This is a genomic window from Serratia sp. CY71090 (genome assembly GCF_052166845.1).
In the GTDB taxonomy this organism is placed as follows: Bacteria; Pseudomonadota; Gammaproteobacteria; order Enterobacterales; family Enterobacteriaceae; genus Serratia; species Serratia nematodiphila.
In genome coordinates this window covers 1-115,343 of the sequence record NZ_JBJNOA010000004.1, presented here as the reverse complement: position 1 = coordinate 115,343, position 115,343 = coordinate 1, and the positions used below count along the sequence as shown (strand labels likewise).

Annotated in this window: 99 protein-coding genes, 4 tRNA genes and 1 rRNA gene (1 of these 104 running past the window's edge); 32 read left to right on the top strand and 72 right to left on the bottom strand. The window is 59.9% G+C overall.

All coding sequences use genetic code 11. The annotated features are described in order from the left end of the window. Both tamB and tamA read right to left on the bottom strand, forming a co-directional pair. A protein-coding gene (gene tamB / locus ACJ8OK_RS10240; RefSeq protein WP_260953625.1) for an autotransporter assembly complex protein TamB crosses the window boundary here: on the bottom strand, positions 1 to 3,042 show its 5' portion. Its footprint begins 777 nt before the window's first position; only the first 3,042 of its 3,819 coding nucleotides appear in the window; its start codon is at positions 3,040 to 3,042; its stop codon lies off the left edge, out of view. Continuing rightward, complete coding sequence (gene tamA, locus ACJ8OK_RS10235; protein WP_170310347.1) at positions 3,039 to 4,757, bottom strand: autotransporter assembly complex protein TamA; 1,719 nt, start codon at positions 4,755 to 4,757, stop codon at positions 3,039 to 3,041. Before tamA ends, tamB begins: the two co-directional genes overlap by 4 nt. Positions 4,758 to 5,061: 304 nt before the next feature. On the opposite strand from tamA, the gene msrA reads away from it, so the two are divergent. Beyond that, positions 5,062 to 5,703, top strand: a complete 642-nt coding sequence (msrA, locus tag ACJ8OK_RS10230; protein ID WP_038879162.1) for a peptide-methionine (S)-S-oxide reductase MsrA — start codon at positions 5,062 to 5,064, stop codon at positions 5,701 to 5,703. Positions 5,704 to 5,883: 180 nt separating this feature from the next. Then, on the top strand, positions 5,884 to 7,215 hold the full coding sequence (locus tag ACJ8OK_RS10225; RefSeq protein ID WP_004933603.1) for a hemolysin family protein: 1,332 nt from the start codon (positions 5,884 to 5,886) through the stop codon (positions 7,213 to 7,215). 68 nt (positions 7,216 to 7,283) lie between these two features. Here the strand turns inward: ACJ8OK_RS10225 and ACJ8OK_RS10220 are convergent, their stop codons facing one another. Further along, entirely contained in the window at positions 7,284 to 7,490 is a 207-nt protein-coding gene (locus ACJ8OK_RS10220; RefSeq protein ID WP_004933604.1) for a DUF1107 domain-containing protein, read from the bottom strand. 330 nt (positions 7,491 to 7,820) lie between these two features. On the opposite strand from ACJ8OK_RS10220, the gene ACJ8OK_RS10215 reads away from it, so the two are divergent. Continuing rightward, positions 7,821 to 8,378, top strand: a complete 558-nt coding sequence (locus ACJ8OK_RS10215) for a YtfJ family protein (RefSeq protein ID WP_025159587.1) — start codon at positions 7,821 to 7,823, stop codon at positions 8,376 to 8,378. Position 8,379: 1 nt separating this feature from the next. On the opposite strand, the gene cysQ is transcribed toward ACJ8OK_RS10215, so the two are convergent. Beyond that, positions 8,380 to 9,120 carry a 3'(2'),5'-bisphosphate nucleotidase CysQ gene (gene cysQ / locus ACJ8OK_RS10210; protein ID WP_004933611.1) on the bottom strand — a complete coding sequence of 247 codons (741 nt, stop codon included), beginning with the start codon at positions 9,118 to 9,120 and terminating at the stop codon, positions 8,380 to 8,382. A gap of 255 nt (positions 9,121 to 9,375) precedes the next feature. Between cysQ and ACJ8OK_RS10205 the strand changes: the two genes are divergently transcribed. Then, entirely contained in the window at positions 9,376 to 11,328 is a 1,953-nt protein-coding gene (locus tag ACJ8OK_RS10205; protein ID WP_048325836.1) for a bifunctional 2',3'-cyclic-nucleotide 2'-phosphodiesterase/3'-nucleotidase, read from the top strand. Positions 11,329 to 11,426: 98 nt separating this feature from the next. Here the strand turns inward: ACJ8OK_RS10205 and fklB are convergent, their stop codons facing one another. Next, a complete protein-coding gene (gene fklB / locus ACJ8OK_RS10200) occupies positions 11,427 to 12,047 on the bottom strand; it encodes an FKBP-type peptidyl-prolyl cis-trans isomerase (protein WP_004933618.1) in 621 nt (206 codons plus the stop codon). A gap of 267 nt (positions 12,048 to 12,314) precedes the next feature. Between fklB and ACJ8OK_RS10195 the strand changes: the two genes are divergently transcribed. After that, positions 12,315 to 12,989 (top strand): OapA family protein, encoded by a 675-nt coding sequence (locus tag ACJ8OK_RS10195; protein WP_016929348.1) that lies wholly within the window; start codon positions 12,315 to 12,317, stop codon positions 12,987 to 12,989. 3 nt (positions 12,990 to 12,992) lie between these two features. Here ACJ8OK_RS10195 and ACJ8OK_RS10190 read toward each other — a convergent pair whose 3' ends face one another. The 5 genes from ACJ8OK_RS10190 to rpsF all read right to left on the bottom strand — a co-directional run bounded on the left by ACJ8OK_RS10190 (position 12,993) and on the right by rpsF (position 14,905). Then, positions 12,993 to 13,346 (bottom strand): DUF488 domain-containing protein, encoded by a 354-nt coding sequence (locus ACJ8OK_RS10190; RefSeq protein ID WP_004933624.1) that lies wholly within the window; start codon positions 13,344 to 13,346, stop codon positions 12,993 to 12,995. A 110-nt stretch (positions 13,347 to 13,456) separates the two neighbouring features. Next, positions 13,457 to 13,909: a 50S ribosomal protein L9 gene (rplI, locus tag ACJ8OK_RS10185; RefSeq protein ID WP_004933629.1), complete on the bottom strand. Its 453-nt coding sequence runs from the start codon at positions 13,907 to 13,909 to the stop codon at positions 13,457 to 13,459. Between the two features lie 39 nt (positions 13,910 to 13,948). Beyond that, entirely contained in the window at positions 13,949 to 14,176 is a 228-nt protein-coding gene (rpsR, locus tag ACJ8OK_RS10180; RefSeq protein ID WP_000135199.1) for a 30S ribosomal protein S18, read from the bottom strand. A gap of 4 nt (positions 14,177 to 14,180) precedes the next feature. After that, entirely contained in the window at positions 14,181 to 14,498 is a 318-nt protein-coding gene (gene priB, locus ACJ8OK_RS10175) for a primosomal replication protein N (protein WP_004933632.1), read from the bottom strand. Between the two features lie 8 nt (positions 14,499 to 14,506). After that, positions 14,507 to 14,905 carry a 30S ribosomal protein S6 gene (gene rpsF, locus ACJ8OK_RS10170; protein WP_004933634.1) on the bottom strand — a complete coding sequence of 133 codons (399 nt, stop codon included), beginning with the start codon at positions 14,903 to 14,905 and terminating at the stop codon, positions 14,507 to 14,509. Between the two features lie 453 nt (positions 14,906 to 15,358). Here rpsF and ACJ8OK_RS10165 point away from each other — a divergent pair, with 453 nt between their 5' ends. Further along, positions 15,359 to 15,625, top strand: a complete 267-nt coding sequence (locus tag ACJ8OK_RS10165) for a DUF1471 domain-containing protein (RefSeq protein WP_004933636.1) — start codon at positions 15,359 to 15,361, stop codon at positions 15,623 to 15,625. A gap of 99 nt (positions 15,626 to 15,724) precedes the next feature. Here the strand turns inward: ACJ8OK_RS10165 and ACJ8OK_RS10160 are convergent, their stop codons facing one another. Then, complete coding sequence (locus ACJ8OK_RS10160; protein ID WP_060558397.1) at positions 15,725 to 16,087, bottom strand: hypothetical protein; 363 nt, start codon at positions 16,085 to 16,087, stop codon at positions 15,725 to 15,727. 123 nt (positions 16,088 to 16,210) lie between these two features. Next, the gene (gene yjfP / locus ACJ8OK_RS10155; protein WP_033631613.1) at positions 16,211 to 16,963 is read right to left on the bottom strand and encodes an esterase; all 753 of its coding nucleotides are present in this window, start codon (positions 16,961 to 16,963) and stop codon (positions 16,211 to 16,213) included. 127 nt (positions 16,964 to 17,090) lie between these two features. Here yjfP and bsmA point away from each other — a divergent pair, with 127 nt between their 5' ends. Next, positions 17,091 to 17,399: a biofilm peroxide resistance protein BsmA gene (bsmA, locus tag ACJ8OK_RS10150; RefSeq protein WP_048325827.1), complete on the top strand. Its 309-nt coding sequence runs from the start codon at positions 17,091 to 17,093 to the stop codon at positions 17,397 to 17,399. A 122-nt stretch (positions 17,400 to 17,521) separates the two neighbouring features. Beyond that, complete coding sequence (locus ACJ8OK_RS10145; protein ID WP_033633541.1) at positions 17,522 to 17,797, top strand: DUF1471 domain-containing protein; 276 nt, start codon at positions 17,522 to 17,524, stop codon at positions 17,795 to 17,797. Here ACJ8OK_RS10145 and ACJ8OK_RS10140 read toward each other — a convergent pair. The 16 genes from ACJ8OK_RS10140 to nnr all read right to left on the bottom strand — a co-directional run bounded on the left by ACJ8OK_RS10140 (position 17,794) and on the right by nnr (position 36,419). Continuing rightward, the gene (locus tag ACJ8OK_RS10140) at positions 17,794 to 18,192 is read right to left on the bottom strand and encodes a DUF350 domain-containing protein (protein WP_048325824.1); all 399 of its coding nucleotides are present in this window, start codon (positions 18,190 to 18,192) and stop codon (positions 17,794 to 17,796) included. The genes ACJ8OK_RS10145 and ACJ8OK_RS10140 overlap by 4 nt on opposite strands. 66 nt (positions 18,193 to 18,258) lie before the next feature. Further along, on the bottom strand, positions 18,259 to 19,887 hold the full coding sequence (locus ACJ8OK_RS10135) for an isovaleryl-CoA dehydrogenase (protein WP_033631611.1): 1,629 nt from the start codon (positions 19,885 to 19,887) through the stop codon (positions 18,259 to 18,261). Between the two features lie 116 nt (positions 19,888 to 20,003). Continuing rightward, complete coding sequence (gene rlmB, locus ACJ8OK_RS10130) at positions 20,004 to 20,735, bottom strand: 23S rRNA (guanosine(2251)-2'-O)-methyltransferase RlmB (protein WP_004933653.1); 732 nt, start codon at positions 20,733 to 20,735, stop codon at positions 20,004 to 20,006. A 61-nt stretch (positions 20,736 to 20,796) separates the two neighbouring features. Next, positions 20,797 to 23,271, bottom strand: a complete 2,475-nt coding sequence (rnr, locus tag ACJ8OK_RS10125) for a ribonuclease R (RefSeq protein ID WP_048325821.1) — start codon at positions 23,269 to 23,271, stop codon at positions 20,797 to 20,799. Between the two features lie 59 nt (positions 23,272 to 23,330). Further along, entirely contained in the window at positions 23,331 to 23,756 is a 426-nt protein-coding gene (nsrR, locus tag ACJ8OK_RS10120) for a nitric oxide-sensing transcriptional repressor NsrR (RefSeq protein WP_004933660.1), read from the bottom strand. 233 nt (positions 23,757 to 23,989) lie between these two features. Beyond that, positions 23,990 to 25,288 carry an adenylosuccinate synthase gene (locus ACJ8OK_RS10115; RefSeq protein ID WP_004933663.1) on the bottom strand — a complete coding sequence of 433 codons (1,299 nt, stop codon included), beginning with the start codon at positions 25,286 to 25,288 and terminating at the stop codon, positions 23,990 to 23,992. 98 nt (positions 25,289 to 25,386) lie between these two features. Further along, positions 25,387 to 25,587 carry a DUF2065 domain-containing protein gene (locus tag ACJ8OK_RS10110; RefSeq protein WP_004933666.1) on the bottom strand — a complete coding sequence of 67 codons (201 nt, stop codon included), beginning with the start codon at positions 25,585 to 25,587 and terminating at the stop codon, positions 25,387 to 25,389. Between the two features lie 63 nt (positions 25,588 to 25,650). Further along, positions 25,651 to 26,655 (bottom strand): protease modulator HflC, encoded by a 1,005-nt coding sequence (gene hflC / locus ACJ8OK_RS10105; RefSeq protein WP_004933669.1) that lies wholly within the window; start codon positions 26,653 to 26,655, stop codon positions 25,651 to 25,653. A gap of 3 nt (positions 26,656 to 26,658) precedes the next feature. After that, positions 26,659 to 27,909 carry an FtsH protease activity modulator HflK gene (gene hflK, locus ACJ8OK_RS10100; RefSeq protein ID WP_016929360.1) on the bottom strand — a complete coding sequence of 417 codons (1,251 nt, stop codon included), beginning with the start codon at positions 27,907 to 27,909 and terminating at the stop codon, positions 26,659 to 26,661. Positions 27,910 to 27,977: 68 nt separating this feature from the next. Then, positions 27,978 to 29,258 (bottom strand): ribosome rescue GTPase HflX, encoded by a 1,281-nt coding sequence (hflX, locus tag ACJ8OK_RS10095; protein ID WP_004933675.1) that lies wholly within the window; start codon positions 29,256 to 29,258, stop codon positions 27,978 to 27,980. A 98-nt stretch (positions 29,259 to 29,356) separates the two neighbouring features. Next, positions 29,357 to 29,665 (bottom strand): RNA chaperone Hfq, encoded by a 309-nt coding sequence (hfq, locus tag ACJ8OK_RS10090; protein ID WP_004933678.1) that lies wholly within the window; start codon positions 29,663 to 29,665, stop codon positions 29,357 to 29,359. Between the two features lie 114 nt (positions 29,666 to 29,779). Beyond that, a complete protein-coding gene (gene miaA, locus ACJ8OK_RS10085; protein WP_260953614.1) occupies positions 29,780 to 30,721 on the bottom strand; it encodes a tRNA (adenosine(37)-N6)-dimethylallyltransferase MiaA in 942 nt (313 codons plus the stop codon). Continuing rightward, complete coding sequence (mutL, locus tag ACJ8OK_RS10080; protein ID WP_260953613.1) at positions 30,714 to 32,597, bottom strand: DNA mismatch repair endonuclease MutL; 1,884 nt, start codon at positions 32,595 to 32,597, stop codon at positions 30,714 to 30,716. The genes miaA and mutL overlap by 8 nt, the downstream gene beginning before the upstream one ends. Positions 32,598 to 32,619: 22 nt before the next feature. Continuing rightward, positions 32,620 to 34,416, bottom strand: coding sequence for an N-acetylmuramoyl-L-alanine amidase AmiB (gene amiB, locus ACJ8OK_RS10075; protein ID WP_033631608.1), 1,797 nt, complete (start codon positions 34,414 to 34,416; stop codon positions 32,620 to 32,622). 7 nt (positions 34,417 to 34,423) lie between these two features. Next, positions 34,424 to 34,894: a tRNA (adenosine(37)-N6)-threonylcarbamoyltransferase complex ATPase subunit type 1 TsaE gene (gene tsaE / locus ACJ8OK_RS10070; protein WP_025305017.1), complete on the bottom strand. Its 471-nt coding sequence runs from the start codon at positions 34,892 to 34,894 to the stop codon at positions 34,424 to 34,426. Positions 34,895 to 34,904: 10 nt separating this feature from the next. Continuing rightward, entirely contained in the window at positions 34,905 to 36,419 is a 1,515-nt protein-coding gene (nnr, locus tag ACJ8OK_RS10065) for a bifunctional ADP-dependent NAD(P)H-hydrate dehydratase/NAD(P)H-hydrate epimerase (protein WP_235363087.1), read from the bottom strand. Between nnr and queG the strand changes: the two genes are divergently transcribed. After that, positions 36,418 to 37,557, top strand: coding sequence for a tRNA epoxyqueuosine(34) reductase QueG (gene queG, locus ACJ8OK_RS10060; RefSeq protein ID WP_099982771.1), 1,140 nt, complete (start codon positions 36,418 to 36,420; stop codon positions 37,555 to 37,557). The two genes, nnr and queG, sit on opposite strands and share 2 nt — an antisense overlap. A gap of 311 nt (positions 37,558 to 37,868) precedes the next feature. Here queG and ACJ8OK_RS10055 read toward each other — a convergent pair. The 4 genes from ACJ8OK_RS10055 to orn all read right to left on the bottom strand — a co-directional run bounded on the left by ACJ8OK_RS10055 (position 37,869) and on the right by orn (position 38,954). Continuing rightward, positions 37,869 to 37,944: transfer RNA gene (locus tag ACJ8OK_RS10055), tRNA-Gly, on the bottom strand. 54 nt (positions 37,945 to 37,998) lie between these two features. Next, positions 37,999 to 38,074 (bottom strand) — tRNA-Gly (locus ACJ8OK_RS10050). 66 nt (positions 38,075 to 38,140) lie between these two features. Continuing rightward, positions 38,141 to 38,216, bottom strand: a tRNA-Gly gene (locus ACJ8OK_RS10045). 192 nt (positions 38,217 to 38,408) lie between these two features. Then, the gene (gene orn, locus ACJ8OK_RS10040) at positions 38,409 to 38,954 is read right to left on the bottom strand and encodes an oligoribonuclease (RefSeq protein ID WP_004929689.1); all 546 of its coding nucleotides are present in this window, start codon (positions 38,952 to 38,954) and stop codon (positions 38,409 to 38,411) included. Between the two features lie 244 nt (positions 38,955 to 39,198). Between orn and rsgA the strand changes: the two genes are divergently transcribed. From rsgA to mscM, 3 genes are all read left to right on the top strand, one after another. Beyond that, the gene (gene rsgA / locus ACJ8OK_RS10035) at positions 39,199 to 40,248 is read left to right on the top strand and encodes a small ribosomal subunit biogenesis GTPase RsgA (RefSeq protein WP_033641617.1); all 1,050 of its coding nucleotides are present in this window, start codon (positions 39,199 to 39,201) and stop codon (positions 40,246 to 40,248) included. A gap of 76 nt (positions 40,249 to 40,324) precedes the next feature. Continuing rightward, entirely contained in the window at positions 40,325 to 41,218 is an 894-nt protein-coding gene (gene asd / locus ACJ8OK_RS10030; RefSeq protein ID WP_099982769.1) for an archaetidylserine decarboxylase, read from the top strand. Positions 41,219 to 41,231: 13 nt separating this feature from the next. Next, complete coding sequence (mscM, locus tag ACJ8OK_RS10025; RefSeq protein WP_049300341.1) at positions 41,232 to 44,579, top strand: miniconductance mechanosensitive channel MscM; 3,348 nt, start codon at positions 41,232 to 41,234, stop codon at positions 44,577 to 44,579. A 67-nt stretch (positions 44,580 to 44,646) separates the two neighbouring features. Here mscM and epmA read toward each other — a convergent pair whose 3' ends face one another. After that, positions 44,647 to 45,624 (bottom strand): elongation factor P--(R)-beta-lysine ligase, encoded by a 978-nt coding sequence (gene epmA, locus ACJ8OK_RS10020; protein WP_033631603.1) that lies wholly within the window; start codon positions 45,622 to 45,624, stop codon positions 44,647 to 44,649. A 385-nt stretch (positions 45,625 to 46,009) separates the two neighbouring features. On the opposite strand from epmA, the gene frdA reads away from it, so the two are divergent. From frdA to blc, 5 genes are all read left to right on the top strand, one after another. Continuing rightward, positions 46,010 to 47,806: a fumarate reductase (quinol) flavoprotein subunit gene (gene frdA, locus ACJ8OK_RS10015; protein ID WP_033631602.1), complete on the top strand. Its 1,797-nt coding sequence runs from the start codon at positions 46,010 to 46,012 to the stop codon at positions 47,804 to 47,806. Continuing rightward, positions 47,799 to 48,533 (top strand): succinate dehydrogenase/fumarate reductase iron-sulfur subunit, encoded by a 735-nt coding sequence (locus ACJ8OK_RS10010; RefSeq protein ID WP_004929676.1) that lies wholly within the window; start codon positions 47,799 to 47,801, stop codon positions 48,531 to 48,533. The genes frdA and ACJ8OK_RS10010 overlap by 8 nt, the downstream gene beginning before the upstream one ends. Before the next feature lie 15 nt (positions 48,534 to 48,548). After that, positions 48,549 to 48,941: a fumarate reductase subunit FrdC gene (gene frdC, locus ACJ8OK_RS10005; protein ID WP_082997119.1), complete on the top strand. Its 393-nt coding sequence runs from the start codon at positions 48,549 to 48,551 to the stop codon at positions 48,939 to 48,941. Positions 48,942 to 48,953: 12 nt separating this feature from the next. Further along, positions 48,954 to 49,313: a fumarate reductase subunit FrdD gene (gene frdD / locus ACJ8OK_RS10000; protein WP_033631601.1), complete on the top strand. Its 360-nt coding sequence runs from the start codon at positions 48,954 to 48,956 to the stop codon at positions 49,311 to 49,313. An 84-nt stretch (positions 49,314 to 49,397) separates the two neighbouring features. Next, positions 49,398 to 49,931 carry an outer membrane lipoprotein Blc gene (gene blc, locus ACJ8OK_RS09995; RefSeq protein WP_033631600.1) on the top strand — a complete coding sequence of 178 codons (534 nt, stop codon included), beginning with the start codon at positions 49,398 to 49,400 and terminating at the stop codon, positions 49,929 to 49,931. Here the strand turns inward: blc and sugE are convergent. The 4 genes from sugE to efp form a co-directional block, all read right to left on the bottom strand. After that, positions 49,925 to 50,242, bottom strand: coding sequence for a quaternary ammonium compound efflux SMR transporter SugE (gene sugE, locus ACJ8OK_RS09990; protein WP_082997118.1), 318 nt, complete (start codon positions 50,240 to 50,242; stop codon positions 49,925 to 49,927). The genes blc and sugE overlap by 7 nt on opposite strands. A 192-nt stretch (positions 50,243 to 50,434) precedes the next feature. Beyond that, complete coding sequence (locus ACJ8OK_RS09985) at positions 50,435 to 50,566, bottom strand: entericidin A/B family lipoprotein (protein WP_004929668.1); 132 nt, start codon at positions 50,564 to 50,566, stop codon at positions 50,435 to 50,437. 120 nt (positions 50,567 to 50,686) lie between these two features. Next, the gene (locus ACJ8OK_RS09980) at positions 50,687 to 50,818 is read right to left on the bottom strand and encodes an entericidin A/B family lipoprotein (RefSeq protein WP_004929667.1); all 132 of its coding nucleotides are present in this window, start codon (positions 50,816 to 50,818) and stop codon (positions 50,687 to 50,689) included. Positions 50,819 to 50,888: 70 nt separating this feature from the next. Beyond that, entirely contained in the window at positions 50,889 to 51,455 is a 567-nt protein-coding gene (gene efp, locus ACJ8OK_RS09975; RefSeq protein WP_004929666.1) for an elongation factor P, read from the bottom strand. 42 nt (positions 51,456 to 51,497) lie between these two features. On the opposite strand from efp, the gene epmB reads away from it, so the two are divergent. Then, a complete protein-coding gene (epmB, locus tag ACJ8OK_RS09970; protein WP_082997117.1) occupies positions 51,498 to 52,526 on the top strand; it encodes an EF-P beta-lysylation protein EpmB in 1,029 nt (342 codons plus the stop codon). Between the two features lie 88 nt (positions 52,527 to 52,614). On the opposite strand, the gene ACJ8OK_RS09965 is transcribed toward epmB, so the two are convergent. The 5 genes from ACJ8OK_RS09965 to ACJ8OK_RS09945 all read right to left on the bottom strand — a co-directional run bounded on the left by ACJ8OK_RS09965 (position 52,615) and on the right by ACJ8OK_RS09945 (position 57,757). Continuing rightward, positions 52,615 to 52,959: a DUF4156 domain-containing protein gene (locus ACJ8OK_RS09965; RefSeq protein ID WP_004929664.1), complete on the bottom strand. Its 345-nt coding sequence runs from the start codon at positions 52,957 to 52,959 to the stop codon at positions 52,615 to 52,617. A 303-nt stretch (positions 52,960 to 53,262) separates the two neighbouring features. Continuing rightward, entirely contained in the window at positions 53,263 to 54,870 is a 1,608-nt protein-coding gene (locus ACJ8OK_RS09960; RefSeq protein WP_060558387.1) for a methyl-accepting chemotaxis protein, read from the bottom strand. A gap of 224 nt (positions 54,871 to 55,094) precedes the next feature. Continuing rightward, the gene (gene groL, locus ACJ8OK_RS09955; RefSeq protein WP_004929662.1) at positions 55,095 to 56,741 is read right to left on the bottom strand and encodes a chaperonin GroEL; all 1,647 of its coding nucleotides are present in this window, start codon (positions 56,739 to 56,741) and stop codon (positions 55,095 to 55,097) included. 44 nt (positions 56,742 to 56,785) lie between these two features. After that, positions 56,786 to 57,079 (bottom strand): co-chaperone GroES, encoded by a 294-nt coding sequence (locus ACJ8OK_RS09950; protein ID WP_004929661.1) that lies wholly within the window; start codon positions 57,077 to 57,079, stop codon positions 56,786 to 56,788. A gap of 189 nt (positions 57,080 to 57,268) precedes the next feature. Next, a complete protein-coding gene (locus ACJ8OK_RS09945) occupies positions 57,269 to 57,757 on the bottom strand; it encodes an FxsA family protein (protein WP_261440960.1) in 489 nt (162 codons plus the stop codon). A 368-nt stretch (positions 57,758 to 58,125) separates the two neighbouring features. Here ACJ8OK_RS09945 and aspA point away from each other — a divergent pair, with 368 nt between their 5' ends. From aspA to ACJ8OK_RS09915, 6 genes are all read left to right on the top strand, one after another. Beyond that, positions 58,126 to 59,562 (top strand): aspartate ammonia-lyase, encoded by a 1,437-nt coding sequence (gene aspA / locus ACJ8OK_RS09940; RefSeq protein WP_004929659.1) that lies wholly within the window; start codon positions 58,126 to 58,128, stop codon positions 59,560 to 59,562. A 125-nt stretch (positions 59,563 to 59,687) separates the two neighbouring features. Next, positions 59,688 to 60,989 (top strand): anaerobic C4-dicarboxylate transporter, encoded by a 1,302-nt coding sequence (locus tag ACJ8OK_RS09935; RefSeq protein ID WP_016929379.1) that lies wholly within the window; start codon positions 59,688 to 59,690, stop codon positions 60,987 to 60,989. A gap of 109 nt (positions 60,990 to 61,098) precedes the next feature. Then, on the top strand, positions 61,099 to 61,422 hold the full coding sequence (gene cutA, locus ACJ8OK_RS09930; protein ID WP_060558382.1) for a divalent cation tolerance protein CutA: 324 nt from the start codon (positions 61,099 to 61,101) through the stop codon (positions 61,420 to 61,422). Further along, entirely contained in the window at positions 61,398 to 63,116 is a 1,719-nt protein-coding gene (locus ACJ8OK_RS09925) for a protein-disulfide reductase DsbD (protein WP_082997115.1), read from the top strand. Before cutA ends, ACJ8OK_RS09925 begins: the two co-directional genes overlap by 25 nt. 39 nt (positions 63,117 to 63,155) lie before the next feature. Beyond that, entirely contained in the window at positions 63,156 to 63,731 is a 576-nt protein-coding gene (dicD, locus tag ACJ8OK_RS09920) for a division control transcriptional repressor DicD (protein WP_016929381.1), read from the top strand. A gap of 160 nt (positions 63,732 to 63,891) precedes the next feature. Further along, a tRNA-Phe gene (locus ACJ8OK_RS09915) sits at positions 63,892 to 63,967 on the top strand. Between the two features lie 74 nt (positions 63,968 to 64,041). Here the strand turns inward: ACJ8OK_RS09915 and ACJ8OK_RS09910 are convergent. Further along, complete coding sequence (locus ACJ8OK_RS09910) at positions 64,042 to 65,370, bottom strand: MFS transporter (RefSeq protein WP_033631569.1); 1,329 nt, start codon at positions 65,368 to 65,370, stop codon at positions 64,042 to 64,044. Positions 65,371 to 65,622: 252 nt separating this feature from the next. Between ACJ8OK_RS09910 and ACJ8OK_RS09905 the strand changes: the two genes are divergently transcribed. Beyond that, positions 65,623 to 66,540: a LysR family transcriptional regulator gene (locus tag ACJ8OK_RS09905; protein WP_134942512.1), complete on the top strand. Its 918-nt coding sequence runs from the start codon at positions 65,623 to 65,625 to the stop codon at positions 66,538 to 66,540. Between the two features lie 69 nt (positions 66,541 to 66,609). On the opposite strand, the gene ACJ8OK_RS09900 is transcribed toward ACJ8OK_RS09905, so the two are convergent. The 12 genes from ACJ8OK_RS09900 to ACJ8OK_RS09845 form a co-directional block, all read right to left on the bottom strand. Further along, on the bottom strand, positions 66,610 to 66,897 hold the full coding sequence (locus ACJ8OK_RS09900) for a hypothetical protein (RefSeq protein ID WP_033631567.1): 288 nt from the start codon (positions 66,895 to 66,897) through the stop codon (positions 66,610 to 66,612). A gap of 508 nt (positions 66,898 to 67,405) precedes the next feature. Continuing rightward, the gene (locus ACJ8OK_RS09895; protein WP_139792498.1) at positions 67,406 to 68,284 is read right to left on the bottom strand and encodes an MrpH family fimbial adhesin; all 879 of its coding nucleotides are present in this window, start codon (positions 68,282 to 68,284) and stop codon (positions 67,406 to 67,408) included. A gap of 129 nt (positions 68,285 to 68,413) precedes the next feature. Next, positions 68,414 to 68,965 (bottom strand): helix-turn-helix transcriptional regulator, encoded by a 552-nt coding sequence (locus ACJ8OK_RS09890; RefSeq protein ID WP_060558251.1) that lies wholly within the window; start codon positions 68,963 to 68,965, stop codon positions 68,414 to 68,416. A 124-nt stretch (positions 68,966 to 69,089) separates the two neighbouring features. Beyond that, positions 69,090 to 69,614: a fimbrial protein gene (locus ACJ8OK_RS09885; RefSeq protein ID WP_060558248.1), complete on the bottom strand. Its 525-nt coding sequence runs from the start codon at positions 69,612 to 69,614 to the stop codon at positions 69,090 to 69,092. 437 nt (positions 69,615 to 70,051) lie between these two features. Continuing rightward, positions 70,052 to 70,870, bottom strand: coding sequence for an MrpH family fimbial adhesin (locus ACJ8OK_RS09880; RefSeq protein ID WP_135637720.1), 819 nt, complete (start codon positions 70,868 to 70,870; stop codon positions 70,052 to 70,054). Between the two features lie 150 nt (positions 70,871 to 71,020). Then, positions 71,021 to 71,509, bottom strand: coding sequence for a fimbrial protein (locus tag ACJ8OK_RS09875; protein ID WP_442530564.1), 489 nt, complete (start codon positions 71,507 to 71,509; stop codon positions 71,021 to 71,023). 13 nt (positions 71,510 to 71,522) lie between these two features. Beyond that, complete coding sequence (locus ACJ8OK_RS09870) at positions 71,523 to 72,038, bottom strand: fimbrial protein (RefSeq protein ID WP_050501218.1); 516 nt, start codon at positions 72,036 to 72,038, stop codon at positions 71,523 to 71,525. A 13-nt stretch (positions 72,039 to 72,051) separates the two neighbouring features. Next, a complete protein-coding gene (locus tag ACJ8OK_RS09865; protein ID WP_033631562.1) occupies positions 72,052 to 72,714 on the bottom strand; it encodes a fimbrial protein in 663 nt (220 codons plus the stop codon). 37 nt (positions 72,715 to 72,751) lie between these two features. Continuing rightward, positions 72,752 to 73,510 carry a fimbria/pilus periplasmic chaperone gene (locus tag ACJ8OK_RS09860; RefSeq protein ID WP_033631561.1) on the bottom strand — a complete coding sequence of 253 codons (759 nt, stop codon included), beginning with the start codon at positions 73,508 to 73,510 and terminating at the stop codon, positions 72,752 to 72,754. Between the two features lie 43 nt (positions 73,511 to 73,553). Continuing rightward, entirely contained in the window at positions 73,554 to 76,085 is a 2,532-nt protein-coding gene (locus tag ACJ8OK_RS09855; RefSeq protein WP_033631560.1) for an outer membrane usher protein, read from the bottom strand. Between the two features lie 47 nt (positions 76,086 to 76,132). Next, positions 76,133 to 76,678 carry a fimbrial protein gene (locus tag ACJ8OK_RS09850; protein ID WP_033631559.1) on the bottom strand — a complete coding sequence of 182 codons (546 nt, stop codon included), beginning with the start codon at positions 76,676 to 76,678 and terminating at the stop codon, positions 76,133 to 76,135. Between the two features lie 94 nt (positions 76,679 to 76,772). Beyond that, positions 76,773 to 77,330, bottom strand: coding sequence for a fimbrial protein (locus ACJ8OK_RS09845; RefSeq protein WP_033631557.1), 558 nt, complete (start codon positions 77,328 to 77,330; stop codon positions 76,773 to 76,775). A 430-nt stretch (positions 77,331 to 77,760) separates the two neighbouring features. On the opposite strand from ACJ8OK_RS09845, the gene ACJ8OK_RS09840 reads away from it, so the two are divergent. Beyond that, complete coding sequence (locus ACJ8OK_RS09840) at positions 77,761 to 78,516, top strand: winged helix-turn-helix domain-containing protein (protein WP_033631556.1); 756 nt, start codon at positions 77,761 to 77,763, stop codon at positions 78,514 to 78,516. A 77-nt stretch (positions 78,517 to 78,593) separates the two neighbouring features. Here the strand turns inward: ACJ8OK_RS09840 and ACJ8OK_RS09835 are convergent, their stop codons facing one another. From ACJ8OK_RS09835 to fes, 11 genes are all read right to left on the bottom strand, one after another. After that, complete coding sequence (locus tag ACJ8OK_RS09835) at positions 78,594 to 79,058, bottom strand: hypothetical protein (RefSeq protein ID WP_060558240.1); 465 nt, start codon at positions 79,056 to 79,058, stop codon at positions 78,594 to 78,596. Between the two features lie 3 nt (positions 79,059 to 79,061). Beyond that, positions 79,062 to 79,802 carry a winged helix-turn-helix domain-containing protein gene (locus ACJ8OK_RS09830; protein ID WP_258007251.1) on the bottom strand — a complete coding sequence of 247 codons (741 nt, stop codon included), beginning with the start codon at positions 79,800 to 79,802 and terminating at the stop codon, positions 79,062 to 79,064. A gap of 319 nt (positions 79,803 to 80,121) precedes the next feature. After that, positions 80,122 to 80,739, bottom strand: coding sequence for a DUF2238 domain-containing protein (locus ACJ8OK_RS09825; protein ID WP_085058473.1), 618 nt, complete (start codon positions 80,737 to 80,739; stop codon positions 80,122 to 80,124). Between the two features lie 121 nt (positions 80,740 to 80,860). After that, complete coding sequence (gene yncE, locus ACJ8OK_RS09820) at positions 80,861 to 81,880, bottom strand: 7-bladed beta-propeller protein YncE (protein ID WP_374930568.1); 1,020 nt, start codon at positions 81,878 to 81,880, stop codon at positions 80,861 to 80,863. A 106-nt stretch (positions 81,881 to 81,986) separates the two neighbouring features. Next, a complete protein-coding gene (locus ACJ8OK_RS09815; RefSeq protein ID WP_016929399.1) occupies positions 81,987 to 82,847 on the bottom strand; it encodes an isochorismatase in 861 nt (286 codons plus the stop codon). Between the two features lie 3 nt (positions 82,848 to 82,850). Then, positions 82,851 to 84,479, bottom strand: coding sequence for a (2,3-dihydroxybenzoyl)adenylate synthase (locus ACJ8OK_RS09810; RefSeq protein ID WP_442530563.1), 1,629 nt, complete (start codon positions 84,477 to 84,479; stop codon positions 82,851 to 82,853). Positions 84,480 to 84,486: 7 nt separating this feature from the next. Continuing rightward, positions 84,487 to 85,692 (bottom strand): isochorismate synthase, encoded by a 1,206-nt coding sequence (locus ACJ8OK_RS09805; protein ID WP_442530562.1) that lies wholly within the window; start codon positions 85,690 to 85,692, stop codon positions 84,487 to 84,489. Between the two features lie 212 nt (positions 85,693 to 85,904). Beyond that, positions 85,905 to 87,161 (bottom strand): enterobactin transporter EntS, encoded by a 1,257-nt coding sequence (entS, locus tag ACJ8OK_RS09800; RefSeq protein WP_049186372.1) that lies wholly within the window; start codon positions 87,159 to 87,161, stop codon positions 85,905 to 85,907. Positions 87,162 to 87,336: 175 nt separating this feature from the next. After that, positions 87,337 to 91,281, bottom strand: a complete 3,945-nt coding sequence (locus tag ACJ8OK_RS09795; RefSeq protein ID WP_442530561.1) for an enterobactin synthase subunit F — start codon at positions 91,279 to 91,281, stop codon at positions 87,337 to 87,339. Positions 91,282 to 91,313: 32 nt separating this feature from the next. Next, on the bottom strand, positions 91,314 to 91,520 hold the full coding sequence (locus ACJ8OK_RS09790; RefSeq protein ID WP_004930023.1) for an MbtH family protein: 207 nt from the start codon (positions 91,518 to 91,520) through the stop codon (positions 91,314 to 91,316). Continuing rightward, positions 91,495 to 92,868, bottom strand: a complete 1,374-nt coding sequence (fes, locus tag ACJ8OK_RS09785) for an enterochelin esterase (protein WP_174262901.1) — start codon at positions 92,866 to 92,868, stop codon at positions 91,495 to 91,497. Before fes ends, ACJ8OK_RS09790 begins: the two co-directional genes overlap by 26 nt. 284 nt (positions 92,869 to 93,152) lie before the next feature. On the opposite strand from fes, the gene ACJ8OK_RS09780 reads away from it, so the two are divergent. After that, positions 93,153 to 95,435, top strand: coding sequence for a TonB-dependent siderophore receptor (locus ACJ8OK_RS09780; RefSeq protein WP_033631550.1), 2,283 nt, complete (start codon positions 93,153 to 93,155; stop codon positions 95,433 to 95,435). Positions 95,436 to 95,494: 59 nt separating this feature from the next. On the opposite strand, the gene ACJ8OK_RS09775 is transcribed toward ACJ8OK_RS09780, so the two are convergent. The 3 genes from ACJ8OK_RS09775 to ACJ8OK_RS09765 all read right to left on the bottom strand — a co-directional run bounded on the left by ACJ8OK_RS09775 (position 95,495) and on the right by ACJ8OK_RS09765 (position 101,856). Further along, the gene (locus ACJ8OK_RS09775; RefSeq protein ID WP_442530560.1) at positions 95,495 to 96,727 is read right to left on the bottom strand and encodes a YncE family protein; all 1,233 of its coding nucleotides are present in this window, start codon (positions 96,725 to 96,727) and stop codon (positions 95,495 to 95,497) included. A gap of 47 nt (positions 96,728 to 96,774) precedes the next feature. After that, positions 96,775 to 99,684 (bottom strand): condensation domain-containing protein, encoded by a 2,910-nt coding sequence (locus ACJ8OK_RS09770; RefSeq protein ID WP_442530559.1) that lies wholly within the window; start codon positions 99,682 to 99,684, stop codon positions 96,775 to 96,777. Positions 99,685 to 99,762: 78 nt separating this feature from the next. After that, positions 99,763 to 101,856 carry a TonB-dependent receptor gene (locus ACJ8OK_RS09765; RefSeq protein WP_049240029.1) on the bottom strand — a complete coding sequence of 698 codons (2,094 nt, stop codon included), beginning with the start codon at positions 101,854 to 101,856 and terminating at the stop codon, positions 99,763 to 99,765. A 533-nt stretch (positions 101,857 to 102,389) separates the two neighbouring features. On the opposite strand from ACJ8OK_RS09765, the gene ACJ8OK_RS09760 reads away from it, so the two are divergent. Further along, positions 102,390 to 104,000, top strand: coding sequence for a condensation domain-containing protein (locus ACJ8OK_RS09760; RefSeq protein ID WP_442530558.1), 1,611 nt, complete (start codon positions 102,390 to 102,392; stop codon positions 103,998 to 104,000). 64 nt (positions 104,001 to 104,064) lie between these two features. After that, positions 104,065 to 107,160, top strand: a complete 3,096-nt coding sequence (locus ACJ8OK_RS09755) for an amino acid adenylation domain-containing protein (RefSeq protein ID WP_060558219.1) — start codon at positions 104,065 to 104,067, stop codon at positions 107,158 to 107,160. A gap of 43 nt (positions 107,161 to 107,203) precedes the next feature. Here ACJ8OK_RS09755 and ACJ8OK_RS09750 read toward each other — a convergent pair whose 3' ends face one another. Then, on the bottom strand, positions 107,204 to 108,547 hold the full coding sequence (locus ACJ8OK_RS09750; RefSeq protein WP_442530557.1) for a condensation domain-containing protein: 1,344 nt from the start codon (positions 108,545 to 108,547) through the stop codon (positions 107,204 to 107,206). Between the two features lie 273 nt (positions 108,548 to 108,820). Then, entirely contained in the window at positions 108,821 to 110,137 is a 1,317-nt protein-coding gene (gene gltP, locus ACJ8OK_RS09745) for a glutamate/aspartate:proton symporter GltP (RefSeq protein ID WP_015376334.1), read from the bottom strand. Positions 110,138 to 111,037: 900 nt separating this feature from the next. On the opposite strand from gltP, the gene acs reads away from it, so the two are divergent. From acs to actP, 3 genes are all read left to right on the top strand, one after another. Beyond that, complete coding sequence (acs, locus tag ACJ8OK_RS09740; protein WP_004930044.1) at positions 111,038 to 112,996, top strand: acetate--CoA ligase; 1,959 nt, start codon at positions 111,038 to 111,040, stop codon at positions 112,994 to 112,996. 91 nt (positions 112,997 to 113,087) lie between these two features. After that, positions 113,088 to 113,399: a DUF485 domain-containing protein gene (locus ACJ8OK_RS09735; RefSeq protein ID WP_033631543.1), complete on the top strand. Its 312-nt coding sequence runs from the start codon at positions 113,088 to 113,090 to the stop codon at positions 113,397 to 113,399. Beyond that, positions 113,396 to 115,048: a cation/acetate symporter ActP gene (gene actP / locus ACJ8OK_RS09730; protein WP_004930048.1), complete on the top strand. Its 1,653-nt coding sequence runs from the start codon at positions 113,396 to 113,398 to the stop codon at positions 115,046 to 115,048. Before ACJ8OK_RS09735 ends, actP begins: the two co-directional genes overlap by 4 nt. A 183-nt stretch (positions 115,049 to 115,231) precedes the next feature. Here the strand turns inward: actP and rrf are convergent. Next, positions 115,232 to 115,343: ribosomal RNA gene (rrf, locus tag ACJ8OK_RS09725) — 5S ribosomal RNA — on the bottom strand; the annotation flags it as partial.

Below are 115,343 nucleotides of genomic sequence, written 5' to 3'. Positions count from 1 at the left end.
CACCGCGCTTTCCGGCAGTTCCTGCACCGTGATGCGCGCCCAGGGAATGTCGACCTTGCCGTTGAGCGAGAACAGCTGCGGCGTGGCTTCGAACACCAGATCCGGCGATACGTCGATGCGGATCATCGGCGGCACCGTCACCCGCAGCTTGTCGCCCTTGGCGGCAATGCGCGCACGCCAGGCATTGATGTCACGCCAGTCGGCATCGCCCGCCAGATTCAGCTGGCCGCGCGTGGTGCTGAGCAGCCCTTCCAGCGTCGAGGTCATGCCGTTGAAATTCACCGCCAGCCGCGCGTCGGTCATATCGAACGGCATCCAGTGGCCCTGCACCTTCGCCCGATCCAACGCCAGACGCCCGAACACCAGCGGCTTCTGCGCGCTGCCGCCCAGACGCAGGTTGGCGTTCAGCATGCCCGCCGCGCTTTCGCCCTTCATCAGCGCCGGGTTGATCAGCGCCAGCGAGATGTTGGTGATATTGACGTTGCCGCTGATGGTGCGCCGCACCTGCGGATCCGCCACCTGGATATTGCCGTCGAACTGGCCGTTGTTGGTCAGTTTGATCCGCCAGTCGGCCTGCGCGCGGCCGTTGTTCAGGCCGGCGTTGAGGGTCAGCGTATCGAAGGCGATCGGCAGCGCATTGCCCTGCACCTGCTGCACCACCTTGACGCCGTTGCCGGCCAACGTGACCTTCGCCTCCGGCAGCGCGCCGCCCGGTTTCCAGCTGACGTCGGCCCGGCCGGTGAACACGCCGCTCAGGGCGGTCTCCGGGCCGAGGAACGGCTTGATCATCGCCAGGTCGAACCGGTTGAGCACCACGCTGGCCTGGCCGCTCTGGCCGGCTTCGATGGTCTTCGGCACGCACAGCTCGGCGTTCGGGTTCTGCCAGCAGTGCGGCCCGATGCTGATCTTCTGCGCGGTGTTCAGGTAGTCCAGCGCGATGGCGCGCGTCAGGCGCCACTCCCCCACCGGCGTATCGAAGCGGGTGTTATTCAGATTGCCGCGCCAGCGCTGCTGCTGACGATCGAAGCTGCCCTGCAGCGCCAGCTGGCCGGAGACCGGTTTGCCGTCGATCTTCAACTGCAGCTGATGCTGCTTCTCGCTGCCTTTGGCGTCGAGGGTCAGCAGGCTGACCTCCAGCGCGTCCTGCTTCAGCTGCTCGACGCGTACCGCCAGCTGCCCCTGGATCTGATCCGTGGAGCGCACGTCGCCGTCGATCTTCACGCGGTTGATGCGCAGCGCCTGCCACTGCAAGCCGGAGGCGGTCAAATCCGCCAGCAGCTGAGGCGCCTGCAGATTGCCGCGCAGCTTCAGCAGCCCTTTGGCGGTGCCGCCGAGGCCCGGCAGCGCGCCGTCCAGACGCGGCGCGTCGATGTTGGCGTCCAGGTTCCAGTTCTTCTCGTCCAGCTGTCCTTTGACATTCAGCTGGTTGCGCCCCAGCGTCAGATCGATGCCGGGGATTTTCCACTGCCCGGCGGCGTTGCCGCTCAGCGTGCCGCGCGCCGTGACCTTGTTCTGCTTCACGTTGCCGTCCAGCTGCAGCACCGGCACCTGCAGCTGCCAGCTGCCGCCGTGCAGGCTGCCGCGCGTGGTGATCTTGCCGTCGAGTTTCGCCGGCCATTCCGGCCACTGCTTGGCGGTATTGATGCCGCTCAGCGTCAATTGCGAGGTCCAGCTGATGGCCTTGCTCCAGTCCACCAGCGCGGTGAGATCGGTATTGCCCTGCAGCGCCGCCAGGCGCAGGCGCTCCAGCTTGAACTGCTCGACGTTGCCTTTGCCGTCCAGCGTCAGCACCGCCGGCGGCAGATCCTGGCCTTTCAGATTGGCGCGCGTCGACAGCGCATAGTCGGTCGCCTTGCCGTTAAAGCGCAGGCGGAAATCGTTGACCTGATACTGCGCCTCGCCGCTCAGCGGCCATTTCAGCTGCTTGCTCTGCAGCGTCAGCGCCAGCGGCAGGCCCGCTTCGGCCAGCCGGGTTTGCACATCGAGCTGGGCGCCGACCGGGCCGGACAGGTTCAGCGCCACCTTCAGCTCATCACGCAACCCGCCGTCGATGTTCAGCTTCACCTTCTCGCCCTTCAACGGGTCGATATTCAACGCGCTGTTGGCGGTCAGCGCCACCGGCCAGTCGCCGGTCAGGGTCGCCTGCCCCTGCACCGACAGCGTGCCCTGCGGCGACTTCACGTCGAAGTTGTCCAGCTGGATATGCTGATCCTGCGTGCTGGCCTGCAGCAACAGGCTCGTGATCAGCACGTCAGTATCGCCGGTCAAGCGCAGCTGTTCGCCGCTGATCTCTTTCACGGTGATATCCAGCGGCAGGCGGATGTCCGGCAGATCCGGCAACAGCGGTTTGGCGAACAGTTCCTTCAGCGTTTCGCCGAGCGGCTTCTCCTCCGGCTGCGGCGCCGGTTTCGCCGCGTCGGTAACCTGCTCACCGACCTTTTTCGCCACCTCGACCGCCGGTTGCACCGCTTCCGGCAACGGATTTTGCGGCGTTTTCGGCAAGGCAATCAGCAACGAGCTGATCTTGGTTGGCATCAGCGTCAGCGCGCGCTCTTGCCACTGCGCGCCGGTGCGGAACTCGGCCAGAGAAATGGCGGTGTCGTCGACGGTGACCTTGACGTTATTCAGCGCCAGCAGGCGCAGGGTGATCGGATAAGGGGTGCTGAGATTGGTGGTCGGTTCACTGCTCTCCTCCACCGGCGCGGAGGGCGCCATCTCTTTGGTGTTCACCGCCACGTCCACGTCCTGAGCGGTCAAAGCGTTGACGCACAGCGAGCTGCGTTTAAAGCAGGAGAGATCGAGGGAGAGATGGAACTGCCCGGCGTTGACCGTCACGCCCGGCATCTGATACTTCACGCCCTTCAGCGTCAGATCGCGCCAGCCGCCGCTGACGCCGGCGATCTCCAGCCCCGGCACCCAGCGCGCCGCGCCGTTGATGACCATATGCAAACCGGTGGTGGTCCCCACCAGGAAGGCCAGGCCGCCGATCAGCAACAGCAGAATGACCAGAAATCCGAGGCAAATCTTTTTAACCAGGCTCATAGTTCAGGCCCCAAACCGATGTAGAACTGCATCCCGTGGGTGTCCTTGTCCCCCACGGGCGCGGCGATATCCAGCTTCACCGGCCCCACCGGTGACTGCCAGCGCACGCCTACGCCGGCGCCGGTCTTGAAGTTGCTCTGCTTGATATCGTTCACCGCTTCACCGGAATCGACGAACATCGCCCCCCACCATTTGCCGGTCACGTTGTATTGATACTCCAGCGAGCCGGTCAGCATCTTGGAGGCGCCGGTCAGCTTGCCGTCGTCGCCGCGCGGCGAAATGTCTTTGTACTTGTAGCCGCGAATGCTGCGGTCACCGCCGGCGAAGAAGCGCAGATCCGGCGGCACCTTGTCGAAGTCGTTGGTTTCGATCCAGCCCACCTGCCCGCGCGCTACAAAGCGATGCTTGTCGGCCAGGGTACGGATCCAGACGTTCTGCGCCTGCATCAGCGCGAAGTCCACGCCGGAGCCCCAGGAAGTGTCGGACACGTCGATGGAATAGCGTTGGCTGTCGCCCCAGGTCGGCATCAGCCCGCCGCGCGAACGGGTGCGGTTGAAGCTGACGCCGGGGTACAGCAGCATGGTGGTGTTGCTGACGTTGCCCTGGGTAAAGTTATCCCAGCGCCAGGTCAGGTTGATCGCCCGCTGCCAGCCGCTGGAGAGATCCCAGTTGCGCGAGGCCACCACTTTGGAGGTCACGGATTTGGTGTCGTTAAGATCGACGTTCTTGAGCCCGCCCTGCAGCAGGTAATACTGCTCCAGCGGGTTCTTGAGCAGCGGGATCTTGTAAGTCAGATCCAGCTGCTGCTCCGGCGCCGACACGCTGGCGCTGGTTTCCAGGCTATGCCCGCGATCGTTGAGCCAGGGCTTTTTCCAGGTGCCTTTCACCCGCGGGCCGACGTCGGTGGAGTAACCGATACCGGTTTCGACGGTGTTGCGCGTACGCGGCGTCACCAGCGCGTCCAACGGCAAAATCTTGTTCTCTTTGGCATCGTTGAAATCAGGGGACACCACCACCGAGTTGAACCAGTTGGTGGCGGACAAACGGCGGTTCAGCTCGGCCAAATCCTCCGAACTGTAGTAATCCCCCTGATGAAAGGGCACCAGATTTTGCAGATAGTCTTCGCGGATTTGCGAACCGGTGAATTTCACCTTGCCGAAGCGGTAACGTTCGCCGCTGTTGAAATCGATATCCCAAAACGCCTTGTGCAGATCTTCGGCCACGCCGAGCTGGCTTTTGGTCATGTCGGCGTCGAAGTAGCCTTTGCGCAGCGCCAGGCCGGTCAGCGAGCCTTTGAAACTGTCATACTTGCCGTGGTTGAGGATCTCACCGATGGTCGGCCGATCCTTCTTTACCAGCGCCAGGTAGTCCTCATCGGTCTTTGCGCCGCCTTCCAGCACGATGTTGGCGCCGGCGATGCGCACCGGCTCGCCCGGATTGACCTTGGCATGCAGCACCGGGCGCGACATCCCCGGCCGATCGTCCAGCGTAAACTCGATGGTCGGCTGGTAATAGCCGAGCGCGCGCAGCCCCTGGCGCACCGCCTCGTCCACCCGTGCGCGGAAGCGGCCGTCGGTGCCGACCTCTTCAGGCGTGATCGACGACAGCCGCACCCGGACGTTTTTTTCCAACTCTCCGCTTAACCCCTCCACCTGCAGCCGCACGTTCGCCGCATAGGCTGCAGGTGCCGCAAGCAACACAGATATCAAGCACATGACCGGGTACTTTGGCACGTGTTCTCCTTATTGATTTTACTGTCCTGTTATGGTGTTCGCTCCGGGGCCAGGGCAGACTCCGCGCTATCATGACGGCAGCCCTCTTCAACCTTCTTCCGGACGCCGCCCGCCGCGCTTTGCCACCGCCGCGCAACAGGCGAATTCTTCACTTTTGGCGCTCAAAATACTGCGTTAAGCTTATACAAAATCCAACTTGCCGCTTATTGTGGGCAAAGACGCGGTGAGATACAACCGAACCGCCGCCATGTAGGGTCAATTCTTACTGTGACAACAGGAGTCAACCGTGGTGCCATTTTTTGATAAATCACAAACCGTCGATAAGGCAAGCGCGCTGCCTGGCCGCACCACGCCAATGCCTGTCGCAACGCTCAACGTCGTCACCGAACACTCGATGACTCAGGTGCCGGCCGGCATGGAGGTGGCGATTTTCGCCATGGGCTGTTTCTGGGGCGTTGAGCGCCTGTTCTGGCAACAGCCGGGCGTCTACAGCACCGCCGCCGGCTACAGCGGCGGCTATACGCCGAACCCGACCTACCGCGAAGTGTGCAGCGGCCAGACCGGCCACGCCGAAGTGGTGCGCGTGGTGTTCGATCCGCAGGTCGTCAGCTACAAACAGCTGCTGCAGGTATTCTGGGAAAATCACGATCCGGCGCAGGGCATGCGCCAGGGCGGCGACGTCGGCACGCAGTACCGCTCGGCGATTTATACGCTGAGCCCAGAGCAGCAGGCCGAGGCGGAAAGCAGCCTGCAACGCTTCCAGCAGGCGATGGATGCGGCGGGCGATAAGCGCGCCATCACCACCGAGATCGCACCGGCGCTGCCGTTCTATTACGCGGAAGACGATCATCAGCAGTACCTGTTCAAAAACCCGGAAGGCTACTGCGGGCTGGGCGGCATCGGCGTTTGCCTGCCGCCGCAGGGCTGATTTGATGCCGGCCGGCGGCACTTTTTTAACCGCTGGCGGCCCCTGTGGGGCAACTGCTATACTATGCGGGCCGCTTCTGCGGCCCGATAGCTTCCCTTCTGGTTGTTATCGCTGCTTTTTTTACTATGTACTACCCTTCCTCAAGAGCGCCGGCATCCCGTCGGCACGTATGGATAGATTATGTTAAACAGTATTTTACTGATTCTTTTTCTGATCGCGGTGAGTGCGTTCTTCTCACTGTCGGAAATCTCTCTGGCCGCCTCGCGCAAGATCAAACTGAAGCTGATGGCTGACGAAGGTAACGTCAACGCCGCCAGAGTGCTCAAGCTGCAAGAAACCCCTGGCATCTTTTTCACCGTGGTGCAGATCGGCCTGAACGCCGTGGCCATCCTCGGTGGTATCGTCGGCGACGCGGCTTTCTCGCCCACTTTCAAGGTGTTGTTCGATCGTTTCCTGTCGCCCGAATTGGCGGAACAGGTCAGCTTCATCTGCTCTTTCGTGCTGGTGACCAGCCTGTTTATCCTGTTCGCCGATTTGACCCCGAAGCGCATCGGTATGATTGCACCAGAGACGGTCGCCGTCCGGATCATCAACCCGATGCGTTTCTCCATCATGATCTTCCGCCCGCTGGTGTGGTTCTTCAACGGCATGGCCAACCTGATCTTCCGTATGTTCAAGCTGCCGATGGTGCGTAAAGACGACATCACCTCCGATGACATCTATGCGGTGGTGGAAGCCGGCGCCCTGGCGGGCGTGCTGCGCAAGCAGGAGCACGAGCTGATTGAAAACGTGTTCGAACTGGAATCGCGCACCGTGCCGTCTTCGATGACCTCGCGCGAAAGCGTGGTGTACTTCGATCTGCGCGAAAGCGAAGAGAGCATCAAGGAGAAAGTCTCGACTCACCCGCACTCCAAGTTCCTGGTGTGCGACGGCCATATCGATCAGGTGGTCGGCTACGTCGATTCCAAAGACCTGCTGAACCGCGTGCTGGGCAACCAAAGCCTGGTGCTGAGCAGCGGCGTGCAGATCCGCTCGGCGCTGATCGTGCCGGACACGCTGACGCTGTCCGAAGCGCTGGAAAGCTTCAAAACCGCCGGCGAAGACTTCGCGGTGATCCTCAATGAATATGCGTTGGTGGTGGGCATCATCACCCTTAACGACGTGATGACCACGCTGATGGGCGATCTGGTCGGCCAGGGCCAGGAAGAGCAGATCGTGGCGCGCGACGAAAGTTCATGGCTGATTGAAGGCGGCACGCCGATCGACGACGTGATGCGCGTGCTGGACATCGACGAGTTCCCGCAGGCGGGCAACTACGAGACCATCGGCGGCTTTATGATGTATATGCTGCGCAAGATCCCGAAACGCACCGACTTCGTCAAATACGCCGGCTACAAGTTCGAAGTGGTGGATATCGACAGCTACAAGATAGACCAGCTGCTGGTCACCCGGCTGAGCGACAAGCCGGCGGCGGTGCTGCCGAAAGCGCCGGACGACACGCCTGCGGCCTGACGGCGGTAAGACAAAAACATCAGCGGCCCCATCGGGGCCGCATTTTTTTACCGCTGTCAGCGAGGTGCTCACCCCATCTCGGTCTGCAACAGCAGCACCTGACGGTTCACTTCAGACATCACGCTGAAATGGCGCTTGTCGCGAATCTTCGGCGGCAGGATTTTCCCCTCGTCGAATTCAAATGCGCCCACGTCCTTGATATACAGCCTTCCGCGAAACAGGGTCTTAACGTACTTTGCCACTTTCAAAGGGTTATAACGCTGGAAGATTCTCATTCTTTTACGCTCCTCCCGTTGATCCATGCGCTCAGCGAGCCGCCAAAGGTGGCAGCCTCGAAATTCAGAACGCAACTTGATTGCATGTAGTAGACCCAGTAAAGACCAGAACGTTCACTTCTGCCCGGATATCTACGCTGGATTTACACTTTTTGACAGAATTGTATATGATAATTTATAACGTTTTCAGGATATCCCTTCAAAATCTGATGATTAGCGAACCAAGGGAAAATCTGCGATCCGGTTAACAGGACAGACCTCTTATCACATCCTATGCTTTAGGCTGTCGAAGTGCTGTCGCACAAATTCCCCCCATTACAAGGAGAAAGCATGAAAACAAGTCGCATGCTGATGGTATCCCTGCTGCTCGCCCCGCTTTTCGCTTCCGCGCACAACTTCCAGCTCCAGCAGCGCGTGGCGCCGGTCGGCGTCAGCGACAAAGGAGAGCTCAATTACGCTGACGGTAATTTTAGCTACCAAAACTGGAACAGCGCGCAGCTCAGTGGAAAAGTGCGAGTGATACAACATATTGCCGGCCGCAGCTCCGCCAAAGACATGAACGACCCACTGATTGAAGCGATCAAGAAGGCGAAGCTACCACACGATCGTTACCAAACGACGACAATCGTCAACACCGACGATGCCCTGATGGGCACCGCGATGTTCGTGCGCAGCAGCATTGAAGACAGCAAGAAAGAGTTCCCATGGTCGCAGTTTATCGTCGACAGCGACGGCAACGTGCGCAAAGCCTGGGATCTGCAGCCAAAAGGCTCCGCCATCGTGGTGCTGGATAAGCAAGGGCGCATCCAGTTCGCCAAAGACGGCGCGCTGACGCCAGAAGAGGTGCAGCAGGTGATGTCCAAGCTGCACCAGCTGTTGGCGAACTAACTCAGAACAGCGACACCCGGAAGCCGGGGTTGAGGAAAGATTCACGCGGGGTATAGAGCAATGGCTTACCCTGCCAATCGTGAATTTGCGCCCCGGCGGCCACCGCCACCGCATGCCCTGCGGCGGTATCCCAAATGTTGGTCGGCCCGAAGCGCGGATAGAGCTGCGCCTTGCCTTCCGCCACCAGACAGAACTTCAGCGAGGAACCGACGGACACGGTCTGGTGCTCGCCCAGCTGCTGCAAATAATCTTTCAGTTCGTCGTCGATATGCGAACGGCTCACCACCACCAGCGGCGGATGCGCGTTGCTGACGCCGATCGCCTGCCGCACGCCCTTCTCTTCTTTCCAGGCCTTGCCGCGCTCCGCCAGATACAACACGTCGATCGCCGGGGCGTACACCACCCCCATCACCGCCTGCCCGTCTTCAATCAGGGCGATATTGACCGTGAACTCGCCATTGCGATGTAAAAACTCTTTGGTGCCGTCCAACGGATCGACCAGCCAGTAGCGCGTCCAGCTGCGGCGCTCTTCCCACGCCGGCGGATCCTCTTCCGACAGCAGCGGCACCTCCGGCGTCAGCGCCGCCAGGCCGCGCTTGATGATATGGTGTGCCGCCAGATCGGCCGCCGTCACCGGTGAATCATCTTTTTTCTGTGCGACATCAAGCGGTTGTTCACCATCGTACACCGCCATGATCGCCGCCCCCGCCTCGCGGGACAGTTGGCAAATTCGCTCTAACATCATGCACCTCAACTCCGCATCTCCGTGGGAAATTTCCCCCTGTCTCTGCTAGCAGACTAGTTTTTTTTACGCCGAATATCCATCTCAACCGCCTAAGCCTCGGGAATTCCTCATTTCTTGTTGGGCACAACTGTGAGCTTCCCCGCGTTACCCGCCGCCATTTTCTGCCACACTTCACAGTTTACTGTGGCAAGCAGTGTTAATTACATTTCCCTCTGCGATAACACTCGAATAATGGAATGGAGAGAATCCCAAATGATGAAGCATCCACTGACGCTGTCCGCGCTTGCGCTGCTGGTGTGCGCCTCCGCGCAAGCGGCCACCGTCGATCTGCGCGTGCTGGAAACCACCGATCTGCACAGCAACATGATGGACTTCGATTACTACAAGGACACGCCGACCGACAAGTTCGGCCTGGTGCGCACCGCCAGCCTGATCCAACAGGCGCGCCAGCAGGCCGCCAACGCGGTGTTGGTGGACAACGGCGACATCATTCAGGGCAGCCCGCTCGGCGACTACATGGCGGCCAAGGGGCTGAAACCGGGCGACGTGCACCCGGTCTATAAGGCGATGAACACGCTGGACTACGTCGTCGGCAACATCGGCAACCATGAGTTCAACTATGGGCTGGACTACCTGAAGAACGCTATCGCGGGCGCCAAATTCCCGTATATCAACGCCAACGTCATCGACGCCAAAACGCAAAAACCGCTGTTCACGCCGTACATCATCGTCGATACGCCGGTGAAAGATCGCGACGGCAAGGCGCATACGCTGCGCATCGGCTACATCGGCTTCGTGCCGCCGCAGATCCTGGTGTGGGACAAGGCCAACCTGCAGGGCAAAGTGACGGTGGACGACATCACCGCTACCGCCAAGCGCTACGTGCCGCAGATGCGTAAAGAGGGCGCCGATCTGGTGGTGGCGATCCCGCATTCCGGGCTGTCCAGCGAGCCTTACAAGGCGATGGCGGAAAACTCGGTCTATTACCTCAGCCAGGTGCCGGGCATCGACGCCATCATGTTCGGCCACGCCCATGCGGTGTTCCCGAGCAAGGACTTTGCCAACATCAAAGGCGCGGATATCGACAAAGGCCTGCTGAACGGCGTGCCGGCGGTGATGCCGGGCCAATGGGGCGACCATCTCGGCGTGGTCGATCTGCAGCTCAACAACGATGGCGGCAGCTGGAAAGTGACCGCCGCCAACGCGGAAGCGCGGCCGATCTACGACAAAGAGAACAAGAAATCGCTGGCGGCGGAAGACGCAGCGCTGGTGAAGGTGTTGGCGGACGATCACAAGGGCACGCGCGAGTTCGTCAGCCAGCCGATCGGTAAATCCGACGGCAACATGTACAGCTATCTGGCGCTGGTGCAGGACGATCCGACGGTGCAGATCGTCAACAATGCGCAGAAGGCCTACGTCGAACATTACATCCAGGGCGACCCGGATCTGGCCGATCTGCCGGTGCTGTCGGCGGCGGCGCCGTTCAAGGTCGGCGGCCGCAAGAACGATCCCGCCAGCTTCGTCGAAGTGGAAAAAGGCCAGCTCACCTTCCGCAACGCCGCCGATCTCTATCTCTACCCCAATACGTTGGTGGTGGTGAAGGCGAGCGGCAAAGAGGTGAAAGAGTGGCTGGAGTGCTCCGCCGGCCAGTTCAACCAGATCGACGTCAATAGCGCCAAGCCGCAGGGCTTGATCAACTGGGACGGCTTCCGCACCTATAACTTCGACGTGATCGACGGCGTCAACTACCAGATCGACGTCAGCCAGCCGGCGCGCTACGATGGCGAATGCCAACTGATCAACGACAAGGCGGAGCGTATCAAGCAGCTGACCTTCAACGGCAAGCCGATCGATCCGAACGCCACCTTCCTGGTCGCCACCAACAACTACCGCGCCTACGGCGGCAAATTTGCCGGCACCGGCGACAAACATATCGCCTTCGCTTCGCCGGATGAAAACCGCTCGGTGCTGGCGGCCTACATCAGCGCCGAAACCCAGCGGCATGGCGCGGTGCGCCCGCAGGCGGACAACAACTGGCGTTTGGCGAACTTCAGCAGCCAGCAGCCGCTGGATATCCGCTTCGAGACCTCGCCTTCGGACAAAGCGACAAGGTTTATCAAAGAGCACACCCAATATCCGATGAGCGCCGCAGGCAGCGACAGCATCGGCTTCGCGGTTTATCGCATCGATTTAAGCGGTAAGTAACACGGTTTATGGCCGGCGCGCCCGGCCATTCATCGCCCGTCTGCGCGGCGCATAAAATAAGGGCGCCACGAAGGCGCCCAGAACAATCCTCGGTGGGATTACAGGATTTCCAGCAGCTCGACGTCGAACACCAGCGCGCTGAACGGCGGGATGGACGCGCCTGCGCCACGCTCGCCGTAGGCCAGGTTGTGCGGGATATACAGCTGCCATTTGGAACCGACCGGCATCAGGGTCAGCGCTTCGATCCAGCCTGGGATCACGCCGCTGACCGGGAATTCCGCCGGCTGGCCGCGCTCAACCGAGCTGTCGAACACGTCACCGTTGATCAGACGGCCGGTGTAGTGCACACGCACGCGATCCTGACGGGACGGAATTGGGCCGTTGCCCTGCTCCAGTACGGAGAACTGCAGGCCAGACTCGGTCAGCGTCACGTCATCGCGCTTGGCGTTGTCGTCCAGGAATTTCTGGCCTTCAACCGCCATCGCCTGCTGGCGCTCGCGGCGCACCGCGTCCGCACGCTCGTGGATTTCACGCAGCGCACGGTGCACCACGTCTACCGGAACCGCCGGGGCATTCCCTTCCAGCGCGTCACGCAAACCCGCCAGCAAAGCTTCCGGTTGCAAACCTTCCAGCCCGGACTCTTGCAGCTGCTGGCCGACCTGTAAACCAATCCCGTAACTTGCTTGCGCTTCAACGCTGTCAAAAGAAGGGGTTGTCATGGGGTTTTCCTTAAGTCTGTAAAAAGTCGAAAGCGCAGCATAACAGCGCGTCAATGCCGGGTAAAATCTTGTGTGGAGAATGATGACTTTTGTCGTAGAAAAAGAAACAATAACCTTCTGTTAACGCCCGCAGCCGCAAACCCCGGCTCTGCCGCTCAGCCGCCTTTCACTTCAATCAGTTAGCGGACTATACTGAAAGCAGGATATCGGGCAGGCGACGCGTTTGCCGCGCCGCACTGATTATTACGCCGTCGAAGAGAGGTCACCATGGGCAGAATCGCGCCCAGGAGAAGGAAAACCACCCGCATCTACCAGCCGCTGCTGCGCACCTGGCTGAACATCAGCCAGCGCCTGAAACCAGGCGCCGCACCCACGGCTGAAGGCGCAGAACCGCCATCGGAGCCGCCGTCGGCCAACGACAAAATGCAGCGGGTCAAAGCGCTGCTGATTAAAGTCTGGCATCTGCCGGACGGTTTCCATTGGATGGAACCGCTACCCTACTTTCATCGCCGCTGGGTGCTGATCTTCGGCATCATTCTGCTGCTGGCGTTGCTATGGCCCTACTCGCCCGAAAGACAGCCGTTCCCGGTCTCTCAGCAGGAAACCAGCGTGCCGCTGCAGGCCGAGCTGCAAAACGGCGGTAGCGCCGCCACGCCTGCCAACGAACCGACGCCGGCAGGCAACTGGCAGCGTTATCAGATCCAGCCCGGCCAGACCCTGGCCCAACTGTTTCGCGACAACAATCTGCCGGTGAATGAAGTGTTCGCCATGGCACAGGTGGAAGGCGGCGACAAGCCGCTGAGCAACATGAAAGCCGGCCAGGAAGTGCGCATCGAACGCGACGCCAACGGTGTGATTAGCGCGCTGTCGGTCACCACGGCAGACAACAGCCAGGCGCTGTTCCGCCGCCAGGCCGACGGCAGCTACCGCCGGGAACGCTAATCTCTACAGCTGCGCCAGCAGAAACTCGCGCAGCACCACGCCCTGATTGTGCTCGGTATCTTTGCTGCCATACAGCAGCGTCAGCGTTTTCCCCTGCCGTAACAGCGCCACCAGCGGCTGCCAGGCGTCGTTGGCCGCCAGCTGTTGGCGATAGCGCGTCTCAAAGGCTTCCCACTGGTCGGTATGCTGATGGAACCACTTGCGCAGCTCGTCATCCGGCGCCACCTGTTTCAACCACTGCACGCCAGTCAACCGCTCTTTGCTGATGCCGCGCGGCCATAGCCGGTCTATCAGATAACAGTGTTCCGGCGCCGGCGCGCTGAAATCGTAAACCCGCTGTAGCGTAATCGTTGCCATCGCACGCTCTCCTTTTCATCCCGTCTTCAAGCGTAGCGCGTTTTGCCGGACGCAGAAAAGCAAAACGCCAGCGCGAGGCTGGCGTTTTAACCGGTTAACAGCAGCGTAAATTACGCTTCTGCAACCACAACTACATTCAGCTGTGCGAACACGTCGCTGTGTACCTGGAAGTGCACTTCGTGCTCGCCAGTGGTACGCAGAACGCCGTTCGGCAGACGAACTTCGCTCTTGGCAACTTCAACGCCTGCCGCAGTCACTGCGTCAGCGATGTCGCGGGTGCCGATAGAGCCGAACAGTTTACCTTCGTCGCCAGATTTGGAAGCGATGGTGACTGAACCCAGTTCGTTGATCTTGGTTGCGCGAGCTTCAGCAGCAGCCAGAACGTCAGCCAGTTTGGCTTCCAGTTCAGCACGGCGTGCTTCGAAGAACTCAACGTTTTTCTTGGTAGCAGGAACAGCTTTGCCCTGTGGTACCAGGAAGTTACGAGCGTAGCCCGCTTTAACGTTAACTTGATCACCCAGGCTGCCCAGGTTTGCTACTTTATCAAGCAGAATAACTTGCATTACCTTATCCTCTCAAAGTCGTTAATGGACAGTGGCCGATTACTGATGACGATCAGTGTACGGCAACAAAGACAGGTAGCGCGCGCGCTTGATAGCACGGGCCAGCTGGCGCTGATATTTTGCACGAGTACCGGTGATACGGCTCGGTACAATTTTACCACTTTCGGTGATGTAGTTTTTCAGCGTAGCGATGTCTTTATAGTCAATCTCTTGAACGCCTTCCGCGGTGAAACGGCAGAACTTGCGACGACGGAAATAACGTGCCATTTGGCTAGTCTCCAGAATCTATCAATTCAATCTGCTCGGCATGCAGAACCAATTTGCTCAGCCCGTTGCGCCCTTGATGGCAGCTTACAAAGCCTTGCACGGTAATCTGACTGCCGACCGTTAATCTTTGAGTTAGTGCTTGTGACTGTTGTCCGCTGACAACCACGGGCATTCGGCACCATGCTTGTCTGCTGAATCCGGCTTCCGTCTGCTGCGAACGGTGCTCTAGCACAAATTGGCAGTGCGGTATCCCGGAAGGACTCACTTTTCGAACCGGCGCCTTGCACACAGTGCCCGACAAAACCAGACGATTAGCCGTCACGGCGGCAATTACTCTTCAGAATCCCCAGCATCTGCATCATCTGCGGTTTCGTTAGCGAAGTCTTCGCGGCGATCGCCACGACGTTCGTCTTTCGCTTTAACCATCGGAGATGCTTCGGTTACCGCGTGCTTAACGCGCATAACCATGCTGCGGATAACGGCGTCGTTGAAGCGGAAGTTAGTTTCCAGCTCATCGATCGCTTCCTGCGGCGCTTCAACGTTCAGCAGAACGTAGTGAGCTTTGTGCAGTTTGTTGATCGGATAAGCCAGCTGACGGCGGCCCCAGTCTTCCAGACGGTGAATCTGACCTTGCGCGTTAGTGATGGTAGCACTGTAACGCTCGATCATGCCCGGAACCTGTTCGCTTTGGTCAGGATGGACCATAAAAACGATTTCGTAATGACGCATCGAATTGCTCCTTACGGATTATTCAGCCTCCTGTCAGGGTCAACCGCGGCCCATGGAAGCAAGGAACGTGTTTAGTGTGCGGCTGAAAAATGACGCGTAATCATACTGACGCAGGGCGGGAAACTCAAGGACTGCGTGGGTTTTATTCGCGTTAATGCGAGGCGCTATGGGAAATAGCACGATTTGCTCGTGAGTGAACCTATGTACGCCGATCCATCAGTTTCAAAAATCTTTCAATGAAATCAGCGTTGAGTCACAAATCTATTTCACTTTTTTTGAAAGACGTCTTCAAAACACCCCGCTTTTTAATCGCCGGCAACGGACTAAAATTAACCATATCCGCCGCAGACAGCGCGACGAAAAAGATCCCAGGTTATTCAATGCAGATAAATGACTTTTTGCCGCAGCGACACTCGCTGTCAGGCCGTAACGGCAAAAAGTAAGAGAGGCACTATGAAACGCATTATTCTCGCGACGGCGCTGGCCGCCCTGTTCTCCGCCAATGTGATGGCCGCGACGGAGATCACCTCGCACCAGGCCGATCAACGCCAAAGCGTCGGCTTCGTCACCCTGAACCAGAATGTGGTTTCGCCGGACGACGCCAGCAGCCAGGTCAGTAAAATCGCCGACCAACGCGGCGCAAGCTCTTATCGCATCATCGCCCTGCACGAACCGGGCGACAACAGCACGATGCACGTCAGCGCCGAGCTGTACCGCTAAAGAGACGCGCCACGCCAGGGAAATCCCAGGGCTTCATCAGAAAGCCCGTTCAGTCCGCACCGGAGCGTCGCCCGTTGGGCGCTCCGCTTCCCCCGCCAATCAGAGCTTGAGCAACGCCGGCGCGTTGAGCGCCTTGCCCGGATTGTGCAACTGCAACGCCATCCGCAGATAGTGGGTGCGCATTTGCAGCAGATCGGCACTTTCCGCCAGGGTCGCCCGCTGTTCGAACGAGAGTGCTCCCGGCGCCGCAGTGTGAGTGGCCGCCGCTTTCGGCGCGAAAGAGAACAGTGCCGTCATGTTTTGCACCGTATGCGCGGTAATGCGCGACAGCGGATTCGCCTTGTTTTGCCGCGCCTTGCCGTCGGCTGCCCCCAGCATCTCACTGAAGGCCATTGAGTTAAGATCGGCGCGCGCTTTTATCGTTCCCATTAAGCCGGCCGCACTGCCGATGCTTTTTATCATGCCCTCTGCTCCTTGCTGCCCTGAAAGAATTCACGCTGACATTCTCCTCCGACATGCATGAAACAATGCCCGAAACAGCAGGCACAGAGCGCTGCAATTCCATGCATCGTGCCCGGCGGCGCATCACAGCTCGCGGCGGAAAAAGTCGACCGTGGCGGACAGCGCCAACGGCGTGATGCGGTGCTTCACCCCCGGCTCGACGAGCGACGTCAAACGGCCATCCGCGCCTTGCCGCCGCAGTTCGGCCGCCAAACGCAGGCTGTCCGCCGCCGGCACCACGTCGTCCGTCTCGCCGTGCCACAGCAACAACGGCCGCCCGGCTATCGTCTCCAAACGCCCTTCCAGCTCATATTCCGCCAGCACGGCGGTGCGCGCGGCAAACGCCGCCGGCGAGAGCGCCTCACCCTCTTCGCCCAACGGCGGATACAGCGTTTGCGCCAGTGAACGGTAATAGCCGGAGCCCATCAGGCTGGCGGCAGCCCGGATCCACGGAAAGCGCGCGAAGGCGCCAAGCGCGGTCATGCCGCCCATTGAGGCGCCGGCAACGCCGATGCGGCCGTCGGCAATCAGGCCAAGCCGCTCAAAATGTGCCTTGATCTGTGGCAGCTCGTCGATATTGCTGCGCAGGATCTCCCAGAACGCCGCCAGGCGCCGCGTCTCATCGCCGTCGAACCGCTCGCCGTGCCGATCGGCATCCGGCAGCACCGCCCGAAAACCGGCGCGCGCCAGCGCATAGGCGAAGTAGGCGTACACCTCTTTCGACGAGGTATAACCATGGCAGAAGAACACCGTCGGCAGCGGCCGATGATACTGCCCCGCCGGCACCGCATGGATCACCGCAATATCGCCCGCCCGCTCGTCATGAATTTCGATCATCCGTTCATCCTCAACTCACCTGTTGGCATTCATCATGACAAACTTGCGCCAGCCAGCGTTAGCTCAATCTGTTCCAGCTTATATTGCGTTACACTGAAGCCATCGCACCGGTTCTTTCGAGGTTCCCATGACGTTCGTCCGCACACTCATCGCCCTGACGCTGGCCGCACAGCTTTCCGCCTGCGGCATCATGACCACCACGCCGAAACCGCCGCCGCCGCCCACCGCACAGGCGCAGGAGATCGTCCGCGCGCAGACCGCCGAGCTGGTGAAAATCGGCACCGTCACCGCCGTGGTGCGCGGCAGCCCGATGGACGTGGAAGCGGAGATCCAGCGCAAGGCCACCGCCGCCGGCGCCCGTTATTATGTGATCATCATGAACAGCGAAACCGTCGTGCCGGGCCAATGGTATTCCCAGGCGATCCTGTATCGCTAAGGCGGGGATTGTTTAAGCAGATTTACACTGGCTTTGCACTGGCTGAAGCAGGGTGTTGCACACTGAGGGACAGCATGCCGCATGTTGCGGGTGCGATTCAGGATCTGACGAAGGGGAACGCCATGAAACGCTCCACCGCACTCACCTCCCTCTTGCTTTCCATGGGGTTGCTCAGCACCGGCGCACAGTCCGCCGAGCTGGCGCCCGCCGATCGCGTGACGCCGCTCAGTGAAATCGCCGAGATCACCTTCAGCGATCTGCCCGGCTCGCCGCAGGAAGCGGAACTGGCCATCGCCCGCACCGCCGGTCAACACGGCGCCAGCTATTACCGCATCCTGCGGATGGAAGAACAGGCGCACCCGCTTGGCTGGCGCGCCTCGGCCATCTTATACCTTTAGTAGCTCATGCACGCCGCATTCAACACGCCGCCGCTAATGGAGACGCCCCCCAGGAAAATCCCGGCGGCCAGATGGTTGGCTTCGATCTTGTCGCTGATGCGCGGCATGTAGATCTTCACGGCCGCGAACAGCAGCAGTTGCACCACCAGCGCCACCACGCCCCACAGCAGGTAATCCAGCAGGCTGATCGAGTTGACCGCCGCGCTGGCCAGCGGGATCACATACCCCAGGCAAGCGCCGATAAAGGCAAAGGCGGCGGATTGATTATCGGCCTTGATCAACGCCCATTCGTCATGCGGGGTGATGCGGGTATAGACGAACAGAAACACCAAAATCATGGCGAAACCGCTGAAGAAGTAAGAGGCGAACGCCGCCAACGCGCTGAGAATATCCATGTGCATTTTCCTGTCAGAGTGAGGCTGAATTAAAAAGGTTTTCGCCGCCGCGCGCCACCCTTTTCCCTAACCGCCGATGGCGCGGTTCAGCAGCAGTTCGCACACCTCGGCCGACAGCAGGCTCTCGCCGCGGTGATCCAGCGTCAGGTGGCACCAGGCGTCGGCGATCTGCGGGCTGGCATGCTGCAGCAGTTGCGCGGCGCAGCACAGGTCGAACAGCTGCTGGGTCAGCAGCCGCCCCATCTCTTCACGCGGTTGCCGGGCGCGCTGCTGCCACTGCCGCCAGGCATGATCGAACAACCGATTCTGGCCGCGCACCGGCTGCAGCTCGAACTGCAACATCTCGAGCGCGCCCGGCAGTTTATGCAGACTGCGCAAAACGTCCAGACACATGATGTTGCCGGAGCCCTCCCAGATGCTGTTCACCGGCATTTCACGGTACAGGCGCGGCAGCTCGCTCTCTTCGCAGTAGCCGATGCCGCCCAGCACCTCCATCGCCTCGGCGATGAACGGCATGCCCTGACGGCAGATGCTGTATTTGGCCGCCGGCGTCAGCAGGCGGCTGTAGATCAGCTCGCCCTCATTGCTGCGGCTTTCCCAGGCGCGAGCTAGCCGGAACAGCAACGCGGTATGCCCTTCCAGCCGCAGCGCCATGCGCGCCAGAACCTGGCGCATCAGCGGTTGTTCGATCAACAGCTTACCAAATGCCTGCCGCTGCAGCGCATGATACAGCGCCACCGACAGCCCGCGGCGCATCAGGCCGTGGCTGCCCAGCGAGCAGTCGAAACGGGTCAGGCCGCCCATTTTCAGGATATGCCGCACCCCGTCGCCCTCATCGCCCAGCAGCCAGGCGGTGGCGTCCTGAAACTCCACCTCGCTGCTGGCGTTGGAGCGGTTGCCCAGCTTGTCTTTCAGCCGCTCCAGGCGAATGGCGTTGCGGCTGCCGTCCGGCAAAATGCGCGGCAGGAAGAAGCAGGACAGCCCGCCTTCGGCCTGCGCCAGCACCAGGTGCGCATCGCTCTGCGGCACCGAGAAGAACCACTTGTGCCCCACCAGCCGGTAGGCTTCGCCCGGCCCGCGCGCGCCGAGCGACGTGGCGGTGGTGGTATTGCTCAAGACATCGGAGCCGCCCTGCTTCTCCGTCATGCCCATGCCGATCAGCAGGCCGCGCTTTTGCCCGCCCGGCAGCAGGTGGGCGTCATAACGATCCGACAGCAGCGGCGTCAGCCAGGAGCGAAACTCGGCCGGTAACGCCTGCTGCAGCAGCGGTGTGGCGCCGAAGGTCATGGTCACCGGGCACAGCGTGCCGGCCTCGACCTGCGCATGCAGCATAAAGCGCGCGGCGCGCGCCACGAAGGAACCGATACGTGCATCCTCCTGCCAGGGCAGGTTGTGCACCCGGTTGGCGATCAGCCCCTGCATCAGGATATGCCAGGCCGGGTGAAAGCGGACGTCGTCCAGTCGCTGGCCGGTGGCGTCGTAGCGCAGCAGCTCCGGCGGGTTGGCGTTGGCCAGCCGCCCCAGCTCCAGCGACTCCTGCGTGCCGAGCTGCTGGCCCAGCGAAGCCAATACCTCGGCGTCCCAACCGCCTTGCTCGCGCTGCAACGCTTCGCGCAGCGGCGTATCGGAGAGAAACAGGTTGCTGTTGCCCAGCGGCTTGGGTTGATTAAAAACGGTGTGCGTAGTCCAGACCATGAGAGTGCTCCCTGAAAAAAGCGTCAGGAGTAAGTATGGTCGGCGCAGAGATTTCTGCCGCAGGCGGGATCACAAGAGGGGGAATTAACGGGGACACAGCGCCCCCGTCAGGAGAATCAGCCGCGCTGACGCACCGCTTCGAACAGGCAGATGCCGGTGGCGACCGACACGTTCAGCGAAGAGACGGTACCGGCCATCGGGATGCTGATCAGCTCGTCGCAGTGTTCGCGGGTCAGGCGGCGCATGCCTTCGCCTTCCGCGCCCATCACCAGCGCCATCGGGCCGGTCATTTTGCTTTGATACAGCGTATGGTCGGCTTCGCCGGCGGTGCCCACCACCCAGACATTCATCTCTTGCAGCAGACGCAGCGTGCGCGCCAGGTTGGTCACGCGGATCAACGGCACGTTTTCGGCGGCGCCGCAGGCCACTTTCTTGGCGGTGGCGTTCAACTGGGCGGAACGGTCACGCGGCACGATCACCGCGTGCACGCCGGCCGCGTCGGCGCTGCGCAGGCAGGCACCGAGGTTATGCGGGTCGGTCACGCCGTCCAGCACCAGCAGGAACGGCGTCTCCACGCTTTCCAGCAGGCCCGGCAGATCGTTCTCCTGATACTGGCGCCCTTCGCGCACCCGGGCGATGATCCCCTGGTGCACCGCGCCTTCAACCTTGTCATCCAGCCATTGGCGGTTCGCTACCTGGATCACGATGCCGGTCGCTTCCAGCTCGGCGATCAGCGGTTGCAGGCGGCGATCTTCGCGGCCTTTCAGGATAAACACTTCCAGGAAGCGTTGCGGATCGCGCTCTAACAGGGCTTTGACGGCGTGGATGCCGTAAATAATTTCGCTCATGATGCTCTTTTAAATTCGTGCGGCCGGCGATAACCGGCCGATGGTAACGATGTGCGGCAGGTTAGGCCTGCTCGGCACCTTTCTTCTTGGCTGCGCGTTTGGCTTTGGTCGCCGCCGCGATTTTCCGCGTTTTGTCAGACGCTTTCTTGGCCTTCTTCTTCGCCTTCTTCACCTTGTCGGCGGGCTTGGCGTCATCCTGCTTGCGGAAGGCGCTGTCCGGTTCGAAGTTGGCCGGCGGTTTGCCGCCGCGGCGCTTGCCGCGCCCCGCATTGCCGCTGTCGCGCAGCGTGCGCTGGCCGCCCTTCTTGGCGCGATCGCGCTCGGTTTTCCCTTCACCGCGCGCTTTGCGGGTGCTGGACACCAGCGCGAAGTCGATCTTGCGCTCGTCCATATGCACCGCGTCCACGCGGATCTCCACCGTATCCCCCAGGCGATAGACCGTCCCGGAAGACTCGCCGATCAGGCGCTGGCCGATATTATCGTAGCGATAGTAATCATTATCCAGCGTTGATACGTGCACCAGCCCGTCGATAAACAGATCGTTCAGGCGCACGAAGAAGCCGAAGCCGGTCACGCTGGAGATGATGCCGCTGAACACTTCACCGACGTGATCCTGCATGAAGTCGCACTTCAGCCAGTCGGCGACGTTGCGCGTCGCTTCGTCCGCGCGGCGCTCGGTCATCGAGCAATGTTCGCCCAGCTGCAGCATCTCTTCGAATTCGCTGTGCCAGCCGCCGGTCGGCGTCCAGCGCTCTTTCGGCTCGCCGTGTTCTTTGGCCAGCTGATATTTGATCGCGCGGTGCAGCGCCAGATCCGGATAACGGCGGATCGGCGAGGTGAAGTGGCCGTAAGACGCCAGCGCCAGGCCGAAGTGGCCGCGGTTTTCCGGATCGTAAATCGCCTGTTTCATCGAGCGCAGCAACATGGTTTGCAGCATTTCGTGGTCAGGGCGCTCAGACACTTCATCCATCAGCACCGCATAGTCCTTCGGCTGCGGCTTATTGCCGCCGCCCAGCGTCAGCCCCAGTTCGCTCAGCACGCTGCGCAACGCGGAGATGTGATCGTCGCTTGGACGATCGTGCACGCGGTACAGCGCCGGCTCGTTGCGTTTCTCGACGAAGCGCGCGGCCGCCACGTTGGCCATGATCATGCACTCTTCGATCAGCTTGTGGGCGTCGTTGCGCACCGTCGGCTCTACGCGCTCGATGCGACGCTCGGCGTTGAAGATGAATTTGGCTTCTTCGGTTTCGAACGCGATGCCGCCGCGCTCGGCGCGCGCCTTATCCAGCACCTTGTACATGGCGTGCAGCTCTTCCAGGTGCTTGACCAGCGGGTGATAATGCTCGCGCAGCTCCTGATCGCCCTGCAGAATGTGCCACACCTTGTTGTAGGTCAGGCGGGCGTGGGAGCTCATCACCGCCTCGTAGAACTTGGCCGTGGACAGGCGCCCCTGGGCGGAGATGGTCATCTCGCACACCATGCACAGGCGATCGACCTGCGGGTTCAGGGAGCACAGCCCGTTGGACAGCACTTCCGGCAGCATCGGGATCACCTGCGACGGGAAATACACCGAGTTGCCGCGGCTGCGCGCTTCGTCGTCCAGCGCGGTGCGTGGACGCACATAGTAGCTGACGTCGGCGATCGCTACCCACAGGCGCCAGCCGCCGCCGCGTTTTTTCTCGCAGTACACGGCATCATCGAAGTCGCGCGCGTCTTCACCGTCGATGGTGACCAACGGCAGCTTGCGCAGATCGACGCGGCCCTTCTTGGCCGCTTCCGGCACCTGTTCGCTGAGATCGGCCACCTGTTTTTCCACCTGCGGCGGCCAGGTATGCGGGATCTCATGGGTGCGCAGCGCGATATCCACCGCCATGCTGGTGCCCATCTTGTCGCCGAGGATCTCAACGATCTTGCCAACCGCCTTGGTGCGGCGAGTCGGACGCTGAGTCAGCTCCACCACCACCATAAAGCCCATGCGCGCGCCGCTGACGCTGTCCGCCGGGATCAGAATATCGAAGCTCAGACGGCTATCGTCCGGCACCACGAAGCCGGTACCGGCGTCCATGAAGAAGCGGCCGACAATCTGGCTGGTTTTCGGCACCAGCACGCGCACGATGCGCGCTTCGCGGCGCCCTTTGCGGTCCGCGCCCAAGGCCTGCGCCAGCACCACGTCACCGTGGATCGCCATTTTCATCTGTTCGGCGGACAGGTACAGATCGTCTTTGCTGCCTTCGACGCGCAGGAAGCCGTAGCCGTCGCGGTGGCCGATCACCGTGCCGCGCAGCAGATCCAAACGTTCCGGCAGCGCGTAGCACTGGCGGCGGGTAAACACTAACTGACCATCGCGCTCCATGGCGCGCAGGCGGCGGCGCAGCGCTTCCAGCTGTTCTTCACCGCTGAGACCCAATTCGTTGCCCAGTTCTTCGCGGCTGGCCGGCGTTTCTCTTTTCGCCAAATGGGCCAGGATATATTCACGGCTGGGGATAGGGGATTCGTATTTTTCTGCTTCTCGTTCCAGGAATGGATCTTGTGACATTGCGGTTCCTCCGTTGTCATCAGCAGGATGACGTTGAGCCTTGTCTTCTCAACGTCGTTTTATTCGACAAGCAATAGCTTGTAGAGCGGCGGATTGTCTTCGACCATGTCGGCCAACGTATGCTTATCCAGCTCTTCAAGGAAATTCTGTACGCCCTGGTGGAGCACCTGCTTCAATCGGCAGGCAGGGGTGATGTGGCAAAACTCGCTGCTGCAGTTAACCAGCGCGAGCGGCTCCAGCGCCCGCACCACGTCGCCGAGGCGAATGCTCTCGGCCGGTTTGCCCAAACGGATGCCGCCATGCTTACCGCGCACCGCCGTGACAAAACCTACCCGGCTCAACTGATTGATGATCTTCACCATATGGTTGCGAGACACGCCATAAACCTCGGTCACTTCCGAGATGCTGGTCATCTTGTCCTGCGGCAACGAGGCCATGTAGATCAACGCCCGCAGGCCATAATCAGTAAAACTTGTTAACTGCACATCTTACCTCTGGGTATCACTTTACCCGTCTGATACGCCGCTTTTCGGCGCTATTCAAAAGATTACTCATTGGATAATAAACCAGCCGGAGAGTTCGTCGCTAATTATTTAGCGAATCCCGCGCCCTAAGGCGGGTTTATGAAAGGATTTTTTGACGTGAAACCGCAATCGGAGGGAGTCAGGATAAAAACAAACCGGGACGCGCCCGGTTTGTTTAATGCCGCAAAGCCTGATTATGCGTCGAACGGGTCGCGCAGGATCATGGTTTCGCTGCGATCCGGGCCGGTAGAGATGATGTCTACCGGTACGCCGGTCACTTCTTCGATGCGCTTGATGTAGTTCAGCGCAGCCTGAGGCAGCTTGCTGTGCTCTTTCACGCCAAAGGTGGTTTCGCTCCAGCCCGGCATGGTTTCGTAGATAGGCTCGATGCCTTCCCAGCCTTCAGCCGCCAGCGGAGTGGTGTCCACTTCGCGGCCGTCCGGCATGCGGTAGCCCACGCAGATCTTCACTTCTTTCAGGCCGTCCAGGACGTCCAGTTTGGTCAGGCAGAAGCCGGACAGGGAGTTGATCTGCACGGCGCGGCGCACCGCTACCGCGTCCAGCCAGCCGGTACGACGACGACGGCCGGTGGTGGCGCCGAACTCGTTACCCTGCTTGCACAGGTACTCGCCGGTTTCATCGAACAATTCAGTTGGGAACGGACCTGCACCCACGCGAGTGGAGTAGGCTTTCACGATGCCCAGCACGTAGTCCACATAACGCGGGCCGATGCCGGAACCGGTAGCCACGCCGCCGGCGGTGGTGTTGGAAGAGGTGACGTACGGGTAAGTACCGTGGTCGATATCCAGCAGGGTGCCCTGAGCGCCTTCGAACATGATCAGGTCGCCACGCTTGCGCGCGCCGTCCAGCAGTTCGGAAACGTCAACCACCATGGCGGTCAGGATGTCGGCGATAGACAGCACGTAGTCCAGCGTCGCCTGATAATCGACGGCGTCAACTTTGTAGTAGTTGACCAGCTGGAAGTTGTGGTAATCGACGATCTCTTTCAGCTTAACGGCGAAGGTTTCTTTGTTGAACAGATCGCCGACGCGCAGGCCGCGACGAGCCACTTTATCTTCGTAAGCCGGGCCGATGCCGCGACCGGTGGTGCCGATCGCTTTCGCGCCGCGCGCTTTCTCACGCGCGTTATCCAACGCAACGTGATAAGGCAGGATCAACGGGCAAGCTTCGGAGAGTAACAGACGTTCGCGTACCGGGATGCCACGCGCTTCGAGTTCACCCATTTCTTTCATCAACGCGTCCGGCGCCAGAACAACACCGTTGCCGATGATGCTGGTGACGTTTTCACGCAGAATACCTGAAGGAATTAAATGAAGAACGGTTTTTTCACCGTTGATTACCAGAGTGTGGCCAGCGTTATGGCCACCTTGGTAGCGCACAACATATTGAGCCCGTTCAGTCAGCAGGTCTACAACCTTGCCTTTACCTTCGTCACCCCATTGGGTGCCCAGTACGACGACGTTCTTACCCATTTTTCAAAATCACCGATTGCTTAAAAATGGATTCTACCACCGTAATTTTCGATTTTCAGCACTTTTAGCATACGATTGCATAAATTTTGGGCTAGACTTTAAAGACCCGTGCGGCCGCTCAACATATAGTAGATCACGCAGCCCGCAACCACTATTCCACCGCCAAATCGCCGCAGCGTTGCGTCCGGCAACTGCGACATCGCCACAATCATTTTGCGCCAGGCCTGCGGAAACAGCATCGGCCCCAATCCTTCCAGCACCAGAACCAGCCCGAGCGCCAGCCAAATCGTTGAGTTCATGCATCCCCCAAAAACGAGAAAGGGCCCGCGTAAACGGGCCCTCGTTCAGATTGCCTCCCGCGCTTATTTGCGCAGGGTATCAGGCGACTTCATGTAGCGGAAGAAATCGCTGTCCGGGCTCAGTACCAGCACGTCCTGATTGTCCTTGAAGCTGGCTTCATAGGCGCGCAGGCTGCGGATAAAGGCATAGAAGTCCGGATCCTGGCTGAACGCATTGGCGAACAGCTTGGCTGCTTCGGCATCGCCTTCACCGCGGGTGATACGCGCCTGACGCTCTGCTTCCGCCAGGGTACGGGTCACTTCGTAATCCGCGCTGGCGCGCAGCTTCTCGGCTTCTTCCTGGCCCTGCGAGCGCAGACGACGGGCTACCGCTTCACGCTCGGCGCGCATACGCTGGTAGATGGCGTCGGAGACTTCGGCCGGCAGGTTGATCTGCTTGATACGCACGTCGATCACTTCGATGCCCAGCGCCGCCATGCTGTTCGGGTTCACCTGCGGCTGTTTGCCGGTGGTTTCCCGCTCAACGCGCGCCGCCGCAGAGGCGATAGCGTCATCGGCTTCGGTGGTCGCCACTTCTTCGCCGTCGCCCACTGTGCCGGTGTTCAGCGCGTCACGCACGTCAGACATCAGCTTGCCGCGCGAGTCGGTCACGATGTCTTTCACGTCCAGGCGGCCGATTTCGGAACGCAGACGGTCGCTGAACTTGCGTTTCAGCAGCACTTCGGCCTGGGAGACGTCGCCGCCGCCGGTCGCCAGATAGTAACGGCTGAAATCGCTGATGCGCCATTTCAGATAGGAGTCGACGATCAGGTCTTTCTTCTCGCTGGTCACGAAGCGATCGGCCTGGTTGTCCATGGTCTGGATGCGCGCATCCAGGTTCTTCACGGTCTCAATGAACGGGATCTTGAGGTGCAGACCCGGCGCATACACCAGCGGCTTGTTTTCGCCATCGCGCAGCACCTTGCCGAAGCGCAGCACGATGCCGCGCTGGCCTTCCTGCACCACAAACAGCGAAGCGTACAGCACCACCAGCACCGCGAGGACAATAACTACAAAAGACTTACGCATTGATTACTCTCTCCCTACGCGAGTGGTGTCGTCACGCTGCGCATTCGCCCGGCGCTGATCCATAACCGATCCGCCGCTGGTGCGCGGAGTGCTGCTGTTGGCAGCCGGCGCAGGATTCGGATTGAGGCGAATCAGGCTGGTATCCTTGTTGCCGCTCTCCGTCGCCGCGCCTTGGCCGCGCAGCATCTGATCCAGCGGCAGCACCATCAGGTTGTTGCCTTTGTCGCTCACCAACACCTTACGGGTATGGCCCAGCACTTTTTCCATGGTTTCGATATACAGACGCTCGCGGGTGATCTGCGGTGCAGACTTGTATTCCGGCAACAGCTTGGCAAAGCGCGCCACCTCACCCTGAGCTTCCAGGACGGTGCGATCCTTATAAGCCTTGGAGTCTTCCAGCAGACGCTGCGCCTGGCCGTTCGCACGCGGCTGAACTTCGTTGGCGTAAGCTTCCGCTTCACGGATGTATTGCTGCTCGTTCTCACGCGCGGCGATCGCATCGTCGAACGACGCCTTCACCTCTTCCGGCGGACGCGCCGCCTGGAAGTTGACGTCCAGCAGCGTGATGCCCATGTTGTAAGGACGAATGGTCTCTTCCAGCATGCGCTGCGTATCGTTACGCACCACGGTACGGCCTTCGGTCAGGATGCGGTCCATCGAGTATTTGCCGATCACGCCGCGCAGGGCGCTGTCGGTCGCCTGGCTCAGGCTGTCGTCGGCATTGACGACGCTGAACAGGTACGCTTCCGGGTTGGTCACGCGGTACTGCACGTTCATTTCCACGCGCACCACGTTTTCATCGGAGGTCAGCATCACGCCGGACGCTGCCAATTCGCGCACGGACTCCACGTTCACCGGACGCACGTCGTCGATGAAAGTCGGCTTCCAGTTCAGGCCCGGCTGCACCAGATGGCTGAACTTACCGAAACGCGTCACGACGCCGCGCTCGGCTTCCTTGATGGTGTAGAAGCCGCTGGCGGCCCAGATCACCACCACGGCGACCGCCGCGATACCGATAATGCGGCCGCTGAAGCCCGGACCAGAGGTGCCGGTGCCGCCGCTATTGCTGTTGGAGCCTTTGCCCCCGCCGAAACCGCTCAATTTCTTGCTCAGTTTGCGGAAGATATCGTCCAAATCAGGTGGCCCTTGATCACGACCGCCTTTGTTGTTACCGCCAGAGTTGCCGCCATTGTTATTGCTGCTCCCCCACGGGTCGCGGTCCTGTCCGTTATTACCGGGCTGATTCCACGCCATGTTTTAGCTCCATATTCTGTGATTGGGTACTTCAGGCTTTCGCGAAGCATAAATGTAACAGGATATGATCATACGATAAAGTCAATCAGGTCCTGTTCTTGCTTGCAGAGACGACGCCATTCGACGATCGGCATTCGCACCACCACGCCAATGCTGCCGTCTTCTTCGTTCCACTCTTTTTCAATCGCCTGAAGCTGGTAAAAACGGCTGCGAAGACGGCCTGCCCGTGGCGGTAAGCGCAATTCGTAATGCGCGATCTCCCCCGATAAGCGCTCCGTCAACGCCTGATACAGCAACGGAATACCCTCTCCGCTGGCGGCGGACAGCCACACCCGGATCGGCAGGTTTTCGTCGTTGCGGTCGATACGCGGCACAAAATCGTCCAGCATATCTATTTTGTTCATCACTAACAGTGTAGGAATTTCATCCGAGTCTATCTCCGCCAGCACGGTGTTCACCGCTTCGATGTTCTCATCGACGCGCGGATCTGCGGCATCGATGACGTGCAGCAGCAGAGATGCCTGGCGCGTTTCCTGCAGCGTCGCCTTGAAGGCGGCCACCAGATCGTGCGGCAGGTGCCGGATAAAGCCTACGGTATCCGCCAACACGGTATCCCCCACGTCCGGCACGTCAATGCGCCGCAACGTAGGATCCAGGGTGGCAAATAGCTGGTCCGCCGCATACACCTCGGCAGACGTTATTCGGTTAAACAGGGTGGATTTGCCGGCGTTGGTGTAGCCCACCAGCGATACGGTCGGCACATCGGCGCGGGTCCGCGCGCGTCGGCCTTGTTCACGCTGCTTTTCTACCCGCTCCAGGCGGCGCAGAATCAAGCTGATGCGATCGCGCAACAGGCGACGGTCGGTCTCAAGCTGGGTTTCCCCCGGCCCACGCAGGCCAATCCCCCCTTTTTGCCGCTCCAGGTGCGTCCAGCCGCGTACCAGACGCGTGGCAATGTGACGCAACTGCGCCAGCTCCACCTGCAGCTTACCTTCATGGGTGCGGGCACGCTGGGCAAAGATGTCTAAAATCAGCCCGGTGCGATCGATCACCCGGCATTCGCACAGGCGCTCGAGGTTTCTTTCCTGCGCCGGGGAAAGGGAATGATCAAACAGGACAACAGACGCGCCGCTGGCTTTCACCGCATCTGCAATTTCTTCGGCCTTTCCTTCGCCGACAAAGTACTTCGGATGCGGGGCTTTGCGGCTACCAGTCACCACTTGCAAAGCTTCGACACCGGCTGAGGAGACCAGCGATTCGAACTCGTTGAGGTCTTCCGTATCTTTGTCTTGCGAGAAATAGATATGAACCAGTACGGCCTGCTCACCGGCTTCATAACGGTCAAACAAGCGTGCAACCTCTCAAACGGACACTCACCGTGAGTTTGGGGGACATAAACAGCCCGCGGCTGCTTATGCTCCCCGTCATGGTTGACTTGCAACGCGCTTTATTCAGCGTCATCGCTTTCCTGCTGCGGCTGTTGCTGCGCAGACGGATTGTTGCCATGGTGATAGTTGCTTGAACCGCCGCTCGGGTTGTTGCTGTGATGCGAAACCGGGCGTGACGGGACAACGGTAGAGATAGCGTGCTTGTACACCATCTGGCTAACCGTGTTCTTCAACAGGATGACAAACTGGTCAAAAGACTCAATCTGGCCTTGCAGCTTAATACCATTCACCAAATAAATAGAAACCGGAACACGTTCACGACGCAATGCGTTCAGGAACGGATCTTGCAAAGATTGCCCCTTAGCCATTCTATCTTTTCCTTATTTGCTTGTTGTTTGTAACTAAGAACCTGTCGGCTCTAAAATAAACGACGTAAAAAATTTGCGCGCTGAATACTCAGCAATTGTACACAATCACCCAACCTATGCACTAACAACCTGTGTCACCGAGTCCAAAGCCTCTCCCGGCTTTTCACTGTCCAACCAATGGACCGACTCCCAACCCCGTAACCAGGTCATCTGGCGTTTAGCCAACTGACGTGTTGCGCAAATACCACGATAAACCATCTCATCGTAACTAATTTCACCAGACAAGTATGACCACATCTGGCGGTAACCGACACAGCGAATGGAGGGCAAGTCCGTATGCAAATCACCCCGTGCGAAAAGTGCACGCGCTTCCGTCTCAAAACCCGCCGCCAACATTTGATGGTACCGCAGCTCGATGCGTTGATGGATCAACTCACGGCTGGTCGGCGCTATTGCAAATTGGCGAACTTGATACGGCAACGATTCACCCGAAATTTTAGTCAGTTCCGTTAAAGTTTTACCCGAAATAAAAAAAACTTCCAGTGCTCTGGACAGTCTCTGCGGATCATTCGGATGAATTCTCAATGCCGCGACCGGATCGATCGCCTGTAACTGACGGTGCAACGCCTCCCAGCCCTGCTCCGCCGCTTGCCGTTCGATGCGCTCGCGCACCGCGGGATCGGCGGACGGCAACGGCGACAATCCTTCCAGCAACGCCTTGAAATACAACATGGTGCCGCCCACCAACAGCGGAATGCGGCCGGCGGCGGTGATGTCGGCCATCTCTTTGAGCGCATCGGCGCGGAACTCCGCGGCCGAGTAAGCTTCGGCGGGATCGCGAATATCGATCAGCCGATGCGGCGCCTGCGCCAATTCTTCGGCGCTCGGCTTGGCGGTGCCGATATCCATGCCGCGATAAATCAGCGCGGAATCGACGCTGATCAGCTCCACCGGCAGGCGTTCGCGCAGCGCGATCGCCAGCGCGGTCTTGCCCGAGGCGGTTGGCCCCATGATGAAAATAGCCGGGGGACGTGGTGTCATTTCAGTGTCAGTCATGCTTGAGGGCCGCCAGTGCGGCCTGTAAATCAACGGGTTGTAAAAGTCCGCTCGGTGGCGATTTGACCAGCTGCGGGCAAAGTCGTTCAACGTCGGTCAGCAATTGTATCGCTTGCGAGGTGTTCCACTGTTCATGTTCGCTGCCAAGGCGGCGAGCGAGCCAGGTAGCCAGCACCGCGGGCGACATCTCCTGATGTTCGGCCAGATAGCCTAACAGTTCGGGTATCAGTTTTTGTAAATTTTGTTGGCGTAATGGTAAAGGCACTGCGCGCAACGTCACACGGCCATGATCCGTCTGCAGATCCAGCCCCATCGCCGCCAACAGCGCCTGATGCCGCGCGATGGCCACCGCTTCGCTCTTCTCCAACGTCAGCTTGACTGGGATCAGCAGCGGCTGCGGCCGCAGCCCTTCTGCCGGCGGGTTGAGCTGCGCCTGGCGCAGCCAGCGTTCCGCCACCGTCAGGTTAAGCAACGCCGGCTGCTGGCGCTGTTCAATCAACGCATAACACGGCGGATGGATCATCAACACCCGGCCAAAACTGTGCTGGCCGCCCGCCAACGGCGTTTCCGCTGCGGCTTTCGCCGGCGGGAACAGCGGCGGCTTGCTCGGGGTTTCCGGCGCGGCCTCGGCCGGCGGCTCGGCTACGGGCTGCATCAGTTTACCGTACAGCTCGCCTTCGCGTTTCTGATAGCCGCCCGCCGCTTGCCGGCTCGGCTGCGGCGCCCGCTCGCGGGCGGCGCCGGCCGGTGGCGGCGTTTCACGGCGCGGCGCCGGCTGAGAAAAATGGTTGCCGCCGGCGGCGACGCGGTTTTCCTGCTGCCAGACCGGCGCGGGCGCTTCGTCGGGCGTTTCCGCCAGCGGCAGCGACGGTGTCTGACCGGCCTGTTGCAGCACCGTGGTCACCGCCTGGTAGATAAAATCGTGTACCAGCCGCGCCTGATGGAAACGCACCTCGTGCTTGGCGGGATGAACATTGACGTCCACCTGGTGCGGATCGACCTCCAGATACAGCACGTAAGCGGGCTGCTGATCGTCCTTCAACTGATCCTGATAGGCCTGACGAATGGCGTGATTGATCAAACGATCGCGCATCATGCGGCTGTTGACGTAACAATACTGCATTTCACCCAGCTGGCGCGCCCCGTCCGGATCCGCCACCCAACCGCGGATGCTCAGATCGCCATGCTGCCAGTCGATGTTCAGCGCATGCTGCAAAAACGCCGGGCCGCAGATGCTGCCCAAACGGCGTTCGTGCTGGCTCTCTTCCTTCGCCGCCCGGTATTGGCGGATCAGTTTGCCGTTGTGGCTGAGGTTGATCGCCACATCGAAACGCGCCAGCGCGATGCGCCGCACCACTTCATCGATATGGCCAAATTCGGTTTTCTCGGTGCGCATGAACTTGCGGCGCGCCGGCGTGTTGTAAAACAGATCCAGCACTTCCAGCGTGCTGCCGACCGGGTGCGCGGCGGGTTTGACCGTCACCGCCTGCTCGCGCCCTTCGGCATAGGCTTGCCACGCCTCGCTTTGTTCGGCGGTACGCGACGTCAGGGTCAAACGGGAAACCGAGCTGATACTGGCCAGCGCTTCGCCGCGAAAGCCGAGGCTGACGATCGCCTCCAGGTCGTCGAGCGTGCTGATTTTACTGGTGGCGTGCCGCGCCAGCGCCAGCGCCAGATCGTCCTTGCCGATGCCGCAGCCGTTATCGCGAATGCGGATCAGCTTGGCACCGCCGCGTTCGATATCGATATCGATGCGCGTCGCACCGGCGTCCAGACTGTTTTCCACCAGCTCTTTGACCACCGACGCGGGGCGTTCAACCACCTCTCCGGCGGCGATCTGGTTGGCGAGCTGTGGCGGTAACACCTGGATAGGCATGCTGACTCCTGTAGCGGTGGCGCTAGGCCTGCGGAATGGTCAGCGTCCGATCCAGCGGCGCGACGTCCGACTTCAGATTATTGACCCGTTTCAGATCGCCGACGCTGACCCCATAACGAGAAGCGATAGAGGACAGCGTGTCCCCACGGGCCACTTTATGTTTAGACGGCTTCTTCGCCGGCGTTTTCGCCTTGGCGACGGCGGTGACGGCGGCGGTTTTACCCGCCGGCACCTTCAGGCGTTGCCCGACCCACACGCCGTCTTTCTTCAGTTTGTTCAGATCCCGCAGGGCCGCCATGGTGGTGCCGTAGCTGTCGGCGATGCCGGACAGCGTCTCCGCCCGCTTCACCACGTGGATCTGGGTCTTGCCGCTAACGCTGCGGCTTGCGCCGGCCGGGCTGACGATAGGCTCCGGCTGGCGCACGTCTGGTGTTGAGGTGTTAACCGCCGCTGCGACGTCCAGCGGTCGGTTTTCCACCTTTGGGTCGGCTTGCAGCGGATGCGCCAGGAAGTAGCTGCGCAGGCCGTTATGAATGGCCCTGGCAATCTTCTCCTGATACGCGCTACTGCCCAGCAGCCGCTCCTCCGTGCTATTACTGATAAATCCTGTTTCCACCAGCAGCGATGGAATATCCGGCGAACGCAGCACGCCCAGGCTGGCGTGTTCCGGCCGACGTTTATGCAACGATCCGACGCTCTGCAGCTGCTGCAGCACCTTCACCGCCACATCGTACCCGACGCGCTGCGAGTGGCCGAACTGCAGATCCAGCACCGCCTGGCTCAGATAAGGGTCGGCCTGGCTGTTGGCCAGCAAATCGCCGGCGCCGCCGAGCAGCTCAGACTGCTTCTCATGCTGTTCCAGCCAGCCGGCCATTTCGCTGTTGGCGCGGCGGTTGGACAGCACCCAGACGGAAGCGCCGCTGGCGCTGCGGTTTGGCGCGGCATCGGCGTGGATGGAGACCAGCACGTTGGCGCCCTGTTTGCGCGCAACGTCGGAACGCCCCATCACCGAGATAAAATAGTCGCCGTTACGCGTCAGCACCGGTTTGAACTGCGGATCGGCGTCCAGCATTGCCTGCAGGCGGCGTGCGATGGCGATGGTGACATTCTTTTCTTTCAACCCGCTCGGGCCAATGGCTCCCGGATCCTGGCCGCCGTGGCCGGCGTCGATCGCCACCACCACCCGATCGCCGGAACCGGCGGAAACGCGGCTGCTGCGCGGCGTGACCTCAGTGGCGGTGCCTGCGACCACAGTCTGTTTTTGGGTAAAGGGATTCGATCCCGTCGGCGCTTTGCGCAGCGGCGGCTCCGGCGCTTCACGCACCGCAACCGGCGCCTGACGCGGCGGTTGACTGACGGCGACCGGCGGAGGCGTTTGCACCGGCGCTTTACGCGCCACGATATTGGCGCCGCCTTCGGCCGAAATGGTGAATACCACGGTATGCACGCCGCCGTTCTGGCGAGTGGAAACGCGGGTTTTGGCGCGCTGGGTCAGATCAAACACCAGGCGCACGCTCTGAGCGTCTTTCGGCGCGCTGGAGCGAATGCTCTTCACCAGGTTTTGCCCGCTAAAATTGAGCGGCAGGCCGCCGACTTTGCCCTTCTGGTTAACGTCCAGCACCACCCGTTCCGGGCCGTGCAGCGGGAAAAACGCATAGTCCGGCGGGCCATTGAAGCTCACCGACACCGTCGCTTCGCGTTGGGCGTTCGACACTTTGATATCGGACAGCGAGGACGCCGCCAGCGCGTTCAACGCGCCGAGCGGCCCCAGCACGGCGATCAGCATGATGACCGCAAATTTTTTCAACACCTGCGTCATTGCAGCATCATCCCTGTGATCCATGAATGCGGTCTAACAACTGGCTGCCGTATGCAGAAATCGCCTCGATCTTCGCCTCTCGCCCCTCACCCTGATAGCTGAGGTGCAGCGCCAGATCCGGCTCCGGCAGCACGCCGGTGCCCTGCTGCGGCCATTCGACCAGGCAGATGGCGTCTTGCGCGAAGTAATCGCGAATGCCCATGAATTCAAGCTCTTCCGGATCGGCCAGGCGATACAGATCGAAGTGATACACCGCCAGCGGCTGCAAGGCATAGGGTTCCACCAGCGTGTAGGTCGGGCTTTTGACGTTGCCCTGATGCCCCAACGCCTGCAGGAAACCACGGCTGAAGGTGGTTTTACCGGCGCCCAGGTCGCCGTAGAGATAGATGACGCTGGCGCGATCGCAGGCCTTGGCCAAAGTGGTGCCCAAAGCGACAGTCGCTGCCTCGTCCGGCAGAGGTAAAACGAGTTCTTTCATTCGATAAAGTCTATTTTGCCCACTCAGGATTAACGAAATGAAGGATGTCCGGCAGTAAATCGGTCGCCAACATGCCTCTTGTTCCTTGTCTTTCCGCTACGCGATCGCCGGCCGCGCCATGCACGACGCAGCCCGCACAGGCGGCATCATACAGCGGGAGCTTTTGCGCCAGCAAACCGCCGATGATGCCCGACAGCACATCGCCCATGCCGCCGGAGGCCATGCCGGCATTGCCGACGTCGGCGATCGCCATCTGCCCCTGCTCATCGGCGATCAGCGTACCGGCGCCTTTCAGCACCGCCACGCCGCCGTAGCGCGCCGTCAGCTTGCGCACGGCAAGTAAGCGATCACTCTCGATGTCGGCAGTGCTGCAGCTCAACAGCCGCGCCGCCTCTCCAGGATGCGGAGTCATCACGCGATTCTGCCGTTTCTCGGGATTTAATGCCAGCAAGTTCAGCGCATCGGCGTCCCACAAGGCTGGTTTATCGCTGGTTTGCAGCACGTTCAAGGCGTTTTTGCCCCACTCAGCCTGGCCCAGCCCCGGGCCAATCACCAGCACATCCGCCCATTGCATCGCCTGCCGCAGCGTCGCCTCGTCCAGCGCCTGCGCCATCAGCTCCGGCCTGGCCGCCAGCAGCGGCGCAACATGATCAATGTGAGTAAGCACTCGCACTAATCCAGCCCCGCTGCGCAGCGCCGCCTCCGCCGCCATGCGAATGGCGCCACCGAAACCGCTATCGCCGCCCACCAACAGCAGGCGGCCATGCTCGCCCTTATGCGCGCAGGGGCGGCGCGGATGCAGCCAGCGCGGCAACACCTCGGCGGTAAGCCGCTGAATCTGCTCCGGTTGCTTCGCCAACCAACCCGATAAGCCTAGCGCATTCTGATGAAGTTGCCCGACCCAGTCGCGCGCCTGGCCAGTCAGCAGCCCCGGTTTGAGGCCGATGAACGTGACGGTGTGCGCGGCACGCACCACCGCGCCTGGCGCCGCGCCGCTTTCCGCCAACAAGCCGGACGGAACATCGAGCGCCACCACCGGCGCCGAATGGCGGTTGGCGGCCTCGATCAGCGCGTCGTAAGGCGCACGCGGCGCGCTGCCAAGGCCAGTGCCCAGCAGGCCGTCGATAATGAGCGAAACAGACGCCGGCCAGCGGCTGTTCGCCGGCAGAATGTCGCCGCCTGCAGATTGCCAGGCCTCGCGAGCCGCTGCGGCTTCCGGTGGCAAAGGGCGTGCGCCTTCGCAGGCGATCAGCGTCACCTGCACGCCTGCCGCCTTCGCCAGGCGCGCCACCACATAGCCGTCGCCGCCGTTGTTGCCGTGGCCACACAGCACCAGCCAGTGGTCGCGGGAGGGATACGCGTTGCGCGCCAGCGCGTAGGCCGCCTGACCGGCGCGCTGCATCAAATCGTAAAGAGAAATACCGAGCGAGGCCGCCGCCGCGGGTTCCGAGCGACGGATCCAATCCGCAGGCCAGACAGAGTGTGGTAAACTGTCAGCGTATGCTTTTTCACTGTGGCCCGTCATGACGCACCCCCTCGATCTCCATCAACTCGCCCAACATATCAAGCTATGGGGGCAATCGCTAGGATTCCAGCAGGTTGGCATCTGCGATACCGATCTGAGCCTTGAAGAGCCGAAGCTGCAGGCCTGGCTCGACAAGCAGTACCACGGCGAGATGGAATGGATGGCGCGCCACGGCATGTTGCGCGCACGCCCTCACGAACTGTTGCCGGGCACGCTGCGAGTGATCAGCGTGCGCATGAACTACCTGCCGGCCAAGGCGGCGTTCGCCAGCACCTTGCAGAATTCGCAACTGGGCTACGTCAGCCGCTACGCGCTGGGGCGTGACTATCACAAGCTGTTGCGCCAGCGCCTGAAAAAACTGGGCGATCAGATCCAGGAATACTGCGGCGAGTTGAATTTCCGCCCCTTTGTCGATTCTGCGCCGGTGATGGAGCGCGCGCTGGCCGCCAAGGCGGGCATTGGCTGGGTTGGTAAACACTCACTAATTCTCAACCGTGAAGCCGGGTCGTGGTTTTTCCTCGGCGAGTTGCTGATCGATTTGCCGCTGCCGGTGGATCAGCCGCAGGAAGAACAGTGCGGCCGCTGCGTCGCCTGCATCACCACTTGCCCGACCGGCGCCATCGTCGCCCCCTATACCGTCGACGCCCGGCGCTGCATCTCCTACTTGACCATCGAGCTGGAAGGCTCGATCCCGGAAGAATTTCGCCCGCTGCTCGGCAACCGCATCTACGGCTGCGACGACTGCCAGCTGATCTGCCCGTGGAATCGCTTTTCGCAGCTCACTGACGAAGACGATTTCAGCCCGCGCGCCGCACTGCATGCGCCGCAGCTGATCGATCTGTTCAACTGGACAGAAGAAAAATTCCTGCGCATCACCGAAGGCTCGGCGATACGCCGCATCGGCCACCTGCGCTGGTTGCGCAATATCGCCGTGGCGCTGGGCAATGCGCCTTATGAGGACGGCGTCGTGCTCGCGCTGCGCACGCGTTTGGGCCAGGACAGCATGCTGGACGAACATATCCACTGGGCGCTGGCGCAACAGCTTGCTCGCCGTGAAGCGCAGGGCATCGAGGTGCAGACGGCACAGAAAAAACGGCTGATACGGGCTGTGGAAAAAGGTTTGCCGAGGGACGCCTGACGGCGTGCGCCGCGCGGCCGCATCATCGGCATCCTTACTCTGTGGATTTGTGCATAAAAATAAAAACACGTTGTCTTTCAACTGCAACAAAAAGAGCAAGTGATCGGCATAACGTTTTGGGATAAATAAATAAGCATATAAATCAAATAGATAAATATTTAATTTGTATAACGTTGATTTTTCAGGCAGGCGAGTTTATGTGCAGAGGCTGTGGATAACTCTGTTCACAACATTTTTACCGGGCGTGTAAAACGGGACAAAAATCCGCGCCGGATAAGGCGTTGGACTTGAGTTTGAAACGAAGAGAAAATTGGAGCGGGAAACGAGACTCGAACTCGCGACCCCGACCTTGGCAAGGTCGTGCTCTACCAACTGAGCTATTCCCGCATAGAGATGCTTTCGGCATCCGGTCACCAAACACTGGCGTGACCTTTGAATTTTTGGAGCGGGAAACGAGGCTCGAACTCGCGACCTCAACCTTGGCAAGGTTGCGCTCTACCAACTGAGCTATTCCCGCGTCGCATAGGTACTGCTTGATACTGCTTTATTTATTCATCATGCCGCATCGCGACATTGTTGAATTTGGAGCGGGAAACGAGACTCGAACTCGCGACCCCGACCTTGGCAAGGTCGTGCTCTACCAACTGAGCTATTCCCGCCCGGCGTATCGATGGTGGAACGTTACGAAATTCTTCATCGGTACGGGGTGCGCATTATACGAGAAATCCTTTTTGCCGCAAGCCCCTGAAAGCAAAAAAACGCGATTTTTGTTTGATTGCCGATTAAAGCGCCAGATTGGCGAATTAAGCGGCTAAAAACGGCGTGTTTTCCCCGCAGGGGCCACCATCGCCTTAAAGCTGAATGAAATGTTCGCGGTAATAAGCCAGTTCGGCCACCGATTCGCGGATGTCATCCAGCGCCTGATGGGTGCCCTGCTTCTTAAAGCCGCCGAGAATTTCCGGCTTCCAACGGCGCGCCAGTTCCTTCAGCGTGCTGACGTCCAGGTAGCGGTAATGGAAGTAGGCTTCCAGCTCCGGCATGTAGCGGAACAGGAAACGGCGATCCTGGCCCACGCTGTTGCCGCAGATCGGCGATTTGCCGGCCGGCACCCATTGCTGCAGGAAGGCGATGGTTTCCAGCTCGGCGGCGCGATCGTCCTGGCGGCTGGCTTTCACCCGCTCCACCAGCCCGCTGCCGGTATGGGTGCGCACGTTCCACTCGTCCATCAAGGCCAACTGCTCGTCGGATTGGTGCACGGCGATCACCGGCCCTTCCGCCAGGATGTTCAGGTTGGCGTCGGTGACCAGCGTGGCGATCTCGATAATGCGGTCACGCTCGGGATCCAGCCCGGTCATCTCCAAATCGATCCAAATCAGGTTATTTTCGTTTCCTGTCATGATGTTTCCTGCCTAAAAGCCGAGAGAAAAACGCTGTGCGGACGAGACGACGGGCGCCGCCGGTGGCGACGCGCCGCAGCCGGCGGCTAACAACGGTTATTTAATATAAAATAGCGTGTATCATAGTCTTTTTGGTCGCCTTGGGCGACATATACCCTGACGGGTTCAAGGCTGCGCCGGGGGCAACTCCCCGCCGCGGCTGTGCATATACGTAAAGGTATAAAACCGATTCAAGTGAGGCGCAGTGAGTAAGAACAAACTGTCCAAAGGTCAGCAACGCCGCGTGCAGGCGAACCATCAGCGCCGTTTGAAGCGCGCCGATAACAAACCGGAACCGGATGATTCCCAACTGGGCGAGCCGCAGGAAGGCGTCGTCATCAGCCGTTTCGGCATGCACGCCGACGTTGAGGCGCCGGATGGCACTCAGCACCGCTGCAACATCCGCCGCACGCTGCGTTCGCTGGTCACCGGCGATCGCGTGGTGTGGCGCCCCGGCCTGGGCGCCCATGAAGGGGTGAAGGGCATCGTGGAAGCGGTGCACGAGCGCACCTCGGTGCTGACGCGCCCGGACTTCTATGACGGCGTGAAGCCGATCGCCGCCAATATCAATCAGATCGTCATCGTGTCGGCGATCCTGCCCGAGCTGTCGCTGAACATCATCGACCGCTATCTGGTGGCCTGCGAAACGCTCGAAGTCGAGCCGCTGATCGTGCTCAACAAAATTGACCTGCTGGACGCCGAAGCGCGCAAGCTGGTCGACGGCATGATGGATATCTATCGCAAGATTGGCTACCGGGTGCTGGAAGTCTCCAGCCAAACGCGGGAAGGCATGGCGGAGTTCGAACAGGCGCTGGCCGGGCGCATCAGCATCTTCGCCGGCCAGTCGGGGGTCGGCAAATCCAGCCTGCTGAACGCGCTGCTGCCGCCGTCTGAAGAGCAAATTCTGGTAAATCAGGTTTCCGACGTCTCGGGCCTCGGGCAACATACCACCACCGCCGCGCGGCTGTACCACTTCCAGCACGGCGGCGACGTGATCGACTCCCCAGGAGTGCGCGAGTTTGGCCTGTGGCACCTGGAGCCGGAACAAATTACCCGCGGCTTTGTCGAATTCCGTGATTATTTAGGCGGTTGCAAATTCCGCGACTGCCGCCACGATACCGATCCCGGCTGCGCTATCCGCGCGGCGATGGAGAAAGGCGATATCGCGCAAGAGCGTTTCGACAACTACCACCGCATTCTGGAAAGCATGGCGCAGGTGAAGGTTCGCAAGAACTTCACGGACGCCGCAGACTGACACTGACGGGCGGGCATTGACGACGGCGGAGCCCTCGTTACAATGCGCGCCCTTTACCCTGATTCACGAGGTTAACGTGCTGGATAGCATCAAGATTAAACTGCAATATTGGCTGCCGAAGCTGGCGCTGACCCGCCTGGCGGGCTGGGGCGCCGACAAACGTGCCGGCTGGCTGACCCAACTGGTGGTCAAAACCTTCGCCCGCTACTACCGCGTGGACATGCAGGAAGCGCAAAACCCGGACCTGGCGTCTTACGCCACCTTCAACGATTTCTTCGTGCGCCCGCTGCGCGATGGCGCGCGCCCGATCGTCACCGACGCCAACTGGCTGGCGCTGCCCGCCGATGGCGCCATCAGCCAGCTCGGCCCGATCCGCGAGGATCAAATCTTCCAGGCCAAAGGCCACCACTACAGCCTGGAAGCGCTGCTGGCCGGCAACTACCTGTTGGCCGAGCCGTTCCGCAACGGCCTGTTCGCCACCACCTACCTGGCGCCGCGCGACTATCACCGCGTACACATGCCGTGCGCCGGCGTACTGCGCGAAATGATCTATGTGCCGGGCGATCTGTTCTCGGTCAACCCGCTCACCGCCGCCAACGTGCCTAACCTGTTCGCACGCAACGAGCGCGTGATCTGCGTCTTCGACACCGACATCGGGCCGATGGTGCAAATCCTGGTCGGCGCCACCATCGTCGGCAGCATCGAAACCGTCTGGGCCGGCACCGTCACGCCGCCGCGCGAAGGCATTATCAAGCGCTGGACCTACCCGGCCGCCGGTGAAGAAGGCGCCATCACATTGGAAAAAGGCGCCGAGATGGGCCGTTTCAAACTCGGCTCCACGGTGATCAACCTGTTTACCGCAGGCAGCGTGCAGTTTGCGCCGCAGCTGCATAACGGCACCGTCACCCGCATGGGTGAAGCCTTCGCCGAAATCCCGGCCGCCGCTGAAACACCACAGACCCCGATCTAAAGGAATCGACGCCGTGCGCCTTTTCATCACGCTTTTGCTCGGTTGCCTGTTGTGGCAACCGGCGCTGGCCGCCCCCGTGCCGACCGAGACCCAGCTCAAACAGGAGTTGAAGCAGGCGGAAAGCAGCAAAAACGCGCCGAATCAGGCGGAGACCACCGAGGCGCTGCAAAGCGCCCTCAACTGGCTGACGGAGCGCAAAGAGTCGCAGACTCGCTCCGAGCAGTATCAGAGAGTGATCGACGATTTCCCGAAGATGACGCAGGAGCTGCGCCGTCAGCTGGTGCTGGAAAGCAACAAGATCCTGCCGAACGGCGACGATCTGCCGGCCGCCGAGCTGGAACAGCAGATCCTGCAAACCAGCAGCCTGCTGCTGGAACAGGCGCGCCTGCTGCAGCAAGAGCAGGATCGCACGCGGGAAATCAGCGATTCGCTCGGCCAGTTGCCGCAGCAGCAGACCGACGCTCGCCGTGCGCTGACGGAAGTGCAGCGCCGCCTGCAGGCGCAGCCCGCCAACCCGACCACGCCGTACGCGCAGGCCGCCCTGGCCCTGCTGCAGACCGAAGCGGCGGCGCGCAAAGCCAAAGTGGACGAGCTGGAGCTGGCGCAACTGTCGGCCAACAACCGGCAGGAGCTGGCGCGCATGCGCGCCGAGGTCTATAAAAAGCGCCACGAGAAAATAGACGTGCAGCTGCAGGCGCTGCGCAACAACCTCAATGCCCAGCGCCAACGCGAAGCGGAACTGGCGCTGGAAAAAACCGAGCAGTTGGCCGAGCAGAATGGCGACTTGCCAAGAAGCATCAGCCAGCAGTTGCAGATCAACCGCGAACTGTCCGCCGCGCTGAACAGCCAGGCGCAGCGCATGGATCTGATTTCGTCGCAGCAGCGGCAGGCGGCGGCGCAGACGCTGCAGGTGCGCCAGGCGCTGAGCACCATCATCGAACAGGCCCAATGGCTCGGCTCGTCGTCGGCGCTGGGGGAAACCCTGCGCGCCCAGGTGGCGACGCTGCCGGAAATGCCCAAGCCGCAACAGCTGGACGGCGACATGGCCCAGCTGCGCGTGCAGCGCCTGCAGTTTGAAAACCAGCTGGAAAAGCTGTCGCAGCGCGAATTCAAGCGCGACGACGGCAGCGCGCTGACCAACCAGGAGCAGCGCATCGTCGATGCCCAGCTGCGCACCCAGCGCGAGCTGCTGAACTCGCTGCTGTCCGGTTGCGACACCCAAATCCTCGAGCTGACCAAGCTGAAGGTGGCCAATACCCAGCTGATCGAAGCGTTGAACGAAATTCGCGACGCCACCCACCGCTATCTGTTCTGGGTGCCGGACGTCAATCCGATCAACTTCTCTTATCCGCTCAACGTGGCGCACGATCTAACGCGCGTCCTGTCGTTGGACACGCTGTCGCAGCTCGGCGGCGCCTTCATGATGATGGTGACCAGCCGCGAAACGCTGATCCCGATCTTCGGCGCCCTGCTGCTGGTGATTTTCAGCATCAGCTCGCGCAAGCACTATCACGCTTTCCTCGAGCGCGCCAGCAGCCGCGTCGGCAAGGTGACGCAGGACGAATTCTTCCTCACGGTGCGCACCGTGTTCTGGTCGATTCTGGTGGCGATGCCGCTGCCGGTGCTGTGGGCCGCGCTCGGTTACGGCCTGCAAAGCGCCTGGAACTACCCGGTGGCGGAAGCGATCGGCAAAGGGGTGACCGCCACGCTGCCGATCCTGTGGATCTGCATGATCTGCGCCGCCTTCGCCCACCCGCAGGGGCTGTTCATCGTGCACTTCCGCTGGCCGGCGAAGCAGGTTTCGCGCGCCATGCGCTACTACAAGATGTCGATCTGGCTGATCGTGCCGCTGATCATGGCGCTGATCACCTTCGATAGCCTGAAAGAGCGCGAGTTCGCCAACACCCTGGGGCGGCTGTGCTTTATCCTGCTGTGTCTGGCGCTGGCGCTGGTCACCCACAGCCTGAAACGCGCCGGCATTCCGCTGTATCTGGATAAAAACGGCTCCGGCGACAACATGCTCAACAGCGCCTTCTGGGGGCTGCTGCTGTCGGCGCCGCTGCTGGCGGCGCTGGCCTCGACCGTCGGTTACCTCACCACCGCGCAGGCGCTGTTGGCGCGCCTGGAGACCTCGGTGGCGATCTGGTTCCTGTTGCTGGTCATCTACCACATCATCCGCCGCTGGATGCTGATCCAACGGCGGCGCATCGCCTTCGATCGCGCCAAACAGCGCCGCGCCGACATCCTGGCCCAGCGCGCCCGCGGTGAAGACGAGACCTCGCACACCCCGAACAGCACCGAAGGCGCCATCGATCCGGACGATTCGGACTTCGATCTGGACACCATCAGCGCCCAGTCGCTGCGGCTGGTGCGGTCGATCCTGACGCTGATCGCGCTGGTGTCGGTGATCGTGCTGTGGTCCGAGATCCACTCCGCGTTCGCCTTCCTGGAAAACATCTCGCTGTGGGACGTAACCTCGACGGTCAACGGCGTAGAGACCGCCCACCCGATCACCCTCGGCGCGGTGCTGATCGCCATTCTGGTGCTGATCATCACCATGCAGTTGGTGCGCAACCTGCCGGCGCTGCTGGAGCTGGCGGTGCTGCAGCACCTGGATCTGTCGCCGGGCACCGGCTACGCCATCACCACCATCACCAAGTACTTGCTGCTGCTGTTCGGCGCGGTGCTCAGCTTCGCCTGGATCGGCATCGAATGGTCAAAACTGCAGTGGGTGGTTACCGCGCTCAGTCTGGGGTTGGGCTTCGGCATGCAGGAGATCTTCTCCAACTTCATCTCCGGCCTGATCATCCTGTTCGAGAAACCGATCCGCATCGGCGACACCGTGACGATCCGCAACCTGACCGGCACCGTCACCAAGATCAATACCCGCGCCACCACCATTTCGGACTGGGATCGCAAAGAGATCATCGTGCCGAACAAAGCGTTCATCACCGAACAGTTCGTCAACTGGTCGCTGTCGGACACCCTGACCCGTGTGGTGCTGACCGTACCGGCGCCGGGCGAAGCCAACAGCGAGGAGGTGACCAAGATCCTGATGAACGCCGCCGAACGCTGCTCGCTGGTGCTGGATAATCCGGCGCCGGAGGTTTACCTGGTCGATCTGCAACAGGGCATCCAGATCTTCGAGATGCGTATTTACGCCGCCGAGATGGGCCACCGCATGCCGCTGCGCCACGAGATCCACCAGCTGATCCTGGCGGGCTATCGCGAGCACGGCATCACGCTGCCGTACCCGCCGTTCCAGGTGCGCACCGAGACGCTGTCGCGGTTGACCAATAACGGCCGTACGCCGCCGTCTACGCCGGCGCCGAACACCAAGCGCGATGCCGGGGGGCTGTAAGCGCTTCTCGCGATAAAAAAAGGTCGGCAAATGCCGACCCTTTTTGCTTTTTTCCCCGCCTGAAACGTCAGGCGATCCCGACCGGGAAGGCCAACACGTCGCTCAGGCTCTCGGCGCCCAGCGCCAGCATCACCAGACGATCCACGCCCAGCGCCACGCCGGAACATTCCGGCATGCCGTGCTGCAACGCCGCCAACAGGTGATAGTCGATCGGCTGCTGCGGCAGGCCGCGCTCCGCGCGTTTGCGGTTGTCCTGCTCAAAGCGCTGCTGTTGTTCACGGCCGTCGGTCAGCTCGCGGAAACCGTTCGCCAGCTCGATGCCCTTGAAGTACACCTCGAAACGCTCCGCCACGCGGTGGTCTTCGGTGCTGATCTCCGCCAACGCCGCCTGGCTGGCCGGGAAGTGGTAAACGAACGCCGGCTTTTCACGGCCGATATGCGGTTCCACGCCCACGGTGAACAGCAGCTGCAGCAGCGTATCGCGATCTTCTTCGGTATCGGCGATGTTGCTCAGATCGAGTTTGGCCGCCGCTTCGCGCAGCTGCGCCTTCTCCGCCGACAGCGGATCGATGTCCAGATGGCGCAGGAACGCCTGCTGATAAGACAGGGTCTCCGCGCTCTCGCAGTCCAGCACCTGCTGCAGCAGATCGTCCACTTCATTCATCAGGCGGTACATGTCGTAGTGCGGACGGTACCACTCCAGCATGGTGAATTCCGGGTTGTGATGCCGCCCGGCTTCTTCATTGCGGAAGCTGCGCCCCATTTGGTAGATCGGGCCGCTGCCCGCCGCCAACAGGCGCTTCATGTGATATTCCGGGCTGGTCATCATGTATAGCGTCAGGCCCTCTGCCGCCCCCGGCCCGACGAAACGCGTCTCGAACGGGAACAGGTGAACGTCGGTGACCGTCGCCTGGCTCATGGTGGGCGTCTCAACTTCCAGCACGCCACGATCGGCGAAGAAACGCCGGATCTCAGCCAGAATCGCTGCGCGTTTCAACAAATTGGCGATGGGTGCACTAGGCTGCCAGCTTGCCGTTTCGCTCATGGTAATTAACTCCGAAATCAAACAGGGGATGCAGTCTACTCGCATCCTTGCAGCCAAACAAATTCTTCACGATGCGCAACCGGCCATAACGCCAATTTCCGATAAATAGGCGGCAAAAGCGCGTTAAAAAGGGTAAAGCACGCCGAACGCGCGAAAAGGCAGGCAAGCCTGTTGGGCAAGCGTTAATCGACAAAACAATCGATCACATCAAATTTCGACTACTTAACTTTAGGTATAGTTAATTCCCCATTATTGGTGGGAGATATCTATCCTTAACCTTTAAGCAACATTAATCGGTTCAATTAGTTAGCACCCGAAGAGTTCGCTAAATTTTAAGCATAGATATTTAACTTGCCGTTCTTAACAAGAACATTGGAGGAATGCAGTGCAAACCTTTAACGCCGATCTTGCCATTATTGGGGCCGGGGGCGCTGGTTTACGTGCAGCAATAGCCGCAGCGGAAGCCAATCCCCAACTGAAAATCGCGCTGATCTCTAAGGTCTACCCGATGCGCAGCCACACGGTCGCCGCCGAGGGGGGCTCCGCCGCCGTCACTCAGGATCACGATACCTTCGACTACCACTTCCACGACACCGTCGCCGGCGGCGACTGGCTGTGCGAGCAGGACGTGGTCGATCACTTCGTGCATCAGTGCCCGCGCGAGATGACCCAGCTCGAACAGTGGGGCTGCCCGTGGAGCCGCAAACCGGACGGTTCGGTCAACGTGCGGCGTTTCGGCGGCATGAAGATCGAACGCACCTGGTTCGCCGCCGACAAGACCGGCTTCCACATGCTGCACACCCTGTTCCAGACCTCGCTGAAATACCCGCAAATTCAACGCTTCGACGAGCACTTCGTGCTGGATATCCTGGTGGATGACGGCCAGGCGCGCGGCCTGGTGGCGCTCAACATGATGGAAGGCACCCGCGTGCAGATCCGCGCCAACGCGGTGGTGATGGCCACCGGCGGCGCCGGGCGCGTTTACCGCTACAACACCAACGGCGGCATCGTCACCGGCGACGGCATGGGCATGGCGTTCCACCACGGCGTACCGCTGCGCGACATGGAGTTCGTGCAGTATCACCCGACCGGCCTGCCCGGTTCCGGCATCCTGATGACCGAGGGCTGCCGCGGCGAAGGTGGCATCCTGGTGAACAAAGACGGCTACCGCTACCTGCAAGACTACGGCATGGGCCCGGAAACCCCGCTGGGCGAGCCGAAGAACAAATACATGGAGCTGGGCCCGCGCGACAAAGTGTCCCAGGCCTTCTGGCACGAATGGCGCGCCGGCCGCACCATCGCCACCCCACGCGGCGACGTGGTCTACCTCGATCTGCGCCACCTGGGCGAGAAAAAGCTGCTGGAACGGCTGCCGTTCATCTGCGAACTGGCCAAGGCCTATGTCGGCGTCGATCCGGTGAAAGATCCGATCCCGGTGCGCCCTACCGCGCACTACACCATGGGCGGCATTGAAACCGACCAGAACTGCGAAACCCGCATCAAGGGGCTGTTCGCGGTCGGCGAATGTTCCTCCGTCGGCCTGCACGGCGCCAACCGTCTCGGCTCCAACTCGCTGGCGGAACTGGTGGTATTCGGCCGCGTCGCTGGTGAGCACGCGGCGCGCCGCGCGCTGGAAACCGCGCCGGCCAACGGCGCCGCGCTGGATGCGCAAACCCGCGACGTCGAAACCCGCCTGAGCAACCTGATGAAGCAGGAAGGCAACGAAAACTGGGCGAAGATCCGCGACGAAATGGGGCTGTCGATGGAAGAAGGCTGCGGCATCTACCGCACGCCGGAGCTGATGCAAAAAACCATCGATAAGCTGGCCGAGCTGAAAGAGCGCTTCAAACGCGTCAAAATCACCGACAACACCAGCGTGTTCAATACCGATCTGCTGTACACCATCGAGCTGGGCTACGGCCTGGACGTCGCCGAATGCATGGCGCACTCCGCATTTAACCGCAAAGAGTCGCGTGGCGCCCACCAGCGCCTGGACGAAGGCTGCACCGAGCGTGACGACGTCAACTTCCTCAAGCATACGCTGGCGTTCCATAACCCGCAGGGCGCGCCGCGTCTCGAATACAGCGACGTGAAAATCACCAAGCTGCCGCCGGCCAAACGCGTCTACGGCGCAGAAGCCGAAGCGCAGGAGAAAAAGAATAAGGAGCAGGCAAATGGCTGAGATGCAAACCCTGAAGATCGACGTCATGCGCTATAACCCGGAAAGTGACGCCGAGCCGCATTTCGTCACTTACGCCGTGCCTTATGATGAACAGACCTCGCTGCTCGATGCGCTGGGCTACATCAAGGATAACCTGGCGCCAGACCTCTCCTACCGCTGGTCTTGCCGCATGGCGATCTGCGGCTCCTGCGGCATGATGGTCAACCGCGTGCCGAAGCTGGCGTGCAAAACCTTCCTGCGCGACTACGTCGGCGGCATGAAGGTCGAAGCGCTGGGCAACTTCCCGATCGAGCGCGATCTGGTGGTGGACATGACCCACTTCATCGAAAGCCTGGAGGCGATCAAACCGTACATCATCGGTAACGATCGCAAACCGGAGGATGGCCCGAACGTGCAGACCCCGGCGCAGATGGCCAAATACCACCAGTTCTCCGGCTGCATCAACTGCGGCCTGTGCTACGCCGCGTGCCCGCAGTTCGGCCTCAACCCCGAGTTTATCGGCCCGGCGGCGATCACGCTGGCGCACCGCTATAACCTGGACAACCGCGACCACGGCAAGAAACAGCGCATGCCGCAGCTCAACGGCCAAAACGGCGTCTGGAGCTGCACCTTCGTCGGCTATTGCTCTGAAGTCTGCCCGAAACACGTCGATCCCGCCGCCGCCATCCAGCAGGGCAAGGTGGAGAGCGCCAAAGACTTCATGATCGCCATGCTGAAGCCGCAATAAGGGAGAAAAATTGCCATGACAACTCAACGTAAGCCCTATGTGCGCACCATGACGCCCACCTGGTGGCAAAAGCTCGGCTTCTACCGTTTCTACATGCTGCGCGAAGGCACCTCGGTGCTGGCGGTGTGGTTCAGCATCGTGCTGCTGTACGGCGTGTTCGCGCTGAAGGGCGGCGCCGAGAACTGGGCCAGCTTCGTCGGTTTCTTGCAGAATCCGCTGGTGCTGTTGATCAACGTCGTCGCCCTGCTGGCGGCGGCGCTGCACACCAAAACCTGGTTCGATCTGGCGCCGAAGGCCGCCAATATCGTGGTCAACAGCGAGAAAATGGGGCCGGGCCCCATCGTGAAAGGGCTGTGGGCCGTCACCATCGTCGTCAGCGTGGTCATCCTGGCCGTGGCCCTGATCTAATCCGGAGGAAACATGATAAATCAAGCACCTAAACGTTCCGACGAGCCGGTTTTCTGGGGATTGTTCGGCGCCGGCGGTATGTGGGGGGCGATCGTCGCGCCGGCCATCGTGCTGCTGATCGGCATTCTGCTGCCGCTGGGGCTGTTCCCCGGTGAGACGCTGGGTTACGAGCGCGTGCTGGCGTTCTGCCAGAGCCTGATCGGCCGCCTGTTCCTGCTGCTGATGATCATTCTGCCGCTGTGGTGCGGCCTGCACCGCATCCACCATGCGATGCACGATCTGAAGATCCACGTGCCGGCCGGCAAGTGGGTGTTCTACGGTCTGGCGGCGATCCTTAGCGTGGTCACCGTCATCGGCGTCGTCACGCTGTAAACCGCTCAGGCGGCCAACGCCCGTTGGCCGCCCTTTTCTCATCGGCTACACTGTCTACTCGCCCCCGGTAAACAGGAGCCACCGATGCGTTTATGGTCAAAGCTTAGCGTCATGCTTTCCGCCCTGCTCTCCGTCGCTTGCAGCGTCTCCCCGCCTAAAGACATCAAGGTCGTGACCCCTTTCGACAGCCAGCGCTATCTCGGCACCTGGTATGAGATTGCACGTCTGGATCATCGCTTTGAACGCGGTTTGCAGCAGGTGACCGCCCACTACAGCCCGCGTGCCGACGGCGGACTGAAAGTCATCAATCGCGGCTTCAATCCGCAGAAACAGCAATGGCAAGAAAGCGAAGGCAAAGCCTACTTTATCGGTTCACCGCAGATCGCGGCGCTGAAAGTGTCGTTCTTCGGCCCCTTCTATGGCGGCTACAACGTGATTGCCCTGGACCCGGACTACCACTACGCGCTGGTTTGCGGCCCGAACCGCGACTATCTGTGGATCCTGTCGCGCACGCCGACGCTTGACGCCGCCGTGCGCGACCGTTTATTGCAGACAGCCAAAGGCTACGGTTTCGCCACCGACAAGCTGATCTGGGTGCAGCAGTCCGCCGATCAGTGACTGCTGAACTTCAACCCGAGTATGCCGACCACGATCAGACACAGGCTGATGATGCGCGCGATATTGGTCGATTCCCCCAACAGCAGCATGCCCATGATGGCCGCGCCCACCGCGCCGATGCCGGTCCACACCGCGTAGGCGGTGCCGGCGGGCAGCGTTTTCATGGCATTGGCCAACAGCAACATGCTGACCACCATCGCGGCGATGGTGATAATGCTCGGCGTCAGCCGGGTAAAACCGTGGGTGTATTTCAGACCGATAGCCCAAACCACTTCGAGCAAACCGGCGATAAGCAGAATAATCCAGGCCATGAGACGGCCTCCCTACCACTGGGGTCGTCCCCGATAAAATGACGCGTAAACGGGTCGTCCCGTTCAGCGGGGTGATGCATGACGGGTAACCTCACCCGCACTGCGGCAGGATAGCAGCAGCGTTAACGCTCAGGCAAGGGATAGAAATGGGGCGGCTCTCCGCAGCCGGAACGCCGCCGGGTGGAATGCGGATTATTCCGCGCTGCGCTGAATAGCCTTGCCGCCGGCCTGAATGTCTTCACCCACACCGCGGGTGGTATTGCAGGCGGTCAGCGAGCTCAAAATCATCAAAGAGAAGATCGCGATAATACTTTTCTTCAGCATAAGAAAGTCCTTATTTGTCGTTGATGAAAAAGTACGGCTTTCTAAGCGTAGTCAAAATTGACGGAGGGTGTGGGATCGTGACCGGCTTTGTGGCGCAAATACATCGGGTTAAAGGCAGGATCAGCTGGCCGTGCGGGAGATGGCGCCGCCGAGATGCTGAACGTCTTCGCCGAAACCGCGAAACGTATTGCAACTGCTGAGGGAGAAAAGGAACAACAGGGAGAGCACGGCCAACAGCGTTTTCTTGAACATGCGGATTTTCTGCCAACAAACGAGGATGGGATAAAACAGAGGAACCGCGGGGGTTCCTCTGTTTTGAAACTTACTTAACGCGAGAGACGTATTCGCCAGAGCGAGTGTCAACCTTGATCACTTCGCCGATCTGGACGAACAACGGCACTTTTACCACGGCGCCGGTGCTCAGGGTCGCCGGCTTGCCGCCAGTCCCTGCGGTATCGCCTTTCAGGCCAGGATCGGTATCGGTGATTTCCGCTTCGATAAAGTTCGGCGGCTGAACGGCGATTGGACGGCCATCCCACAGGGTGATGATGCACTCTGCGTTATCCTGCAGCCATTTGGCCGCGTCGCCGACGGTTTTGCCGTCAACCTGATGCTGTTCGAAAGACTCAGGGTGCATGAAGTGGTAGAACTCACCGTCGCTGTACAGGTAGTTCATGTTGGTGTCCATCACGTCTGCGCCTTCGCAAGAATCGGTAGACTTGAAGGTTTTTTCCACGCGGGTGCCGGTCAGCAGACGGCGCATTTTCACGCGTGCAAACGCCTGGCCTTTGCCCGGCTTAACGAACTCACTGGCTTCGACGGCGTAAGGTTCGCCCTCGAACATGATTTTAAGACCCGGACGGAAATCGTTGCTAGAATAAGTCGCCATGATGGCCCTCTGAATATTTGAACTGGTAGCTTAGCCAAAAAAATGGCACACATTATAACCCAAAGTACGGCACATAGAGAAGATTGGTTGCATCAACTCGCCGATGTTATTACCGATCCCGATGAATTACTGCAGCTTTTGTCACTGAATACGCACCCGGAACTGCCGCAGGGGCGCGATGCCCGCCGGCTGTTTGCCCTGCGCGTGCCGCGCGCCTTCGCTGCGCGCATGCGCCCCGGCGATGCCAACGACCCGCTGCTGCGCCAGGTGCTGACCGCCAGAGAGGAGTTCATCAACGCCCCAGGGTTCACCACCGATCCGCTCGATGAGCAGCGCAGCGTGGTGCCGGGCCTGTTGCACAAATACCGCAATCGCGCGCTGCTGCTGGTCAAAGGCGGCTGTGCGGTCAACTGCCGTTACTGCTTCCGCCGCCACTTCCCCTATCAGGATAATCAGGGCAACAAGAACAACTGGCGGCAGGCGCTGGATTATATCCGCCAACACCCGGAACTGGACGAAATCATTTTTTCCGGCGGCGATCCGCTGATGGCCAAAGACAGCGAGCTGGAGTGGCTGGTCGGCGAGCTGGAGACCATCCCGCACCTGAAACGCCTGCGCATTCACACCCGTCTGCCGGTGGTGATCCCGGCGCGCATTACGCCGGCGCTGTGCCGCCTGCTGTCGGCCTCGCGCCTGCAGGTGCTGATGGTCACGCATATCAACCACGCCAACGAAATCGACCGCGAGCTGCAGAGCGCCATGGCTCAGCTGCGCCGCGCCGGCGTCACGCTGCTCAATCAAAGCGTGCTGCTGCGCGACGTCAACGATGACGCCGACACGCTGGCCGCGCTCAGCAACGCGCTGTTCGACGCCGGCATCCTGCCCTACTACATTCACGTGCTGGACAAGGTGCAGGGCGCGGCGCACTTCATGGTCAGCGACGATGAAGCGCGCGTCATCATGCAGGCGCTGCTGAGCAAGGTGTCCGGTTATCTGGTGCCGCGCCTGACGCGTGAAGTGGGCGGCGAACCGAGCAAAACACCGATCGACCTGCGCCTGATGCAGGAGTGATGCGCGCCACATGGCCTGATGGAACGAAAAGAGGAATGCCGTGGCATTCCTCTTTTTTTATCTCTGTGCGGCGTTTGGCCTCAGCGCCTTACGGGCACTTGTAAACCTGGCCGACCATTTTGCTGTCCAGCGGCGCGAAGCTGGAGAGCAGGTTCTGGCTTGGGCTGTTGGCGCCGTAGATCACGTTGCCGCCCATTGCCGCCGCCTTGTTGCGCAGATCGTTGGCCGCACCGCGCATGGAGCTGCCCTCACCGCCGTTGCCGGACAGCCAGTTGCTCTGGGTGCCGGTCACTTCCCCCAGCAGCTGGCATTCCGCCGCCGGCTTGCTGTCGGTGAACTTGATCTGCTGACCCGCAGCGGTCAGTTCATGAGTGGTGCTGCAACCCGCCAGCAGCACCGCTGCCGAAAGACCCAGTAAGGCTTTAATCCGCATCTTGTTCCCCATTCGATGTTGAGAATTACGCAAAATCTTCTACCCGTCGCCTTTCAAGCTGTAGCGTTGTTGACTGCACCCGCTCACCCCAGTTACTTACTCAAGTAAGCGCCTGGGGACTCACGAGCTGGCCGCCTAGCTACAACTTGAAATTCATAGGGTATATCAGAAAGCGATGCCATCTCTTAAGCATCCGTTGCCGCGCGAGCGGGCCAACGTCTTGAGCGACAGCTGATGACTAACCAGTTTACCAGCTAAATCGCCCCGGGCGGCAAAAATATCATCAAATACAGAGCGGCGGCATTATACCCAGCCGGCACCGGCCGCCGAAGCCGACGCTGCCGGCTCTCCCGCCAGTTGGAATACCGCCACCGCCTGCGCCAGCAGGGCCGCCTGCTCCTCCACGCCGACGGCGGTGGTCGCCACCTCTTCCACCAGCGCGGCATTCTGCTGGGTTACCTGATCCATCTGGGTCACCGCCACCCCGACCTGCTCAACGCCCTTGCTTTGCTCTTGCGACGCGTACGAGATGTTATCCATCAGCGACGTCACCTGGTTCACCGAGCCGACGATGGCATTCATCGTCTCACCCGCCTGTTCCACCAGCCGCACGCCGGCGGCGATATCGCCGGTGACGCCGTCGACCAGGCTGCTGATCTCCTTGGCCGAAGTCGCACAGCGCTGCGCCAGGTTGCGCACTTCGCCGGCCACCACCGCAAAACCCCGCCCCTGCTCCCCGGCGCGCGCGGCCTCGACGGCGGCGTTCAGCGCCAGAATGTTGGTCTGGAAGGCGATGCCGTCGATCACGCTGGTAATATCCCCCACCTGACGCGCGCTGTCGTTGATCGCCCGCATCTTGTCGACCGCGCTGGCCATCAGCGTTTCGCCGTTGCGGGCAATGCCGGCGGTCTGATTGACCATCCCGGCGGCCTGGTTGGCGTTATCGGCGTTTTGCCGCACCGTGGCGGTGATCTGTTCCATGCTGGCGGCGGTTTCCGTCAGCGCGCTGGCCTGTTCTTCTGTGCGGCTGGAGAGATCGGCGTTGCCGACGGCAATCTCATGCGTGCCGTGGTTGATCGACTCCACGCCGTCACGCACCTGCTGCACGGTGGCGCTCAGCTCCTGCTGCATCGCCTGCAGGCTGGCGAACAGCATGCCAATCTCATCGTTGCTGCGCGCCACGATCTTGCTGCGCAGATCGCCACGCCCAACCTTTTGCAAATGTTCGGCAATCTGGCGCAGCGGCAGGATCAGGCGCCGGCGGAAATCACGCTGTACGGCGACCAGCAGCAGCAGGATCGCCGCCAGGGTGCCGCTCAGCAGGCGGGCGAACACTTTCTGAGTCTGCTCCGCCTCCTCCACCGCCAGACGGTGAGCAACCACCGTCGCCCGCATGTAGTCGGCAAACTGGCCGTCCAACCGTTGGCGCACCTGACGCTTCTCGGCCGCCATGGCGTGCAGCCGTTCAATCAACGATGCCTGCGGCGTCTCGGCCAGCAGCGTCAACTCTTGCTTCAGCACTCTCTGCTGCGCCAGGTAGACCTTTTTCATCGCCTCGCCCAGCTCCGGGCGCGATACCGTCAGGCCCGGCGTATCCCAGAACAGATTGAAAGCGACATCGGCGCCGCGCAGCTCGCCGCGCGCCTCATCAATGCCCTGCTGAATATCGGCTCTGCTGGTCTGCGCCATACGCTCGAACGCCAGGTTGTCGATCAGCGTCTGCGTTTGCAGCAAGGAACGCCAGCTGCGGTTCAGCGCCGCTTCCTCGTCGGAGAAAGTGCTCATCCTGCCGATGCTGTTGCCGTTTTGCTGCATGAAATAGAAGGCGATGGCGCCGGTTCCCATGGGCATCAAGCCCAGCAGCAACAGCATCAACATCAGCCAGGTGGCTATTTTCATATTTTTCAGCATAAGTCGTCTCCGTTGACAGTCACCCCGGCGGGGGAAAATTCCCCGCCCGGTAGGGGCTATATCGGTACGAAACGACAACGGTTTAGGGTAAAAGCAAAATAATGCAATAATTCATTCAGTGAACTAATAACGCGCTAAACAAATATTCTTTTTATTGATTTTTAAGATAAAAAAACCCCGGTCGTTTGACCGGGGTTCTCAGCACACAAGCGTGTGGGGGATGATTACATCATGCCGCCCATACCGCCCATGCCACCCATGCCGCCTGCTGCGCCCAGATCCGGTGCGTCAGCCTTCGGCAGGTCGGTGACCATGCATTCGGTGGTGATCATCAGGCCAGCCACAGAAGCCGCGTACTGCAGAGCAGAACGGGTCACTTTGGTTGGATCCAGGATACCCATCGCGATCATGTCGCCGTATTCTTCAGAGTAAGCGTTGTAGCCGTAGCTGCCTTCGCCCGCTTTCACCTGGTTGGCGATAACGGAAGCTTCTTCACCGGCGTTAACCACGATCTGACGCAGAGGGGCTTCCATTGCGCGCAGCGCAACTTTGATACCCACGTTCTGGTCTTCGTTGTCGCCTTTCAGCGCGGCGATTTTGCCTGCAACGCGGATCAGCGCGACGCCGCCGCCGGCAACCACGCCTTCTTCCACTGCGGCGCGGGTTGCGTGCAGGGCGTCTTCAACGCGGGCTTTCTTCTCTTTCATTTCAACTTCAGTCGCTGCGCCAACCTTGATAACGGCAACGCCGCCGGCCAGTTTCGCTACGCGCTCCTGCAGTTTTTCACGATCGTAGTCAGAGGTCGCTTCTTCGATCTGCTGACGGATCTGAGCAACGCGGCCCTGGATGGTCGCTTCGTCGCCCACGCCATCGATGATGATGGTGGTGTCTTTGTTGATGACAACGCGTTTCGCCTGACCCAGGTCTTCCAGGGTGGCTTTTTCCAGCTCCAGACCGATCTCTTCAGAGATAACGGTACCGGCAGTCAGGGTCGCGATGTCCTGCAGCATGGCTTTACGACGGTCGCCGAAGCCAGGCGCCTTAACGGCAGCCACTTTCACGATGCCGCGCATGGTGTTGACCACCAGGGTCGCCAGCGCTTCACCTTCAACGTCTTCAGCGATGATCAGCAGCGGTTTGCCTGCTTTGGCAACGGCTTCCAGCACCGGCAGCATTTCGCGGATGTTGGAGATCTTCTTGTCAGCCAGCAGGATGAACGGGCTTTCCAGCTCAACAGAACCGGTTTCCGGCTTGTTGATGAAGTATGGGGACAGGTAACCGCGGTCGAACTGCATACCTTCAACCACGTCCAGCTCGTCTTGCAGGCCAGTGCCTTCTTCAACGGTGATAACGCCTTCTTTGCCCACTTTCTCCATCGCTTCCGCGATCAGTTTACCCACGGTTTCGTCGGAGTTGGCGGAGATGGTGCCCACCTGAGCGATAGCTTTGGAATCGGAGCAAGGTACGGACAGTTTTTTCAGTTCTTCAACCGCAGCGACAACCGCTTTGTCGATGCCGCGCTTCAGATCCATCGGGTTCATGCCGGCAGCAACCGCTTTCAGGCCTTCGGTGATGATGGATTGAGCCAGTACGGTTGCCGTGGTGGTGCCGTCGCCCGCCGCGTCGTTCGCTTTGGAGGCCACTTCTTTCACCATCTGTGCGCCCATGTTCTCGAACTTGTCTTCCAGCTCGATTTCACGCGCAACGGAAACGCCGTCTTTGGTGATGGTCGGTGCGCCGAAAGATTTATCCAGCACTACGTTGCGGCCTTTCGGGCCCAGGGTCACTTTTACTGCATCAGCGAGAACATTCACGCCGCGGAGCATTTTCACGCGAGCGTCATTGCCGAATTTTACGTCTTTAGCTGCCATTGGTATTTCCCTTCAACTCGTTCAGTTCAGAAGATAAAGCGCAATTACGCTTCAACAATTGCCAGAATGTCGCTTTCGGACATGATCAACACTTCTTCATTGTCGATCTTCTCTGCTTTCACGCCGTAGCCGTCGTTGAAAATCACGATATCGCCAACTTTCACATCCAGCGGTTGGATGTTGCCGTTTTCCAGCACACGCCCTTTACCCACTGCAACCACTTCACCGCGAGTGGATTTACCCGCAGCAGAGCCAGTCAGGACGATGCCGCCAGCAGATTTTGATTCAACTTCTTTGCGCTTGACGATAACGCGGTCATGCAATGGACGAATACTCATTGAACGCTCTCCTGTAAGAAGGTCTCTATCAGATTTAGGGTTGTACACCGGATGGTTGTTATTACCGGCCTCGTGGCATTTGAGATGGGGGCGTTCCAGCCCCCTTCAAGGGGGCTAACAAAAAAAATTTCGCATTTTTGGTTCGGCGAGTGCCGCAGAGATGAAAAACGCGGCCTGGGCCGCGTTTGCTTAACGATCGTGAGGTTTGCGATCCTCGTCCGGGCGGTGTTCCAGCACCGGGCGCTCGTCGTCCCTGCGCTGGAATTCGCCGTCAAAGGTGTTGCCGTTGGCGGCGTCGCCGCCCGTCCAACCGCCGGGGCGATACACCGACAGATGCGGCATCAGCTTCAGCGTCAGCGATTTTTGCACCGGCGGCAGCAGCAGCAGCAGGCCGAGGAAGTCGGTGAAGAAGCCCGGAATCAGCAGCAGGAAGCCCGCCAGCACCAGCGAAACGCTTTTCACCATTTCCGCCGCCGGGCTTTCGCCGGCCGCCAGTTTTTGCTGCATCTGCACGAAGGTTTTCATACCCTGATTGCGCACCAGCGAAATGCCGACGCAGGAGCTGAACACCACCAGCAACAGGGTGACAGCCACGCCGAGCACGGCGGCGACTTTGATAAAGATGGATATTTCTATGTAAGCCAGCAGAAATATCAGCAGTAGCGGTAACCAGCGCACCTGGTTCTCCTATCGGTAGGTAAAGCACGGCCGCCACGGGGGCGACAGCGCGAAAAAAGAGGCCGTAAACGGCCGACACCATTACAATGAGGGCATCCCCCCACCATTTCAACCGAGAGCCGGTTTTTATTGCTAAAGTTCACAAACGTGAAAGAAGTCACAGAACCGGAAAAGGGCATATCCTTAAACACCATAAGGTGATCTGGATTCAGTCATTTCTTATCAACCAGCATATGATCTGGGCAGCAACGGGCGATTTGGTTAATCGTTTCACGCCCCAAGCCTTCGGCAATATTAATTTAGGCTGTGCCCTTTAGCCTTGACCTGACAAATTATTAATTCGGCAGCAACACATAGAGAAGGTTCTCATGTCAAACAACATTCGTATCGAAGAAGACCTGTTAGGAACACGTGAAGTCCCCGCAGACGCTTACTACGGAGTTCACACTCTGCGTGCGATTGAAAACTTCTACATCAGCAACAGCAAAATCAGCGATGTCCCCGAGTTCGTTCGCGGCATGGTGATGGTGAAAAAGGCCGCGGCGATGGCCAACAAAGAACTCAAAACCATCCCGCGCAAAATCGCCGACGTGATCATCCAGGCCTGCGACGAGGTGCTGGATAAAGGCAAGTGCATGGATCAGTTCCCGGTGGACGTATTCCAGGGCGGCGCGGGCACCTCGCTGAACATGAACACCAACGAAGTGCTGGCGAACATCGGCCTGGAGCTGATGGGCCACCAAAAAGGCGAATACCAGTACCTGAACCCGAACGATCACCTCAATAAATGCCAGTCCACCAACGACGCCTACCCGACCGGGTTCCGCATCGCGGTGTACGCCTCCAACCAGAAACTGATCGACGCCATCAACCAGCTGCGCGAAGGCTTCGATCGCAAGGCGAAAGAGTTCGAAACCATCCTGAAGATGGGCCGCACCCAGCTGCAGGACGCGGTGCCGATGACCCTCGGCCAGGAATTCCACGCCTTCAGCGTGCTGCTGAACGAAGAGACCCGCAACCTGCACCGCACCGCGGAGCTGCTGCTGGAAGTGAACCTGGGCGCCACCGCCATCGGCACCGCGCTCAACACCCCGGAAGGCTACCAGCCGCTGGCGGTGCAAAAACTGGCGGAAGTCAGCGGCCTGCCGGTGGTGCCTGCGGAAGACCTGATCGAAGCCACCTCCGACTGCGGCGCCTACGTGATGGTGCACAGCGCGCTCAAACGCCTGGCGGTGAAACTGTCCAAAATCTGTAACGACCTGCGCCTGCTCTCCTCCGGCCCGCGCGCCGGCCTGAATGAAATCAACCTGCCGGAGCTGCAGGCGGGATCGTCCATCATGCCGGCCAAAGTGAACCCGGTGGTGCCGGAAGTGGTCAATCAGGTGTGTTTCAAGGTGATTGGCAACGACACTTGCGTTACCATGGCGGCCGAAGCGGGCCAACTGCAGTTGAACGTGATGGAGCCGGTGATCGGCCAGGCGATGTTCGAGTCGATCCACATCCTGACCAACGCCTGCTACAACCTGCTGGAAAAATGCATTAACGGCATCACCGCGAATAAAGAAGTCTGCGAACACTACGTCTTCAACTCGATCGGTATCGTCACCTATCTGAACCCGTTCATCGGCCACCACAACGGTGACATCGTCGGGAAGATCTGCGCCGAAACCGGCAAGAGCGTGCGTGAAGTGGTGCTGGAACGCGGCCTGCTGACCGAAGCCGAGCTGGATGACATCTTCTCCGTGGAGAACCTGATGCACCCGGCCTATAAAGCCAAACGCTATACGGATGAAAATGAACAATAACAGACCTACCCGGTAGCCCTGAAAGGCACGCTAAATCCTCTGGATAGCGTGCCTTTTTACTTTTAGGCGCCCACAAAATTTTAACGTTTGATTTTCAATTTCTCTCATTTTAAGGAGTAAACACTATGCTAGCCGTAGAATTGGTTATCGTTCTGCTGGCCATCTTTTTAGGGGCCAGGTTGGGCGGTATCGGTATCGGGTTCGCGGGGGGATTGGGCGTTCTGGTCCTGGCGCTGATCGGCGTCAAGCCGGGCAGCATCCCTTTCGACGTGATTTCCATCATCATGGCGGTGATCGCGGCGATCTCCGCCATGCAGGTCGCCGGGGGGATGGACTACCTGGTGCAGCAGACTGAAAAACTGCTGCGCAAGAACCCCAAACATATCACCATTCTCGCCCCTATCGTCACCTACTTCCTGACCATCTTCGCCGGCACCGGCAACATCTCGCTCTCGGCGCTGCCGGTGATCGCCGAGGTGGCGAAAGAACAGGGCATCAAACCTTGCCGGCCGCTGTCGACCGCCGTCGTCTCCGCCCAGATCGCCATCACCGCCTCGCCGATCTCCGCCGCGGTGGTGTACATGTCTTCGGTGATGGAAGGCCACGGCGTCAGCTACCTGCATCTGCTGATGGTGGTGATCCCGTCCACCTTCTGCGCGGTGCTGGTGATGTCGCTGCTGGTGACCTGGCTGTTCGACTCCAAACTGTCTAACGACCCGGTGTACCTGAAACGCCTGGAAGAGGGTCTGATCACCCTGCGCGGCAACAACGCGCTGGCGATCAAACCGCGCGCCAAAACCTCGGTGCTGCTGTTCCTGCTGGGCGTGCTGTGCGTGGTGGCCTACGCCATCATCAACAGCCCGGGCCTGGGCCTGGTGGCCAAGCCGCTGATGAACACCACCAACGCCATCCTGATCATCATGCTGAGCGTCGCCACGCTGACCACCCTGCTGTGCCGCGTCGACACCGACATGGTGCTGAACTCCAGCACCTTCAAGGCCGGCATGAGCGCCTGTATCTGTATCCTCGGCGTCGCCTGGCTGGGCGACACCTTCGTGCAGGCCAATATCGATTGGATCAAAGAGACGGCCGGCAGCGTCATTCAGGCGCACCCGTGGCTGCTGGCGGTGATCTTCTTCTTCTGCTCGGCGCTGCTGTACTCGCAGGCCGCCACCGCCAAGGCGCTGATGCCGATGGCGCTGGCGCTGAACGTGTCGCCGCTGACCGCCGTCGCCTCCTTCGCCGCCGTTTCCGGCCTGTTCATCCTGCCGACCTACCCGACGCTGGTCGCCGCGGTGCAGATGGACGATACCGGCACCACGCGCATCGGCCGCTTCGTGTTCAACCATCCGTTCTTCATTCCCGGCACCATGGGCGTGATCTTCGCGGTGGTATTCGGCTTCCTGCTCGGCAGCGTCATGCTGTAACGCTTCGACCGGGGCTGCGGCCCCGGTTTTCCTTCTGGCGATAAACTCGCCTTCTAGCCAATCCGCCTTCAGGGTATAGTGCCCATTCGAACCGATGAGAGGGCTGAAGATGTCTGATTGCGAAGCTGTCGTCATACTCTGTACCGCACCCGATGAAGCCAGCGCCCAGGAACTGGCGGCGCGGGTCTTGGGCGATAAGCTGGCGGCCTGCGCCACGCTGCTGCCCGGCGCCACCTCGCTGTATTACTGGGAAGGGAAGCTGGAACAGGAATACGAGGTGCAGATGCTGTTCAAAAGCGATCGCCACCGTCAGCAGGCCCTGCTCGACACCCTGAAACAACATCACCCCTACCAGACGCCCGAGCTGCTGGTATTGCCGGTGATGGCCGGAGATAAAGACTACCTGTCATGGATCAACGCTTCATTAAACTGATTTTGCTGCTGGGCAGCCTGTTCTTCCTGCCGCAGGCGGCGCAGGCTTCACTGTTCGCGCCGAAGGGCGGCAGCCAGTTCGTGCCCGTCGATCGGGCCTTCGCTTTCGATTTCAAACAGCAAGGCAACCAGGTAACGCTGAACTGGCAGATCCGCCCTGGCTATTACCTGTATCGTCAGCAGATCAAACTGGTGCCGCAGCAGGCGACGCTCGGCGCCTTTACCCTGCCGGAAGGATTGAGCCACAAGGACGAGTTCTTCGGCGAAGTCGCCATCTTCAAGCAGCAGCTTAATCTGCAGGTGCCGCTGCAACAGGCAGCGGCCAACGCCCGCCTCAGCGTCACCTATCAGGGCTGCGCCGAGGCCGGCTTCTGCTATCCGCCGGAAACCCGGGTCATCCCGCTGGATGCCGTCAGCGCAGGCGCTGCCGCCCCGCTCCCGGCCGCTGCACCGGCTGAAGCGCCCGCCGCACCGGCCAGCCTGCCGTTTTCGCCGCTGTGGGCGCTGCTGATCGGCATCGGCATCGCCTTCACGCCGTGCGTGCTGCCGATGTACCCGCTGATCTCCGGCATCATTCTCGGCCGTGACCGGCCACAAAGCAGCGGCCGCATTCTGGCGCTGGCGGTGGTTTACGTGCAGGGCATGGCGCTGACCTATACCCTGCTCGGGTTGGTGGTGGCCGCCGCTGGCCTGCAGTTCCAGGCGGCGCTGCAACATCCTTATGTCTTGATCGGCCTGTCGGTGCTGTTCATCGCCCTGGCGCTGTCGATGTTCGGCCTCTATTCCCTGCAGCTGCCTTCCGCACTGCAAACCCGGCTGGCTAACTGGAGCAACACCCAGCGCGGCGGCTCGCTGACCGGCGTGTTCCTGATGGGCGCCCTGGCCGGGCTGATTTGCTCGCCCTGCACCACCGCGCCGCTCAGCGCCATCCTGCTGTATATCGCCCAGAGCGGCAATCTGTGGGCCGGCGGCGGCACGCTGTACCTGTACGCGCTGGGGATGGGCATTCCGCTGGTGATCGTCACCCTGTTCGGCAACCGCCTGCTGCCGCGCAGCGGCCCGTGGATGCAGTACGTGAAAGAGGCCTTCGGCTTCGTCATTCTGGCGCTGCCGGTGTTCCTGCTGGAGCGAGTGATCGGCGATCTGTGGGGCATGCGTTTGTGGAGCCTGCTCGGCCTGGCGTTCTTCGGTTGGGCCTTCGCCCTGAGCCTGAGAAGCGCGCGCGGCTGGGCGCGCGCCTTGCAACTGCTGCTGCTGGCGGCGGCGGTGATCGCCGCGCGGCCGCTGCAGGACTGGGCTTTCGGCGCCGACCAGGCGCAGCAGGCCGCTCAGCCACACCTGGCCTTTACCCGCATCAACAACGTCGCACAGCTCGATCTGGCGCTACAACAGGCGCGGGGCAAGCCGGTGATGCTCGATCTGTACGCCGACTGGTGCGTAGCCTGTAAAGAGTTCGAAAAATACACCTTCAGCGATGCGGCGGTGCAGGCGAGCCTGGGCAACGCGGTGCTGCTGCAGGCGGATGTGACCGCCAACAGCGCGGAACAGGCGGCGCTGCTGAAGCACCTGCAGGTGCTGGGGCTGCCGACGATCCTGTTCTTCGATCCGGCGGGCCAGGAACTGACGGCGCAGCGGGTCACCGGTTTTATGAAGGCGGAAGCCTTCAACGCGCATTTGCAGAAAGTGATGCGATAAATGACACTGAAGATCGGAAGCGAATGGGAGGAAGCACAAGTGCAACGTGAACACGTCCTTGATACCGCGCTGGGCCTGTTGGAACAACAGGGCCTGGCGACCGCCACATTAGAGATGCTGGCGGAAAAACTCGACGTTCAGCCCGGCGATCTCAAACGGTTCTGGCCGGATCGCGAAGCGCTGCTGTACGACTGCCTGCGCTACCACGGCCAACAGATCGACACCTGGCGCCGCCAGCTGCTGCTGGACGAAAATCTGAGCCCGCAGCAAAAGCTGCTGGCGCGCTATGACGTGCTGGCGGAATACGTGCAGCAAGACCGCTATCCCGGCTGCCTGTTTATCGCCGCCTGCAGCTTCTTCCCGGAAACGGACCACCCGATCCACCAGCTGGCGGAGCAGCAAAAGCTGACCTCGCTGGAGCTGACCCGCGAATTGCTGCGTGAAATGGACGCCGACGACGCCGACATGGTGGCGCAGCAAATGGAGCTGATTCAGGAAGGCTGCCTGAGCAAACTGCTGGTAAAACGCCAGCTCCAGGACGTATCGGTCGCCAAACGGCTGGCGGAAGACATCTTGCAGGTGGCGCAGTGCCGCCGCAACGGGGCGCTGAGCTGAATCGGCAGAGTTGGTGAAGCCGCCACCCCGAGGCGATAGCCACAACAGGCGCATTTTTTGCGCCCTTTGCCTGAAAAGCCAGCAACCGGACGCATTTTAGCGTCTTTCACGCATAAAGCCGTTGACGGCTTTATGCCAATACGGTTTAATGCTGCCCGTTGCCCGGATAGCTCAGTCGGTAGAGCAGGGGATTGAAAATCCCCGTGTCCTTGGTTCGATTCCGAGTCCGGGCACCATATTCAGAAGAACCCGCCTATGGCGGGTTTTTCGCTTTCTGGAGTACGAACTCTCCATCCCTCCCATGGCTTTTTCAGGATGCCGCCAGGCGCGGATTGACGAAAAGCAGGCAGACCGCTGCCAGCAGCGACGGCAGCGCGAAAGCCATAAAGTTTTGCTGCAGCGTCAATTCACTATCAATCAATACACCGCCCATGAAGGGCCCCAGAATCGCGCCAATGCGACCAATACCTAACCCCCACCCAAGACCCGTTGAAGTCATGGTTCCAGGATAGAAACGGGCGACATAGGAACTCATCGCGATTTGCGTACCAATAGTGCTTGCACCTGCAATAATCAGCAGCGAATACAGGATGTACACCGGCGTCTGAGTACCCAACAACACTAAAGTGGCGGCACCCAGCAAAAAATACCCAATAAGAATACGTCTTCCATTCATTCGGTCCATCAGCCAGCAACTGCTCAACGCCCCGACAATGGTGCCCAGATGCAGCGCAAACAGGAACGACAGGCTGGAGCCTAATGGATAGCCAGCCTGCAACATCAACTTAGGCAACCAGGAGGTCATGCCGTAGATGACAAACAGCGACATGAAGAAAACCAGCCAGAACATCAACGTACTTAAGCCTCTGCGTTCAGCGAACAGATCCTTCAGGGTCGCCTTTCCCGCTTTTATACCTGCCGAGGAAGAGCTGATAAACTTCGTACCGGGTTGATGGATATAGTCTGGCGCGATCTTTTCCAAAAGGCGTTTTAAACGGTCATGCTGTTCGGTTTTCACTAGAAATGCCGCCGATTCGGGCAGGTGGCTTAACATCCACGGCAAAACAATGAGTGGCAAAGCGGCAATATAAAATATAGATTGCCACCCCGCGACCGGGATCAAATAAATGCCTGACAGCGCCGCGAGCATGCCGCCGATGGAATAACCGCTAAACATCAGCCCAACCATCAGGCTCCGCTTACTTTTAGGTGAATATTCGCTGGTGAGGGCCGTAACGCTGGGCATAACGCCTCCCAGCCCCATGCCGGCGATAAAACGACACCAGCCGAATTGGCTGGCATTAACGCTAAAGCCGCAAAGAAAAGTAAATAAGCTAAAGGTGATAATACACAAACTAATGGTTTTCTTCCTTCCTATTTTATCTGAGAGCGGACCCAATAAAATCGCGCCGAGCATCATGCCTACTAAGGTATAACTGCCCAGCAGACCCGCCTGAGCCGCAGTGATGCCCCAGTTCACCATGAGCTCAGGAAGGACCACACCCAGTACAGCAAGATCGAAACCGTCAAAAACAATAATAAAAGCGCACCATAACACCGTGAGTCGGTGCATATTATTCAGTTTCGCATTATCTATTATTGGATTGATATCCACGACACAAATATTAGCCTGAGACATATGCCCTCCTGAAAATGAAATCAGCACCAACCATAAATATCAGAGCAAACAACCAATAACAGGTTGAGCTTATGTATTTCACTTATATAGACGAATTGAATTCAGCTAAAAAGCTTATTCTTTAATAAAAAGGAAAAACCACCTATGATGAGTGGCCAATACATATTTTATTTTCATCCGCGACGATATCGCTCATGGGCGCGCTCGTCTAACACCCATTTTGCATCGTATTGATACCTTAAAGGCATAATCGTGGAGCTGCGTCATTTACGCTATTTTATCGCCGTCGCGGAAGAGCAGAATTTCAGCCGGGCGGCTGAGCGGCTGCATATCAGCCAACCGCCGCTCAGCCGGCAAATTCAGCAGTTGGAGGCGAGCCTGGGGGTGAGGCTGTTTAAACGCGGCTCGCGTCCGCTGGTGCTGACCGCGGCCGGGCGCTTTCTCTATGGGCACGCACTGCAATTCCTGGCGCAAAGTCTCGAATTGAAGACCATGACCCAGCGCGTGGGGCAAGTAGAGCGCCCGCTATCGCTCGGTTTTGTCGCCTCAACGCTCTATGACATCCTGCCGCAGCTGATTCGCCGTTTCCGAACCGCTCACCCCGAAGTGGGTCTGAGCCTGCATGAAATGACCACTCTGGAACAGACCCGGGCGCTCAAGGAAGGGAAAATCGATGTAGGATTCGGCCGCATTCGCCATGAAGACATGCATATACGCCGCATTATCCTGCGAGAAGAGCCTCTGATGGCGGCCTTAGCGGCCGATCACCCGCTGGCGCGTTCGGAGGGATTAACGCTGCGCGCCCTACAGGCGGAAACGCTGATCGTTTACCCGCAAACGCCGCGCCCAAGCTTTGCCGATCAGGTGCTGGCGACCTTTCGCGATCGTGCGTTAGTCCCCAGAAAAATCATGGAGGTGCGGGAACTGCAGGTCGCATTGGGGCTGGTCGCCGCAGGTGAAGGCATCGCGTTGGTTCCCCACTGCCTGCACAGCCTGAAGCGCCCAGACGTGGTCTACAACGTATTGAACGAACAGCGCCTGGTTTCCCCGATCATCATGAGCATCCGGCAGTTGGATGAATCTGAAGATATCAAGACACTGTTGCGGATGATTTACACCCTGTATGACGAACAAGGTATTGCCTACATCAAGCCTGAACGGCAAGATTGAGATACCTATGGCGGGCAAAACGAAGAAAAAGCCCGCCATCGTCGTGGCGGGCTTGACTACATACACTCCTTATTGGCAAATCGAAGCGTATTTCTTCATAAACGGGCTGGCGCAAATTGACGCGTAAATGTCTTTTTGCAGTTGGCTGGCGCTAGAATCCGGCTTTTGCGAACCGCCAACGTTTACACCGGTGCCGTTGTTGCCGTTAGTGCTGCCGTTAATACTCACGTCAACGGAAGTTCCGCCACCGCTGCCGCTATTGCCATTGAGACCGCCTTCAATCACCAGCCCGGCCTGCGCCAGCTGCGAACACATCAGCAGTGTGCAACCCAGCAATGCGATTTTTTTTCTCATCATGTCCTTCTCCTTGTTTATTGAATTATCCGTTTGTATTTATTTCCCTGTGCGGCAGACCCTGTACCGGTTTCCTGTTGCGGCTAACGCCCTCTTTCACCTATCGCAAATCGCCTTTTCTTCATGCGCTGATCGTGTTTGAAAAACGCATATAAACTCAGAAAAAACAAAAAAACCGCCAGATAAAAAAGATCCAATTTACCTTCCCTGGGTACATCTCGGCACCACACAAATATAATATTCACCTGATAAATGGCTTTTCATAACTCATAAACCATAGTGCGTTATGAGCCAAAAAAAGCAGGATTCACTCCTGCTTATCGATAAGAAATAATTAGAAAACCCCTAGTAGACTCGCCCACCACCATGTAGCATTCTAACCAGATCTCGAAATAGAAGAGAGCATCAGGGTAACAAAAAATAAGCAATAGACCATCCCTAATCAAGGTTAGGAATACTCTTCCCTTCAGGATACCCTCTGTAAATTAGGTAAAGCATTAAGATTACTTTTTCATTGAATGGATACCACAATTGTAGCGCTCCCTTGAAAATCCCCCACTTCACCAGAGTAATTAGCCAGCGTTGAGATCAGATTGACTTTCGTACCGGCCGGCCCGGCATCAATAAGGGCACCTTTTGAAAAGGGTCGCCCGTTGATCGTTACGATGCTACGGAAGTTACTGGCTTTACTCAGGCGAATAAAGTCAGTGGCATTCGCTTCTGCTGCGACAATACGCACCGGAAAAGTTTCATTGCACCAAACGGTAATCTGTGCCGAAGCCTGACTGCCGTTAACTTTGTCTGGCGCAACCAATCCATGTCGAATCTCTACTTGGGGTTCGCGAATATTACACTGAGTAGGGAGCACAACAGGCGCATCACAAGTAGCATAGCCGTCTGCATCTATGGTGCCGCCAGGAATTGAGCCTTGTATCACTGCATGGTCAGAGTATTGCAAGTAAGTACACAGTCCCCAACCGCTAGTTGAGTTAACGATATATCGAGGCGAATTCGGTCCGACCCACCCCTTTTGTTGAGCCCTCTGAGCCAATTCGCCAAGCGTCTTGCTGTCTCTAATCCAGCCGTCCCCGAAGTCACCAAATACCTTAACATCATAGCCCCCTCCCGACCAAGGCAAACGATACCGCAGATGGAGCGCGCAGCTGGTACAACCGTACATAGGGTTAGGCCTGAGATCATTGGTATCCCATTGCTTAATATAAACGCTCCAGATCCCCTGAACCGCCGGCCCCTGCCCTGGCGTGAGTGTGGGTATAAGCTCCACTTCTGCCGCCGTTTTCCAATCAGCTACGGCGCTGATTGGAAAAAAGAGCAAGGCTGCCACTTTCAGCGCCAGTATAAATCGCAACTTAATGCTGTCCTTTAACATCATCGTGCTCCAATATCAAAAACCAACCACCCCATGCGGTTATTAACAAGTTATCTCAGATCGGTACTATTTCCCAATGCCCAACCACAAATTGAAAGAGCCGCGGATGAAAAACAGAAATGAAAAATATCAACTTTCAGTATATTCATCACTATGAAGCAATAACCAATAAATAAACTCATGATGCCGAGTTAACATTAACTTTCTCATTATCGAGCGTTTATGGCTATGAATCGTCTTGACGCTTAACCCCAGCAACCTGGCAGTATGGGATTGATCGAATCCATTACGAAGATAACCGACCACCTGCCGCTCTCTGCCGGTTAAGATTTGCCGCTTAGCGGTAGCCGGGAACGCAGAACCGGACAATGCTTCAGACAATAACTCAAACAGCTTGCTCTGATTATCTGTTCGGTACAGCACGCCAGAGATCCCCCTCGCAGCTAAAACAGGCCGTTCCTTAACGGTAAGGATAAACGGTGCGCCTGAAAGATTCGCCCTGCGCCAGCGCTGCGCACGCCGCAGAGAAGAAGCAACAACCATGTCGGTATGCCCCTCACCGTCCGGTGATAAAAAATTGACGGATTTATTGCGATTCTGCGCATACTTTTCAATACTGAGTCGAAGCCCCTCAGCAAAATAGCGATTCTCATCATCTATTACGATATTAAATGTTCCCATGCAACACCTCTTGTCGGCCAGGATAACTTTATTCCATACAGAATTGGCATTCTGCTCGGCCTGTTTTAAAGTTTTCCACCGGATATATTACGATAGTTATTCTACTCGTATCGCTTACAGTCTATTATTCGTAATCAAGTAAAAATGTAGCCGTACTGACAAATTCTCCTCTGGCGATACTCTTGTTTTTAATAGCCTCAGGCTCACCACGCACATAAGCTTTAAGCGTAATTCTATTGCTCCCTTCCTGTAGTCGCAGTTTCCCCGAAGGCTGATTCAAGGGTAATAGCTCACCTGAAACATTCTCCAGGCCAATGGCGATGCCGCTCGCACCACCGCTACTGATAGCCAGCAACCCCGGCAGCGCAACGCTTTCCGTACCGCTGAAGGAAACGCTTACCGTTTCGCCAAGGCTGAGATCGCACTCCGTCAGCTGTATGGAAAACTCTTTCCCCGCCGTACGCTGATTGAGATAAAGATATTTATCAATCACCGTGCCAAAATCCAGCTCGATATTTTCCTCTCCAGGGGGAATCACGCAAGGCTCCGCCACCAGCTCACCACGGTAGTTAACCGCCACCGTAGGCGGGGCTCCCCAACCGGTGTGGCTCATACACAGCAGAGCCATCGCTAACGCTGTCTTTTTCATCCCTTCCTCCTGGTTGATATCGTATAAAAACGCTTATATCCGCGATGTGCACAGTCATAATCAAGATCGAGTGATGCCCTCTCCTCCGTCACAAATGCTCATCACCAGCCATATATTTGTCCGATTCGCCAGGCAATTAATTAAAAAATCGGAAACATTACTACTCGCAAATGCCATTCTCAGATTTACAAGCACACTGTTGCTTCGCCACATATATCTGTTCAACCAGGTCGTCACGCAGTACCGCGATAACGACGCGGCACAGAGGGAGAGATATCTCGTTACCTATCGGTCTCCAAAATATTCTAGCCTATGGACACCTAACGTATTTATAGCAGCGCCTTGTGTGGCAAGGTAAGCAGCACCTTTAAACTCCATTATAGAAATATCAGTGCTGCTGTTTCTTATGAAAGTCACGCTAAAAATATCCATACCGATTACGGTAAAGAAACAATGATCGCTTTAGAGCCCTGAAACACCCCAATACTGCCATCATACCCCATCAGCGTGGAGCTTAAGGTTAACGTCACCCCTTGGGGCGTTGCCTCAACGACTTTCCCTTCACCTAAATCCTTGCCATCTATTTTCAGTTCACTCCGGAACTGTTTCCCACCATTAAAGTAAACGCTGCCGTCTCTGTCTGCCGACATAATTCGCACCGGATATTTGGAACTGCACGTCACATGCAGCGAGGTGCTGACCGTCTGACCATTCACCTCCTCGTCGCGCAGCACGCCATGGCGCAGCTCAATCTCTTTTTCCGCCAGGTCACAATAGGAGGGATCAACCACCGGCGGAACACATTGCATCCCCCCAGGAAAACGAGCTGGCCCATAGCTTCCGTTTCCGCCAGAAATCTTCCCCCAATAGCCAAAAAAGACACATACATTTTTGTCAGGAAAGCCTTTTCGACTATAGAACTCCCTATTAAAGAATCCTGAATTAGCAAAGCTTTGCGCCAGTTCCCCCATGGTCTTGCTGGTCGTGAGTCCTGGGAAGCTCACTTCGTTCATGGGAGAACCCGTCGTCCCAGCGGCTACTACCCAAAAGGTGACGCTACATAGATAAGAGCAACCATACAGCGGATTCGGCGTGACATCGCCAATATCCCAGTAAGTGACTTTGGCAAAATACTGTTTTTCTCTGGGTGAAAATCGAATGTCAGAACTCCACCCCGCCCAAGCGCCGGAAGTATATAAGAGCAGTAATATAAAAAAACTTCTTACTACATTTAATCTGGTTAACGTGTTAACCATGATATTGAGCCTCGTTCACTGAATCTATTAAGCATATGAGGCCTGAGTCCGCTACCGAGGATATCAATTTCAGGCAACCGTAGTCACACCGGCACAAGCATCTTGTTCTCTTTCCCGCTATTTACCCTCGCGCAGTTAACAGCGGCGAACTCACTCATATTTAAGCATGAACGATGCGGAAGCATTGAACGCACCCGGCACCAGCTCCGTATTCACTTTCCGGACAGGCACCACCTGGAAATTAAGATCCATATCAGCCAGACCGTTAATCGCACCGCCGACGCCAAGATCAACAAAAGCGCCATTTTTTTGCCACTGCGCCTTAATCCCCAACCCCTTGACGTTAGTGGCCAACGCCGCCGTATCAAAACTACTGGGTTGACCGACATAGTAAATCTTATAGGCAACATCGAATTCCGCCGGGCAACTCACCTTCACCGAAAACGACTTCTTGTAACGCTCCCCATCGATTTTATTAACGCCCACCGTTTCAAAATCCACGTTTATCGGTTGCCCATCATTGAGCTCACAGGGCACATCCTCGCGTAGCGTCCCTTTGAAACTCATGTTTTCCACTGCTATCCCCTCTCGAGTAGTGATACCCAATAGGATGAGGCAAACTATGCCAAGCTTTTTCATCGTTGCCTCTCCTCTATTGATAGGCTAGCAGCAGGGTGGCGCCGGCAGTAAAGTCACCGCCGGGCAGCTTCGCATTCGCTCTTTTTACCGGAACGGCCTCTAATGGAGGAGCCTGACTACCCGAGTAGGTGAACTTCAGCCAGCTATTAATGGGCAATGGCTTCCCATCAGAACGAAACGCCACCCCGAAGTCGCTGATATTAGTCCGCAGCGCGGAAGCGTCGAACGCGGTCGCACCGCCTTGGATTTTCATCTGCATGGCATTGGACTTAATGCCCGAACATTTCAGCGTATAATCAACCGATTTCTTATAATTGTTGCCATCCACCTTGACCGTCAGGATCTCGCCGAAGTCCACTTCGATGGTTTTATTGTCGTTAATCACGCAAGACGGTGTTTCCAGTACGGTGACGCTGACCGTTACAGTGGTCGCCGCATTGGCCAATGGTGACATTCCCACACAGAGAAGACACATCGCCGCATTGCGCCAAAGGCTGCAACTACCGGCCGGGTTGAATATGTGCGCCATGCTTCTCAACTCCTTAGTCATAGCTCAGGCTAAAATCCACCGTGGCGCGATAGGCTCCGGCCGCCAGACGGGCCGCCGTGCGTTCCGGCGCCACGCTATAGCTCAAGGTATTCTGCCCCGGCGTCAGCAGCAGCGGTTCCCCGCGGCTGCCCAGCCGCACATCCTGTCCACGGCTGTCGGTAAGACGCAATCCCAACCCGGCAACACCCTGAGCCCTGACCAGCTGCGGATTATCCGCATCCTGCCCGGCGCGGAAAGTGACCGTTACCGCCGGTTGATCATTGGCCCAGGTTAAGGCGCCGGTGCGTGAATCCCGGCTGCCGGCCGGGCTGCGCAGGCAGTCTCTCAGCCGTAACTCAAAGGCTACCGGCACGCCGCGGTCACCAATATTCTGCAGGCGCCCGGTGCCGATCTCCCCCAGGCTGATAACCTGCCACGCGCTTTCCATCTCCAGCCGACAGGCGCTCTCCGTCAGCGCGCCGCGCACCTGCAGCACGCCATTGGCGCCGTCGGTGTACCAGTTATCCGCCACCTGCCCTTGCGCAGCCGGCATCAGCCACAGCATCGCCCCGAGGGTGAGAGGCACCATCAGCGCCAGCCCGCCCAAGGTGCCGTAATACCGACAGTCGTGACGCTCCGGCAGGTGTTTTCTCAGTTTCTCGCTCATCCATTGCATCTTTATTCCTCCCGATGACCCGCCGCAGCCGGTGGTGTTACGACTTGCTCTTTTCCGGCACGACCTGGCAGGCGCTGCCGCTGCAGTTAAAGCTCAGCTGCGGGCGACCGCCGTAGTCGTTGATATAGGTCAACACCGGGCCGTTACCCAACGCGCTGGCGTTGACGCCGAGCGGCGCACTGCTCTTCGGCGGCACCATCAACGGCTCGAAACCTTGCACGCCAGCCACGCCTTTCCTGGCCCCTGCGTCCACCAAAGTGACGTAATAAGGCGTCGGGTTATTCACCACATACTTATCGCCTTGCTTGCTCAGCGTCAGCTGCTCTTGCCATGGCGCGGCATTCTGCTGCGGTGCAATCGCCGACGGGCGATAGAACAGCTTGATGCGCGTCTGCAGCGCAATCTGCAGCGTATTCGGCTTGTCGCTCTTCGGCGGGATCTCACGCAGGTTGAAGTAGTAGAGCGATTCCCTGTCCTGCGGCAGCTGTTTGGTCGCCGGCAGCGCCTGGATCTTCACCTGGCTCGGCTTGCCCGGCTCCACGCGCTGCACCGGCGGCAACACGGCCAGAGGGCTCTGGATCTTGTTGCCCTTTTCGTCCTCCAGCCAGCCCTGCGCCAGGTATGGCAACTGCTTGTTCTGGTTGCTGATATTCAGGCTGACAGACTTTTCGCTGCCGTCGAAGATCACCCGGGTGCGATCCAGCGCGATAGCGGCCTGCGCCTGCGGCGCCAGCAGCGCGCCCAACAGCGCGGCGGTCAGCAATTGATGTTTGCTCATGGTAAAGTTCTTTTTCATACGTTTATCACTCTTACAGATTCAAATAGGGTGTTCGCGTTCATTACGCCTCTGGCTCATTGGCCGGCAACGCCCGGCACGGCAGCAGCAGGTTGCTCATCATGTCAGCCGGCAACGCTTGCGGCAGGCTGATGGCGCACTGCGCCGCGCCGTTCCAGTGCACGGTCATGCTTTCACCTGGCCGGATGCCGCTCAGGTAGACGCTGCCGCCGTCGTTCACAATCCCTGTATCCTGTTTGCTGGCGTTCATCACCGTGGCGCCGAACGGCGGCGTGCTGCCGTCCGCCAGCCGGATAACCGCCATCGCCTTCTCCCCGGCGAGCACATCAAACTTGCGATAACCGATTGCGCCTTCGGTCAGGGTGGCCTGCACCACCGATTTGGTGGCCTCGGCGTTATCCCCCAGTTGGTTCAGATCGATGCTGGCCTTGTTGCGGTAGTAGCTGTTAACGTCCGTCACCACCGCCTTGCCCCAGCGGTTGGTATCTACGGTGCTGCCGTAACCACGCACCGGCACCCCGGCCACGCCGCCGGTATCCAGCAGCAGCCGGGTACTGCCCGGCATGCCGATGCGGTGCAGCGCGCCGCCTTCTGCCGTTAAGGTCGCACCGCCCTGCGCGCTGAAGCCCAGCGCGCTGTAGCTGCCCTGCTGATAGCTGGCGTTGGCGCTCAACTGGGCCACATCGCCCTCACGGCTGTAATAGCCGCTGAAGTTGGCGCCGTTTCTGGCGCTGCCGACGTTCAGCTGATAGTTGCTATGCTCATCCAACCGATCGTAATACCCCACTCGCTGGCTGCTGTCGTGACGGTTTACCGTCGCGCTGTAGCTAAGGTTGGCTCCCTGGCCCCACGGCAGCGACAGCGACAGGTACATGCCGTCGTCGTTGGTGTTTTCGTACTTGTTGCGGTACCCGGTCAACGACAGGCTCAGGTTGCGGAAGCGGCCGATATCGAAATAGCGCGACAGCGTCAGGTTGTAACGGTCATTGGCCGGTCGATCCCAATAGGTCTGGTGGTCATAGTTCAGGTACAGGCTCAGGCCGATATCCCGGAACTGCTGATTAAAGGTGATGGTGTACATCTCCTTGTTGTTGCCCACTCGGCCGCCATAGTAACGCGCGTCCAAATACTCGCTCATGCTCATAAAGTCCTGCTCCGAGAAGCGGTAGCCGGCGAAGGTCACCTGGCTGTCGGTCTCGTCGAAGGTCTTCGAATAGCTCAGGCGGTATGAACCGCCGCTCAGCGTGCCGTCCTGCTGCGGCAGCCGCGCCCGCGACTGGGTGGCGTCGAACGACAGCGCGCCCAGCGCCATCAAATCGCGGCCGATACCCAGCGAAGCCGCGTTGTAGTCGCCACCGAACAGGCCGCCGCCGTACAGCGACCAACCGTTGCTCACCCCCCAGGAAAACTCGCCGGTGCCGAACAGCGGCCCATTGCTGCGATGCTGCCAGTCTGAAGGCTTGCCCGCCGCCATTTTGAAGCGCCAGGAACCGGGGCGCGTCAGGTATGGAATGCTGGCGGTGTTCATCTTGAACGCCTGCACGCTGCCGTCTTGCTCTTCCACCCGCACGTCCAGCTCGCCGGAGACCGCCTCGCTGATGTCCTGGATGCGGAACGGCCCCGCCGCCACCTGAGTCTCATAAATCACCCGCCCCTGCTGGCTGATGGTGACTTTGGCGTTGGTTTTCGCCACCCCGACCACTTCCGGGGCATAGCCGCGCAGGTTCGGCGGCAGCATGTTGTCGTCAGACACCAGACTAACGCCGGTGAAACGGAAGCTGTCGAACAGGCCGGAGTTGAGGTAGTCCTCACCCAGCGTCAGGCGCGAGCGCAACGCAGAAACGGCCCGATAGGCGTAGTAACGGCTCCAGTCCAGCCGCTGATCGGTACCCTGGCCGCTGCCGGTTTGGTGATTGAGCTGCCCCTGCCAGTCAGCGCGCAATCGCCAGGCACCGACGTTGGCGCCGGCGGTGCCGTTGCCGCTCAGGCTGTTACTCTGCTCACCGCTCCGCTCCTGGCGCTGAGTCTGGCCGTTAACGTTATAGTCAAACAGCAGGCCCGGAATGCCCTCATCCCAGCGCGACGGCGGATCCCAGTCAGGCGAGGAATATTCCAGATAGGCCTGCGGAATGCTCAAATACAGTGCCGCCGTGGCTAAATCGCCGCGCGCCTCCATGCCCTTCAGGCTGGCGATATCCAGACACTCGTCCTGATGCCACCAACGCAGTCCTTTTGATGCATCCGGTTTCAGCCCCAGCTGTTCCACCAGCGCCGGTGAAATACAGGCCTGGCTGCCCTGAGCATCGTCATCCGGCGGATAAAAACTGACGCTCTGTTCCGGCAATTCATTGTTATTAAGATGAATCACCATGGCATAGGCGCCCGGCATGATATAGCCGCTGCGTGAAAACTGGCTCAGGTCGATATTTTTTCTATCGTTCACGTCCAAAATATCGGTATTAAACTGAATGCCATCCTCGGCTTCTGCCTTTGGCGTTAAATGCGCTAACGCCAGAAATATACCGATACTTAGCGCATGAGGACGAAACAGCTTCCATGCAGGAGAAAAAAACATATCCACGACCCTGTTTATTTAATAGTATTTATCGGCAGAGCTCAGCCTCAGTAATAGTCCATTTTAAAACGCACCGCAGAATAATACTCCCCTGCCTGCAGTGGCTGATTATTAGCGACCAGCCGCATTTGGTAGTTAAGCAGCATTCTTTCTGGCAATATTTCTCGAATGGGCAATGGGTTTCCTGGGTGGGCAATATTTCCTTCTGCATCGACGATTTGCAATCCGATGCCTTTTGCCCCACCATGCATCTCAAATAACTCCCCGTCGGCATCCCCGTCAAAAGTCACCCGAAAACCACTCCAGTCCGGCAATTTACTCTCAGCCCGAGATAAAACACAGTTAATTAGCTCAATGGAGAAATAACGAGCGCCCCCGCTGCCGTCGCGAATAATATCTGCAACCGGTGTGACATCCATATCGATTAGCTGTTCCCGACTGCCGGCGGCAATAGCGCAGGCGGTATTGATAATGGCTCCTTGCATATTGACCTGTCCCCATCCTTGACTGGGGCGAGCGGCCTGAACGTTATCCGCGATTAACATTAAGGACAATAGGCAAGGAAGCATTAATTTTGCAGGAAAATAACTCATTGAATGTTCCCTATTCACAGAATTTCCACCGCTCGAATCCCGGGAAAAGCATGCGGGCAAGCCCGCATGCTGCATTATCACTGCACAACCGGACTTACTGGTAAGCCAGGGTGAAGTCAGCCACGGACTGGAAGTCACCCGGGGTGATAACAGCGGTAGAAGCCTTGTTGCCCTGCAGGTAGGCGGAGAAGCTCAGGGTGTTATTGCCATCACCCAGCGCTTGCGCTGAAGAAGCCTTACCCAGCTCGATCACCTTGCCAGAACCGTCGGTGATGGCGATGCCGGCACCTTTAGCGGTACCGGTAATGCCCAGCAGCTTAGCGTCCTCTACTGAAGCTGCGCCGGTGAAGGTGATAGCAACAGCATTATTCTTGCCAACGCCATTTGCATCACCAGCGTTCAGCTCGCAGTTTTCCAGCTTAATCTGGAAGTTTTTCGGCGTAGACTGGCCGCCGTTTTTCAGCGCTACGTTGGAAATCTGGCCCAGGTTAACGGTCTGGTCTACGGTTTCCGGGGTAATTGAGCAAGGCGCGTCAATGATTGCACCTTTAAAGGTTACGGTGCCGTGCCCCTGATCTTTTACCGCTGCGTGAGCCACAGACGTTACGCCGAAAGCCAATACTGCTGCCATCATGATTTTATTCAGTTTCATATTAAATCCCTTACATTCCTTAGTAAGAAAGAGGTACTCATTGACGTCAATTAGATCAACAATTCACTCTTGATGTTTAACGCGCCGCTTTATTGTCGAGCGCAGGTTCTTTCGCTGATACCTGCCTTTCAGCGTTCCGTATCAGTGGCAACAAATTTACCCCGCCCAGATCAAAAATAAAACGTTATGTCGCAAAAAGACAAAAACACAGGATTTATACATAAAAAACACACATTAAATAGGTTTAAACTCTAAAAAATAGAAATTAAATGACCTTATTTATTTTTTAATACTTATACACTTAGACCCGGGTTAATATAATTATATGAATAGATGGAAAAATCCTATTGACCATTAATACCAAGGATTGAAAAAACAGCACACAGGTCTCAGAATAATCTCTCGACAGGTAAGTTGACAGGTTAAAAAAATGATTTTCCATATAAATAACAACGTTCTCTATGATGAAGATGAGAACACATTGTCGCATATTGATAATGCGGCGACTAAAATAGTCTTACTTAGACCCAGCGCCAGGCTGTTATCACTGTTCATCCGTAACAATAATGTGTTATTAATGCGTGAAAGGTTGCTTAATGATGTATGGGTTGAGCATGGTCTTAAGGCCTCGAACAACAATCTAAATAACTATGTATCAGGGTTGCGCAAATCGCTGGCGCAGTTCGGCGAAGAGGCGCTTATTGTTACCTATCCGCGTCAGGGGTTTAAGTTCACCGCAGATATCATTCATGAAGTAAATAACAATGAGGAGGTAAAAAAACCGGAAAACAATCAAGAAGGAGATATTGAAGTCAGTAAGATGACTAAGAAAGAAGCGCGACATAATAGCGTCAATAGCCCATTCAGGCGCCTTCTGCTGGCATTTTTAGCCTGCCTGGTGCCGTTTGCCGCTATCGTGCTTTATCAAAACGCCACCCGTATCAGCATGTATCCTTTGGGCGACTACGACCGCTGCCAAATATACAGCATGAATTCGGGGAGCGGCCACTTATCCGAAATCAAGCGATTTATCCAGCGCGCTGGTTTTAATTGTAGAAGTAAAGCTGACGTGTATTACTATGATAACATTCGTGATGAAGCGTCGCAGAAGGGCAAAGAGCTGTTAACCTTCTGCCCGCGAGAAAAAAGCAGCCCGTGTATCTACAATTATATCGACAAAGAATAGCATTGGCATTGCAAGATGTTACCTTACCAGGCCATCTCACTCTCAGGATCCCCTTGCCCTAGCCAAGGGGATTCATCTTAGGGTGTAGCACACACAAATAACGGCGCATGGTTATCGGCAAACAAGAAATGCCGGCTATCAATTTGCTCGATACGCCAGTGTATTTGCATACCTTCCACCGGTAACCGCCGATTAAAATCCTCAAGCCTTATCGAGTCATGCGGTTTCTTGATATTTTCCTTCACCCACAGCGTATAGTTATTGCCCTGCCGCCGATAATCCATAACCAGAGTGCGTGAGATAACATAGTGATCCTTGCCATCATAGGCTCTGCCGTTCAACAATATGTTGATGCGCCGCGGGCCGTCGGGAACCACATTTATCAGAACAATGCGTCCAATGCTGCGGCCGGCAATGTTGTCAGTTACATGTTCAACCGCCCGGCACTCCGGGATTTGCGGTCTGAAAAATAAAAAGTAACCGGCAACGGCGCAGCCCCCCATAGCCAGTAACGCCGCAATCGCGTAACCATATCGTTTCATCGCTTACAGGCCCCAGCTTTCATAGAAACTCTCGCATTGCACCTTGTTATCCGCCATTTGCGACTCTGGGCAGTAATAGAAATAGGACGTTCGGGTTCTCCCGGAACCGTTTGGCGCCAGTGTTTGCGTGTCGTAGTAGAGCAGCGTCGCCGGTTCGTTGCAGTGAATCTGCGGCCGCCGCTTCAACATGTCGCGCAGATGATCCAAATCGACCTTGTTGATTGCCGGCTTATGATAAGTGGTGATAAGGCGCACGCTGCAGCTGTCGATGCGCCCCCCGTCGATCGTGCTGATCGGCTGATAACCTGCATCGCGCCACGCCCAAATACCGCTGCCCAACGCCAGAACCAGCAAAGCCGCCAGTGCGGCGGCTTTGAAACGCGTATAGCTGCGTACAGCGACGGAGCCTACCTCAGGGGGGGCGCCCACCTCCTGGCCCATATCCGGGGCCGGCTCCTCTGCGGGCGCCTGGCTGTCCGCGGTTTTGATCGTCGCGGCGGTGAACATAAAACCTTGCCGCGGCAAGGTGACGATGATCTCCTCCTCGCCAAGCGAAGAGAACGCCTTGCGTAAAATTGAAATGGTGTTGTTGAGGTTGTTACCGGAAGCGACCTGGCCATGAGCCTCCCACACCTGCGTCAACAACGTCTCTCTGGATAACACCAGATTGTTGTTTCTGACTAATGTGGAGAGCAGGCGGTTCAGCGTGGCCGTCAGCGTAATCGGCGGGATATCGTCATTCACCGAGACCAATTCCGATCTATCTTCGTGATATTTAATATTATTATTAATTATGTATCTCATAATTCCCTGCGCTACAAACCATGTCAACGCCAATTCCCCACCAAACAACATGATATTAGCACAGCAATCGCAATAAGAAAATTCTTACGAATTAAATATAAATTCATATAAAACAATAGAATAAGAACAATAAATCATAGAGAATAGCGGAACCTTGGGCGCAGCTAAGGCTCCCTGCCTTCGCTTGATGCGACAACGTTCATTGCGATATATATAAAAAAACCCGCCATAACGGCGGGCTAATTCGGTTTGAAATTTATCAAACTAAGCGAGCAATTTGCCGCTCCTGCCAACGCCCAAACAGCAACAGGCCGCATATCGCCCCGAGCAGCGCGCAGAACATGTCGGACTGGGTGTCCCACGGGTCGCCCTGGGTGCCGAGAAACTCGTCGGCGCCCTGGCCCAGCGCCAGCGCCGCCCACCATTCGATCAGCTCATACAGAGCACTGATGGCGAGCGCGATGCAGCACACCACGAAGCCCAGCATCTTGCGCCCCTGTACATAACCACCGCGCAGCAGGATTTCGCGCGCCGCCAGCGCCGGCACCAACCCCTGGAAGAAGTGCCCCAGTTTGTCGTACGGGTTACGGCCAAGACCCAGCCACTGCTGCACCTCAAACCCCAGCGGCACGCGGGCATAGCTGTACATGCCGCCGAAAATCAGGATCAGCGCGTGGAAGAAAATCAGCGTGTAGAGCAGCGGCGTCAGCGGGTAACGGCGATGGGTCAGCCACAGCAGCGGCAAAACGATCAAGACCGGCGCCACCTCCATCAGCCAGGTGGTGCGATCGTAAGGGCTGATGCCGCTGTGGATCAGCGCGGCCAGCAGCAGCAGAGTGATAACGGACAACAACAGCGGAGAGCGTGAGACGGGCATATCCAACGTTCCTTCGGGTCAATAAGGCAATCCACACTTTATACCGCAGATCGCACGGCGAAAAAAAACAGGCGGAGCGTCGCCGCTTCGCCTGTTCGGTGTGCGCTTACCCAGCGTAGGATTATTTCAGCGCGACGCGGATCACGTCATCCGGCGCGGTCGCTTCTTTCTCGCGGCTGGAAGCCTGTTTGACGCTGACGTACAGCGTCTGGCCATCCGGCGACAGCGCCAGGCTGTTCGGGTGGGTCGGCGTCTTGATGGTGTTCAGCACCTTGTAGCTCTTGGCGTCGATCACGCTCACTTCGCCCGCCTGGCGGTGGGTGACGTAAACTTCATTGCGCGCCGGGTTGAACAGCACCGCCAGCGATTCCGGCACGTCGATCTTGCTCAGGATGTTGCCGTTGCGGGTATCCACCACCAGCACCTGCGGCTGCTTGGAATCGGTGATGAAGGCACGGTGAGTGGCGGTATCCAGGCTGATGTTCAGGAAGAAATGCTCTTTAGACTCATCCAGCTTCTTGCGCGACAGCACCTTGTTGCTCTGAGTATCGATGGTCACCAGCTCGCCGTCGGCGTTGGTGACGTACAGGCGTTTGGCGGCGGCGTCCAGCGCCAGGCCGGTGCCGTACTTGCCGGTGTCGCTCACGGTGGCGCGCAGGGTCAGATCCTTGCCGTCCACCACCCACACCACGCTGGAATCCCCCAGCCCGGTGATATACAGGGTATCGCTGTCGGCATCCGCCACCAGTTCGCGCGGCGCCAGCGGCTTGACGGTTTCGGAACGCTGGCGCGCGTCCAGCACCAGGCGGCCTTTCACGTCGCCGGTCTTGGCGTCGATGGCGGTCACCGAGTTATTGACCGTGTTACCGAAGAACAGCGTGCCGGTCTTGGCGTTGACGGCGGCGCCAAACGGCTTGATGTCGTTATGGATAATTTGGGTCACGTCCAGCGTGGTCGGATCCAGACGGTAAACGATGCCGCCCTTGTCCAGCTTGCGGCTCTGCGAGGTGGCCAGGTAGAGCGCATTCTCGCTCGGGCTGTAGGCCATTTCATAGGCGCCTTTGCCGACCGGCTTGCGCAGCACTTCCGGCGCGGTTTGCGCCTGCAAGGTGTTGGAGAACAGCAGCGTAGACAGCAGCATCAGCGGAAATGCCGCGCGTTTTCCCTTGGTAATCAAAGTATTCATCAAAATCTCCTTATAAAGCCAACAGGGTGGCCGAACGGCCGCCCTCTGCTCGTGATTAAAATCAGGCTTTCTCTTCGGAAAGCAGCGCCCACCAGCTGTCGATGGTCGGGTTACGCGCCAGCGCGATAAAGTCGATGTCGCTGCGGATCTTGCGCCAGCGGGTCGCCAGTTCCATGATGCGCACCGAATCCAGGCCGTAATCGATCAGGTTTTCATCGTTGCCCATGTCTTCGCTGTCTTCGTCCAGCAGCGGCAGGATCTGCTGACGCAGCGCATCGATGCTGGCGATGCCGGCCGCCGGCAGCAGAGACGCGGTGGTCACCACCCGGCCGCAGCGGCCGGCGGTGTAGCGCAGCGCCATCAGGTGTTCGTCGCGCGAGAAGTCCGCCAGGCCGTCGGCCACCATGAACGGCTGGATGTTGCGCATGAAGGCGTCGATGGCGGTGGTCAGGCAGCCAATGTGCGCATACACACCGCAGATGATCAGCTGATCGCGGCCGGACTCCTGCAGGATCTCCTGCAGCGGCGAGCGATGGAAGGCGCTGTAGCGCCATTTCACCAGCACCGTATCGTCTTCGTCCGGCGCCAGCGCAGCGGTCACCGCCTGCTGCTCAGGGTGTTTGTTCAGACCCGGACCCCACATGTCGTTCAACAGCGCGCGATCTTCATCGCTCTGCTGGTTCGGCTGCGCGGTATAGAACACCGGGATGCCCTGCTGCTTGCAGTAGCGGCGCAGGTTGGCGATGTTCTCCACCACCTGTTTAATCAGCGCGCTGTCCTCGCCCCAGAAGTTGAGGAAATACTGCTGCATATCGTGGATCAACAGCGCGGCGCGCTGCGGCTCCACCTGCCAGGTGACTTTATTTTGCGGCAGTTCGTCCGCCGTCGGCAGCGCGTAGTCATTAAGTTTTGGAATGGCCATCGATTAATCTCCCTGAGCCTGAGTCTGTAGTTGCGCGTCGAGCTGCTGGCGCAGCCGTTTTTTGTCCACTTTGCCGACCGGAGTCAGCGGCAGGCTGTCCACCTGAATAAAGCGATCCGGCAGCTTGAAGTCCGCCACGCCCTGTTCGCGCAGGTGGCGGCGCAGCACCACCGGTTTCAGCGGCGCGTTGGCGATGATATAGGCGCAGCTCTTCTCCCCCATCAGCGCATCCGGCATCGATACCAGCGCGGCGTTGATCACGTCCGGATGACACAGCAGCAGGTTCTCGATCTCCTCGGCGGCGATCTTCTCCCCGCCGCGGTTGATCTGGTCTTTCTGCCGCCCCTGCACGGTGATGTAGCCGTCTTCGCTGATGCTGATCAGATCGCCGGAGCAGTAGAAACCCTCGGCGTCGAAAGCATCGGCGTTGTGCGCCGGGCTCTGGTAGTAACCGCGGAAGGTGTAAGGCCCGCGCGTCATCAACCGTCCGACCTCGCCCGCCGGCAACGGATTACCGTCGTCATCCGCCACCCACACTTCGTCGTCCGGCGACATCGGCCGCCCTTGCGTCGCCAGGATGTGGCGTTCGTCATCGTCCAGCCGGGTGTAGTTCACCAGCCCTTCCGCCATGCCGAACACCTGCTGCAGTTGGCAACCGATTTCGTTCTGAATGCGCGCCGCCAGCGTCTCGCCCAGCTTGGCGCCGCCCACCTGCAGCAGTTTCAGGCTGGCGAGCTGGGCATTGCCGCCCCACTCTTCGATCGCCTGCAGCCACAGCGTGACCGCCGGCGGCACCAGCGCCGTCACGTTGATTTGGTGCTGTTCGATCAGGCGGAAGCATTGCCCGGCGTCCGGATCGGCGGCGAACACCACCAGCCCGGCGCCATAAAACACGCCCAGCACGCCCGGCGAACTCATCGGGTAGTTGTGCGCCACCGGCAGCGCGCACAGATAGCGGGTCTGCGCGTCGAAGCGGCAGATCTCCACGCTGCGGCGAATGCTGTAGTAGTAATCATTGTGGGTGCGCGGGATCAGCTTCGGCGTACCGGTGCTGCCGCCGGAAAGCTGGAAGAACGCCACCTGATCAGCCGCGGAAGGCTGCGCGACGAAACCGTCGCTCGCTTCGTCCAGCCAGGCGGCCAGCGCCAGCTCGCCCTCGGCCTGGCTGCGCAGCGCCACGACGCGCAGCGAAGGATGCGCATCGCGGAAGGCGTTCAGGAATTGATCGTCGGCAAACAGCGCGTGCTGGCGATCGGCGATCAGCAGCGCCGGTTTGATCTGCTCGGCATAGGCGTTCAGCTCACTGCGCTGATGGCTGAACAGCGCGTTGACCGGCGCCACACCAATTTTCAGCAGCGCGAAGAACACGATATAGAACTCCGCCACGTTGCCCAGCTGCACCAGCGCGGTGTCGCCGGATTTCACGCCGCGGCGCAGCAAAGCAGCCGCCAGACGATCGGAACGCTGCTGCAGCTCGCGGTAGGTCAGGCTGCCCTGGGCGTCGATAATCGCCGGGGCGTCGTTGTTGGCCTGGCGGTCGAGGATCTCGGTCAGCGGCTTGTCAGTCCAGTAGCCGCGCTCGCGATAGCGGCTGGCGAACTCCGCCGGCCAGGGGGTAAAGGCAATGCTCATCTTGTCGTTATCCTTGATTTATACCAAAGGCACGCAGAATGGTGCTGAGTTTGGTGCCTGTTTCATGCCATTCAGATTCGGGTGAAGAGTCTTCCACGATGCCGGCGCCGGCGAACAGCCGCACCCGGTTGCCGTCAACGGTGCCACAGCGGATGGTGACCACCCACTCGCCGTTGCCTTCGTCGTCGCACCAGCCGACGATGCCGCCGAACAGGCCGCGATCGAACGGCTCCAGCTTGCCGATCAGGGCGTGCGCCTCGGCCGTCGGCATGCCGCACAGCGCCGGCGTCGGGTGCAGCAGGCAGGCCAGCGACAGGGCGTTTTCGTCTGGAGACGCCGCCTCGCCGTCGATCGGCGTGGAGAGATGCCACAGCGTGGTGGTGGTCAGCAATTCAGGGGTGTGCGGCACGTTCAGGTAGCGGCAGCGGCCGGCCAGCACGTCACGCATGCTTTCGGTGACGATGCGATGCTCGTGGCGATCTTTCGCCGAGGCCATCAGCCGCTCTCCCACTTCGCGATCGCGCTGCGGGTCGGCCTCGCGCCGGGCGGAACCGGCCAGCGGGTTAGAATAGAAACGGCCGCCGTCCTGGCGCAGCAGCAGCTCCGGGCTGGCGCCCAACAGCGCGCCCTGCTCCAGCGGCACATGGAAATGGAAACCATGCGGGTTCTGGGCAATCACGCGCGCCATCAGCGCATGGCGATCCACCGGCTGACGCGTTTCGATCTCCAGCAGGCGCGACAAGACCACTTTGTCCAACTCACCGGCCTTCATCGCGTCGACGGCGTCGCTGACCATGTTCATGAACGGCTGCTGTGGCGGCAGCTCCGTTATGCCGACCAGCTCCGGCCCATCCGCCGCCGGCCTAACGCCGGCCATAAAGGCGGCGCGATCGAACCAGCGGCTCTGCTGCGGAATAAACAGCGCCGAAGGCTGCCGGGTATCGAACGGGATGGCGCCGCACAGCAGCGGCTTTTTGATGCCGGCCTGTCGGGCCTCGGCAAACGCCTGCCGCACGCTGCGCTGGAACTCGCCGTTCAGATCGGCGCCGTCTGCGGCCGGCAGGCGAATGCGGCTGAAACAACCGGTGGTGGTCAAGCTGCGGAAAGGAGAAGTAAAGAAGAAGCCCGACGCGGGAGAAAAATCAGCGGCAAACCGCTGCTCTTCGCACTCCTGCACTTCCTTTCGATTGATGTCGTTCACGGCAGTATCCATCGCTTCGCCCTCAAGAATTTGAAGTGATAACCAATATAATAATGATTATCATTTGAGTTAATTCCGCGCTAAATTACTCGCCGATATTTGCTATGTCAATAAACGTAAACACTTCTTTCATTTCGAAATCATGACATAAACGCTGTGGGTTTTACGCATGCCGATGATAAGCATTGCTATTTGATCCCACAGCGTTGTTTTAACGCGTTCGACTACTTTTCTGTGGCGGGCTGCGGCTCTGGTTTGTGCAGCGTAACCTGGCGCAAACCGGTCATGGCGAACAGCAACAGGATGCCGAGCAGCGCCGCGCCGAAGCCGAAACCGCTGGCGCTCATCGCCGGCAGCATAAAGGCGCCCATCGCCCCCAGCAGCAACGCGCCCAGCGCATCGCCAACCACGTTCTGCGCCGTCCACAGGCCATTGATGCGGCCGAGGAAGTTGTCCGGCGTCAGGCTCTGGATCAGACCGTATTGCAGCAGCGAGTTCAGCGCGCTCAGGTAGCCGAACGCCACCAGGCACAGTAACGCCAGGCTGTACCACGGCATCAGGCCGAACAGGCCGATGGCGGCGAACGCCGCGATCGCCGTCAGCAGCATCACCCAGCCGGGGCGCGCCACATGCGCCACGCGCCCGCTGGTGAACGCGCCGATGGCGGCGCCGAGCGGCACGGCGGCGTACATATAACCGAGGTGGGCAGCGTCGATGTGCCAACCTTCCGCCATCGCCGGGTACAGCACGCGCACCGCGCTGGCCATGGTCAGCAGCGCGCCGATCAGCGCCACCATGCCGATCACCTTGTTCTGGAACAGGAAGGCGAAACCGCCCGCCAGCGCGCGCAGCGGGTGTTCACGCGGCTGCGGCGGCGGCATCAGCTGCGGCAGACTCAGCAGCGGCAGCAGCGTCAGCAGGGTGCCGAACGCCGCCAGACCGTAGTTCCAGGCGATGCCCATATGGGCGATCACCAGGCCGCCGATCGCCGGAGAAAGAATCGAGCCGAAGCGCACCGTCAGCATGCTGATGGCGCCCGCCTGCACGATGTTTTCGCGGCCCACCAGCGCCGGCGTGGCCGCCAGCAACGCCGTCACCCCTACCGCGCCGAAGAAGCCGTCCCACACCGCCAGCAGATAAATGGCCGCCAGCGAAGGCGACGGCAGCAGGGCGTTGAGACACAGGCCGACAAAACCGACGCCGCAGGTAGAGCGCGCAAACAGAATCAGCCGGCGTCGCTCATAGCGATCGGCCAATACGCCCCCCATCAGCAGCCCGGCGAACATGCCGCCGCCGGCCAGCGTCACCGCCAGCCCGACCTGCAGGGTGGAACCGGTCAGCGCCTGGATCTGCACCGGGATGGCGATCGCCATCAGCCCCAGCGCCACAATGGAGATAAAGCGCGCGCAGAACACCGCGCGGAAAGCCCGGTTGGTTTTCAGCAGGCTGAAATCAAGCAGGATGGAGGGTTTGCTACTCATCGGTTGTTCACCACATCTTTAAACGGGGATTCTGCAGTTGCGGAGCGCTATGCTAGCACAGATGACGAAATCAATAATGATAATAAAACTCATTGATATTCAATTGTGAGCGACCGCAAGAAACGCCGCCAAACGCGGGATAATCCCCGTGCCTGGCGGCGGGATGAGGGCGTCATTACAGCGTGCGCAAGATCCGGTTCAGCAGCGGCCCCAGCACTTTAAACGACGCCGGCGAAACGATATCGACATGCGCGCAGTCCAGCTCGTGCGCCTGCAGCGCATCGACGTACTGCGACCAGGTTTGCTGCACGTCCATCCCTGCCTGCAGCGTGCGTTTGGCGACGAACAGCGTCGCCTGGCCGTGGAAACGGGCGGTCCGCGTGTGCGACAACAACCGCACCGAATCGGCGTAGTTGGCTTCGATGTTGTCGAACATCGCGGTGCGCGTCTCACCCAGCGCCGGATCGAGCGTGTCCTGCGACACCGCCAGGAACTGCTCGCGCTCGCGCTGCACTTCCTTCAACACGTTGTCGTCCAGCATCACGTCCCAGTTTTGGGTCTCCGGCGGATAGGTATCCAGCAGGCCGAGGAACGCCACCGGCTCGCCGCGCGCCTGCAGCCGGGCGGCGATGCCCTGCGCCAGCGTGCCGCCGAGCGAATAACCGATGAAGTGGTACGGCCCGTGCGGCTGCACCTGCAGCACCGTCTGCAGGTGCGCCTCCACCACCTGATCCATGTCTTCGCTCAGCGCCAGCGGGCCGTCCGGCCGCGGCGACTGGATGCCGACCAGCGACCAGTGCTGGTCGAGATAGCGCGGCAATACGCTGAACTGCCAGGAGAAACCAGACGCCGGATGCAGACAGAACAGCGTCGGCCCCTCGGTGACGCGCAGCGGCAATACGCTGTCGAAGCCGCTGCGATCGGCCTCTTCCTGCGTGCGATCCTCCGCCAGCAAGGCGGCCAGTTGCTCAACGCGCGACGCCACCATCACCTGGCCGACGGACACCGCCTTGCCCAGATCGCGGCGCAGCTCCGCCGCCAGGCGCATCGCCAGCAGCGAATGGCCGCCGAGCGCGAAGAAATCGTCGTCGGCGAACACCTGCTCGCGCTGCAGCAAACGGGCGAATACCGCCGCGATCTCGCTTTCCAACCCGGCCTGCGGCGGCCGCCCCGCCTTGCGCTCACCGCCCTGCGGCTGCGGCAAAGCCTTGCGATCCAGCTTGCCGTTGGCGCTCAGCGGCAAATCGTGCATTTCCACCAACGCCACCGGCACCATGTGCGGCGGCAGGCGGTCGGCCAGCGCCGCACGCAAAACCTCCGCATCCCAGCTCACACCGGGTTGCATCACCAGATAGCCCACCAGTTGGCGCGCATCGCCGCCGGCGTCCACCGGCGTGCCCTGCAACACCAGCGCATGCGTCACCGCCTGGCGCACGCCCGGCAGCGACAGCAAGGCGTGATCGATTTCACTCAGCTCGATACGCTGCCCGCGGATCTTCAGCTGATCGTCGCTGCGGCCCAAATATTCCACCGCGCCGTCCGGCAGCCAGCGCGCCACGTCGCCGGTGCGGTACATCCGTCCGCCCTCGCCGAACGGGTCGGCGACAAAGCGGCTGGCGGTCAGATCCGGCCGGCCAAGGTAGCCGTGCGCCAGCTGCACGCCGGTCAGATACAGATCGCCCGCCACGCCCGGCGGCACCGGCCGCAGGCGCGCGTCAAGAATGCGCAGCCCGGTGTTCCATACCGGCAGGCCGATCGGCACGTTGGCGCCGGTCACCTTCGCCAGCGCGTCGCCGTAGGCCGGATGCCAGGTCACGTCCACCGCCGCCTCGGTCGGGCCGTAGAGGTTGTGCAACGGCACCGCCGTGCGGCTTTGCCACAGGCGGCACAGCTCCGCCGGCAGCGCTTCACCGCTGCAGAACACCTGGCGCAGCGCGACGCAGTTCGCCACCGCCGCGTCATCGTCCAGGGCGGCGACGAAGGCCGCCAACATCGACGGCACGAAGTGCAGCGTGGTAATGCGGTGTTGCGCGATCAGCTGTTGCAGCTGCTGCGGATCGCGGTGCGCCTCAGGCGGCGCCATCACCAGCCGGGCGCCGACCATCAGCGGCCAGAAGAATTCCCACACCGAGACGTCGAAACTGCATGGCGTTTTCTGCAGCACCGCGTCGTCCGCCCCCAGCGGATACTGGTGCTGCATCCACAGCAAGCGGTTGACGATCGCCTGATGGCCGACCAGCACGCCTTTCGGGCGCCCAGTGGAACCGGAGGTAAAGATGATATAGGCCGCATGATCCGGCGTCGGGCCCGCGATCGCCACCCCGGCGGCATGATCGGCCGCCAGCGGCGCGTCATACAGCAAGATTTCGCCCTTGTCGGCGAAGCGCGCCTGCTGCGCCGGGTTGGTGATGACCAGCCGGGGCGCGGCGTCTTCCAGCATCATCGCCAGCCGCTCGTCCGGATAACCGGTGTCCAGCGGCAGGTAGGCGGCGCCCACTTCCACGATCGCCATCAACGCCAGCGACAGGAACACCGAGCGCGGCAGCGCCACCGCCACGATGTCGCCCGGCCGTACGCCCTGCACAACCAGCTGGCGCGCCAGCGCCGTGACCTGTTCGCGCGTTTCGCGGTAGGTGAAGCTGAAATGCGCATCCGCCAGCGCCGGCGCGTTCGGCGTGCTTTGCGCCTGCTGCGCCAGCAGTTGGCTCAGCGTGGTCGCCGGCACCGGATGCGCCGTGTCGTTGACCCGCGCCAGCAGCGCGCGATCGTCGGCGGTCAGCATGTCGGCTTCGCCGATCGGCAACGTTGCCTGCGCGGCGAACTGCGCCAGCAGCAGCGGCAACCGCTGCAGATGCGCCAGCAGTTCCTGACGGCTGTAACGCTCGGCGTTGGCCAGCAGCTCCACCTTCAGCTGATGGTGTTCGTCGATAAACAGCGCAATCTCCAGATCGCGCACCGGCCCGGAGGCCAGATCGTGGGTAATGCCTTCGATACCGGCGAAGTCCAGCTGGTAATCGAACATTTTGAAGTTGAAGACCGTGCCGTACAGCGGTTCGCCGTCGCCGACACGCCCCAGATCGCGCTGCACCTGTTCGGCATCGTAGCGCTGATGGCGGCGCACCGTTTTCAGCTCGCGGCTGATGCGGGCGGCGGCCTCATACAGCGTAGCCTGCGGCTCGAGGTGCATCTCCATCGGCAGCACGTTGATCACCGGGCCGGCGGCGCACAGGGCGGCCGATCCGGTACGGCGCATGAAGATAAAACCGGCGCTGAAGCTCGGTTGGCCGCTCAGACGCGACACCCATAGCGCCACCAGCGCCACCGCCATATCGGCGGCGTTCAGCTTCTGCTGCGCGCCGCACTGCACCAGTTCGGCGAAGGCCTGCGGATCGCAGCGCTGTTCCAGCCGGTGGATGCGCGGCGTGGGCGTTTGCCCGGCCAGCGGCTGCGGGCAGAGCGTGGCCGGTGGCGGCAACTGCCGTGCTTTTTCACGCCAGAAATCGGCGTCGCGTTGCCAGGCCGGGGCCTCCCGGTAAGCCTGGTATTCCGCCACCACGTCGCTGAACGCCGTGAAAGGCGTCGGTTCCAACGCGTCGCCGCGGCAAAGATGGGTGTAAATCGCCGCCACGCGGCGCGCGATGGCGGTGAAGCTGAAACCGTCCACCAGCAGATGATGATAGCGCTGATACCAGAACCAGCGGTCATCCGCCAGGCGCATCACCACATGGCGATACAGCGGCGCGCCGCTGCCGGCGCGCAGATCGCTCGCCAGATCGATGTCCATCAGCGCGCGCGCGGCGGCTTCAGGGTCCGGCGACGTCGTCAGATCGACAAGTTCCGGCTCGTGCACCGCCAGCGTGTCATCCAGCCATTGCACCGGCACGCCGTCGCGTTCCGCAAAACGCAGGCGCAGCATGTCCACCTCGCCCAGGCCCTGGATGATGGCCTGCAGCAGAGGCTCCACGGCGACAGGGCCGTTGAGTTCGATGGCGTGAGCCACCGCGTAGGCATTGCGATGCGGGGAGATTTGATCGGCGACCCAGATGCCGGGTTGTGCCGCGACCAGCGGCCATTCGCCCGCAAGCGCCGGGCCGCTGAGAGAGTTAGGGGTGTGTGACACTGCTTATTGCTCCCGTGATTACCTGGCGCCGGTCACGCCTCGCGTGCTGCGACCGGCAGAATATCTTGCCAATGCTGTTCCAGCCATTCGGCGCACTCGAGGCGCGCCGCCGGGCCAAAGACGATCGTCCACTCGGACGGAATGGCGCGGAAATCCGGCCACAAACTGTATTGTTGTTGTACGTTGCGCAGCACCAGGCTGCGCTGCTGTTGATCATCGAACGGATTCAGGCTTTCCATCATGTGTTCCTCGTGCCGTCGCCGATGCCGGGTAAGCGGTGGCGAAAGCGGAAGCCCATACCGCCTGCAGCCCATCGGTCAGGCCGCTGCGCCAGCACAGCGCATCGTGCCCGCCTTCCACCACCCGGTAGTGCACCCGATGGCCGGCGTCGCTCAGGCGCGCCGCCATTTCGCCACTGACCCGATGCACCAGTTTTTCCTGCGAACCGGCTTCCATAAAGACCTTCAGCGCGCCGTGGTTGCCCAGGCCGTGGCGTTCGACCTGTTGCATCAGCCAGCAGGCGTCGTCGGGAATCCTTGGCAGCTGCAGCATGTCGCGCCGCGGCCACCAGTAGGAACCGGACTGGGTGATCACCGCGCCGAAGCGCTGCGGCCAGCGCAGCCCGGCATACAGGGAGGCCAGGCCGCCAAAGCTTTGCCCCGCCACCACCGTATCGGCCGGCTTGTCGCTGTGCGGCGCCCAGTCGGCCAGCTGCGGCATCAGTTCTTCCTGCACCGCCAGCCAGAAATCGTCCTTGCAGGTTAATTCTCGCGCCCGGTGCGGCAGATCGATGATGTCGATCAGCACATACACCGCTTCCGGCAACGCCCCCTCGCGGGTCAGCTGCATCAGCGGCGCCCAAACCGGCATCTGCTTCGCCCAGAACTGACCGTCGAGCAAGATCGCGAGCGGGCGCTCGGCCGGCTTGCTGTCGCCGGTGGTGTAGATCCAGACATCGCGGCTGTTGCCCAGGCGCTCGCTCTGCCAGGTATGACGCTGCAAACGCGCCGGCAGCGGCGGCGTGCAGCGCCCGCTGGCGATCTCATATTCGTCGAACGAACGCCATACCGGCTGCGGCGGCGCATCCGGCATGTGCAGCCCGGAGACGCTGTGGCCGCTGGCGCTTTGCCAGGAACGATACGGGTTGAGCAGATCGGGTGTAGCGCTGGCGAACACCTGGTGCCACCAGTGACGCAGGTTGTGCATGTTGGCGTGCGCATCGTCGCCGCTGAACGCCGGCGGCCGCTCGTCAAAGCAGGGGATAAAGCAGTAGCTTCCGCGCCAGGCGCCGCTCAGTTCGGTCTGCCAATACCACACGTCGGTGCCGGCCAAACGCTGCAGGCTTTGCGGCGGATTCGGCTGATGGTGGTCGGTCAGGCAGTTAATGTTGATCCACACGCGACGGTAGGCGGAGGTCAATTCGCATCCCTGGGGATCGCGCCAGAAAAAGGTGGTGCGCCAGCGGCCGTTACCCGCCGGTTCTACCCATGGCGTACCGCGTCGTGCCACCGTCAACCACCACCCTGGACTGCCCGCATTGCTGCTGGCCAATAATCTGCTGCTTTCTGACTGTAGTTCTGTATTCACAACGCCTACCCATTTTGTAGTTGGCGGCACCGGGAACGTCGACTTTTCCCTATCGCCGGCCACCGCCCGAACGCACTGTACGCCAAATACTATTGATAATAATTTGCATTTGCAATAGTGTGTAAGGCTTGGAGATCGTGCTGGTATTGCGCGCAACGGACAGGGATCGGGGATACATCAATGGCATCCCTTGCCGCAGCCGATTTTCTATTTCCGACTACACAAAAACTACAACCGCCCTTCCCCCCATTCGGCGAGGGATGGCAGCAAGGTAGGACACTCAGATGAAAAGCAAGCTATCACGTTATTCTTTAGCCACTCTTATCGGCTTGGGATTGGGCGCGTCCGCGTTCGCCAACGCCGCGCAGCAAACCGACACCACCACCACGGAAGAGAACAGCGGCGCCACGGATAAAAAGCCGCGCGGCGAAGACACCATCGTCGTGACCGCCGCCCGGCAGAACCTGCAGGCGCCAGGGGTGTCCACCATCACCGCCGACGAGATCAAAAAACGCCCGCCGGCGCGCGACATCAGCGAACTGATCCGCACCATGCCCGGGGTTAACCTGACCGGCAACTCCACCAGCGGCCAGCGCGGCAACAACCGCCAGATCGATATCCGCGGCATGGGCCCGGAAAACACCCTGATTCTGATCGACGGCAAACCGGCCTCCAGCCGCAACTCGGTGCGTCAGGGCTGGCGCGGCGAACGCGACTCACGCGGCGATACCGCCTGGGTGCCGCCGGAAATGATCGAACGCATCGAAGTGCTGCGCGGCCCGGCCGCGGCGCGCTACGGCAACGGCGCCGCGGGCGGCGTAGTCAACATCATCACCAAGAAGGCCGGCGATGCGCTGCACGGCTCGCTGAACGGCTACTTCAACGTGCCGCAGCACAAGCAGGAGGGCGCCACCAAGCGCACCGATTTCAGCCTGTCCGGCCCGCTGAGCGATTCCCTGAGCTTCCGCCTGTTCGGCGGCTACAGCAAAACGCAGGCCGACGCCTGGGACATTAACGAATCGCACAAGTCCGAACGCGTCGGCGCCTACGCCAACAGCGTGCCCGCCGGGCGCGAAGGGGTGGTCGATAAAAACATCGACGCCCTGCTGCACTGGGACTTCGCCCATCTGCAGTCGCTGGAATTCGAGTACGCCTACGGCCGCCAGGGCAACCTGTACGCCGGCGATACCCAGAACACCAACACCAACGCCCTGGTGCAGAGCAACTACGGCAAAGAGACCAACCGCATCTACCGTGAAACCTTCGGCCTGACCCACCGCGGCGCCTGGGACAACGGGGTGAGCACCAACAACTACGTGCAGTTCGAACGCACCCGCAACACCCGCCTGAACGAGGGCTTGGCCGGCGGCACCGAAGGCATCTTCGACACCAAAAACACCGGTTTCGGCACCACCAAGCTGGACGACTTCCTGGCGCACAGCGAAGTCAGCGTGCCGTTTGAGCTGGGCGTCGCGCAAACCGCCACGCTGGGCACCGAGTGGACCCAGCAGCGGATGAAAGACGGCACCTCCACCAGCCAAACGCTGATGGGCGGCACCATTCCCGGCATGACTACCGGCACGCGCAGCCCTTACGCTTCCGCACATATCTTCTCGCTGTTCGCCGAAGACAACATTGAGCTGACCGACACCACCATGCTGACGCCGGGTCTGCGCTACGATCTGCATTCGGAATCCGGCAACAACTGGAGCCCGGCGCTGAACCTGTCGCAGGAACTGGGTGATTACTTCACGCTGAAGATGGGCATCGCGCGTTCCTATAAAGCCCCGACGCTGTTCCAAACCAACGGCAACTACCTGCTGTACAGCAAAGGCCAGGGATGTGCCGGCAGCGATACCAAAAACGGCTGCTACCTGCTCGGCAACGACGATCTGAAAGCGGAAACCAGCGTTAACAAAGAGATCGGGCTGGAATTCCATAACGAAGGCTGGCTGGCCGGCGTGACCTACTTCCGCAACGATTACCACAACAAGATTGAGGCGGGTAACTCGCGCATCGCCACCAGCAGCACCGGCACGGCGGTCTATCAGTGGGAAAACGTACCGAAAGCGGTGGTACAAGGGCTGGAAGGCTCGCTGAACGTGCCGGTTAGCGAGACCGTCACCTGGAGCAACAACGCCACCTACATGATCGAGAACAAGAACAAGACCACCGGCGATTACCTGTCGGTGATCCCGAAGTTCACCGTCAACTCGACCCTAAGCTGGCAGGCCACGCAGGATCTGTCGATGCAGTCCACCCTAACCTGGTACGGCCGGCAGAAGCCGAAGAAGTACAACTACCAGGGTAAACCGGCCACCGGCGGCGAAACCCGCGAGGTCAGCCCTTACGCCGTCGTCGGCGCCAGCGCAACCTATGACCTGACCAAAAACGTCAGCCTCACCGCCGGCATCGACAACCTGTTCGACAAACGCCAGTTCCGCGCCGGCAACGCGCAGAACGTGGGCGATCCGAACACCGGCGCGATCAACATCGCCGGCGCGGGCGCGGCCACCTACAACGAACCGGGCCGTACCTACTACATGAGCATCAACACCCACTTCTGATGACATAACCCAACCACAAAGGGGTGCTCAGCACCCCTTTTTTTACCTTTGCAATTCAGTTACCTGGTGTGCAGCTGAATGCGCACCACGCTTTCCGGCTTGCCGGCCTTGGTGGAAGCGCCGTCGTTTTTCACCGTCACGAACAGCGCGTCGCCTTTCGGATCCAGCGCCAGGCTGTTAGGGTGCGGCGGCAGATCTACGGTTTGCAGGCGCTTGAGGGTCTTGGCGTCAAACACCGTCAGCGTCCCGGCGCCGTGATCCACGCGCACGCCTTTGCGGTTGGCGACATACAGCCGCTGGCTACGCTCATCGAGCAGCAGGCCGATCGGCACCTCATCCGTCAGCTCGCTGGCCAGCACTTTTCCGCTGTCCGCATCCAGCGCGAATACCCGGTGGCCGCTGCTGCGCTTCACATAGTCGTGCCCCAGATGATGATTGCGGTAGTCGTCGCGATCGATGCCCTGATCGACGCCCAGCAGGCGATTGCTCGCCGGGTCATACACCAGGTTCAGCAGCTGATCGGCCTGAACTTCGTGCGTGGCGGTGATCGCCAGCGTGTCGGCGTTCAGGGTGATCACCTGCCCCTGCATGTTGGAGACGAACACCCGGCGGCCCTTCTCATCCAGCGTGATGCCCACCGCGTTGTAGCCGAAGCCCGGGATCACTTTCTCCAGCTTGCCGGCCTTGGTATCGACCACATACAGCACGCTGTCGACGCCGAAGCCCAGACCCGGCAGGAACAGACGGCCGCTTTGCGCGTCATACTTGAGCTCGCGGAGGCGGTACAGGTAGTCCTCGGTGATTTTAAACTTCTTCAGCTCCGCCAACAGGAAATCCAGACGCTTGCCGCTGATGCCCGCCTGCTTGTAAGCCTGCTCCAGCACCGCTTTGTCCAGCAACTTGATGCTGCCCAGCGCGTGGTTGGTGGTGGTGTCCACTACCCCGACTTCGCCGTTGAAGGCCTGCGTCAGGTACAGGCGATTGCCCGCGTCGTTCAGCGCCACGCCGAAGCCTTTCACCTGCAGCGGGATCTCCGCCTTGATCGCCAGGGTGTTGGGATCCAGCCGCAGCACGCGGGAGCGCGCCTCTTCCTTCCAGTCCGGCGCGCTGACGAACAGCGCCTGTTGCGAAGTGCTGTAGGCCATCTCCACCACCGTCGACGACAGCGCCTGGCGCTTGATGTCCTGCGGTTTGATGCTGGCATCGTCGGCCTGCGCGGCGCCGGCGACCACCAGAGAGGCCGCCACCAGCAGCGACAGTAACGCGCGCGGGGTTGCTAGGGTTCCAGACATCCTTTTATCTCCTTGAAAATCATGCTTTCGGTTAGAGTGAAACAACGTCATGCCTGCGGCCCGGGCGGCAGCGCCGCCAGAGCGATATCGCCAGCGATGTGCTGCGCAAACTGGGTAAAGACGTGCTGAACGCCGTCGGCGATCAGATTGGCCTGCTCCCGGCTGTAGTGATCCTGGCGGTAGGTCATCATCACCCGCAGGGATTTCGCCCCCGCCAGATCGTCTTCCATCACCTCAAACTGCAGGCCGAGCAACGATTCGGCTTTCTCCGGCTCCACCTGACGGTAGGCGATCGCGCTGCCGTCCTGCAGCCGGAACTCGCCGTTCAGTTTGATGCGGCTGTGGATCTGGATGAACACTTCAAACATGTGGTTCTTGCGGTCGGCGTCCACGCCGAACAGCCCTTCTTCCACCAGATCGATCGGAATATCGGTGTATGGCAGCGAGCCGTTGATGGTGTTTTTCACCTGGCTGACCAAGCCGGCCACCGTCAACCCTTCGTCGAAGCGCACGCGGTGCACCACCACGGTGGTGAAGTAGCCGACGGTATCGAAGAACTCGGCGTCGTTACGGCCGGAGGTCGAAGTGCCCACCAGCAGATCCGCCGGGCCGCCAAGCAGGCGCAGCGCCGAGGTGATCCCGGCATACACCACGTTGAACAGCGAAGCGTTATTGCGGCGAGCGAGCTGATACAGGCCTTCCGCCACAGCGGGATCGACCTCGAACTCCAGCCAGCCGCCGTTGACGTCCGCCGGCGCCGGCACTGCCGGGTGGGTAGAGGGTTCTTGCCGGAAGATCGGCTGGCCGACCGGCGCGCCGCGCAGCGCATCGAGCCAGTAGTCCAGATGTTGCTGCTGCACCCCGGAGGCCCGCTGCTGCCGGGCGAAGGTGTGGAACTGCGGCGGTTGCCCGCTCCACTGCGGCGCCTGGCCGACGACGCGATGGCGGTAGGCGATGCCCAGCTCATCCATCATCAGGTTGAGCGACCATTCATCCAGCACCACATGGTGGAACAGCAGCGACAGCAGCTGCTGGCCGTTGTCCGCATCGCGCAGCAGCGTGACGCGCAGCGGCAGCTCGGCGGCCAGATCGAACCGGTGCTGGCCGGCATCGGCCAACAGGGCGGCGGCGTTGCCCGCCGGCGTCTCGTGGGAGAAGCGGAACCACGAGTAGTCCGCGAGTTCAGCAGCCGGCACCACCACCTGCACCACCTCGCCCTGCTGCTCGACAAAGCGTGAACGCAGCACGGTATGGCGAGTCATGACGTCGATAAACGCCTGATGCAGCGCCGTTTCATCCACCGCATCGAAGAAGCGCAGAGAGAACGGCAGGTTGAAAATCTCGTCATGGCCGAAGGCTTCATACACCTTCCACAGCGATTCCTGCGCCAGCGACAGCGGCGCCTGCGCGCGATCATGATCGACAGCGGCGGCCACCGGGGCATTCGGCTGCGCGACGTTCAGGCGTTTGGCGTAGCCCGCCAACCCGCGCGCCGTCGGATGGCTGAACAGATCGTTAATGTTGATTTCGATCTGATGCAGGCTCAGCAAGCGGCCGATCACCCGGGTGGCGACCAGCGAATGGCCGCCGCGATCGAAGAAGTCTTCATCCAGGGTCATTTCCGGCGCCACCAGCGCCTCACGGAACTCCTGCAAAATCAGCGGCGCAACGCTTTCGTCCGCCTCGCCGTTCGTCGCCGGCGCGGCCATCGCCGGGGAAGCGGCCTCAGCCGCCGGCAAGGCGACGGCAATCCGCTGCCCGGCCAGGAACGCGCTGAACTGCTCCAGCAGGAAAGGCGCCACATGGGGAGACAGGCGCGGATCGGTGACCAGCTCGAGCGTCAGCGCTTCCGCCTCTGGCAAGCCCAACAGCAGCGCCAGTTCAAACGGCGTATGCAGCGGCGGCAGCAACATGCGCTCGGCGTGAACGCCTTCCAGCCGCCACTCTGCGGCCAGATCGTCGCGCCAGGCCACCAGCAGCTGCGCCCGTTGCGGGTCCGGCTGTTCAGCCACGGCCTGCACCAGCAGCCGCTGCCCGACGTCGCTCTCGCCATGCTGCACGGTCAGGCGCATCAGCGGCGGCGCCGTCAGGCCAAGCTCCAGGCCGACGAACTCCGCCGTTTCCGCGGCCGGCACGCACAGCTGCACCGCTTGGCCGCCGGCCTGCGCGGCGACGAACTCGGCAAACCGCGCCGCCACCGCCGCCAGCAAGGCCCGCGGCGTGTCGTTGGCGGGCAACAGCGAGCGATCAATGCGCGTGACCACGCGCGCGCCCACCGGCGGCAAGGCTTCAGTGCGCGGCGCCGGGCTGCGGTAATCCTGCAGCGAGACCGCCTGGCGCGCCCAGGGCAGTTGCGGCTCCGGGGTTTCCGCCAGCTCGACCGGCTCCGCCGCGAAAGGCAGAGGCATCACATCCCCGTTGTAACGGGCGGACAGCATCGCCGGCAGATGGCGCCAAGGCAGCGTTTCCGCCAGGATGTCATGCAAGACCACGCCCAAAATCACGTCATCACCCGGCGTGAGCAACAGCAAGCCGCGCAGCGGCGCTTCGCTTTCCAGTTCAAACGGTGCCGCCTGCGCCTGCAGCAGGCAGCCAATGGCGTGCTGTTCGTCCGCCACCTGACGCAGGCTCACCGGCAACGGCGCCGAACCGGCGGCGCGTTTAATCAGCCCGTTTTCGTCATCAAAAACGTAGCGCACGTCCACGCCCGGCGTCTCCCGCACCAGCGCCTGCAGCGCCGCCGCCAGCCGGGCGATATCCACTTCCCCCGTCAGACGCCAGGCCAGCGCCCGCTGCCCGCGTGCGTCACCCTGCTGCAGATGGGCGAACCATGCCCGCTCTTCGGCTTCGCTTACCGACCGCTCGCCGTTGGCCGACGCCGCGCCCAGCGCCTGAAACGCGCTCTCCAGCCGCTGGGCCTCTTCATCGCTCAGAATGCTGTCAAAATCACCGATCACTGCGTTATCTCCTTTGCCCGGCCGTGCCGGGATAGCGCACAAAACGGGGGACATGCGTCCCCCGTCACCGCGATAGCGTTAGAAAGTCAGCTCAACCGCCGCGCCGATCAGGCGGCCGCGCTGGAGCGTCGCCGTGTAGATGTCATTGCTTCGGATCATCTCGCGGCGGTCGGAGTCAAACAGGTTCTTCGCATACAGCGTGGCGCGGCCGTAGTCGAAGGTGTAAGCCAGCTGGGCGTTGGCCGTCCAATAGGAGCCGATGCGCCCGCGCGAGTCGTTGTCGTATTGCGAATAGTAGGAGTCGGTGAACGCCACGTTGCTGCTCAGCTCCCACCCTTTCAGGAACTGATACCTGGCGCCCATGTTGGCGGTGTAAGCCGGCGCGCGCGCCAGCTCATGCCCTTCCACGCCGCTGCCCGAGAACTTTTTGATGTCGGTTTTCAGCAGGCCGAGGTTGCCGAACAGCTCGAAGTCCCAGCGCGGCTGCCAGGTGGCGCCGATTTCCGCCCCGTAGGTTTCCACCTTGTCGGCGTTGCGGATCACGCTGGAGTTCTCACCCAGCGAGTACGGCAGCTGCATGTCTTTGTAATCGTTGTAGAAGATGTTACCCGTCAGCACCACGTTGGCGTCTTTAAGGTGATGACGGGTGTACAGCTCGTAGTTCCAGACATACTCGGAACCGTAGGTGTAGCTGACCACCGGCGTGCCGATCGTGATGCCGCCACCGCCGGCGTTATAGCCGCGTGCGATCTTGGCGCCGTAGGTTTGGGTATCCGTCGGTTTCCAGGCCACGTCCAGCTTCGGCAGGAACACGGTGTAGGTTTCATCAAAATCGATGCGCACCGCCTGGCTGCCGCCGTCGCGGCGACGGTGTTCGCGTTCCAGACGGCTGGCGGCGGTCACGTCCACCTGCGGCGTCAGCGCATAGGTCAGCTCGGCGAACGCCGAATGGGTATCGGTTTTATCCTTGAAGGTCGAGCCGCCGAAAATGTTGACGAACTCATCCTGCGTGCCGTGGAAGTAACGCAGCCCCGCCAGCCCGTGCAGGCGGCTGTCCGCGCCACCGAAGCGCACCACCGGCTCCACGTGAACTTCCTGGCCGTCGATCTCGGCGTATTGGATGTTGTAAGCGGTAGGACGGTTGATGTTGAAATCGGTGTAGATAACGCGGTTTTCAAACGTCAGCGCATCGGAGGCCTCCCAGGCCAGATCCCAGATAGTGCTGTTCATGTTGCTTTTGAACACGGCGCGGCGCGGATCGTGACGCGGATTGGTCGGATGCGGCTGCGGGTTGAGGCTTTCGTTTTGCGGTGCGGTGCTGCCGAAGTGGTTAAAGGTCAGCTTAGTGGTCAGATCGCGCAGGCCGGCCGGATTGAACAACAGCTTGGCGCGGGCGGTGGTGGCTTCCACTTCACGCGGATCGCCCACTGGCGCATAGGCCGGCAGGTCAGCCTCGCTGCGGCGGCGCTGGCGATCGACGCTGACGCGGAACGCCAGCTGATCCTCCACCAGCGGGCCAGACGCCATGGCGGCCAACTGTGACGAGTGCTGGTTGCCGGCTCCGCCCTTGAAGGCGCTTTCCCATTCGAAGGTCGGGTCTTTACTGGCCATGACGATGGCGCCGGCGATGGCGTTGCGCCCCTGGATGTAGCTTTGCGGGCCGAGGAACACTTCGACGCGATCCAGATCCCACAGCGACTGCGGGCCGAACGCCTGTTCGTTATAGGTCAGCGAACGGCCGTCCAACGACAGATTGAGGCGCGGGCGGGTGCCGCTGAGGAAAGCATTGGCCCCGACGTTCGGGCCGGAACCGTCGATACCGCGCACGGTCGGCAGTTCGTTGCCGATGCCCAGATCCACCACGTTGGGGGTCATGCGCAGCAGATCGGGGATCTGCACCGCGTCGGGCATTGAGGCGATGCGGTTGCTGTCGAACACCTGCACGCTGGAGCCGGTGTCGAAAATGGAACGTTTGATCTTCTCACCGGTGACCAGCAGCGTTTCCGCGTCCTGGTAGGTTTCGTTGCTCTTCGTTTCCGCCGCGTTGACGTTACCGATCGCCAGTGAACACACGCCTAAAAATACCGAGGAAAACGCCCCAATGGCTCTTAACCCCGCCTTTTCCCCGTTTCCTACGCTTTCATGCCGTTGAGCCGCAAAATGCTTGCCCATAGATGTCTTCTCCTTTCATCCCAGAGGTGCACAAAATTTGATTTTTTTTACACAACCTACATCGACACTCACACAGACCATGACGCTGCGGCCTTCCCGACCTTGCTGTTGCTTATCCCTGCGGCAAACCCATGTCTTTCGCGGCCGAACGGGCGCGGCCCGTCCACGGCCAAGCCGCCGGCGGAGCGGCCGACGGCTTGTATAAAAACGTAAAATAATGTTAAGAATGATAATATTTTGCATTTTCTAATGCAAATCATTATCAATAAAGGTGTGAGAGCGGCCACGATAACCGCCAGAAAACCTTATACTTTCGCAGGTAAAACAAGCGCTGCAATAACAGACAATAATTACAATGCTAAGAATAATATGAATAAATTATTCACACCCAACCCCATGCCTGCCCGTTACAGCTAAAACCCCTTATAGATAGCACCCTCGCGCCAAATGGATCAAATAATAATAATTTTCATTCCTATTAACATTTGGATATATTCTTGCAGTCTCGTTGGCTGAATCAAAATGGATACCCGATGAAAGCTTTGACCACGATGCAGGCCGCCTATTGGGTTGGCCGACAGTCCGCTCCCCCTCTGGGCGGCATGGCCGCCCATCTTTATGCGGAATTCGACGGCGGCGAGCTGAACATCGCCCGGCTGCGCCAGGCCGTCGAGGCGTTGTACCTGCGTCATCCGCTGTTACGCCTGCGCATTACCGACGATGGCAGGCAGACGATCGCACCTCCCGGCCCCCGACATACCTTGCATCTCGACGACTGGCGACATGCCGATGAAGCAACGCTGGCGGCCGCGCTCGCCGCCAAACGCCAGGCGAAAAGCACCCAGTTGCTGCCGCTGGAGCAGGGCGTTCCCTGCGATATCAGCCTGAGCCTGTTGCCGGAAGGACGCAGCCGCCTGCATGTCGATCTCGACATGATCGCCGGCGATGCCATGAGCTTTCGCCTGTTGATGGAAGATCTGACGGCGTTTTATCACCAGTGTCCGGCGGCCCCAGCCCATGACGCGCCGCCGGCCTACTTCGATCACCTAGAACGACGCGACGCCGACGTGGCGCTGCGCCAAAGGCGCGAACGCGGTCAGCGTTGGTGGCGTGAACGCCTGGCGCAGATGCCGCCGGCGCCGCGCCTGCTGCGCACGCCGGATCGCTGCCGCAGCGATCGTTTGGCCATACAGCTGAATGCAGAAGAAAGCCGCGCGCTGGAGGACGTCGCCAAACGGCACCACACCTCCCTCTCGACGCTGTTTCTCGCGCTGTTCGCGCTGGCCGTCGGCCAGGGTTGGAACATGACGCGCTTCCGGCTCAACGTGCCGCTGTTCCACCGCGAGAGCGAACGGGAGGACGCACATCGCCTCATCGGCGATTTCTCTAACCTGGTGCTGCTCGGCGTGGAACTGAACCCGACGGAAAACCTGAACGCCTTCTGCCGGCGCCTGATGACGCAGCTGGCGGAGCTGATCGAGCATGCGGATTACCCCGGCGTCAGCGTGATGCGCGATCTGTCGCGCCTGCACGGCAGCCTGCAGCCTTCGCCGGTGGTGTTTACCGCCGGTTTCGGCATCCGCGGCAAAACGCTGTTTTCCGAACGGATCACCAACACCTTTGGCCGTCTCGGTTGGGTGATCTCTCAGGGGCCGCAGGTGGCGCTGGATGCGCAGGTCGCCCACGTCGACGACGGCATTCTGATCAACTGGGACGTGCGGCTGGACGCGTTCCCCGAGCAGGTGCTGCCGCGCCTGCTGGCCTGTTACCGGGCGCTGCTGCACCTGGCCGCGCGGCAAGCGGGGGCATTCGATCGCCCGCTGTCGCAGTTGCTGGCGCAATGCACGCCCGACGCGCTGGCGCAGCAGGCGCCGGTGCGCCAGGTGCTGCACCGGCTGCTGGCGCGGGTGGCTCCCGAGGCCAGTGTGCGCGACCACGACGATATCCGCCGGTTGGCCTTGCCGGATGCCGGGGTGAACGCGCTGCTGACGGTGCTCAACAAGTATCTGGCGGCGGCGCTGACGGCGCAGGATCTGACGGCGCATCCCTCCCCGGCTGCGCTGGCGGCGTTGATCTGCCAACGGTCGCCCGAGGCAGGAAGGCATGCGAAAACGCTGCTCGCCGCGCTGGCGCCGCAGCACTGAGATCGGTTTCCGGGCGCACGGCGCCCGGCTCGTTTTAATCGGTTAGCGACTATAGGGAAGTACCATGGAGACAGCTTTAACCGCACTGCAGCAGGCCTATCTTCTGGGCCGCAGCGATCGATGGCCGCTCGGCGGCGTGGCGATGCACGACTTTCGCGAATACCGCGCCCGGCAGCTGGACGTACCGCGCCTTGAAGCGCGCCTGACCGAGCTGGTACAGCACTACCCGGCGCTTCGCACCTGCATCGATGTGCAGCGCGGCACGCAGCACGTACGCCCGGAGGTGACGCTGCATCTGGATCGCCACGATCTGCGCGCCCTTGATGGCGAAACGTCGCAGCGCCAGGTCGAACAACTGCGCGAGCGTTACTCCCACCAGCGCCACGATCCGAGCCAACCGCTGTGGCGCATCGCCGTGATCCAACTTGCCGAACAGCAGGATCCGACGGGATCGCCGTACGATACGCTGATCTTTACCAGCTTTGATGCCTTGATCCTCGACGGCCAGGGGATCTCCACCGTGATCGCGCGCCTGTTCGACGATCGCCCTCTGACGTCGACCGCCGCCGCACTGCCGCCCCCCGCCGCATCGGCGGCGCAGCGCCAGGCCGATGCCGCCTACTGGCGTGAAAAGCTGCAGGATGTCACCACCCCGTCGGCGTTGCCGTGGCGCGCCCCGCTCGCCAATCTCACCTCATCACGCTATCGCCGTGCCACCCTGACGCTGCCGCACGATACGATAAAACAACTCGGCCGTCTGGGATCGCCGCATGCGCTGCTGCGCAACAGCCTGCTATCGGCGCTGATCCTCGATACGCTGGCCCACTGGACCACCGACGGTGAGCTGTGCGTTGGGGTGCCGGTAGCGTTCCCCGCCGCCGATGGTGCCCTGGGCAACGCCTCCAGCTTCGTGGCGGTGCGCTATTCCCGTCACGGCGAAGACTTTATCCAGCGCGCGCAAGCCCTGCAGGACGACGTGCTCGGCGCGCTCGACCACCTGACGTTTTCCGGCGTCGATCTGGCGCGGCAGTTGCTCGGCCAAAGCCAGGGCGGCCCGGCGCTGCCGGTGATCCTGACCAACTGTCTGGGTTGGGAAACGCTGCCGGCCGAGGCGCCGGTGTGCTTTCACGACGGCCTGACCCAAACGCCGCAGGTCGCCATCGATATTCGCCTGACGCTGGACAGCGAAAAAAACCTGCAGCTGTGCGTGGACTACGCCGAACAGGCGCTGCACGGCGAGCAGGTAGAAGCCATGCTGGCGGCGTTGCAGCGACGCATCCTGCGCAGTTGCCAACGCGCCGACCTGGCGATCGCGCCGCGAGATTTCATCGATCTGGCGCATTATCGCCACAATGACAGCGAAGCGAATTACGCGCCTTATCCTTATCTGGCGCAGCTGGCCGAGCGGCTGTTTGGCGCACAAAACGGCGGCAACGCGCTGATCTGCGGCGAACAGACGCTGACCTACCGCGAACTGGGCCAGCAGATCGCCACGGCGATCGCTAACCTGCAAAGCCGCGGCGTGCAGCCGGGCAACGTGGTGGCGTTGTATCTGCCGCGCAGCCCTGAGCAGGTCATCTTCAGCCTCGCCTGCGCCCTGCAGGGCGTGATCTGGGTGCCTATCGATATCAACTCACCGCCGGAACGCACCGCCTACCTGCTGGAGAACTGCCGGCCGACGTTGGTGGTGCACGGCGGCGATCTGGAGACGCCGATCGGCGTGACGCCGGCGATCCTGCTGGCGCCGACGGATCGCGCGCCTGCGCTGCCGGATGAACAGACGTTGGTGGAACGCAGCGCCAGCCTGACCGCAAGCTACTACCTGTATACCTCCGGCACCACCGGCAAGCCCAAATGCGTGGTGCTCAACAACCGCGCCACCGCCAACGTTATCCACCAGACCCAGCAGCGCTGGGCGGTCACCGCCGACGACGTGTTCATTTCCGTCACGCCGCCGCACCATGACATGTCGATGTTCGATCTGTTCGGTTCGCTGTGCGCCGGCGCTACGCTGGTGCTGCCGGCGCCGCATCAGGAAAAAGACGCCATCAGCTGGAACCAGCTGGTGGAAAAACATCGGGTCAGCCTGTGGTGTTCGGTGCCGGCCATTCTGGAGATGCTGCTCACCTGCAAAACGGCCGACAGCCTGCGTTCGCTGCGCCTGGTGGCGCAAGGCGGCGACTACATCAAGCCGGCGACGGTGCAAACCCTGCGAACCCTGCGCCCGGATCTCGCGCTGTTCTCGCTCGGCGGGCCGACCGAAACCACCATCTGGAGCATCTGGCACCCGATCGCCCCGCAGGAGAGCGGCACCGTGCCTTACGGCCGCCCGCTGCCCGCCAACCGTTATTTCATCTGCCATGACGACGGCAGCCACTGCCCGGCCGGCGTGGTCGGCCGCATCCATACCGCCGGGGTGAACCTGGCGTTGGGCTACCTGGAGCAGGGGGAGCTGAAGCAGCACGATTTCATCACCCTCGAAGGGCCGGACGGACAACCGCTGCGCGCTTTCCGCACTGGCGATCAGGGCTACTACCGTGCGGACGGCAACATCATGTTCGCCACCCGGGTGAACGGCTATGTGAAGATCCGCGGCGTGCGCGTCTCGCTGCCGGAAATCGAAGACGTGCTGCGCCGCCATCCGGCGATCCTGGATATGGTGGTGGTGGATTATCCCAGCGGAGAAAACAACGAGGCGGCGCTCGGCGCCCTGTATCTGACCCGCGACGGCAAGCCGCTGCCGCTGTCCGAGATCCGCGCCTTCGCCACCGGCTATCTGCCCTGTACCCATATTCCCACGCGCTTTATCCACGCCGAGGCGCTGCCGCTGTCTGCCAACGGTAAAACCGACCGCCATCGCATCCGCGCCGACCTGAGCCACCAGCAAACCGCGCCGGCGTTGAACGCCTGCGCGGCCCCGCCGCCGCACGCGCCGCTGGTGCGCAGCGCCGAGATCCTGACCATTTACTGGCAGGCGATCGGCGTGACCCCGCGCCCGGAATGGGGGGAAGAGACGGCGTTCATCGCCATGGGGCTGAAGCTGCCGCATATCAAACAGGTGGCGTCACGCCTCAATGACGCTTTTGGCACCCGTCTGGTAAGCAGTTCGCTCTTGCCGTGCAAGAACGCGCGCGAAGTGGCGGCGTTGCTGGCCAGCTGAAGCCCTGCCACTCGGGCGGGAGCATCCTCCCGCCCGCACTTTCTCAGGCGGGCAACGCCGTCAGGGCCGCCAGCGGTTGCCCCCAGGCTTCCCGCTGCAGCGCACGCAACAGAAATTCTTGCAGCGCCTCGCCATAGTCCAGCGCATCCTCCGTCGGAAACTGCTCCAGATAGATATCGATATCCACCTGCAGATCGCGGGCGTCGGTGCGGCCGCGATAAGTCAGGTTGAAACCGTCGCCCGAGCCGCCGGCCAATACGCTGCGCGTACCGCTGCAGCCGGTGAAACGGGGCGCATCGAAGGGCTGCACATTAATGAAAGGGGAAATAAAGAAGCGCGAGTCCGGATCCACGCCGCGATCGACGGCCAGTTGCCGCAGGCGGTAGCCGGCGTGGCTGCGCAGCTCACGCAGTTGCTGCGTCAGCGTGGTGAGAAAGCTCCCCAGCGTCTCCGCTTGCGACGGTGACACCAGCAGCGGCAGAGTGTTGACCGCCAGCGAAGGCACGTTGGTGGCGGCCTGCCCGCGGCGATTCAGCGCCGGCATCCACATCGGCAGCGTATCGCCCTGCCGGGTACAGCGCGGCATCACCTGAAACAGCCAGGCCGCCGACAGCGCCACCAGCAAGTCGGGCCAATTGATGCCGCTGCGCTCCGCCAACTGCGCCAGACAGTGCGACACTGCCGCCGACAGCCGGTGATGGGTGCTCAAACGCCGTACGCCATAGGCCTCACCGCCCTTGCGTACCGTCGGCAGCGCCTGTGACGGCGGCAAATAGGTCTGCCAAAAGCGCCGATCGCGCTCGCATCGCTCAGAATCAGCGTAGGCCAGCTCGGCCTGTTGAAAGGGTCCAAATGCGCCCAGAGGGATACCCGCGTTGCCCTGGCCGAGGTAGTGCGCATATAACGCGGCGCAGCGGTGTTCGATCAGGGCCATACCGAAGCCATCAATCAGAATATGGTGCGCACGCACGTACCAGAGGTAGCGCTCCGGCCCCAGTTTGAGCAGCCAGGCTGCGGCTAGCGGCTCGCTATGCAGCGCCCGGCGCTGCGCGATATCTTCGCGCATCAGGCTTTGCGCCGCCAGCCAGGGATCGCCGTGCGTTTGCAGATCGATGCGTTGCAATGGCGGTGTGCACTGTGGATCGTAACGCAACGACGGAGGAGCGTCGCCATGCCGCTCACCAAAGCGCAAGGCAAACGCCTGCGTCTCGGCGAGAGTGGTGGCGATCGCCCGGCAGAGCGTCTCTTCCTCTACCGCGCCACACAGTTCGGTGCAATGTGCGACGGTGGACAGCGTCTGCCCAGGGTGCAAGGTGTGTTCTTCCCAGAAATCAAGCTGCGCTGGCGCCAGCGGCAACCATTCAGAGGCCAAAGCGGTGTCCGACATGTTACCTACCTTTGATAAGCCTGAATAAAGACGCCGAACGGGCGTAACCCCACCGTTCAACGGCTTTGCGTGTCTCCATACATCATCAAATGAAAATGATAATAACATCTATTATCATTTCTATTAATTTGGTAACACTTTAGATTCTGTTAAGCGGGGATGCAAGTCGCGCAGTAGGACAGAGAAAAGAAAGTGGCCGGTTGAAGAGCCATAAAAACAAAACGCCCCGGCACAACTGCCTGGGGCGTTTTCAACGTCGGCGATACTCGGTAATTAGGCCTGGTTGGCCGGCTTCACCTTCTGCGCCAGGAACTCCGTTTCGTAGGCCAGCGCCTTCTTGCGATCGAACTGGTGCTCCCACTTGGCGATCACCAATACCGCCAGCGCGTTACCCACCACGTTCAGCGCAGTGCGCGCCATATCCAGGATACGGTCCACGCCGGCGATGAACGCCAGGCCTTCCAACGGAATGCCGACGCTGCCCAGGGTGGCCAGCAGCACCACGAACGAGACGCCCGGCACGCCGGCGATCCCTTTCGAGGTCACCATCAGCGTCAGCACCAGCACGATCTCCTGCCCCAACGACAGCTCGATGCCGTACAGCTGGGCAATAAAGATGGCGGCGATGCTCTGGTACAGCGTCGAGCCATCCAGGTTAAAGGAGTAACCCGTCGGCACCACGAAGCTGGTGATCGACTTGGGCGCGCCATAAGCCTCCATCTTTTCGATGATGCGCGGCAGCACCGTTTCCGAACTGGCGGTGGAATAAGCCAGGATCAGTTCGTCTTTCAGGATGCGGATCAGCGTCCAGATGCGCAGGTTGCACAGCCGGGCGACCGCCCCCAGCACCACCAGGGCGAAGAACGCAATGGCGAAGTACACCAGCACCACCAGCTTGGCCAGCGGCAGCAGCGAAGCGAAACCGAAGTTGGCTACCGTGACCGCAATCAGGCCAAACACCCCGATCGGCGCATAGCGCATAATCATGTGGGTGACTTTGAACATGCTCTCGGACACTGCCTTGAACACCTTCAGCAGCGGCTCTTTGGTCTCTTTCGGCAACGACGACAACCCCAGGCCGAACAGCACCGAGAAGAAGATAATCGGCAACATGTCGCCCTTGGCCATCGACGAGAAGACGTTCGACGGGATCAGCGACAGAATGGTCGCCACCAGACTGTGCGAACCGCTTTGCACCTGTTCGGTGGTTTTCTCGTACTGCGAAATGTCCACCGTGGTCAGCGTCGACATATCGATGCCGTGGCCGGGTTGGAAGACGTTGGCCAAGGTGAGCCCCACCACGATGGCGACGGTGGTGATCACTTCGAAGTAGATAATGGTTTTCAATCCGATGCGGCCCAGCTTTTTCGCATCCCCCACGCCGGCAATACCGACGATCAGCGTGGAAATAACGATCGGCACCACAATCATCTTGATCAGACGAATAAAGATATCACCCGCCGGGCTGAGAATATTGCTCACCAGCCACTCACGAGATTCGGTCTGGTTATGCAATACCGCGCCAACAATAATACCCAGTACCAACGCGATCAGGATTTGCCAAGCCAGGCTAATTTTTACACTTTTCATACCCAAAAAGTCCTCAAAGACTCTTTGCGCCGTACAAAGTCGCAACACGGCGAAAAGAATACTTAATCATTTATTACAGGCTTATGTTAATTCAGTGGAAGCGTTCACCTGCCCTGGGTGCCACGCAGTATAAATCTGTATCATCCGGGCGGCATGCTCTGCAAGCCTTGATTTGTCAGGCTTGAGCGCTGAATCGAATCACAAAAATTTCGCGGAACTATTTCAAATGGCATAATTGCTTGTTATTAAAAAAATAATTTTTCATATAATGAAGTACATAACCACGCCGACGACGATTTTTTGAACGCGATTAAAATGCGTTATTTTTCGCTCATTCTGCATATTTAATCCGCATCATATGTTTATATTTTGTTACTCAAAAGTCAAATAAATGAGAATTGGCCGAGTGACACTTTCGTCCATAAATGCAGCGCCACTTTATATTTCGATTAAAAATCGAACGATGCCGCAGGATGAATGCCACAGGATATTTCCCGAGTTTTCATCAGGAATTAAGCGTTAATAAAACGTTATTTCACGCTGTGCCGTCCATCGTTATATCGTGCTAATGCCAACTTAGAATATTAATAGCGAAAAACAACCCAAAAAGATTTATAGCGAGAAATAATGGCGGCCCTGATCGTATCTATTAATTTCGCGGCAGTTGAGTCCGTTTTGGTTTATTCTTTTTTGTTCTTTATATAAGTGTTTTTGGTTAAAACGTGGGTTTATGAGGATTTAAGCGCCAAAGAGATAGATACGCCCTGCAAATGCGACAGAACGATTACAAATCAATATCTTTGTTGCGTGATCTGCCGCGCAAAAAAGAAACAAAGAATCATAGCAAACTATACTTAACCTTCAGTTGACATATCATTAACAACTTCAAGGAGAAAAGCTATGAGCCAACTGCATAAACACGCTATTCCTTCTGCAATTGCAGAACGCGCCCTGATTAATCCGGCACAATACCAACAGTATTATCAACAGTCGGTTCAAGACCCAGAGGCTTTCTGGGGTGAGCATGGCAAAATCCTGGATTGGATCAAACCCTATACCAAAGTTAAAAATACCTCGTTCGATCCGGGCCACGTCAGCATTCGCTGGTTTGAAGACGGCACCTTGAACCTGGCGGCCAACTGCCTGGACCGCCATCTGGCCGAGCGCGGTGACCAAACCGCCATTATCTGGGAAGGCGATGACCCGACCCAATCCAAAAAGGTGACTTACAAACAGCTGCACCACGATGTCTGCCAATTCGCCAACGTGCTGAAACAGCTCGGCGTTAAAAAAGGCGACGTGGTGGCCATCTATATGCCGATGGTGCCGGAAGCGGCGGTCGCCATGCTGGCCTGCGCGCGCATCGGCGCCGTACATTCGGTGATCTTCGGCGGCTTCTCGCCGGAAGCCGTCGCCGGGCGCATTATCGACTCCAACGCCAAACTGGTGATCACCGCCGATGAAGGCCTGCGCGCCGGCCGCGCCGTGCCGCTGAAAAAGAACGTCGACGATGCGCTGAAAAATCCCGGCGTGGTCAGCGTGGCCAACGTGGTGGTATTCAAACGCACCGGTAAACCGGGCTACTGGCAGGAAGGGCGCGATCTGTGGTGGCATGAGCTGACCCAGGGCGTCTCCGCAGACTGCCCGCCGGAAGAAGTGAACGCCGAAGATCCGCTGTTCATCCTGTACACCTCCGGTTCGACCGGCAAGCCGAAAGGCGTGCTGCACACCACCGGCGGCTACCTGGTCTACGCTGCGATGACCTTTAAGTATGTGTTCGACTACCACGACGGCGACATTTACTGGTGCACCGCCGACGTGGGCTGGGTCACCGGCCACAGCTATCTGCTGTACGGCCCGCTGGCCTGCGGTGCCACCACGCTGATGTTCGAAGGCGTGCCTAACTATCCGGGCGTCAATCGCCTGTCGCAGGTGATCGACAAACACCAGGTCAACATTCTGTATACCGCACCGACCGCCATTCGCGCGTTGATGGCCGAAGGCGACAAGGCGATCGAAGGCACCCGACGCGATTCGCTGCGCATCATGGGCTCGGTCGGCGAACCGATCAACCCGGAAGCCTGGGAGTGGTATTACAACAAGATCGGCAACGCGAGATGCCCGATCGTCGACACCTGGTGGCAAACCGAAACCGGCGGCTTCATGATTACCCCGCTGCCGGGCGCCACTGAGCTGAAAGCCGGTTCCGCCACGCGGCCGTTCTTTGGCGTACAGCCGGCGCTGGTCGATAACGTCGGCACGCCGCAGGAAGGCGCCTGCGAAGGCAACCTGGTGATCGTCGATTCCTGGCCGGGCCAGGCGCGCACCCTGTTCGGCGATCATGATCGCTTCGAGCAAACTTACTTCTCGACCTTCAAAGGCATGTACTTCAGCGGTGACGGCGCCCGCCGCGACGAGGACGGTTACTACTGGATCACCGGCCGCGTCGACGACGTGCTGAACGTCTCCGGCCACCGTCTGGGCACCGCCGAGATCGAGTCCGCGCTGGTATCGCACCCGAAAATCGCCGAAGCGGCGGTGGTCGGCATTCCTCACAACATCAAAGGCCAGGCGATCTACGCCTACATCACGCTGAACCACGGCGAAGAACCGACGCCGGAGCTCTATACCGAAGTGCGCAACTGGGTGCGTAAAGAGATAGGGCCGATCGCTACGCCGGATGTGCTGCACTGGACAGACTCGCTGCCCAAAACGCGCTCCGGCAAGATCATGCGGCGCATCCTGCGCAAAATTGCCGCCGGCGACACCAGCAACCTGGGGGATACCTCCACGCTGGCGGATCCGGCCGTAGTCGACAAGCTGTTGGAAGAAAAACAATCAATGAAAGTGCCGTCATAATTTACGCCGCTTCAGGCCGCTCATTCGGATAACGCGCCGTTGAGCGGCCCTGGCGCGGCGTACTCTCTCAATACCGACTGGAGACACTCTGATGAATGACACCATTTATCAAGGGATTGAAGAAAACCCGCGCTTTAAAGAGCTGGTGAGAAAACGCGGCCGGTTCGCCTGGCTGCTTTCGCTGATTACGCTGGCGCTGTACGTCGGCTTTATTTTGTTGATCGCCTTCGATCCACAATGGCTCGGCACGCCGATCGCCGCCGGATCGACCATCACCCGCGGGATCCCGGTCGGCGTCGGGTTGATCGTGATCTCTTTCGTCTTGACCGGTCTCTACGTGTTTCGCGCCAACGGCGAGTTCGATCGCCTCACCGCAGAGATCCTGCGCGAGGTGAAACAATGAAGCGCTTATTGTCCGCCGCCGCGCTGCTGTTACTGCCGGGCCTGGCCTGCGCCGACGCCATTGGCGGCGAGGTGCATCGCCAGCCGCTGAACATCCAGGCGATCGTGATGTTTATCCTGTTTGTCGGTGCCACCCTGTACATCACCTACTGGGCGTCCAAACGCACCCGTTCCCGTCAGGACTACTACACCGCGGGCGGGCGCATTACCGGCCTGCAAAACGGCCTGGCGATCGCCGGTGACTTCATGTCCGCCGCCTCGTTCCTCGGCATCTCCGCATTGGTCTACACCTCGGGCTATGACGGGCTGATCTACTCCATCGGCTTCCTCATCGGCTGGCCGATCATTCTGTTTCTGATCGCGGAACGCCTGCGCAATCTCGGCCGCTATACCTTCGCCGATGTCGCCTCTTACCGTCTGCAGCAGAAACCGATCCGCACCCTCTCGGCCTGCGGCTCGTTGGTGGTGGTGGCGCTATATCTGATCGCGCAGATGGTCGGCGCCGGCAAACTGATCCAGCTGCTGTTCGGGCTCAACTACCACGTAGCGGTGATCCTGGTCGGCATTCTGATGGTGCTGTACGTGCTGTTCGGCGGCATGCTGGCCACCACCTGGGTGCAGATCATCAAAGCGGTGCTGCTGCTGGCCGGCGCCAGCTTTATGGCGCTGATGGTGATGAAGTCGGTTAACTTCGACTTCAATACCCTGTTCGCCGAAGCGGTGAAGGTGCACCCGAAAGGCATCGCCATCATGAGCCCCGGCGGGCTGGTGTCCGATCCGATTTCCGCGCTGTCGCTTGGCCTGGCGCTGATGTTCGGCACCGCCGGCCTGCCGCACATCCTGATGCGTTTCTTCACCGTGAGTGACGCCAAGGAAGCGCGCAAGAGCGTGTTCTACGCCACCGGCTTTATCGGTTACTTCTATATCCTGACCTTTATCATCGGCTTCGGCGCCATCTTGCTGGTCAGCGCCAATCCGGCGTTCAAAGACGCCACCGGCGCGCTGCTGGGCGGGACCAACATGGCGGCGGTGCACCTGGCCAATGCCGTTGGCGGCAACTTCTTCCTCGGCTTTATCTCGGCGGTGGCGTTCGCCACCATTCTGGCAGTGGTTGCAGGCCTGACGCTGGCCGGCGCCTCGGCCGTGTCCCATGACCTGTACGCCAGCGTGATTAAAAATGGCAAGGCGACCGAGCGCGATGAGCTGAAGGTCTCCAAGATCACCGTCGTGGTATTGGGGCTGGTCGCCATTGCCCTGGGGATTTTGTTCGAGAAGCAGAATATCGCCTTTATGGTCGGGCTGGCGTTCTCCATCGCCGCCAGCTGTAACTTCCCTATCATCATCCTGTCGATGTACTGGTCGCGTTTGACGACCCGCGGCGCGATGATTGGCGGCTGGCTGGGTCTGTTAACGGCGGTGATTCTGATGATCCTCGGCCCGACGATCTGGGTGCAGATCCTCGGCCATGAGAAACCGATTTATCCGTACGAATACCCGGCGCTATTCTCGATGATCGTGGCCTTTGTCGGCACCTGGCTGTTCTCGATCACCGACAGCTCGCTGGCCGGGCAGCAGGAGCGGGAACGCTTCCGGGCCCAGTTTGTCCGTTCGCAAACCGGGCTGGGCATCTCCCAAGGCAGCTCGCATTGATCGAATAATAAGTGAAAAAAGCAAACACACCCTAATCAAAGGCCCTTCGGGGCCTTTTCTCTGGCTCGCTGGCGGAGAATAAGAAGGAGGGGGAAAAACCGCGCAGCGTAGCTGCGCTTTTTTACGTTTTACGCATAGCAAAAAGCCCTGAACGTCAGTTCAGGGCTTTCGGCTTTATTTGATGCCTGGCAGTGTCCTACTCTCGCATGGGGAGACCCCACACTACCATCGGCGCTACGGCGTTTCACTTCTGAGTTCGGCATGGGGTCAGGTGGGACCACCGCGCTATTGCCGC

What these genes read in the sequence shown, in the direction of transcription:
- tamA (WP_170310347.1), bottom strand. Translation starts at nt 4,757, where the DNA reads ATGTGCTTGATATCTGTGTTGCTTGCGGCACCTGCAGCCTATGCGGCG.
- ACJ8OK_RS10225 (WP_004933603.1), top strand. Translation starts at nt 5,884, where the DNA reads ATGTTAAACAGTATTTTACTGATTCTTTTTCTGATCGCGGTGAGTGCG.
- ACJ8OK_RS10220 (WP_004933604.1), bottom strand. Translation starts at nt 7,490, where the DNA reads ATGAGAATCTTCCAGCGTTATAACCCTTTGAAAGTGGCAAAGTACGTT.
- ACJ8OK_RS10215 (WP_025159587.1), top strand. Translation starts at nt 7,821, where the DNA reads ATGAAAACAAGTCGCATGCTGATGGTATCCCTGCTGCTCGCCCCGCTT.
- cysQ (WP_004933611.1), bottom strand. Translation starts at nt 9,120, where the DNA reads ATGTTAGAGCGAATTTGCCAACTGTCCCGCGAGGCGGGGGCGGCGATC.
- ACJ8OK_RS10205 (WP_048325836.1), top strand. Translation starts at nt 9,376, where the DNA reads ATGATGAAGCATCCACTGACGCTGTCCGCGCTTGCGCTGCTGGTGTGC.
- fklB (WP_004933618.1), bottom strand. Translation starts at nt 12,047, where the DNA reads ATGACAACCCCTTCTTTTGACAGCGTTGAAGCGCAAGCAAGTTACGGG.
- ACJ8OK_RS10195 (WP_016929348.1), top strand. Translation starts at nt 12,315, where the DNA reads ATGGGCAGAATCGCGCCCAGGAGAAGGAAAACCACCCGCATCTACCAG.
- ACJ8OK_RS10190 (WP_004933624.1), bottom strand. Translation starts at nt 13,346, where the DNA reads ATGGCAACGATTACGCTACAGCGGGTTTACGATTTCAGCGCGCCGGCG.
- rplI (WP_004933629.1), bottom strand. Translation starts at nt 13,909, where the DNA reads ATGCAAGTTATTCTGCTTGATAAAGTAGCAAACCTGGGCAGCCTGGGT.
- rpsR (WP_000135199.1), bottom strand. Translation starts at nt 14,176, where the DNA reads ATGGCACGTTATTTCCGTCGTCGCAAGTTCTGCCGTTTCACCGCGGAA.
- rpsF (WP_004933634.1), bottom strand. Translation starts at nt 14,905, where the DNA reads ATGCGTCATTACGAAATCGTTTTTATGGTCCATCCTGACCAAAGCGAA.
- ACJ8OK_RS10165 (WP_004933636.1), top strand. Translation starts at nt 15,359, where the DNA reads ATGAAACGCATTATTCTCGCGACGGCGCTGGCCGCCCTGTTCTCCGCC.
- ACJ8OK_RS10160 (WP_060558397.1), bottom strand. Translation starts at nt 16,087, where the DNA reads ATGATAAAAAGCATCGGCAGTGCGGCCGGCTTAATGGGAACGATAAAA.
- yjfP (WP_033631613.1), bottom strand. Translation starts at nt 16,963, where the DNA reads ATGATCGAAATTCATGACGAGCGGGCGGGCGATATTGCGGTGATCCAT.
- bsmA (WP_048325827.1), top strand. Translation starts at nt 17,091, where the DNA reads ATGACGTTCGTCCGCACACTCATCGCCCTGACGCTGGCCGCACAGCTT.
- ACJ8OK_RS10145 (WP_033633541.1), top strand. Translation starts at nt 17,522, where the DNA reads ATGAAACGCTCCACCGCACTCACCTCCCTCTTGCTTTCCATGGGGTTG.
- ACJ8OK_RS10140 (WP_048325824.1), bottom strand. Translation starts at nt 18,192, where the DNA reads ATGGATATTCTCAGCGCGTTGGCGGCGTTCGCCTCTTACTTCTTCAGC.
- ACJ8OK_RS10135 (WP_033631611.1), bottom strand. Translation starts at nt 19,887, where the DNA reads ATGGTCTGGACTACGCACACCGTTTTTAATCAACCCAAGCCGCTGGGC.
- rlmB (WP_004933653.1), bottom strand. Translation starts at nt 20,735, where the DNA reads ATGAGCGAAATTATTTACGGCATCCACGCCGTCAAAGCCCTGTTAGAG.
- rnr (WP_048325821.1), bottom strand. Translation starts at nt 23,271, where the DNA reads ATGTCACAAGATCCATTCCTGGAACGAGAAGCAGAAAAATACGAATCC.
- ACJ8OK_RS10115 (WP_004933663.1), bottom strand. Translation starts at nt 25,288, where the DNA reads ATGGGTAAGAACGTCGTCGTACTGGGCACCCAATGGGGTGACGAAGGT.
- ACJ8OK_RS10110 (WP_004933666.1), bottom strand. Translation starts at nt 25,587, where the DNA reads ATGAACTCAACGATTTGGCTGGCGCTCGGGCTGGTTCTGGTGCTGGAA.
- hflC (WP_004933669.1), bottom strand. Translation starts at nt 26,655, where the DNA reads ATGCGTAAGTCTTTTGTAGTTATTGTCCTCGCGGTGCTGGTGGTGCTG.
- hflK (WP_016929360.1), bottom strand. Translation starts at nt 27,909, where the DNA reads ATGGCGTGGAATCAGCCCGGTAATAACGGACAGGACCGCGACCCGTGG.
- hfq (WP_004933678.1), bottom strand. Translation starts at nt 29,665, where the DNA reads ATGGCTAAGGGGCAATCTTTGCAAGATCCGTTCCTGAACGCATTGCGT.
- miaA (WP_260953614.1), bottom strand. Translation starts at nt 30,721, where the DNA reads ATGACTGACACTGAAATGACACCACGTCCCCCGGCTATTTTCATCATG.
- mutL (WP_260953613.1), bottom strand. Translation starts at nt 32,597, where the DNA reads ATGCCTATCCAGGTGTTACCGCCACAGCTCGCCAACCAGATCGCCGCC.
- amiB (WP_033631608.1), bottom strand. Translation starts at nt 34,416, where the DNA reads ATGACGCAGGTGTTGAAAAAATTTGCGGTCATCATGCTGATCGCCGTG.
- tsaE (WP_025305017.1), bottom strand. Translation starts at nt 34,894, where the DNA reads ATGAAAGAACTCGTTTTACCTCTGCCGGACGAGGCAGCGACTGTCGCT.
- queG (WP_099982771.1), top strand. Translation starts at nt 36,418, where the DNA reads ATGACGCACCCCCTCGATCTCCATCAACTCGCCCAACATATCAAGCTA.
- nnr (WP_235363087.1), bottom strand. Translation starts at nt 36,419, where the DNA reads ATGACGGGCCACAGTGAAAAAGCATACGCTGACAGTTTACCACACTCT.
- orn (WP_004929689.1), bottom strand. Translation starts at nt 38,954, where the DNA reads ATGACAGGAAACGAAAATAACCTGATTTGGATCGATTTGGAGATGACC.
- epmA (WP_033631603.1), bottom strand. Translation starts at nt 45,624, where the DNA reads ATGAGCGAAACGGCAAGCTGGCAGCCTAGTGCACCCATCGCCAATTTG.
- ACJ8OK_RS10010 (WP_004929676.1), top strand. Translation starts at nt 47,799, where the DNA reads ATGGCTGAGATGCAAACCCTGAAGATCGACGTCATGCGCTATAACCCG.
- frdC (WP_082997119.1), top strand. Translation starts at nt 48,549, where the DNA reads ATGACAACTCAACGTAAGCCCTATGTGCGCACCATGACGCCCACCTGG.
- frdD (WP_033631601.1), top strand. Translation starts at nt 48,954, where the DNA reads ATGATAAATCAAGCACCTAAACGTTCCGACGAGCCGGTTTTCTGGGGA.
- blc (WP_033631600.1), top strand. Translation starts at nt 49,398, where the DNA reads ATGCGTTTATGGTCAAAGCTTAGCGTCATGCTTTCCGCCCTGCTCTCC.
- sugE (WP_082997118.1), bottom strand. Translation starts at nt 50,242, where the DNA reads ATGGCCTGGATTATTCTGCTTATCGCCGGTTTGCTCGAAGTGGTTTGG.
- ACJ8OK_RS09985 (WP_004929668.1), bottom strand. Translation starts at nt 50,566, where the DNA reads ATGCTGAAGAAAAGTATTATCGCGATCTTCTCTTTGATGATTTTGAGC.
- ACJ8OK_RS09980 (WP_004929667.1), bottom strand. Translation starts at nt 50,818, where the DNA reads ATGTTCAAGAAAACGCTGTTGGCCGTGCTCTCCCTGTTGTTCCTTTTC.
- efp (WP_004929666.1), bottom strand. Translation starts at nt 51,455, where the DNA reads ATGGCGACTTATTCTAGCAACGATTTCCGTCCGGGTCTTAAAATCATG.
- epmB (WP_082997117.1), top strand. Translation starts at nt 51,498, where the DNA reads ATGGCACACATTATAACCCAAAGTACGGCACATAGAGAAGATTGGTTG.
- ACJ8OK_RS09965 (WP_004929664.1), bottom strand. Translation starts at nt 52,959, where the DNA reads ATGCGGATTAAAGCCTTACTGGGTCTTTCGGCAGCGGTGCTGCTGGCG.
- ACJ8OK_RS09960 (WP_060558387.1), bottom strand. Translation starts at nt 54,870, where the DNA reads ATGCTGAAAAATATGAAAATAGCCACCTGGCTGATGTTGATGCTGTTG.
- groL (WP_004929662.1), bottom strand. Translation starts at nt 56,741, where the DNA reads ATGGCAGCTAAAGACGTAAAATTCGGCAATGACGCTCGCGTGAAAATG.
- ACJ8OK_RS09950 (WP_004929661.1), bottom strand. Translation starts at nt 57,079, where the DNA reads ATGAGTATTCGTCCATTGCATGACCGCGTTATCGTCAAGCGCAAAGAA.
- aspA (WP_004929659.1), top strand. Translation starts at nt 58,126, where the DNA reads ATGTCAAACAACATTCGTATCGAAGAAGACCTGTTAGGAACACGTGAA.
- ACJ8OK_RS09935 (WP_016929379.1), top strand. Translation starts at nt 59,688, where the DNA reads ATGCTAGCCGTAGAATTGGTTATCGTTCTGCTGGCCATCTTTTTAGGG.
- cutA (WP_060558382.1), top strand. Translation starts at nt 61,099, where the DNA reads ATGTCTGATTGCGAAGCTGTCGTCATACTCTGTACCGCACCCGATGAA.
- ACJ8OK_RS09925 (WP_082997115.1), top strand. Translation starts at nt 61,398, where the DNA reads ATGGATCAACGCTTCATTAAACTGATTTTGCTGCTGGGCAGCCTGTTC.
- ACJ8OK_RS09910 (WP_033631569.1), bottom strand. Translation starts at nt 65,370, where the DNA reads ATGTCTCAGGCTAATATTTGTGTCGTGGATATCAATCCAATAATAGAT.
- ACJ8OK_RS09900 (WP_033631567.1), bottom strand. Translation starts at nt 66,897, where the DNA reads ATGATGAGAAAAAAAATCGCATTGCTGGGTTGCACACTGCTGATGTGT.
- ACJ8OK_RS09895 (WP_139792498.1), bottom strand. Translation starts at nt 68,284, where the DNA reads ATGTTAAAGGACAGCATTAAGTTGCGATTTATACTGGCGCTGAAAGTG.
- ACJ8OK_RS09890 (WP_060558251.1), bottom strand. Translation starts at nt 68,965, where the DNA reads ATGGGAACATTTAATATCGTAATAGATGATGAGAATCGCTATTTTGCT.
- ACJ8OK_RS09885 (WP_060558248.1), bottom strand. Translation starts at nt 69,614, where the DNA reads ATGAAAAAGACAGCGTTAGCGATGGCTCTGCTGTGTATGAGCCACACC.
- ACJ8OK_RS09880 (WP_135637720.1), bottom strand. Translation starts at nt 70,870, where the DNA reads ATGGTTAACACGTTAACCAGATTAAATGTAGTAAGAAGTTTTTTTATA.
- ACJ8OK_RS09875 (WP_442530564.1), bottom strand. Translation starts at nt 71,509, where the DNA reads ATGAAAAAGCTTGGCATAGTTTGCCTCATCCTATTGGGTATCACTACT.
- ACJ8OK_RS09870 (WP_050501218.1), bottom strand. Translation starts at nt 72,038, where the DNA reads ATGGCGCACATATTCAACCCGGCCGGTAGTTGCAGCCTTTGGCGCAAT.
- ACJ8OK_RS09865 (WP_033631562.1), bottom strand. Translation starts at nt 72,714, where the DNA reads ATGCAATGGATGAGCGAGAAACTGAGAAAACACCTGCCGGAGCGTCAC.
- ACJ8OK_RS09860 (WP_033631561.1), bottom strand. Translation starts at nt 73,510, where the DNA reads ATGAAAAAGAACTTTACCATGAGCAAACATCAATTGCTGACCGCCGCG.
- ACJ8OK_RS09855 (WP_033631560.1), bottom strand. Translation starts at nt 76,085, where the DNA reads ATGTTTTTTTCTCCTGCATGGAAGCTGTTTCGTCCTCATGCGCTAAGT.
- ACJ8OK_RS09850 (WP_033631559.1), bottom strand. Translation starts at nt 76,678, where the DNA reads ATGAGTTATTTTCCTGCAAAATTAATGCTTCCTTGCCTATTGTCCTTA.
- ACJ8OK_RS09845 (WP_033631557.1), bottom strand. Translation starts at nt 77,330, where the DNA reads ATGAAACTGAATAAAATCATGATGGCAGCAGTATTGGCTTTCGGCGTA.
- ACJ8OK_RS09840 (WP_033631556.1), top strand. Translation starts at nt 77,761, where the DNA reads ATGATTTTCCATATAAATAACAACGTTCTCTATGATGAAGATGAGAAC.
- ACJ8OK_RS09835 (WP_060558240.1), bottom strand. Translation starts at nt 79,058, where the DNA reads ATGAAACGATATGGTTACGCGATTGCGGCGTTACTGGCTATGGGGGGC.
- ACJ8OK_RS09825 (WP_085058473.1), bottom strand. Translation starts at nt 80,739, where the DNA reads ATGCCCGTCTCACGCTCTCCGCTGTTGTTGTCCGTTATCACTCTGCTG.
- yncE (WP_374930568.1), bottom strand. Translation starts at nt 81,880, where the DNA reads ATGCTGCTGTCTACGCTGCTGTTCTCCAACACCTTGCAGGCGCAAACC.
- ACJ8OK_RS09815 (WP_016929399.1), bottom strand. Translation starts at nt 82,847, where the DNA reads ATGGCCATTCCAAAACTTAATGACTACGCGCTGCCGACGGCGGACGAA.
- ACJ8OK_RS09810 (WP_442530563.1), bottom strand. Translation starts at nt 84,479, where the DNA reads ATGAGCATTGCCTTTACCCCCTGGCCGGCGGAGTTCGCCAGCCGCTAT.
- ACJ8OK_RS09805 (WP_442530562.1), bottom strand. Translation starts at nt 85,692, where the DNA reads ATGGATACTGCCGTGAACGACATCAATCGAAAGGAAGTGCAGGAGTGC.
- entS (WP_049186372.1), bottom strand. Translation starts at nt 87,161, where the DNA reads ATGAGTAGCAAACCCTCCATCCTGCTTGATTTCAGCCTGCTGAAAACC.
- ACJ8OK_RS09790 (WP_004930023.1), bottom strand. Translation starts at nt 91,520, where the DNA reads ATGGAAAGCCTGAATCCGTTCGATGATCAACAGCAGCGCAGCCTGGTG.
- ACJ8OK_RS09780 (WP_033631550.1), top strand. Translation starts at nt 93,153, where the DNA reads ATGAAAAGCAAGCTATCACGTTATTCTTTAGCCACTCTTATCGGCTTG.
- ACJ8OK_RS09775 (WP_442530560.1), bottom strand. Translation starts at nt 96,727, where the DNA reads ATGTCTGGAACCCTAGCAACCCCGCGCGCGTTACTGTCGCTGCTGGTG.
- ACJ8OK_RS09765 (WP_049240029.1), bottom strand. Translation starts at nt 101,856, where the DNA reads ATGGGCAAGCATTTTGCGGCTCAACGGCATGAAAGCGTAGGAAACGGG.
- ACJ8OK_RS09760 (WP_442530558.1), top strand. Translation starts at nt 102,390, where the DNA reads ATGAAAGCTTTGACCACGATGCAGGCCGCCTATTGGGTTGGCCGACAG.
- ACJ8OK_RS09755 (WP_060558219.1), top strand. Translation starts at nt 104,065, where the DNA reads ATGGAGACAGCTTTAACCGCACTGCAGCAGGCCTATCTTCTGGGCCGC.
- ACJ8OK_RS09750 (WP_442530557.1), bottom strand. Translation starts at nt 108,547, where the DNA reads ATGTCGGACACCGCTTTGGCCTCTGAATGGTTGCCGCTGGCGCCAGCG.
- gltP (WP_015376334.1), bottom strand. Translation starts at nt 110,137, where the DNA reads ATGAAAAGTGTAAAAATTAGCCTGGCTTGGCAAATCCTGATCGCGTTG.
- acs (WP_004930044.1), top strand. Translation starts at nt 111,038, where the DNA reads ATGAGCCAACTGCATAAACACGCTATTCCTTCTGCAATTGCAGAACGC.
- ACJ8OK_RS09735 (WP_033631543.1), top strand. Translation starts at nt 113,088, where the DNA reads ATGAATGACACCATTTATCAAGGGATTGAAGAAAACCCGCGCTTTAAA.
- actP (WP_004930048.1), top strand. Translation starts at nt 113,396, where the DNA reads ATGAAGCGCTTATTGTCCGCCGCCGCGCTGCTGTTACTGCCGGGCCTG.